The 115343-nt window shown below is 36.0% G+C and carries 120 protein-coding genes and 2 tRNA genes (2 of these 122 only partly in view); 33 read left to right on the forward strand and 89 right to left on the reverse strand.

Annotated elements, in window-relative coordinates; all coding sequences use genetic code 11:
* The 5 genes from asnB to secDF form a co-directional block, all read left to right on the forward strand.
* Window positions 1-946: the 3' portion of an asparagine synthase B gene (gene asnB, locus AC2S94_RS07780; protein ID WP_484630874.1), read on the forward strand. 665 nt of this gene lie to the left of the window's left edge; the window shows 946 of its 1611 coding nt (coding positions 666-1611); its start codon lies off the left edge, out of view; the stop codon is at window positions 944-946.
* Between the two features lie 178 nt (window positions 947-1124).
* Window positions 1125-3065, forward strand: a complete 1941-nt coding sequence (gene gyrB, locus AC2S94_RS07785) for a DNA topoisomerase (ATP-hydrolyzing) subunit B (protein ID WP_484630875.1) — start codon at window positions 1125-1127, stop codon at window positions 3063-3065.
* Window positions 3066-3184: 119 nt separating this feature from the next.
* A complete protein-coding gene (locus AC2S94_RS07790; protein ID WP_484630876.1) occupies window positions 3185-4174 on the forward strand; it encodes a DUF6588 family protein in 990 nt (329 codons plus the stop codon).
* 94 nt (window positions 4175-4268) lie between these two features.
* A complete protein-coding gene (gene mdh, locus AC2S94_RS07795; RefSeq protein WP_484628045.1) occupies window positions 4269-5195 on the forward strand; it encodes a malate dehydrogenase in 927 nt (308 codons plus the stop codon).
* A gap of 169 nt (window positions 5196-5364) precedes the next feature.
* Window positions 5365-8367, forward strand: coding sequence for a protein translocase subunit SecDF (gene secDF / locus AC2S94_RS07800; RefSeq protein ID WP_484628046.1), 3003 nt, complete (start codon window positions 5365-5367; stop codon window positions 8365-8367).
* A gap of 72 nt (window positions 8368-8439) precedes the next feature.
* On the opposite strand, the gene AC2S94_RS07805 is transcribed toward secDF, so the two are convergent.
* From AC2S94_RS07805 to folE, 5 genes are read right to left on the reverse strand one after another with little or no spacing between them, the layout of a single operon-like run.
* The gene (locus AC2S94_RS07805; protein WP_484628047.1) at window positions 8440-8940 is read right to left on the reverse strand and encodes a DUF192 domain-containing protein; all 501 of its coding nucleotides are present in this window, start codon (window positions 8938-8940) and stop codon (window positions 8440-8442) included.
* Window positions 8937-9761 carry a prolipoprotein diacylglyceryl transferase gene (lgt, locus tag AC2S94_RS07810; RefSeq protein ID WP_484628048.1) on the reverse strand — a complete coding sequence of 275 codons (825 nt, stop codon included), beginning with the start codon at window positions 9759-9761 and terminating at the stop codon, window positions 8937-8939. The genes AC2S94_RS07805 and lgt overlap by 4 nt, the downstream gene beginning before the upstream one ends.
* A gap of 45 nt (window positions 9762-9806) precedes the next feature.
* Entirely contained in the window at window positions 9807-10055 is a 249-nt protein-coding gene (gene yidD / locus AC2S94_RS07815) for a membrane protein insertion efficiency factor YidD (RefSeq protein WP_484628049.1), read from the reverse strand.
* Between the two features lie 7 nt (window positions 10056-10062).
* Window positions 10063-11547, reverse strand: a complete 1485-nt coding sequence (gene cysS, locus AC2S94_RS07820; RefSeq protein ID WP_484628050.1) for a cysteine--tRNA ligase — start codon at window positions 11545-11547, stop codon at window positions 10063-10065.
* Window positions 11548-11569: 22 nt separating this feature from the next.
* Window positions 11570-12247, reverse strand: coding sequence for a GTP cyclohydrolase I FolE (gene folE, locus AC2S94_RS07825; RefSeq protein ID WP_484628051.1), 678 nt, complete (start codon window positions 12245-12247; stop codon window positions 11570-11572).
* A gap of 147 nt (window positions 12248-12394) precedes the next feature.
* Here folE and AC2S94_RS07830 point away from each other — a divergent pair, with 147 nt between their 5' ends.
* Window positions 12395-14236, forward strand: coding sequence for a T9SS type B sorting domain-containing protein (locus AC2S94_RS07830; RefSeq protein WP_484628052.1), 1842 nt, complete (start codon window positions 12395-12397; stop codon window positions 14234-14236).
* A gap of 50 nt (window positions 14237-14286) precedes the next feature.
* Here AC2S94_RS07830 and AC2S94_RS07835 read toward each other — a convergent pair whose 3' ends face one another.
* Window positions 14287-15786: an OmpP1/FadL family transporter gene (locus AC2S94_RS07835; RefSeq protein WP_484628053.1), complete on the reverse strand. Its 1500-nt coding sequence runs from the start codon at window positions 15784-15786 to the stop codon at window positions 14287-14289.
* Between the two features lie 69 nt (window positions 15787-15855).
* Entirely contained in the window at window positions 15856-16944 is a 1089-nt protein-coding gene (locus tag AC2S94_RS07840) for a hypothetical protein (RefSeq protein ID WP_484628054.1), read from the reverse strand.
* A gap of 106 nt (window positions 16945-17050) precedes the next feature.
* On the opposite strand from AC2S94_RS07840, the gene proS reads away from it, so the two are divergent.
* From proS to rpsT, 4 genes are all read left to right on the forward strand, one after another.
* On the forward strand, window positions 17051-18529 hold the full coding sequence (gene proS / locus AC2S94_RS07845; protein ID WP_484628055.1) for a proline--tRNA ligase: 1479 nt from the start codon (window positions 17051-17053) through the stop codon (window positions 18527-18529).
* Between the two features lie 77 nt (window positions 18530-18606).
* Window positions 18607-18678, forward strand: a tRNA-Glu gene (locus AC2S94_RS07850).
* A gap of 68 nt (window positions 18679-18746) precedes the next feature.
* Window positions 18747-18818 (forward strand) — tRNA-Glu (locus tag AC2S94_RS07855).
* Between the two features lie 30 nt (window positions 18819-18848).
* Window positions 18849-19097, forward strand: coding sequence for a 30S ribosomal protein S20 (rpsT, locus tag AC2S94_RS07860; protein WP_484628056.1), 249 nt, complete (start codon window positions 18849-18851; stop codon window positions 19095-19097).
* A 69-nt stretch (window positions 19098-19166) separates the two neighbouring features.
* On the opposite strand, the gene AC2S94_RS07865 is transcribed toward rpsT, so the two are convergent.
* Together AC2S94_RS07865 and pepE are read right to left on the reverse strand one after the other, a co-directional pair.
* Window positions 19167-20081 carry a glutaminase gene (locus tag AC2S94_RS07865; RefSeq protein WP_484628057.1) on the reverse strand — a complete coding sequence of 305 codons (915 nt, stop codon included), beginning with the start codon at window positions 20079-20081 and terminating at the stop codon, window positions 19167-19169.
* A gap of 1 nt (window position 20082) precedes the next feature.
* Complete coding sequence (gene pepE / locus AC2S94_RS07870; protein ID WP_484628058.1) at window positions 20083-20787, reverse strand: dipeptidase PepE; 705 nt, start codon at window positions 20785-20787, stop codon at window positions 20083-20085.
* A gap of 116 nt (window positions 20788-20903) precedes the next feature.
* Between pepE and AC2S94_RS07875 the strand changes: the two genes are divergently transcribed.
* The 7 genes from AC2S94_RS07875 to AC2S94_RS07905 all read left to right on the forward strand — a co-directional run bounded on the left by AC2S94_RS07875 (window position 20904) and on the right by AC2S94_RS07905 (window position 27245).
* Window positions 20904-21731, forward strand: coding sequence for a hypothetical protein (locus AC2S94_RS07875; RefSeq protein WP_484628059.1), 828 nt, complete (start codon window positions 20904-20906; stop codon window positions 21729-21731).
* The gene (locus AC2S94_RS07880) at window positions 21712-22482 is read left to right on the forward strand and encodes a carboxypeptidase-like regulatory domain-containing protein (RefSeq protein ID WP_484628060.1); all 771 of its coding nucleotides are present in this window, start codon (window positions 21712-21714) and stop codon (window positions 22480-22482) included. Before AC2S94_RS07875 ends, AC2S94_RS07880 begins: the two co-directional genes overlap by 20 nt.
* Window positions 22483-22524: 42 nt before the next feature.
* Entirely contained in the window at window positions 22525-23340 is an 816-nt protein-coding gene (locus tag AC2S94_RS07885) for a carboxypeptidase-like regulatory domain-containing protein (RefSeq protein ID WP_484628061.1), read from the forward strand.
* A gap of 103 nt (window positions 23341-23443) precedes the next feature.
* A complete protein-coding gene (locus AC2S94_RS07890; protein WP_484628062.1) occupies window positions 23444-23944 on the forward strand; it encodes a DUF6702 family protein in 501 nt (166 codons plus the stop codon).
* 63 nt (window positions 23945-24007) lie between these two features.
* Window positions 24008-26311, forward strand: coding sequence for a M1 family metallopeptidase (locus tag AC2S94_RS07895; protein ID WP_484628063.1), 2304 nt, complete (start codon window positions 24008-24010; stop codon window positions 26309-26311).
* Between the two features lie 82 nt (window positions 26312-26393).
* The gene (locus AC2S94_RS07900) at window positions 26394-26675 is read left to right on the forward strand and encodes a Sec-independent protein translocase subunit TatA/TatB (protein WP_484628064.1); all 282 of its coding nucleotides are present in this window, start codon (window positions 26394-26396) and stop codon (window positions 26673-26675) included.
* A gap of 12 nt (window positions 26676-26687) precedes the next feature.
* Window positions 26688-27245 (forward strand): phosphatase PAP2 family protein, encoded by a 558-nt coding sequence (locus AC2S94_RS07905; protein ID WP_484628065.1) that lies wholly within the window; start codon window positions 26688-26690, stop codon window positions 27243-27245.
* Here AC2S94_RS07905 and AC2S94_RS07910 read toward each other — a convergent pair whose 3' ends face one another.
* Entirely contained in the window at window positions 27246-27887 is a 642-nt protein-coding gene (locus AC2S94_RS07910) for an O-methyltransferase (RefSeq protein ID WP_484628066.1), read from the reverse strand. It abuts the gene before it with no gap.
* Between the two features lie 93 nt (window positions 27888-27980).
* On the opposite strand from AC2S94_RS07910, the gene kynU reads away from it, so the two are divergent.
* A complete protein-coding gene (kynU, locus tag AC2S94_RS07915) occupies window positions 27981-29267 on the forward strand; it encodes a kynureninase (protein WP_484628067.1) in 1287 nt (428 codons plus the stop codon).
* Between the two features lie 44 nt (window positions 29268-29311).
* Here the strand turns inward: kynU and AC2S94_RS07920 are convergent, their stop codons facing one another.
* The 9 genes from AC2S94_RS07920 to AC2S94_RS07960 all read right to left on the reverse strand — a co-directional run bounded on the left by AC2S94_RS07920 (window position 29312) and on the right by AC2S94_RS07960 (window position 36291).
* Window positions 29312-29983: a hypothetical protein gene (locus tag AC2S94_RS07920; protein ID WP_484628068.1), complete on the reverse strand. Its 672-nt coding sequence runs from the start codon at window positions 29981-29983 to the stop codon at window positions 29312-29314.
* 37 nt (window positions 29984-30020) lie between these two features.
* Complete coding sequence (locus tag AC2S94_RS07925; RefSeq protein WP_484628069.1) at window positions 30021-30779, reverse strand: SDR family oxidoreductase; 759 nt, start codon at window positions 30777-30779, stop codon at window positions 30021-30023.
* 80 nt (window positions 30780-30859) lie between these two features.
* Complete coding sequence (locus AC2S94_RS07930; protein WP_011710576.1) at window positions 30860-31015, reverse strand: lmo0937 family membrane protein; 156 nt, start codon at window positions 31013-31015, stop codon at window positions 30860-30862.
* Window positions 31016-31160: 145 nt separating this feature from the next.
* A complete protein-coding gene (locus tag AC2S94_RS07935; RefSeq protein ID WP_484628070.1) occupies window positions 31161-32708 on the reverse strand; it encodes a cryptochrome/photolyase family protein in 1548 nt (515 codons plus the stop codon).
* Window positions 32693-33982, reverse strand: a complete 1290-nt coding sequence (locus tag AC2S94_RS07940; RefSeq protein WP_484628071.1) for a DASH family cryptochrome — start codon at window positions 33980-33982, stop codon at window positions 32693-32695. Before AC2S94_RS07940 ends, AC2S94_RS07935 begins: the two co-directional genes overlap by 16 nt.
* Window positions 33979-34119: a DUF2256 domain-containing protein gene (locus AC2S94_RS07945; protein WP_484628072.1), complete on the reverse strand. Its 141-nt coding sequence runs from the start codon at window positions 34117-34119 to the stop codon at window positions 33979-33981. The genes AC2S94_RS07940 and AC2S94_RS07945 overlap by 4 nt, the downstream gene beginning before the upstream one ends.
* Window positions 34116-34769, reverse strand: a complete 654-nt coding sequence (locus tag AC2S94_RS07950; RefSeq protein ID WP_484628073.1) for a flavin reductase family protein — start codon at window positions 34767-34769, stop codon at window positions 34116-34118. The genes AC2S94_RS07945 and AC2S94_RS07950 overlap by 4 nt, the downstream gene beginning before the upstream one ends.
* Window positions 34770-34843: 74 nt before the next feature.
* Entirely contained in the window at window positions 34844-35089 is a 246-nt protein-coding gene (locus AC2S94_RS07955; RefSeq protein WP_484628074.1) for a hypothetical protein, read from the reverse strand.
* Between the two features lie 89 nt (window positions 35090-35178).
* Window positions 35179-36291 (reverse strand): alkene reductase, encoded by a 1113-nt coding sequence (locus AC2S94_RS07960; protein ID WP_484628075.1) that lies wholly within the window; start codon window positions 36289-36291, stop codon window positions 35179-35181.
* Between the two features lie 200 nt (window positions 36292-36491).
* Between AC2S94_RS07960 and AC2S94_RS07965 the strand changes: the two genes are divergently transcribed.
* Window positions 36492-37835, forward strand: a complete 1344-nt coding sequence (locus AC2S94_RS07965) for an FAD-dependent oxidoreductase (RefSeq protein ID WP_484628076.1) — start codon at window positions 36492-36494, stop codon at window positions 37833-37835.
* A 30-nt stretch (window positions 37836-37865) separates the two neighbouring features.
* Here the strand turns inward: AC2S94_RS07965 and msrA are convergent, their stop codons facing one another.
* The 4 genes from msrA to AC2S94_RS07985 form a co-directional block, all read right to left on the reverse strand.
* Window positions 37866-38528, reverse strand: a complete 663-nt coding sequence (msrA, locus tag AC2S94_RS07970) for a peptide-methionine (S)-S-oxide reductase MsrA (protein WP_484628077.1) — start codon at window positions 38526-38528, stop codon at window positions 37866-37868.
* 2 nt (window positions 38529-38530) lie between these two features.
* On the reverse strand, window positions 38531-39115 hold the full coding sequence (locus AC2S94_RS07975; RefSeq protein ID WP_484628078.1) for a hypothetical protein: 585 nt from the start codon (window positions 39113-39115) through the stop codon (window positions 38531-38533).
* 189 nt (window positions 39116-39304) lie between these two features.
* Entirely contained in the window at window positions 39305-40084 is a 780-nt protein-coding gene (locus AC2S94_RS07980) for a zinc ribbon domain-containing protein (RefSeq protein ID WP_484628079.1), read from the reverse strand.
* Between the two features lies 1 nt (window position 40085).
* Window positions 40086-41180: a Nif3-like dinuclear metal center hexameric protein gene (locus AC2S94_RS07985; protein WP_484628080.1), complete on the reverse strand. Its 1095-nt coding sequence runs from the start codon at window positions 41178-41180 to the stop codon at window positions 40086-40088.
* Between the two features lie 118 nt (window positions 41181-41298).
* On the opposite strand from AC2S94_RS07985, the gene lpxK reads away from it, so the two are divergent.
* Window positions 41299-42303 carry a tetraacyldisaccharide 4'-kinase gene (gene lpxK / locus AC2S94_RS07990; RefSeq protein WP_484628081.1) on the forward strand — a complete coding sequence of 335 codons (1005 nt, stop codon included), beginning with the start codon at window positions 41299-41301 and terminating at the stop codon, window positions 42301-42303.
* Between the two features lie 106 nt (window positions 42304-42409).
* On the opposite strand, the gene AC2S94_RS07995 is transcribed toward lpxK, so the two are convergent.
* The 6 genes from AC2S94_RS07995 to AC2S94_RS08020 form a co-directional block, all read right to left on the reverse strand.
* Window positions 42410-44647, reverse strand: a complete 2238-nt coding sequence (locus tag AC2S94_RS07995; protein ID WP_484628082.1) for a hybrid sensor histidine kinase/response regulator — start codon at window positions 44645-44647, stop codon at window positions 42410-42412.
* A 41-nt stretch (window positions 44648-44688) separates the two neighbouring features.
* Window positions 44689-45696, reverse strand: coding sequence for a type I glyceraldehyde-3-phosphate dehydrogenase (gene gap, locus AC2S94_RS08000; RefSeq protein ID WP_484628083.1), 1008 nt, complete (start codon window positions 45694-45696; stop codon window positions 44689-44691).
* A 7-nt stretch (window positions 45697-45703) separates the two neighbouring features.
* Window positions 45704-46585 carry a lipoyl synthase gene (gene lipA / locus AC2S94_RS08005; RefSeq protein WP_300436765.1) on the reverse strand — a complete coding sequence of 294 codons (882 nt, stop codon included), beginning with the start codon at window positions 46583-46585 and terminating at the stop codon, window positions 45704-45706.
* A gap of 77 nt (window positions 46586-46662) precedes the next feature.
* The gene (locus tag AC2S94_RS08010; protein ID WP_484628084.1) at window positions 46663-47232 is read right to left on the reverse strand and encodes an RNA polymerase sigma factor; all 570 of its coding nucleotides are present in this window, start codon (window positions 47230-47232) and stop codon (window positions 46663-46665) included.
* Window positions 47223-48326, reverse strand: coding sequence for a glycosyltransferase (locus AC2S94_RS08015; protein ID WP_484628085.1), 1104 nt, complete (start codon window positions 48324-48326; stop codon window positions 47223-47225). The genes AC2S94_RS08010 and AC2S94_RS08015 overlap by 10 nt, the downstream gene beginning before the upstream one ends.
* A 5-nt stretch (window positions 48327-48331) precedes the next feature.
* A complete protein-coding gene (locus AC2S94_RS08020) occupies window positions 48332-48538 on the reverse strand; it encodes a membrane or secreted protein (protein WP_484628086.1) in 207 nt (68 codons plus the stop codon).
* A 168-nt stretch (window positions 48539-48706) separates the two neighbouring features.
* Here AC2S94_RS08020 and AC2S94_RS08025 point away from each other — a divergent pair, with 168 nt between their 5' ends.
* Window positions 48707-49327 (forward strand): fasciclin domain-containing protein, encoded by a 621-nt coding sequence (locus AC2S94_RS08025; protein WP_484628087.1) that lies wholly within the window; start codon window positions 48707-48709, stop codon window positions 49325-49327.
* Between the two features lie 47 nt (window positions 49328-49374).
* Here the strand turns inward: AC2S94_RS08025 and murB are convergent, their stop codons facing one another.
* The 3 genes from murB to AC2S94_RS08040 all read right to left on the reverse strand — a co-directional run bounded on the left by murB (window position 49375) and on the right by AC2S94_RS08040 (window position 52107).
* A complete protein-coding gene (gene murB / locus AC2S94_RS08030; RefSeq protein WP_484628088.1) occupies window positions 49375-50388 on the reverse strand; it encodes a UDP-N-acetylmuramate dehydrogenase in 1014 nt (337 codons plus the stop codon).
* Window positions 50388-51584 carry a pyridoxal phosphate-dependent aminotransferase gene (locus AC2S94_RS08035; protein WP_484628089.1) on the reverse strand — a complete coding sequence of 399 codons (1197 nt, stop codon included), beginning with the start codon at window positions 51582-51584 and terminating at the stop codon, window positions 50388-50390. The genes murB and AC2S94_RS08035 overlap by 1 nt, the downstream gene beginning before the upstream one ends.
* A 130-nt stretch (window positions 51585-51714) precedes the next feature.
* Window positions 51715-52107, reverse strand: coding sequence for a DUF1573 domain-containing protein (locus AC2S94_RS08040; RefSeq protein WP_484628090.1), 393 nt, complete (start codon window positions 52105-52107; stop codon window positions 51715-51717).
* A gap of 133 nt (window positions 52108-52240) precedes the next feature.
* Here AC2S94_RS08040 and AC2S94_RS08045 point away from each other — a divergent pair, with 133 nt between their 5' ends.
* Entirely contained in the window at window positions 52241-54871 is a 2631-nt protein-coding gene (locus AC2S94_RS08045; protein WP_484628091.1) for a valine--tRNA ligase, read from the forward strand.
* Between the two features lie 70 nt (window positions 54872-54941).
* On the opposite strand, the gene AC2S94_RS08050 is transcribed toward AC2S94_RS08045, so the two are convergent.
* The 6 genes from AC2S94_RS08050 to rsfS form a co-directional block, all read right to left on the reverse strand.
* Window positions 54942-55217 carry an acyl-CoA-binding protein gene (locus AC2S94_RS08050; RefSeq protein ID WP_484628092.1) on the reverse strand — a complete coding sequence of 92 codons (276 nt, stop codon included), beginning with the start codon at window positions 55215-55217 and terminating at the stop codon, window positions 54942-54944.
* A 5-nt stretch (window positions 55218-55222) separates the two neighbouring features.
* A complete protein-coding gene (locus AC2S94_RS08055; RefSeq protein WP_484628093.1) occupies window positions 55223-55879 on the reverse strand; it encodes a phosphatidylserine decarboxylase family protein in 657 nt (218 codons plus the stop codon).
* On the reverse strand, window positions 55869-56672 hold the full coding sequence (locus AC2S94_RS08060) for a phosphatidate cytidylyltransferase (protein WP_484628094.1): 804 nt from the start codon (window positions 56670-56672) through the stop codon (window positions 55869-55871). The genes AC2S94_RS08055 and AC2S94_RS08060 overlap by 11 nt, the downstream gene beginning before the upstream one ends.
* A gap of 3 nt (window positions 56673-56675) precedes the next feature.
* Complete coding sequence (locus tag AC2S94_RS08065) at window positions 56676-57287, reverse strand: LUD domain-containing protein (RefSeq protein WP_484628095.1); 612 nt, start codon at window positions 57285-57287, stop codon at window positions 56676-56678.
* Between the two features lie 96 nt (window positions 57288-57383).
* Window positions 57384-59444, reverse strand: a complete 2061-nt coding sequence (gene ftsH / locus AC2S94_RS08070) for an ATP-dependent zinc metalloprotease FtsH (protein WP_484628096.1) — start codon at window positions 59442-59444, stop codon at window positions 57384-57386.
* 26 nt (window positions 59445-59470) lie between these two features.
* The gene (rsfS, locus tag AC2S94_RS08075) at window positions 59471-59842 is read right to left on the reverse strand and encodes a ribosome silencing factor (protein ID WP_089666629.1); all 372 of its coding nucleotides are present in this window, start codon (window positions 59840-59842) and stop codon (window positions 59471-59473) included.
* A gap of 92 nt (window positions 59843-59934) precedes the next feature.
* Here rsfS and AC2S94_RS08080 point away from each other — a divergent pair, with 92 nt between their 5' ends.
* Entirely contained in the window at window positions 59935-60666 is a 732-nt protein-coding gene (locus AC2S94_RS08080; protein WP_484628097.1) for a biotin--[acetyl-CoA-carboxylase] ligase, read from the forward strand.
* A gap of 51 nt (window positions 60667-60717) precedes the next feature.
* Here the strand turns inward: AC2S94_RS08080 and AC2S94_RS08085 are convergent, their stop codons facing one another.
* Window positions 60718-61110 (reverse strand): SRPBCC family protein, encoded by a 393-nt coding sequence (locus AC2S94_RS08085; RefSeq protein WP_484628098.1) that lies wholly within the window; start codon window positions 61108-61110, stop codon window positions 60718-60720.
* Between the two features lies 1 nt (window position 61111).
* Entirely contained in the window at window positions 61112-61753 is a 642-nt protein-coding gene (gene pyrE, locus AC2S94_RS08090) for an orotate phosphoribosyltransferase (RefSeq protein WP_484628099.1), read from the reverse strand.
* A gap of 8 nt (window positions 61754-61761) precedes the next feature.
* Here pyrE and AC2S94_RS08095 point away from each other — a divergent pair, with 8 nt between their 5' ends.
* Window positions 61762-62385: an NUDIX hydrolase gene (locus AC2S94_RS08095; RefSeq protein ID WP_484628100.1), complete on the forward strand. Its 624-nt coding sequence runs from the start codon at window positions 61762-61764 to the stop codon at window positions 62383-62385.
* Here AC2S94_RS08095 and AC2S94_RS08100 read toward each other — a convergent pair.
* Window positions 62353-64104, reverse strand: a complete 1752-nt coding sequence (locus AC2S94_RS08100; RefSeq protein WP_484628101.1) for a M14 family metallopeptidase — start codon at window positions 64102-64104, stop codon at window positions 62353-62355. The genes AC2S94_RS08095 and AC2S94_RS08100 overlap by 33 nt on opposite strands.
* A 176-nt stretch (window positions 64105-64280) precedes the next feature.
* On the opposite strand from AC2S94_RS08100, the gene AC2S94_RS08105 reads away from it, so the two are divergent.
* Window positions 64281-66572, forward strand: a complete 2292-nt coding sequence (locus AC2S94_RS08105; protein WP_484628102.1) for a TonB-dependent receptor family protein — start codon at window positions 64281-64283, stop codon at window positions 66570-66572.
* Window positions 66573-66614: 42 nt separating this feature from the next.
* Here the strand turns inward: AC2S94_RS08105 and coaD are convergent, their stop codons facing one another.
* Both coaD and AC2S94_RS08115 read right to left on the reverse strand, forming a co-directional pair.
* The gene (gene coaD / locus AC2S94_RS08110; RefSeq protein ID WP_484628103.1) at window positions 66615-67070 is read right to left on the reverse strand and encodes a pantetheine-phosphate adenylyltransferase; all 456 of its coding nucleotides are present in this window, start codon (window positions 67068-67070) and stop codon (window positions 66615-66617) included.
* A gap of 48 nt (window positions 67071-67118) precedes the next feature.
* Complete coding sequence (locus AC2S94_RS08115) at window positions 67119-68096, reverse strand: D-alanine--D-alanine ligase (RefSeq protein WP_484628104.1); 978 nt, start codon at window positions 68094-68096, stop codon at window positions 67119-67121.
* A gap of 101 nt (window positions 68097-68197) precedes the next feature.
* On the opposite strand from AC2S94_RS08115, the gene AC2S94_RS08120 reads away from it, so the two are divergent.
* From AC2S94_RS08120 to AC2S94_RS08135, 4 genes are all read left to right on the forward strand, one after another.
* The gene (locus AC2S94_RS08120; RefSeq protein ID WP_484628105.1) at window positions 68198-68827 is read left to right on the forward strand and encodes a PASTA domain-containing protein; all 630 of its coding nucleotides are present in this window, start codon (window positions 68198-68200) and stop codon (window positions 68825-68827) included.
* Window positions 68817-69875 carry an RluA family pseudouridine synthase gene (locus tag AC2S94_RS08125; RefSeq protein WP_484628106.1) on the forward strand — a complete coding sequence of 353 codons (1059 nt, stop codon included), beginning with the start codon at window positions 68817-68819 and terminating at the stop codon, window positions 69873-69875. The genes AC2S94_RS08120 and AC2S94_RS08125 overlap by 11 nt, the downstream gene beginning before the upstream one ends.
* Window positions 69876-69973: 98 nt before the next feature.
* The gene (gene yaaA / locus AC2S94_RS08130) at window positions 69974-70735 is read left to right on the forward strand and encodes a peroxide stress protein YaaA (RefSeq protein WP_484628107.1); all 762 of its coding nucleotides are present in this window, start codon (window positions 69974-69976) and stop codon (window positions 70733-70735) included.
* Window positions 70736-70815: 80 nt separating this feature from the next.
* On the forward strand, window positions 70816-71481 hold the full coding sequence (locus AC2S94_RS08135) for a uracil-DNA glycosylase family protein (RefSeq protein WP_484628108.1): 666 nt from the start codon (window positions 70816-70818) through the stop codon (window positions 71479-71481).
* A 7-nt stretch (window positions 71482-71488) separates the two neighbouring features.
* Here the strand turns inward: AC2S94_RS08135 and AC2S94_RS08140 are convergent, their stop codons facing one another.
* From AC2S94_RS08140 to AC2S94_RS08195, 12 genes are all read right to left on the reverse strand, one after another.
* On the reverse strand, window positions 71489-71623 hold the full coding sequence (locus AC2S94_RS08140) for a 30S ribosomal protein THX (protein WP_484628109.1): 135 nt from the start codon (window positions 71621-71623) through the stop codon (window positions 71489-71491).
* 3 nt (window positions 71624-71626) lie between these two features.
* Window positions 71627-71770, reverse strand: coding sequence for a hypothetical protein (locus AC2S94_RS08145; protein WP_484628110.1), 144 nt, complete (start codon window positions 71768-71770; stop codon window positions 71627-71629).
* A gap of 77 nt (window positions 71771-71847) precedes the next feature.
* Window positions 71848-72612 (reverse strand): tryptophan synthase subunit alpha, encoded by a 765-nt coding sequence (gene trpA / locus AC2S94_RS08150; protein WP_484628111.1) that lies wholly within the window; start codon window positions 72610-72612, stop codon window positions 71848-71850.
* A gap of 81 nt (window positions 72613-72693) precedes the next feature.
* Window positions 72694-73875: a tryptophan synthase subunit beta gene (trpB, locus tag AC2S94_RS08155; protein ID WP_484628112.1), complete on the reverse strand. Its 1182-nt coding sequence runs from the start codon at window positions 73873-73875 to the stop codon at window positions 72694-72696.
* A gap of 1 nt (window position 73876) precedes the next feature.
* Window positions 73877-74590 carry a phosphoribosylanthranilate isomerase gene (locus tag AC2S94_RS08160; protein WP_484628113.1) on the reverse strand — a complete coding sequence of 238 codons (714 nt, stop codon included), beginning with the start codon at window positions 74588-74590 and terminating at the stop codon, window positions 73877-73879.
* Window positions 74591-75379, reverse strand: coding sequence for an indole-3-glycerol phosphate synthase TrpC (gene trpC, locus AC2S94_RS08165; RefSeq protein WP_484628114.1), 789 nt, complete (start codon window positions 75377-75379; stop codon window positions 74591-74593).
* Window positions 75379-76380: an anthranilate phosphoribosyltransferase gene (gene trpD / locus AC2S94_RS08170; protein WP_484628115.1), complete on the reverse strand. Its 1002-nt coding sequence runs from the start codon at window positions 76378-76380 to the stop codon at window positions 75379-75381. Before trpD ends, trpC begins: the two co-directional genes overlap by 1 nt.
* Window positions 76381-76383: 3 nt before the next feature.
* Window positions 76384-77001, reverse strand: coding sequence for an anthranilate synthase component II (locus AC2S94_RS08175; protein WP_484628116.1), 618 nt, complete (start codon window positions 76999-77001; stop codon window positions 76384-76386).
* Between the two features lie 8 nt (window positions 77002-77009).
* Complete coding sequence (locus tag AC2S94_RS08180; RefSeq protein WP_484628117.1) at window positions 77010-78404, reverse strand: anthranilate synthase component I family protein; 1395 nt, start codon at window positions 78402-78404, stop codon at window positions 77010-77012.
* A 222-nt stretch (window positions 78405-78626) separates the two neighbouring features.
* The gene (locus AC2S94_RS08185; protein WP_484628118.1) at window positions 78627-79196 is read right to left on the reverse strand and encodes a YceI family protein; all 570 of its coding nucleotides are present in this window, start codon (window positions 79194-79196) and stop codon (window positions 78627-78629) included.
* A 19-nt stretch (window positions 79197-79215) separates the two neighbouring features.
* Window positions 79216-79869, reverse strand: a complete 654-nt coding sequence (locus AC2S94_RS08190; protein WP_484628119.1) for an NAD(P)H-dependent oxidoreductase — start codon at window positions 79867-79869, stop codon at window positions 79216-79218.
* Window positions 79853-80302 (reverse strand): MarR family winged helix-turn-helix transcriptional regulator, encoded by a 450-nt coding sequence (locus AC2S94_RS08195; protein WP_484628120.1) that lies wholly within the window; start codon window positions 80300-80302, stop codon window positions 79853-79855. Before AC2S94_RS08195 ends, AC2S94_RS08190 begins: the two co-directional genes overlap by 17 nt.
* 149 nt (window positions 80303-80451) lie before the next feature.
* On the opposite strand from AC2S94_RS08195, the gene AC2S94_RS08200 reads away from it, so the two are divergent.
* Complete coding sequence (locus AC2S94_RS08200) at window positions 80452-80766, forward strand: rhodanese-like domain-containing protein (protein WP_484628121.1); 315 nt, start codon at window positions 80452-80454, stop codon at window positions 80764-80766.
* Window positions 80767-80925: 159 nt separating this feature from the next.
* Window positions 80926-81615 carry a porin family protein gene (locus tag AC2S94_RS08205; protein ID WP_484628122.1) on the forward strand — a complete coding sequence of 230 codons (690 nt, stop codon included), beginning with the start codon at window positions 80926-80928 and terminating at the stop codon, window positions 81613-81615.
* A 56-nt stretch (window positions 81616-81671) separates the two neighbouring features.
* Here the strand turns inward: AC2S94_RS08205 and AC2S94_RS08210 are convergent, their stop codons facing one another.
* The 9 genes from AC2S94_RS08210 to AC2S94_RS08250 form a co-directional block, all read right to left on the reverse strand.
* The gene (locus AC2S94_RS08210) at window positions 81672-83495 is read right to left on the reverse strand and encodes a sodium:solute symporter family protein (protein WP_484628123.1); all 1824 of its coding nucleotides are present in this window, start codon (window positions 83493-83495) and stop codon (window positions 81672-81674) included.
* Between the two features lie 272 nt (window positions 83496-83767).
* Window positions 83768-84361 carry an HD domain-containing protein gene (locus tag AC2S94_RS08215; RefSeq protein WP_484628124.1) on the reverse strand — a complete coding sequence of 198 codons (594 nt, stop codon included), beginning with the start codon at window positions 84359-84361 and terminating at the stop codon, window positions 83768-83770.
* A 402-nt stretch (window positions 84362-84763) separates the two neighbouring features.
* Window positions 84764-85615, reverse strand: a complete 852-nt coding sequence (gene rlmF / locus AC2S94_RS08220) for a 23S rRNA (adenine(1618)-N(6))-methyltransferase RlmF (RefSeq protein WP_484628125.1) — start codon at window positions 85613-85615, stop codon at window positions 84764-84766.
* 49 nt (window positions 85616-85664) lie between these two features.
* Entirely contained in the window at window positions 85665-87089 is a 1425-nt protein-coding gene (locus AC2S94_RS08225) for an exonuclease domain-containing protein (RefSeq protein ID WP_484628126.1), read from the reverse strand.
* A 171-nt stretch (window positions 87090-87260) separates the two neighbouring features.
* A complete protein-coding gene (locus AC2S94_RS08230) occupies window positions 87261-87716 on the reverse strand; it encodes a nuclear transport factor 2 family protein (RefSeq protein ID WP_484628127.1) in 456 nt (151 codons plus the stop codon).
* Window positions 87713-88333 carry an SGNH/GDSL hydrolase family protein gene (locus tag AC2S94_RS08235; protein WP_484628128.1) on the reverse strand — a complete coding sequence of 207 codons (621 nt, stop codon included), beginning with the start codon at window positions 88331-88333 and terminating at the stop codon, window positions 87713-87715. The genes AC2S94_RS08230 and AC2S94_RS08235 overlap by 4 nt, the downstream gene beginning before the upstream one ends.
* Before the next feature lie 28 nt (window positions 88334-88361).
* Window positions 88362-89420 (reverse strand): NAD-dependent epimerase/dehydratase family protein, encoded by a 1059-nt coding sequence (locus tag AC2S94_RS08240; protein WP_484628129.1) that lies wholly within the window; start codon window positions 89418-89420, stop codon window positions 88362-88364.
* Between the two features lie 6 nt (window positions 89421-89426).
* The gene (locus AC2S94_RS08245; RefSeq protein WP_484628130.1) at window positions 89427-90497 is read right to left on the reverse strand and encodes an MBL fold metallo-hydrolase; all 1071 of its coding nucleotides are present in this window, start codon (window positions 90495-90497) and stop codon (window positions 89427-89429) included.
* A 258-nt stretch (window positions 90498-90755) separates the two neighbouring features.
* On the reverse strand, window positions 90756-91346 hold the full coding sequence (locus AC2S94_RS08250; protein ID WP_484628131.1) for a hypothetical protein: 591 nt from the start codon (window positions 91344-91346) through the stop codon (window positions 90756-90758).
* 301 nt (window positions 91347-91647) lie between these two features.
* Here AC2S94_RS08250 and AC2S94_RS08255 point away from each other — a divergent pair, with 301 nt between their 5' ends.
* A complete protein-coding gene (locus AC2S94_RS08255) occupies window positions 91648-92526 on the forward strand; it encodes a DUF808 domain-containing protein (RefSeq protein ID WP_484628132.1) in 879 nt (292 codons plus the stop codon).
* A gap of 32 nt (window positions 92527-92558) precedes the next feature.
* On the opposite strand, the gene AC2S94_RS08260 is transcribed toward AC2S94_RS08255, so the two are convergent.
* The 6 genes from AC2S94_RS08260 to AC2S94_RS08285 form a co-directional block, all read right to left on the reverse strand.
* Entirely contained in the window at window positions 92559-93002 is a 444-nt protein-coding gene (locus AC2S94_RS08260; protein WP_484628133.1) for a hypothetical protein, read from the reverse strand.
* A 15-nt stretch (window positions 93003-93017) separates the two neighbouring features.
* Window positions 93018-93632 (reverse strand): hypothetical protein, encoded by a 615-nt coding sequence (locus AC2S94_RS08265; RefSeq protein ID WP_484628134.1) that lies wholly within the window; start codon window positions 93630-93632, stop codon window positions 93018-93020.
* A 272-nt stretch (window positions 93633-93904) separates the two neighbouring features.
* On the reverse strand, window positions 93905-94576 hold the full coding sequence (locus AC2S94_RS08270) for an ATP-binding cassette domain-containing protein (protein WP_484628135.1): 672 nt from the start codon (window positions 94574-94576) through the stop codon (window positions 93905-93907).
* A 357-nt stretch (window positions 94577-94933) separates the two neighbouring features.
* Window positions 94934-95560 carry an FEKKY domain-containing protein gene (locus AC2S94_RS08275; protein ID WP_484628136.1) on the reverse strand — a complete coding sequence of 209 codons (627 nt, stop codon included), beginning with the start codon at window positions 95558-95560 and terminating at the stop codon, window positions 94934-94936.
* Between the two features lie 80 nt (window positions 95561-95640).
* Window positions 95641-96117 carry a hypothetical protein gene (locus AC2S94_RS08280; protein WP_484628137.1) on the reverse strand — a complete coding sequence of 159 codons (477 nt, stop codon included), beginning with the start codon at window positions 96115-96117 and terminating at the stop codon, window positions 95641-95643.
* A 153-nt stretch (window positions 96118-96270) separates the two neighbouring features.
* Entirely contained in the window at window positions 96271-96948 is a 678-nt protein-coding gene (locus AC2S94_RS08285) for a hypothetical protein (RefSeq protein ID WP_484628138.1), read from the reverse strand.
* 493 nt (window positions 96949-97441) lie between these two features.
* Between AC2S94_RS08285 and AC2S94_RS08290 the strand changes: the two genes are divergently transcribed.
* Window positions 97442-98650 carry a sensor histidine kinase gene (locus AC2S94_RS08290; protein ID WP_484628139.1) on the forward strand — a complete coding sequence of 403 codons (1209 nt, stop codon included), beginning with the start codon at window positions 97442-97444 and terminating at the stop codon, window positions 98648-98650.
* A 214-nt stretch (window positions 98651-98864) separates the two neighbouring features.
* On the opposite strand, the gene AC2S94_RS08295 is transcribed toward AC2S94_RS08290, so the two are convergent.
* The 19 genes from AC2S94_RS08295 to AC2S94_RS08385 all read right to left on the reverse strand — a co-directional run.
* The gene (locus AC2S94_RS08295; RefSeq protein WP_484628140.1) at window positions 98865-99452 is read right to left on the reverse strand and encodes a hypothetical protein; all 588 of its coding nucleotides are present in this window, start codon (window positions 99450-99452) and stop codon (window positions 98865-98867) included.
* A gap of 396 nt (window positions 99453-99848) precedes the next feature.
* The gene (locus tag AC2S94_RS08300) at window positions 99849-100091 is read right to left on the reverse strand and encodes a hypothetical protein (RefSeq protein WP_484628141.1); all 243 of its coding nucleotides are present in this window, start codon (window positions 100089-100091) and stop codon (window positions 99849-99851) included.
* 834 nt (window positions 100092-100925) lie between these two features.
* Window positions 100926-101327: a hypothetical protein gene (locus AC2S94_RS08305; RefSeq protein ID WP_484628142.1), complete on the reverse strand. Its 402-nt coding sequence runs from the start codon at window positions 101325-101327 to the stop codon at window positions 100926-100928.
* Between the two features lie 280 nt (window positions 101328-101607).
* Window positions 101608-102012, reverse strand: coding sequence for an ExbD/TolR family protein (locus AC2S94_RS08310; protein ID WP_484628143.1), 405 nt, complete (start codon window positions 102010-102012; stop codon window positions 101608-101610).
* Between the two features lie 196 nt (window positions 102013-102208).
* Window positions 102209-103159, reverse strand: coding sequence for a hypothetical protein (locus tag AC2S94_RS08315; RefSeq protein ID WP_484628144.1), 951 nt, complete (start codon window positions 103157-103159; stop codon window positions 102209-102211).
* Window positions 103160-103319: 160 nt separating this feature from the next.
* The gene (locus AC2S94_RS08320) at window positions 103320-104261 is read right to left on the reverse strand and encodes a hypothetical protein (protein WP_484628145.1); all 942 of its coding nucleotides are present in this window, start codon (window positions 104259-104261) and stop codon (window positions 103320-103322) included.
* Between the two features lie 927 nt (window positions 104262-105188).
* Window positions 105189-105794 (reverse strand): Yip1 family protein, encoded by a 606-nt coding sequence (locus tag AC2S94_RS08325; RefSeq protein WP_484628146.1) that lies wholly within the window; start codon window positions 105792-105794, stop codon window positions 105189-105191.
* A complete protein-coding gene (locus AC2S94_RS08330) occupies window positions 105791-106042 on the reverse strand; it encodes a hypothetical protein (RefSeq protein WP_484628147.1) in 252 nt (83 codons plus the stop codon). Before AC2S94_RS08330 ends, AC2S94_RS08325 begins: the two co-directional genes overlap by 4 nt.
* 169 nt (window positions 106043-106211) lie before the next feature.
* Complete coding sequence (locus AC2S94_RS08335) at window positions 106212-107150, reverse strand: SRPBCC family protein (RefSeq protein ID WP_484628148.1); 939 nt, start codon at window positions 107148-107150, stop codon at window positions 106212-106214.
* 176 nt (window positions 107151-107326) lie between these two features.
* Complete coding sequence (locus AC2S94_RS08340; RefSeq protein ID WP_484628149.1) at window positions 107327-107935, reverse strand: hypothetical protein; 609 nt, start codon at window positions 107933-107935, stop codon at window positions 107327-107329.
* Between the two features lie 186 nt (window positions 107936-108121).
* Window positions 108122-108643: a hypothetical protein gene (locus AC2S94_RS08345; protein ID WP_484628150.1), complete on the reverse strand. Its 522-nt coding sequence runs from the start codon at window positions 108641-108643 to the stop codon at window positions 108122-108124.
* Between the two features lie 170 nt (window positions 108644-108813).
* Window positions 108814-109254 carry a hypothetical protein gene (locus AC2S94_RS08350; RefSeq protein WP_484628151.1) on the reverse strand — a complete coding sequence of 147 codons (441 nt, stop codon included), beginning with the start codon at window positions 109252-109254 and terminating at the stop codon, window positions 108814-108816.
* A 149-nt stretch (window positions 109255-109403) separates the two neighbouring features.
* The gene (locus tag AC2S94_RS08355; protein WP_484628152.1) at window positions 109404-110168 is read right to left on the reverse strand and encodes a hypothetical protein; all 765 of its coding nucleotides are present in this window, start codon (window positions 110166-110168) and stop codon (window positions 109404-109406) included.
* A 191-nt stretch (window positions 110169-110359) separates the two neighbouring features.
* Window positions 110360-110857, reverse strand: coding sequence for a hypothetical protein (locus AC2S94_RS08360; RefSeq protein WP_484628153.1), 498 nt, complete (start codon window positions 110855-110857; stop codon window positions 110360-110362).
* 387 nt (window positions 110858-111244) lie between these two features.
* Entirely contained in the window at window positions 111245-111649 is a 405-nt protein-coding gene (locus AC2S94_RS08365; protein ID WP_484628154.1) for a hypothetical protein, read from the reverse strand.
* A gap of 152 nt (window positions 111650-111801) precedes the next feature.
* On the reverse strand, window positions 111802-112467 hold the full coding sequence (locus AC2S94_RS08370; protein WP_484628155.1) for a hypothetical protein: 666 nt from the start codon (window positions 112465-112467) through the stop codon (window positions 111802-111804).
* A 100-nt stretch (window positions 112468-112567) separates the two neighbouring features.
* The gene (locus AC2S94_RS08375) at window positions 112568-113434 is read right to left on the reverse strand and encodes a CPBP family intramembrane glutamic endopeptidase (RefSeq protein ID WP_484628156.1); all 867 of its coding nucleotides are present in this window, start codon (window positions 113432-113434) and stop codon (window positions 112568-112570) included.
* Between the two features lie 154 nt (window positions 113435-113588).
* The gene (locus AC2S94_RS08380) at window positions 113589-114122 is read right to left on the reverse strand and encodes a hypothetical protein (RefSeq protein WP_484628157.1); all 534 of its coding nucleotides are present in this window, start codon (window positions 114120-114122) and stop codon (window positions 113589-113591) included.
* Window positions 114123-114291: 169 nt separating this feature from the next.
* On the reverse strand, window positions 114292-115343 hold the 3' portion of the coding sequence (locus tag AC2S94_RS08385; RefSeq protein WP_484628158.1) for a DUF5018 domain-containing protein. It continues 169 nt past the right edge of the window; the window shows 1052 of its 1221 coding nt (coding positions 170-1221); its start codon lies off the right edge, out of view; the stop codon is at window positions 114292-114294.

Consider the following 115343-nt stretch of genomic DNA (forward strand, 5'->3'; position numbering starts at 1 on the left):
TGGAGTTCTTTTAAGTGGTGGTCTTGATTCATCTTTAACTTCTTCAATTGCAGCAAGACTAATTGAAGGATCAGAGCAGACGCTACATTCTTTTTCAATAGGTTTGGATGCTGACGCACCAGATCTTATCGCCGCGAGAAAAGTTGCAGATTTTCTTGGGACTGAACATCACGAGATCCATTTCACCGTAGAAGAAGGGATCGAGATTTTGAGTCAGTTAGTCTGGCATTTGGAAACTTATGATGTGACTTCAATTAGAGCGAGCACTCCAATGTATTTCCTTTCTAAAGCAATTGCTGAAAAAGGTATTAAAGTAGTGCTTTCAGGTGAAGGTTCAGATGAAATTTTCGGAGGTTATCTTTATTTCAAAAATGCACCTTCAGCAGAAGAATTTCAGAAAGAAACGATTAGAAGAGTTCAGAGATTAGCAACTGCTGACTGTTTAAGAGCTGATAAATCTACCATGGCCCATGGTCTGGAAGCTAGGGTTCCATTCCTTGATAAAGCCTTTTTAAAGACGGCTATGGAAATTGTTCCTGAAGAAAAAATGCCAGTTACTTACGATGGGGTTGAGAAATACATTCTGCGTAAAGCATTTGATACTCCTGAAAAACCTTTTCTTCCTGATGAAGTTCTTTGGAGACAAAAAGAGCAGTTTAGCGACGGAGTTGGTTACAACTGGATAGATCAACTTATCGATTATGCTTCAAAGCAGGTAAGTGATGTGCAAATGGAAACCGCTGCATTGAAATATCCGGTGAACACTCCGGCAACGAAAGAAGCTTATTTCTATCGTGAATTGTTCAGTAAACATTTCCCTCAGGATTCAGCTGCAAAAACAGTAAAAAGATGGATCCCGAAATGGCAGAAAGATCTTGATCCTAGTGGTCGTGCAAACGAAACTCACGTTGCGCCGGGAATGAAAAAAGAATTGTCTAAAGTTTAATTTTCATCACTATCTGAAAATGGAACCCGAATTCTGAAAGTTTTACTAAAGGATTCGGGTTTTTCCACATAATTTGTTGATAACTTAAGGGCTTATGCTCCTGCTTCAACCTGTTAAAAATATGCGAATTGTTATATTTGTTCGTTATCCAAAAAGACGAAATTAATTAGCATATTATATGAGCGAAGAAGCTAAGAAACATAATTATTCCGCCGACAGTATTCAGGCGTTGGAGGGAATGGAGCATGTTCGTATGCGGCCTTCAATGTATATTGGGGATACCGGCGTTAGAGGTTTGCACCATTTGGTGTATGAAGTTGTTGATAACTCTATCGATGAGGCCCTTGCCGGACACTGTGACAATATAAAAGTTACTATCAATGAGGATAATTCCATTACCGTAGAAGATAACGGTAGAGGTATCCCGATTGACATGCATAAAAAAGAAGGCGTTTCTGCACTTCAGGTTGTAATGACCAAGATTGGTGCAGGAGGGAAATTCGATAAGGATTCTTATAAGGTTTCCGGTGGTCTTCACGGAGTTGGGGTTAGTTGTGTTAACGCACTTTCAACTCATCTTAAAGCTACAGTTTACAGAGATAACCAGATCTGGGAACAGGAATATGAAATTGGAAAACCAATGTATCCTGTTAAGCCGGTTGGTGAAACAGAATTAAGCGGTACTCTGGTAACGTTTAAGCCAGATCCAAGCATCTTCACGCAGACTCTGGAGTATAATTATGATACTCTGGCTAGCCGTATGCGAGAGCTGGCATATTTGAACAAAGGAATTAGGATCAGCCTTACCGATAAAAGAAATAAGGAAGATAATGGTGAATTTGTTCATGATGACTTCCATTCTGAAGAAGGTCTGAAAGAATTTATCAGGTTCCTTGATGGAAATCGTGAGCCTATCATTGGAGATGTGATCTCTATGGAAGGTGAAAAGAATGATATTCCAGTAGAAGTTGCGATGGTATACAACACATCATTCAATGAAAACCTGCATTCTTATGTAAATAACATTAATACTCACGAAGGAGGTACACATTTATCCGGATTTAGAAGAGGTCTTACCACTACACTGAAAAAGTATGCTGATGCTTCCGGTCTTCTGGATAAAGTGAAATTTGAAATTACCGGGGATGATTTCCGTGAAGGATTGACCGCGATTATTTCAGTGAAAGTTGCTGAACCTCAATTTGAAGGTCAGACGAAGACAAAGTTGGGTAACCGAGAGGTGACTTCAGCAGTATCTCAGGCTGTTTCTGAAATGCTGGAAAATTACCTTGAAGAAAACCCGAACGATGCCAAGACCATCGTTCAGAAAGTAATACTTGCTGCGCAGGCTAGAAATGCTGCGAAAAAAGCCCGTGAAATGGTTCAGCGTAAAACCGCCATGAGTGTTGGTGGTTTGCCTGGGAAATTATCAGACTGCTCTGAGCAGGATCCGGAACAGTGTGAAGTATTTCTTGTTGAGGGAGACTCGGCAGGTGGTACAGCAAAACAGGGAAGAGATCGTAGATTTCAGGCCATTTTGCCTCTAAGAGGTAAAATTCTTAATGTTGAAAAAGCGATGTCTCACCGTGTTTTCGATAATGAAGAGATCAAGAATATTTACACAGCTCTTGGAGTTACTATTGGAACCGAAGAGGATAGCAAGGCATTGAACCTTTCAAAACTGAGATATCATAAGATCGTGATCATGTGTGATGCCGACGTGGATGGTAGCCACATTGAAACATTGATCTTAACTTTCTTCTTCAGATACATGAAAGAATTGATCGAAAATGGTCATATCTATATTGCAACACCGCCACTTTACCTTGTGAAAAAAGGTCAGAAGAAGCGTTATGCATGGAATGAAAAAGAGCGTGATGAGATCGCTGCTGAATACAGTGGGGGAGTTCAAATCCAGAGATATAAGGGTCTTGGGGAGATGAACGCGGAACAGCTTTGGGATACAACTATGGATCCTGAATTCAGAATCTTAAGACAGGTGAATATCGATAATGGTGGAGAAGCCGATAGGATCTTCTCAATGTTAATGGGAGATGAGGTTCCACCACGTAGAGAATTCATTGAAAAGAACGCGAAGTATGCAAATATTGACGCATAATTCTAATTAAAATATATTTTGAAAGACCCACTACTTGCTAATAAGTGTGGGTTTTTTTCGTTCTGGTACGGAGCGAACTTAATATTTATTATTTTTAAATAACCTAAACCCAAATTTCCGTGAAAAATATCACCAAAATTTTATTCCTGGGAATATTTACTTTTTCCCTGAATTCTTCAGCTCAAGAGGCCCAGACAGATCTGGACCTATTTGTAAATGACATGCTTTTTCTGGCAAATGGATTCGCCAGTCCGGCATCAGAAAGTGCTGCTTACCAGGCGACTGCCGGATGGTTTACCTCTGCACGTGCCCTAGATAAATGGAAGGTAGATGTGTCTGTTCATGCTAACGCAATATTTGTTCCTAGCAGTAGAAAAGAGTTTACTATTAATAACAATGATTTTAATATTCTAAGAATTACTGGCGATGATCGCGCTGTTCTGCCAACAGCTTTTGGGGCAGAAACCGATGTGCAGTTCGAAGGAGAGGTTGATTATGCCGGTCAGACGATTCCTATTTCTGGATTTGATGCGATTGATGGGATAGATAAAGGTGCTTTAGCTTATCCATTTGCCCAGGTTTCCGTTGGCTTGCCTTACGGAACCGAAATTGCTGTTCGTGCATTACCTTCTCTGGAAATTGACGGATCTGAATTCAGCACCTACGGAGTTGGTTTGAAGCACAATTTTGGACAATATTTCAGATTTAATGATGAGGATGACTTTCAGGTAGCTGCGGTACTATCTTATAATATTTTCGATGTAAAATATGATTTTGACCCAATTTCAGTAGAACAGGTTGTTCAATTAAATCAAATTGACGTATCTGCAGATGTTTGGATGGCTGAAGCTTTAGCGTCTAAAAAGTATGAGAATTTTGAGATATTTGGAGCTCTTGGAGTTGCTATGTCAGATTTCGAATATGAATTTGGAGGAAGCGGAATTGCTTTGCCATTGATCAACAGTGAAATCACAAGACTGAATGATAAATCTGCTCAGTTCAAAGGAGACATTGGTTTTAATTTGTACTTCAATAAGTTTAAAATTAGTACTATGGCAACTGCCGGAAAATTTGTAAACCTGAATCTTGGCTTGCATTTCATCCTGTAGATCTTCAACGATTTAACCATTCCTTATTATTAATACTGCCTCATTATTCGTAATTTCGCAGTCATTATTAATAGAAATTAAATAATATTTTAACATGAAAGTTACCATAGTAGGAGCAGGTGCCGTAGGTGCCAGCTGTGCCGAATACGTTGCCATTAAAAATTTTGCTTCAGAAGTTGTATTGCTTGATATTAAAGAAGGTTATGCTGAAGGTAAAGCAATGGACCTTATGCAAACAGCTACTCTTAATGGCTTCGATACAAAAATAACAGGAAGTACAAACGATTATTCTAAAACTGCAGATAGTGATATCGCGGTTATAACGAGTGGTATACCACGTAAACCGGGAATGACCAGAGAAGAATTGATCGGGATCAATGCAGGGATTGTAAAAGAGGTTTCTTCAAATCTTATCAAGCATTCACCAAATGTAACATTGATCGTAGTTAGTAATCCAATGGATACTATGACTTACCTGGTACACAAAACTACGGGACTTCCAAAAAATAAAATTATTGGGATGGGTGGTGCGTTAGACAGCGCTCGTTTCAAGTATAGATTGAGTGAAGCCCTTGAATGTCCTCCATCTGATGTGGACGGAATGGTAATAGGTGGACACAGTGATACCGGAATGGTGCCTTTGACAAGACTGGCTACCAGAAATTCAGTTCCTGTAACCGCATTTTTATCTGAAGACAGATTGAATCAGGTATCTGAAGATACTAAGGTTGGTGGGGCTACTTTAACCAAATTATTGGGAACAAGCGCATGGTATGCTCCCGGAGCTGCGGTGTCTGGATTGGTACAGGCGATCGCTTGTGACCAGAAAAAGATGTTCCCTTGTTCTGCCTTACTTGACGGGGAATACGGATTGAGCGATCTTTGTATCGGAGTTCCTGCTATTCTAGGTAAGGATGGACTGGAAAAAATCGTTGAATTAAAACTGGATGATGCTGAAAAAGCTAAAATGAAGGAAAGTGCTGAAGGTGTGAAAAAAACCAACGGATTACTTGACGTGTAATTTTTTAGAATAATTCATTTAAAATACTCTTGAAAGCCGCAGTTTCTGCGGCTTTTTTAATGCGTTAAAAAGTTAAAATTATCCAAAAAAAAATATTGGGATTTGATAATTGAAGTCCTATATTTGTCCGTTTTTAAAATAGACCTAATAATCAATAATTTGAGGAATAATGCAGAATAAAGGACTGATTAAAGTTTTTGCAATTTTGTTTGGGCTGGTATGTCTTTATCAGCTGTCTTTTACATTTATAACAAATAATGTGGAGACTGATGCTGAGGAGTTTGCCATTCAGGGAATTGGAGAAGATGTAGAGAATTACTCAGAACTACGTGACCAGGCAGAAGCCAGGTATTTAGATTCTATCGGTAATAACGAGGTGATTGCCGGGATTACCTACAACGATGCCAAAGACAAAGAGCTTAATAAAGGGCTTGACCTTAAAGGAGGGATCAACGTGATCCTTCAAATTTCGGTTAAAGATATCTTAAGCGGATTGGCTAATGATACCAGAGATCCTGCTTTTAGAAAAGCAATTGCTGAAGCAGATGAAGCACAGACAGATAGCCAGGAAAATTACGTAGATCTTTTCTTCGAAGCCTTCAATAACATTCCTGATGCGAAACTTGCATCTCCAGATGTTTTTGCGAATAAGACTTTAAGCGATGATGTAAACTTCAACATGAGTAATGAAGAAGTTGAGCCTATCATCAGAAAGAAAATTGACGAGTCTATTACTTCTGCTTTTGAAGTTCTTAGAAAACGTATCGATAAGTTTGGGGTTACTCAGCCAAACATTCAGCGTTTAGGGAATTCAGGAAGAATTCTTGTTGAATTACCTGGAGCTAAAGATATCAGCAGGGTTCAAAATCTGCTTCAAAGTACTGCCCAGTTAGAATTCTGGCATGTTTATAAAAATAATGAAATAGGAAACTTCCTTCTTCAGGCTAATAATATGCTGGCTGGAATGAAGCAATCTGAAGAAGCTGCTGCAGAAAAGCCTGCAGATTCAACTGAAACTTCTGGCGATAGTGAGATCGATGATCTTTTGGCTGATGCTGAAGATAGCACAGAAGTTGAAACTGGAAACAATCCGTTGATTGACCTTGTGGTTTCTCCAGGATTCCAGGGAGGACCGGTACTTGCAACTTTTAAGGTTATGGATACTGCCAAGGTGATGGATATGATCCAGAAGCCTCAGGTAAGATCATTGCTTCCTTCAGAAATGAGATATGCGAAGTTCGTATGGGGAGTGCCAGATGAGGATACTGAAACTACCGCATTATACGCTCTTAAAGGAAACCGTAATATGGAACCTCCATTGAGCGGTAGTGTTATTACAGATGCTCAGCAAACTTACGATCAATTAGGTCGTATTGCTGTAAGCATGCAAATGGATGGGACCGGAGCTAAGATCTGGGAAGATATGACCGGGAAGGCTTCTAATGAACAAAGCCAGATCGCGATCGTTCTTGATAATATTGTTTACTCTGCACCTGGTGTTTCTACGGGAGCAATTTCAGGAGGTAGAAGTGAGATCACAGGAGATTTTACAATTACAGAAGGTCAGGATTTAGCCAACGTTCTACGTGCCGGTAAACTTCCTGCTTCTGCAGATATTATTCAAAGTGAGGTAGTTGGTCCATCTCTTGGACAGGAAGCTATTGATAGTGGTATTATGTCTTTTGTGATTGCTTTGATCCTGGTATTGGTTTGGATGATCCTGTATTATGGTAAAGCGGGAATCTTTGCAGATATCGCACTTGTAGTGAATATTCTTTTCATCTTCGGAATCCTTGCAGGTCTTGGAGCCGTTCTTACATTACCTGGGATCGCCGGTATTGTATTGACAATTGGTATGTCCGTGGATGCGAACGTACTTATATTTGAAAGGATCAAGGAGGAGCTTGCTAAAGGTAAAGCTCAGAAGGATGCCATTAAAGATGGTTTCAACAATGCTTTATCCTCAATTCTTGATGCGAATATTACAACTGGTCTTACAGGTCTAATTTTATTCTTACTTGGGACAGGACCTATTAAAGGTTTCGCAACTACCTTATTAATTGGTATTGCAACTTCTCTTTTTACTGCAATTTTCATCACCAGGTTGTTTATTGATGGATATGGTAAAAAAGGTAAATCTTTAGATTTTGCTACTTCTTTAACCAAGAACCTGTTTACAAATATGAATATCGACTTCCTTAAGAAAAGGAAAGTTGCTTATATCGTTTCAGGATTATTTATCGTGATTAGTCTTGGATCTTTGCTAACTCAGGGTCTTAATGAAGGTGTTGATTTTGTAGGGGGAAGAACTTATACAGTAAGATTTGCTGATGATGTGAATCCTACAACAGTTCAAAATGATCTTGTTGCTACTTTTGGAAGTGCTGAGGCTAAAACTTTCGGACCTGACAATCAGTTGAAAATTACAACTAAATATAAAGTAGACCAGGAAGGAGCTGAAGTTGATGAAGAGATCCAGAGATCACTTTATGAATCTTTAGGTTCTTATCTACCTTCTGATCTTTCTTATGAAGAGTTCATAGACGGTGCAGATGATAAGCAGGTTGGTGTAATGCAGTCTATGAAAGTTGGAGCGACTATCGCTGATGATATTAAAAATGCCTCATTCTGGGCAGTACTCGGATCTTTGATCGTAGTATTTCTATATATTCTATTGCGATTCCGTAAATGGCAATTTAGTCTAGGTGCAGTTGCTGCAGTATTTCATGATGTGCTGGTAGTTTTAGGTATTTTCTCCTTATTATATAAGGTGATGCCTTTCAATATGGAGATAGATCAGGCATTTATCGCTGCGATATTAACGGTAATTGGATACTCACTTAATGATACCGTGGTTGTATTTGACCGTATTAGGGAATACGTGAATGAGCACACATCATGGCCATTGGGTAAAACAGTGAATGCAGCTTTGAATAGCACATTAAGTAGAACATTGAACACCTCGCTTACCACGTTGGTAGTACTTCTTGCGATTTTCATTTTCGGAGGAGAAAGCATCAGAGGTTTTATGTTCGCCTTGATCGTCGGTGTGATTGTAGGTACTTATTCATCGCTATTCATTGCAACACCTGTAATGTTTGATAGTGTGAAGAAGAAATCTTCAATCCAGAAGAAAGAAAAACCGAAAACTGAAGAAGCTACTACGGCTTAATTTCAGAATAGTTATAACAAAAAAGGCTTTCCAATCGGAAAGCCTTTTTTTATGTTTTATTTAAATTAAAAATTATTCTGTTTTGATTAAACTGAATCTATCCTCTTTCTCCAGACTCCATTCATCAGATAATCCGCCGTTGATCTCAAGTATAAATTGAGCAGGTCCTTCAGATGGCAATGAAGTTTCATCTCTTGGTGTCGCATTTTTCTGGATACTTACCAGGGTGCTGTCGGCTTCGTAGTAAATGATGTCAAGAGGAAAATAGGTATTCTTCATGTAAAAGCTTCTGTTTCTTTCAGAATCATATATAAAAAGCATTCCCTGATCGTCCTTCATATTCTCGCGATACATAAGTCCTGTCTGGTGTTCATAATCAGATTCAGCGAGCTCTATATCCAGCTTTTTAATTGTATCTCCGGAATTTCCCTTAATGAGGTAAAGTTCCGCTTCTTTTTTAAATTCAATAGGTGCAGTTTCTATGCTTTCAGCTTCCTTTTTGTCGTCTGCACAAGAAAGAGTAGAAAACATGATTAAAGAAAGCGCAGCCAGTTTTATCAGGCGTTTTTTCATGCTACCGTTTTTTGTTTTGTAGGCCTGTACATAAAATATAAACCTGCAATTACAAATGGAATACTTAACCACTGTCCGGTGTTCAATAACCAGTTAGCGCGTTCGCCTACCTGTGGTTCCTTAATAAATTCCACGAAGAATCTAACGGTCCAGAGTAATACCAGAAATAAACCGAAAATATATCCCAATTTAAAGCGCTTTTCGGTTTTCCAGTAGATATACCAAAGAATGAGAAAGATAGCTAGATAGCAGCCCGATTCGTATAATTGAGCTGGATGCCTTGCGAAATCTTCTCCTAATTTCTCAAATACGACTCCATAGTCGGAATTGGTAGGTTTTCCGATAATTTCAGAATTGATAAAATTTCCAATTCTCACGAAAATAGCACCGCTGGCAACAGGGATTACAATTCTATCCAGGATCCATAATACGGGTTTCTGAAGCACTCTTTTTGCATATAGATACATCGCAATGATAATACCGATAGCAGCTCCATGACTTGCCAAACCTCTAAAACCGGTAAATTCAAAATTTGGCTCAAATCTTACCGGTAGGAAAATCTCAAGTATGTGATTCTGAAAATATTCCCAGTCATAAAATATTACGTGGCCTAATCTTGCTCCGATTAACGTAGCGAGAACAGTATATATGAATAATGAGTCTAATTTTTCTATCTCGATGCCTTCGCGAGTATAAATACTTTTCATAATATACCATCCAAGAGTGAAGGCGATTATGAACATTACGCTATAGTAGTGAAGTGTTAAAATTCCCAGATCCAGTCCTTCAGACGGATTCCAGTGAATGGCATTGATCAGCATATAAATTTATTTGATAAGTCGTAAATATACGTATTTGCGAATTCTTTAGCTGCTTTTGGACTTTGATTTTGCTGGTACTGGATCATAGCCGCAACCTCCCCAGGGATGACACCTGGAAATTCTTTTAAGTCCCAGCCAGAAACCCTTAATCCCTCCGTGTATTTCAAGCGCCTTAAGCATATAGGTCGAGCAAGAGGGCTCGTATCTGCAGGTTGCCGGCGTTAGTGGCGATATAAACTTTTTATAGAACTGAACCAAAGCGGTCAATAAATATTTTAACCCTTGATTCAGCATAATGGTTCTATTTTAGGGAGAAAGTAGTGCCTTCCTTACCGTCTTTAAGCTGAATTCCAAGTTCCAGCAACTGATCCCTTATCTGGTCACTTAAAGCGAAATTTTTGTTATTTCTAGCTTCAGCTCGTAGTTTGATCAATAGTTCAACAGTGCCGGCTAGTTTGTCTTCATCATTTTCATTTTCTGAGGCTGCGTCTACAAGACCAAGAATATCGAACATGAACGCTTTCATGGTGTTCTTGAATTCTGTTTTATCAGATTCAGAAATTTTTACCGAGCCATCCTTAATTCCATTGATCATCTTTACGGCATCAAATAATCTGGCAATTACTATCGGACTATTAAAATCGTCGTTCATTGCATCATAGCAAGATTGCTTCCATGCCTCCAGATCAAAATCTGATTTATCTGAAACCGGAAGTTCATCCATAGAATGATAGGCTTCCATAAGTCGGTTAAAGCCTTTTTCACTACCAAGTAAAGCTTCGCTTGAAAAATCCAAAATGCTTCTATAGTGGGCCTGAAGAATAAAGAATCTTACCACATTTGGCGAAAATGCCTTGGTAAGAATATCGTTCTCGCCAGTAAAGATCTGCTCCGGCAGAATAAAATTCCCGGTACTTTTAGCCATTTTCTTTCCGTTCAAGGTTAGCATATTAGCATGTAGCCAATAGTTTACTGGTGATTTTCCGGTAGCGGCTTCACCCTGGGCGATCTCACATTCATGATGTGGAAATTTTAGATCCATTCCACCTCCATGAATATCAAATTCTTCACCAAGATATTTTGTGCTCATCACTGTGCATTCCAGATGCCAGCCTGGAAATCCGTCGCTCCATGGAGATGGCCACCTCATTATGTGCTGTGGTTCGGCTTTCTTCCAAAGAGCAAAATCCTGAGGATTTCTTTTATCGCTCTGGGCGGCTAATTCACGGGTATTCGCGATCATATCTTCGATCGCTCTTCCGCTTAGCCTTCCGTAAGCATGTTCTTTATTGAATTTGATAACATCAAAATATACTGAACCATTAGCTTCATAAGCGAATCCGTTTTCTAGAATGGTTTTGATGATCTCAATTTGTTCAACAATGTGTCCGGTTGCAGTGGGTTCAATGCTCGGAGGGTAATTATTGAATTTATTCAGGATATTATGAAAATCTACGGTGTATTTCTGTACAACTTCCATCGGTTCGATTTGCTCCAAACGAGCTTTTTTCGAGATCCTGTCTTCACCGCTATCGGCATCATTTTCTAAATGGCCAGCATCGGTAATATTTCTAACATAACGTACTTTATATCCAAGATGCTTCAAATACCTGAACACAAGGTCAAAAGAAATGAATGTACGGCAGTTTCCAAGGTGTACATTGCTGTAAACCGTAGGTCCACAAACATACATACCCACATTTCCTTCGTTTATCGGGGTGAAAACTTCCTTCTCACCGCTCATTGAATTGTAAAGTTTCAGGCTTTGTTCCTGGTAAAGCGCCATGTAATAAATGTATTTTGAATTATTAGAACGATGTGTCTAATTTAATATAATCCAGAAATTCTCTTCTAACTTCTTTCTTTTTAAATGCTCCTCCAAATTCACTGGTGACTGTGCTGCTTTCAATATCGCGAATACCTCTGCTGTTCACACAAAGGTGCTTTGCATCTACTACACAAGCCACATCTGGAGTGCCCAGCACATTCTGAAGTTCATGTACTATCTGCATCGTCATGCGTTCCTGAACCTGAGGTCTCTTTGCGAAATAATCTACGATTCTGTTCATTTTGGAAAGGCCAACTACGGTGCCATTTGATATATATGCAACGTGAGCTTTTCCTACAATTGGAAGCAAATGGTGCTCGCAAGTAGAGTAAACAGTGATGTTCTTCTCAACAAGCATTTCACCGTATTTATATTTATTTTCAAAGGTAGAAGCCTTTGGTTTTCTTTTTGGGTGTAATCCTGAAAATATCTCGTTAACGAACATTTTAGCTACTCTTTGAGGAGTGCCTTTAAGACTGTCATCGGTAAGATCAAGTCCCAGCGTATCAAGAATATTTTTGACATCTTTCTTGATTAGCTCAATTTTTTCTTCGTCACTTAGATTGAACGCGTCTTCTCTCAAGGGAGTATTGGCGCTACTAGCCGCATGGGCATCGCCCATCTCTTCAATTTCATTCAATATTTTATCTATTTTCATGCTTTTTGCAATAATAGTCGGTAAAAACCGTATTGGCTTGCAAAGATACATATTTATAAGGTTTTAGCCGTATTCAAAATTAGATAAGCCTTAACTGACAATCTATGCAATATTTCATATTTTGCGTGGATAAAGAGCCCACTGGGAATGAGATTGTTATTAAAAACATTTTTGTTTTGCGCCATTGTGATGTTTTCGATCAATTCGATAAACGCACAAGGAACCAGATGTGCAGATATCGAACCCTTCTGTGCTGGGGATGAGCGATTAACCTTTCCTAATGCGAATTTTCAAAATAGTAATCAGATTACCGGTGAATTTGGTCCAGATTATGGGTGTCTGGATGATCAGCCATATCCCGCCTGGTTCTTTCTTCAAATTGAGGACTCCGGAAATTTAAGATTTCGAATATCTCAATATGAAAATGAAAATGGCACGGGAGCTCCCTTAGATGTAGATTTTGTGGTTTGGGGACCTTTTGACAGGGGAGCAGACTATTGTTCCGGTACCTCGCTGAGTGCTGAAAAGATTGTGGATTGTAGTTATTTGCCAGATGCTGTTGAATTTATGTCAATACCGAATGCGCAGGCTAGTGAGATATATGTGGTAGTAATTACAAATTTTGAGCAGGTTCCCGGCTTTATAAGTCTTGAGCAAACCAATGCCGGTGAAGGTTCAACAGACTGCTCTATTCTTGATCTTAATTTAGGTGATAACATCTCGGTATGCGACGAAGATGAATATTTACTTGATGGTAGTACAGACGAAGATGCTGAATACGAATGGTTCGTTTTTAATGAAAATACTTCGCGATATGAGGCAATTCCAGGTGCTACTGGACCAACTTATACAGTTACCGAATCTGGTGATTACAGGCTTATCGCTACAGATCCTATTGAAAATAAATCTGAAAGAGATGATGTGACCGTAACATTTTACAATTCTCCAATTATTGGTAATGTGGATGAATTGCCTGTTTGCGTTGAAGATGTTGAAACGATAGACCTGGAAGAAGCAAATCCCGAGCTCATTGCACCTAATGGTACCAATGCAGATTATGACGTTTTATATTATGAATCCCAGGAAGATCTGGAAAACTCAAATCCAATTGCTGCTCCTCAAACCTATATTTTCGAAAATGGAAAAACTATTTATGCTCAGGTGAGAGATAAAATAAGCGGATGCCTATCTGAAGCAGATATGTTTCAATTATCCACTTTTGATTTTCCAGCATACGAACTTTCAGAAAATGTTATTTTTTGTGTAGACCTTAATGAAAATGTTATCAATCAAGTCAGCATTGGTCAAGATCTTGGTGAAGGTTATAATTTTGAATGGTATGATGGCAATCAACTCCTAGGTACTCAGGCAATACAAACTTTTTCTAGTTTTCCCAATAGCAACGAAATACGTGTAACCATCACTCACCCGGAATCTGGATGTAGTCTCGATTTTTCAACAGTACCAGTAAAAGTTTCGAGACCAGAATCTGTTACAGTAGAAATCACTGGTTCTGATTTTGGAGAGGGATATACAGTCACAGGCATTCCTGAAAATGTCATTGGTGCTGAATATGCTACCTTCGAATACAGAATTGACAATGGACCATGGCAGTCAAATCCTAATTTTACAGAAGTCCCTCCGGGGAGTCATGTTCTTACTGCCAGGGAAATTAATGGCTGCGGAGAAACCACGAGTGAAAGTTTCTTTTTAGTAGGCTATCCACGCTTTTTCACTCCTAATGGTGATAGTTATAATGATACCTGGAATCTAGTTACAGACAGTAATATCAGTATAAAAAAGCTATATGTTTTTGACAGGTATGGTAAGCTTATCATTCAGATGAATCCAAACCAGGCGAGAGGTTGGGATGGAACCTTTAATGGAAAGGATCTTCCTGCGGATGATTACTGGTTCAAAGTAGAATTCGTGGATGAAAAAAGCGGTGAACAACGCACGTATATGTCTAATTTCACTTTGATTAGATAACAAAAAAAAGCGCCAAAATCGGCGCTTTTAAAATTGTATTTTTACTCAGTTTACAATCCGAATGTAAGTGATAGCACAACTTTAGATAGATCGCGATCTATGTAAACAGGTTCGGTAAGACCAACATTGTAAACAGGTTTACCTTCAGAATAACTGGCGTTGCTATATGCAAGGTCCAGGTTAATGCTTCCAAAAGAATATCCAACACCCGCACTATAACCATTTAGATCTCCAACGAGGCTGTTTTGCTTGAAAGGACTTTGCTCATATCTATATCCGCCACGAAGACTGAAATTAGAAATTCGATATTCGCCTCCAAGTCTCAGGCTGTAGGCAACATCCATTTCCTGGGCAATCTGATTGTTCAAAAACTCAAATCCGGCATTTTCTTCAAACTGAATATTAGAATGGTCTGTAGCGCCAAGATCTGCACTTATTAAACCTTTCTTTCCGAAAAGGTAAGCCGCACTCAAATTTAATTCAGAAGGGATTCGGAATCTATATTCGGGATATACATTTACCTTTCTAGGATTTACACTTACAAATTCATCTGCAGGAGTATTCGTTTCAAGGTATTGAGTGGTTTCTTCTCTGATATACATCCAGGTAGGAGAGGTGTAATTTAGACCCACTCGAACATTTTCACCCAATTTAGCAATTCCTCCTAGCTGAAATGAAAATCCGTCTCCATTTGTTCTAAGTGTATTTCCAAAATAAATCTCTGTGGTTTCACTTCCCGGGTTGTTATTAAATTCAGCCAACTCAGAAGAATTCTCATAATTAATGAAATGAGAATTTAGGTTCACTCCCAAATAAAGGAAATCCTTGAATTGTGTTCCGGCATTAAAAGTGAATTTACCATTGAGTCCAGTAGAAACATTTGAATATTGCTGATCAAAGTTTCCAGGACCAATCAAAGAATAGTATCCAGTATTTTCGGGAATATCATCGTTGGCTTCTATCACAAAACCCTGATAACCTAAAAATGCCTGCTGGGCGCCAAAACCGTAATTTTCGCCAAGAAAAGCATATAGATCTGAAATTCTTTCTGATCCCTGTAGCTGAAGTAGATCTAATTCAATTCCGTCTGCATAACCAAGAAAGTAGTTATCTATACTATTTCTGGAATTTCCACGTACGGTATACGAGTCATCAAAATTTTTCTCGGTGGTGTAATTGATGGCCAGAGAAATCTTTCTCCAGTCGTTTTCATCATTAGTAGTAAATACGAAAACACCACCTAAATTATCCAGTTCCAGATCACTGGCTTCGCCGGAACTTCTTCCGTTGTTAAACATTATATTATTTTCGTGGCTGCGGTAAGACAAACTTGCTGTAGCCGTGCTGGATAAAAATACAGCTGAAGAAGCTGGATTAAGAGATATTGCTGAAATGTCTCCTCCGAGTGCTCCGAATGCACCACTCATTCCCATAAATCTGGCCGTACCTGAAAGTTCCGTTGAAGAATAATTGTAAGCGTCCTGTAAGGTTTGAGCTTTGACTGATGAAATAATAGCAAAAAATGCTATCAGGGATAATAATCTTTTCATTAATTGAAATTTTATAAAAAAACCTTACAGATTTGAAACCTGTAAGGCTGATTGAATAAATATTATTTTTTATCTACCTCCACGGCCACCTCTAGATGATGAGGATCTTCCGCCGGAGCTTCTCGTAGTTCCTGAACTTCTTGAGCTACTACTAGAACTTCTCGTAGTTGTACTTCTTTGAGAACTCGTACTTCTTCTTGAGCTGGAAGACCTATAAGTCCCATTACTACTACTTCTTGAAGATCTGTTATAAACAGGTGAACTGCTTCTGGATCTACTGTTATCATAAGATCTTACTGGTTCAGATCTTCTGCTAGTTCTCGTATAAACCCTAGAATCTGTATTTCTTACACTATTTCTAACTCGGCTTGTTCCATAATCTGAATTTCTAATACTTCTGATTCTTTCAGAATAAGAATTTCTTCTGTTTGGACCATCATTGTAAGTTGCTCTGGAATTTCTTCTACCAGTGTTATATGCATATCTATCGTTATAAAATCGATTATAGTAACCATAGTTATTATAGAAAGGATAGTATGGATTATGGTATCCAAAACGAGAGGCGTAACCAAAACCAAATCCGCCACCCCAGAATCCAACGTTCCAGCCTCCGTAATAAGCATAAGGTCCAAAACCTCCGCCCCAGTATCCAGGCCAGTAAGGATCATACCATCCTCCACCCCAGAAAGGACTTCTAAATCCATAACCGTAGCCGTAACCAAATCCAGCTCTCCACGGCGAAAAGAATCCTCCGTAAAATCCATTATTATAAATGTTTACGGTATAGGTATCTGGATTCTGTCCCCAAGGAGCATTTCCGCCAACATAGGCTACATCACCACCAACTTCAGAATAATTATCATATCCATCATTAGAGCTATAACTGTCAATATCGGTAAATACGTCACTTTCCAGAACTTCACCAACCATTTGAGATTGTTGAGCGAATAAGTTCTTATAATATGAGTTATCGCCATTTGGTTTTACTTCAGTTACTTCCTGTTTTTGCTCTTCCCAGATTCCCGGCCTGGATTCTCCATAGATTCCATCGGCTTCATAACCGGAATATTGATAAGAACCACAGGAAACTAAAGCTAGAACAGCCGTTAAGGAAAACAGATGGCTGAGTTTATTTCTAAGAGTGTAGTAAAGTTCCATTGGTAATTCTTTTTATTGTTGGGCATCCTAAAAATGGTTAGTTTTGCCCGAACGGTTAGTATTATACACCTAGAAAAGATACAAGTTTTATGCCAAATAACAAGAGATGGGAAAGAATCTAACGAAGAGAAGTGAAGACTATTCAAAATGGTATAACGAATTGGTTGTAAAAGCCGATTTAGCCGAAAATTCTGCCGTGCGCGGTTGTATGGTGATCAAGCCTTACGGCTATGCAATTTGGGAGAAGATGCAGGCTGAGCTGGACAGAATGTTTAAAGAAACCGGGCACCAAAATGCTTATTTTCCGCTTTTCGTTCCTAAAAGTTTATTTGAAGCTGAGGAAAAGAACGCTGAAGGATTTGCGAAAGAATGTGCGGTGGTAACTCATTATAGATTAAAGAACGATCCGGATCAACCTGGAAAATTGATGGTAGACCCGGAAGCTAAATTAGAAGAAGAACTGGTGGTAAGACCAACTTCTGAAGCAATTATCTGGAATACTTATAAGAACTGGATTCAGTCTTATAGAGATCTTCCTATAAAGGTAAATCAGTGGGCAAATGTGGTTCGTTGGGAAATGAGAACGAGACTTTTTCTAAGGACTGCTGAATTTTTATGGCAGGAAGGGCATACTGCTCATGCCACGAAAGAAGAGGCTCTTCAGGAAACTGAATTGATGAATAACATTTACGCGGAATTTGCTGAGAATTTCATGGCTATTCCGGTAGTAAAAGGAAGTAAAACTGAAAATGAACGTTTCGCTGGAGCTCTTGAAACTTATTGTATCGAAGCTCTTATGCAGGATGGAAAAGCATTGCAGGCCGGTACATCTCACTTTTTAGGCCAGAATTTTGCCAAAGCATTTGATGTAAAATTTGCTACTAAAGAAGGTGGTCTAGAACATGTTTGGGCTACTTCCTGGGGTGTTTCAACAAGATTGATGGGTGCGCTTATCATGACGCATAGTGATGATAACGGTCTCGTGTTGCCTCCAAATCTCGCGCCAATTCAGGTAGTGATAGTACCTATATATAGAAGTGAAGAGCAATTAGAGCAAATTTCTGAAGCAGCAAATGAACTGGTTAAGGATTTACGTGCTAAAGGGATTTCTGTGAAGTTTGATGATAACGATAATCAGAAACCGGGATGGAAATTTGCGCAGTATGAATTGCAGGGTGTTCCATTAAGAATTGCAATTGGTCCAAAAGATCTGGAAAAAGGAACGGTTGAGCTTGCCAGAAGAGATACTTTGACTAAAGAATTTGTAGATAGAAATGAAGTTGTTGATAAAGTGGAAGGCTTAATGACTGAAATTCAGAACACTTTATTTGACAAAGCAAAAAAATATAGAGACGAACACATTACGGAAGTAGATTCGTTCGATGATTTCAAGAAAGTACTGAAAGAAAAAGGTGGTTTTATTTCAGCTCACTGGGATGGAACGCCAGAGACTGAAAATAAGATCAAAGAGCTTACTAAAGCGACGATTAGATGTATACCTTTTGATAGAAAAGAAGAGGCTGGAACCTGTGTATTAACGGGAAATTCTTCTAAGGGAAGAGTCTTGTTTGCCAAGGCCTACTAATTTTTTTAAAAATTTTTGTCGAACATTTGCGGCATTCCAAAAAAGTTGTATTTTTGCATCCGCATTTGAAACAAAATGGTCCGTTCGTCTAGGGGTTAGGACGCCAGGTTTTCATCCTGGTAACAGGGGTTCGATTCCCCTACGGACTACGAAGAGAAACACTGAAAAAAAGTGTTTTTAATAAGCAACGATTTAAGTTGCATTTGAAATAGATTATGGTCCGTTCGTCTAGGGGTTAGGACGCCAGGTTTTCATCCTGGTAACAGGGGTTCGATTCCCCTACGGACTACTTTTAAAAAACATTTAAATAACAATTGAAATGGCAAATCATAAGTCAGCGTTGAAGAGGATTCGTAGCAATGAGACTAAGCGTCTAAGAAATCGCTACCAGCATAAAACTACAAGGAACGCGATCAAAAAATTGCGTGACGCCGATAAGAAAGAAGCTGAGGCAATGTTGCCTTCTGTTATTTCTATGGTAGATAAATTGGCTAAGAAAAACATTATTCACAGTAATAAAGCTGCTAACCTAAAGTCAAACTTGACTAAGCACGTCGCAGCACTTTAATTTTAGCAGTGTTCAATTTATAAAAGGATGCTTTCCGAAATTCGGAAGGCATTTTTTTGTTGGTGTAAATTAGAATACAGATACTCCAGTTAGGGTGGTAAACCTTTCCAGAGCCTTCATACCTAATTCTGAATTACCTTTTTTATTCAAAATAGGACTCCATACGGCTACCGAATAATTATCCGGGTGAATAGCCACAATACCACCACCAACACCACTTTTCCCTGGCAACCCAACCTGGAAGCTGAATTCTCCCGCTTCATCATAAAAACCGCAGGTTTGCATTAAGGCATTTATCCTTTTAACCGTTTTTGGTTTCAGGATTTTCTCGTCTGTTTCAAGAATACGACCTTTATTCGCAAAGAGCATAAATGCTTTTGAAAGTTGCTCGCAAGTCATGGCTAATGAACATTGATGAAAATAAAAGTCAACAATAGGTTCCACATCACATTTTATATTTCCTAAAGCTTTGATATAATTTACCAATGCGATATTCCTGTAACCTGTAGATTTTTCTGAAGCAGCTACAGTTTTATCGTATTCGATGCTTGAATCTCCGGTGATTTTTCTAACGAACTCAAGTAATTCTTGTTTTGGATCTTTTAACTGGTCTACCAGGATATCTGAAATAACCAGTGCTCCTGCATTAATAAACGGGTTTCTGGGAATTCCACTTTCATATTCCAGCTGGGTAAGACTATTAAATGGATCGCCTGAGGGTTCTACTGCAACGCGATCCCAAAGATCTTCTCCTAACAATTTCATGGCCATCGCCAAGGTAAAAACCTTGGAAATACTCTGAATTGAAAACAATTCTTTGCTATCTCCAAAACAAAAATGTTGCTTGTCCCCACAATAGACATGCATTCCAAACTTCCTCCGATCAACTTTCGCGAGTTCAGGAATATAGGATGCTACTTTTCCGGTAACGTCGCGATAACTCATTTCGTCGTGAATAGTGTCTAGAATATGCTGGTAATTCATGTTAATTCAAATCAGTTAAATCTGTTCCTGTCTCTATTTCGAAAGGTAATTTATCCTTCTTGAAAACCCTTGCCTGTAGCTCGCCTTTTAACGTAACTTTATTATCACGAAGCTCCAGCCAGCTGCCCTCTCTCAATCCAACTACAGGTTGTGAATTTAATCCATGAAATTCCTTGATCCTGGTTTCCCTGGTTTCTCCCTTGTGCTCGGAATTTGGATCTGGATCAAGGTAATGAGGATTTATATTGAAAGGAACCAGGCTAAGCGTCTGAAAGGAGGGTGGATAAACAATTGGCATATCATTCGTGGTCTGCATGCTCAAACCTCCAATATTGGTTCCGGCGCTGGTACCCATATAAGGAGTTCCGTTTTTCACCACCTGCTTAATGATGTTCATTACTTTATTTCGATATAATTCGGAAACAAGTAAAAAAGTATTTCCTCCTCCGGTAAAAATTCCTTCAGCATTTTCAATAGCGATAACCGGATTTTCAAATTCATGGATTCCCTTGATGCTGATCCCGAATTTTGAAAATACTTCTGCAGCTTTCTTGGTGTAATCATCGTGTGAAATTCCTCCGGGTCTGGCGTAAGGAACAAAAACAACTTCCTTTACATTTTTGAAAAATTCGGGCAAATGTGGAATTAAATATTCAAGATAATCCTGGTTGTGTAATGTTGAGGTGCTGGCAAGTATCGCTTTCATTATGTTTTTAGGGTAAATTTATAGAAATGCCTGCATTAACAAAAGTTTACAGGCTTTAATAGGCGAAAAGGAAAAATCTTGCGTTAAAGTAAAATACGAATACTAACCAATTCGTTTTGATCCGAAAATTAACTTCAGGCTTTCTGCCTTTTTTATTTCTGCTTTTTTCAGCAGTAGATCTTTCATTCTCCCAGGAAATTAAAGTTCTGGAGGGTCAGATACTTTCAGATAGTATAGAACCTTCAAATATTCATATCGTAAATCTTGACCTGGAAAAAGGGACCACAAGCAGCGAATCGGGGAAATTTAATATTCCTGCCAGAACCGGAGATCGTGTTTTATTTTCCTCATTACAATTTGAAAATCGTGAGATAGTAGTTAGTCGGGAGAATTGGGAAAAAGGCGAAATGGGAGTAACCTTGTTTCCAGCCCGGAATGAGCTGGATGAAGTGCAGATCACCGATCTAAAATTAAGTGGGCATCTCGATCTTGATGTTCCTAAGATCAAATATTTTGAAAGGGAGAACTATGGAATTCCCTACGCTGAGAAAAAACTTACCCAAACAGAAAGGAGGCTTTACACTGCCAATGCCGGCGTGACCAGTAGGTGGAGTTATCTGGGAATTCTACTTGGAGGACTACCACTTGATGTGCTGATGAATGATATTAATGGTAAGACCAAATACCTTCAGGCTCTTCAAAGGCAGGAGCAATTACAGGCTAGAGTTCAAACGGGAATCGATATATTGGGAAAAAGCTTTTTTACAAGTGAACTTCAACTTCCGAAAAGTGAAGTAGAGAACTTTGTTTATTATTGTGCAGACGATCCTAATTTCCAAAATATTCTTACTTATCAAAATGATCTTGACCTTATAGAATTCTATAAAAGCAAGTTAGAAGACTTCATCAATCTTAGACAATTAAATGACTCAGAGGAAGACTAATTCATCAATCATCTTACTGTTCTTCTTATATATGATTGTTCCGAATATGGACGCTCAGGAAAGAAAGCTGATAAATGGACAGATCCTGGTAGACAGTATGAAAATTGCCTCTGGAGTTCATGTGATTAATATGAATGCCGAGACAGGAACCACTACCGATGATCAAGGCAAGTTCAAGATCTTGGCCAAAAAAGGGGATAGTATTTATTTCTCTTCTGTGCAATTTGAAAATATAAATAAGATAGTTCAGCAGAATGACCTTCAGGATGTTATGCAGGTTAGACTTATTCAGAAATATAATGAATTAGACGAGGTTCAAATTGATGATATTAGGCTGTCCGGAGTTTTATCTGAAGATGTAACCCGGATGCCGAAGTCCATTTATGAAAAACTCGGTTTGCCCTTTCCGAAGCCGCGAAGATCAAGCCTTGAAATTGCTATTCAATCTGCACGGGGTAATGGTCCTTTGATTTCTGTATTAAATAAACTGAACGGAAAAGATAAGATGCTGGAAAAAGCAGAAGAAAATTTTGAAACACAAACTCTGGTGAACAAGGCTTTAAACCTAACGGGGCAAAGTTTTTTTACAGAACAACTAAAACTTGATGAAAAAGAAGTGCTGAATTTTATTTACTTCTGTGCAGATAATGAAGATTTTAGGAAAATGGTAAATTCAGAAAAAGTGCTGCAGCTAATAGAATATTACAAAAACGTATTAGAATCCTTTAAAGAATTGCGGGAGCTGGATTAAATTGCTTTTTTTGCTATCCTCATCAATCAATAAATTTCGAGAATGAATAAATTATTAAAATTAAAACCGATTTTTTGCCTGCTTATCCTGGCTTTTTCAGGAATAAACTTATCTGCCCAGGAACAGGTGACGCTTAAAGGTGAAATTGAAGCATCTCAGTCTGACGTTGAAAAAATCCATATAATTAATCTGAACCTCGAGAAAGGAGCAGTTACAGATGCTGAGGGTAATTTTAGTATTCCGGCAAGGATCAATGACAGTCTTTATGTGTCTTCGGTGCAGTATCAGAATAAAACGCTTCTGGTCACAGAAGAAATGTATAGATCTGGGATTCTGACCATCAAACTTCAGAACAAAATGAATGAATTGGCAGAAGTGGTCATAGATGATATTAAGCTTTCGGGCCATCTGGCCAGCGATATCAATAAGATCTCGATAAAAGAGGTGGAGACTAAGAATAGGCTACAAACAAATCTGAACGATTTTATAGAAAAGGATAGAAAGTTGAACCCGTATGAAAAGCCCAGTCCTGCAGGAGGAATCAGGATCGATAAGATTGCCGGAGCAGTAATAGATAAACTATCCAAGGAAAAAGAAATTCCAAAAACCTATACTTCAAAAGAACTGGCAAATAAGAGTATCAAACTGGTAGGGCTTGAATTCTTTAAGGAAGATCTCCAGTTGAACGAAAATGAGATCTGTAATTTTCTTTATTACTGTTCAGAAGATATTAGATTTAAAAATCTCGTCAATGATGAAAACGCCTTTGTGCTAATCGAATATTTCGAGAATAAGATCGATGATTTTAGAAAATTAAGAGGAGAAGCATTAAATTCTGGCAAGCAAATTCCGGGATAAAATTTCAATCACTTAAACCTTTTGAACCTATAAAAGTCTAAGGATTGGAAACTGGGCCTTCCTGTTTGGTTTGGTATTTGCTCTTTCAAGCTTAAAATTCAAAATGAAGAAAACTTTTGCTTTATTCTTTGCGCTGATTTTTCTCACATCTTTCTCAGCAAAAGATCATGAAACTTACCTAAGTGTCACTGAAATAGAATATGATCTTGAACAAAAAAGTGTTCAGATAATTTCCAGGGTTTTTATCAATGATTTTGAAGATGTTCTAAGCAAAAGATATCAGCAGAATATTAGCCTTTCTTATAAAGCAGACCTGAAATCAAATAAAATGCTCATGCAAAAATACCTGGCAAAAAAGCTGGTGCTTCAGGTTGATGGGAAAGAGATAAATCTGAAATTACTAGGCAGCAAATTTGATGCAGACCAAATAGTGCTTTTTCTGGAGGCAGAAAACATTCAAACATTTAAAAAGGTAAAAGTTGAAAATCTTATTCTTACCGATCTATTTGACGCTCAGAAAAATATTACCCACGTAAAAAAAGGTGATGATATTGAAAGTATGTTATTGACGAAGGCCAATAGCAGGAACACAGTTATTTTTTAGAAAGCATTCCTCAATGGAATTAAAAATACTTATTTTTAGCAACCTTAAATTAAAACAAAGTAAATGAAGAGATTAAACATGTTATGCTCCGTGTTTTTAATGTTCGTTTTTGCCGGTGTATCTGCACAGGACACTGAACAGAAAGAACCACGACAAGAGGGCCACACAAACCAGAACAAGTTCAGGCAAATGTACCAGGAACTTGCTACTCCTAATCAATATAGAACGGCTTCCGGAGCACCGGGACCGGCTTATTATCAGAATGAGGCCGATTATAAGATGGATATTGTTCTGGATGATAAGAATTCAGTACTTACAGGTGAGGAAACTATTACTTACCACAATAATTCTCCAGAGGACCTGGAATATCTTTGGGTTCAATTAGACCAGAATATTCGTAAAAAGGATGCTCCGGCACTTCAGAAAGATGGAGATGGTATGGCTCCTGCTACAACTGCAGGAAGATTTGCCAATACTTACCTTGAAGAGCCATTTGATGGTGGATTCAATATCAAGGAAGTTTCAAAAGATGGTTCTGAATTGAAATATAAAATTCACCAGACGATGATGCGTGTTGATATGGCACAACCTTTAAAGTCTGGAGAAAGCTACACCTTCAAGATCAAATGGTCTTACAATGTAAATAACCACGTGACCAACCGTGCACGTTCTGGTTATGAATTCTTCGATGAAGATGGTAATAAAGCCTATGTTATTGCTCAATTCTTTCCAAGAATGGCTGTATACAATGACGTAGAAGGTTGGCAGAACTACCAATTCTGGGGTAATGGGGAATTCGCTCTTCCTTTTGGAAATTACGAAGTGAATATTACTGTTCCTGCAGATCACGTGATGGAAGCAACTGGAGAACTTCAGAATAGAAAAGAGGTTTACTCTAAAGATATGATGAAGCGTTACGAGCAGGCTAAGAAAAGTTATGACAAGCCGGTAATGATCGTTACTCAGGAAGAAGCAGAAGAAGCTGAAAGAGGTTTCTCTAATAAGACAAAAACATGGACCTATAAAGCAGATATGGTTCGTGATTTCGCATTTTCTACTTCCAGAAAATTCATCCTGGATATGATGGCTGTAGATGTGATGGGGAAAGATGTGATGGCTGTTTCTTTATATCCTAAAGAAGGTAATCCACTTTGGGAAGAATGGTCTACAAAGGTTGTGGCAAGTACTTTAAAAAGTTACTCAGAACATACATTCCAGTATCCTTATCATAAAGCTGTTTCAGTACATGCTAAGAATCAGGGAATGGAGTATCCAATGATCTGCTGGAACTATGGACGTCCAGATGAGGATGGAAACTATAGCGACCGTACAAAATTCGGAATGATGAGCGTAATTATTCATGAGGTTGGTCACAACTTCTTCCCGATGATCGTAAACTCTGATGAGCGTCAGTGGGGATGGATGGATGAAGGTATCAATACTTTTGTGCAATATATGGCAGAGCAGGAATTTGCGGAAGCTTATCCAGATGCTGTTGCTCCAAATAGCAAATATCCTTCTAGAAGAGGAGAGCCAAGTAAGATCGTTCCTTATATGAAAGGAAACCAGGATTATATTTCTCCGATCATGTCTAATCCTGAGCAGGTACACCAGTTAGGAAACAATGCCTATGGAAAACCTGCAACTGCTTTAAATATTCTTCGTGAAACTGTGATGGGTCGTGAGTTATTCGATTATGCTTTCGCTACCTATTCGAACAGATGGATGTTTAAACACCCAACACCGGAAGACTTTTTCCGAACTATGGAAGATGCCTCAAGTATCGATCTTGATTGGTTCTGGAGAGGATGGTTCTACACTACAGACAATGTTGATATCGGAATCAAAGAAGTGAATAAATATTACGTAACTGATACTCCAACTAAAGCGGGTAGAGAAATGTTACAGAGATATGGTACTACTCCTGAAGAAACAAAGGCACTTTACGTAGTTACCGAAGATGATGAAGAATTCAGCGAAGACATGAAGAATAAGTCATTGTTGGAAAGTTCTGAATCACTTCAGGCTTACGTTATGGACAACTTCAGTGAAGAAGAAAGAAAAAATCTTAAGACTCCAAAGTATTTCTACCAGGTGGTTTTTGAAAAGCCAGGAGGATTAGTAATGCCATTAATTATTGAGGTGTCTTATGCTGACGGAACTTCAGAAAAGATGACTTATCCAGTACAGATCTGGAGAAAGAACGATAAGACAGTTAGTAAAGTAATTCCTTCAAACAAGGAAATTACCAGTATTACGATTGATCCTGATTTGGAAACTGCAGATGTTGATGTAAATAATAACAGCTGGCCAAAGAATGAGAACAAAAATGAATTTGATGAATTCAAAGATTCTTCTGAAGACTAGTATTTATTAGCAATAATATTTAAGCCGACTTTAACGAGTCGGCTTTTTTTATGCTTAGATTTGTATATATATTTGTCACACTATGCATACGTTACCTTTATTTATTAGTGGAGCTGAAATAGCTTTTATCATGTTCATCCTGGTGATGGTTTTTGGAGCAGATAAGATCCCTGATATCGCCAGAGGATTAGGAAAAGGCATGAAAGCGGTTAGAAATGCCTCTAACGACATCAAAAGTGAAATTCAGAAAAGTGCCGATAAGCAAGGCATTGATACAGATTTTACAAAAGATGTAAGAGGAGAAATAGATAAGGTAAAAGAGGATATTGACGAGATTACTGGATCTATTAGACGTAAGCCCTAATTCTTGTTTTTAATGTGGGAGAAAATTGAGCAATGGGACAGGGAGCTGTTTATCTATCTCAATAGCCTCGGCATTGAAAGGTATGATAGTTTCTGGATCTTTGTAACCAATCCGAGACATTGGATCCCTCTTTATTTCGCATTCTTTTTATTCTTTTTCCTTGCATTTCATTGGAAAAAGGCTTCATTTTCAGTTCTATTCTTATTAGCGACGGTATTCTCAACCTGGGGGTTTACTAACCTTGTAAAAAGTATTGCCTTAAGATTGCGGCCAAATAATACGCCTGAACTTGCAGACGTAATAAGGATACTTCAGGAGCCTACCAATTATAGTTTCTTTTCAGGCCACTCTTCAACTTCTTTTGCTGCCACCACTTTTGTAGTATTAGTGCTAAATCAAAAGACAAAATGGATCTATCTGGCCTATATCTGGCCAATCATTTTTGTGATGAGTAGAATATACGTTGGTGTGCACTATCCGGGGGATATCATCGTAGGAATGATCGTTGGGATTATCTTCGCGATCGTATTTTACAAGCTTTATGTAAAATCCGGAAGAAGATTGTATTGATTATTTTACCCTGGTAAGAGTCAATCCATCTCTTATAGGAAGGATTACTGTCTCCACCCTTTCATCCTCCGCAAGCATTTTGTTATATTCTAATAAGGCCTGAGTAGATTCATCATCTTTTTTAATTTTTTCAACCACTTTTCCAGACCAGAGAACATTATCTGATAGTATGATCCCGCCTGGATTCATTTTTTCAATGATCAATTCGAAATATTTCGGATAATTTGGTTTATCGGCATCTATAAAAACCAGATCGAAATTTGAATCTATTTTTGGGATGATTTCTGTGGCATCGCCCAAATATTGCTTGATCTGAGATGCATATTGGGACTGTTCAAAATATTTATTCTGAAAATCATAAAGCTCTTCATTTACATCTATTGTATGTAAAAGTCCACCTGGTTGCATACCTTCTGCCAGGCATAATGCAGAATACCCGGTATAAGTACCAATTTCAAGAATATTCTCAGGATTTTTCATCTTCGACAAAAGGCTTAAAACCCGACCTTGGTAATGTCCACTAAGCATTCGCGGTTGTAAGATCTTTTGATTTGTTTCTCTATTAAGTTTATATAGAATTTCAGGCTCTTTTTGTGAATGAGCCACGATGTATTCATCAATATCTTCCGGTAAAAAATGCATCTATTACGTTTTAGGCAAAATTAAAGATTTTATGCGGGGTTTCGGCCCTGTGTCTTTTAAAACGAAATTGTATTTTTACGAAAAATTCAAAATATGCAATTCGAGAATTCCAGGGAATTTGCCAGAAGTTTAGATAAACAGGATAAACTTTCCAGATATAGAGATGAATTTATTTTTCCGAAAGTAAATGGAAAAGAGGTGATTTATTTCGTGGGAAATTCACTCGGACTTCAGCCAAAATCTGCTAAGAAATACGTTGACGAGATCATGAAAGACTGGGCAGAACTTGGAGTGGAAGGTCATTTTCATGCCGAAAAATCCTGGTGGGATTATCATGAACGATTTTCCGAAAAACTGGCTAAAGTAGTTGGAGCAAATCCAGAGGAAGTTACTGTGATGAATACGCTTACCGTGAATTTACACCTTCTTATGGTTTCTTTTTACAGGCCTTCAGGGAAAAGATTTAAAATTATTTGTGAAGAAAAAGCATTTCCAAGTGACCAGTATATGATTTCCAGCCAGGTAAGATTTCATGGTTATGATCCCAAAGATGCTATTGTAGAAATTAAGAAGAGAGAAGGAGAGAATAATTTTAGAACGGAAGATGTTCTGGAAAAAATCAAAGAAGTAGGTGAGGAGTGCGCACTGGTCCTTATTGGAGGTGTAAATTATTATACCGGGCAGGTTTTTGAAATGGAGACCATCACTAAAGTTGGTCATGAAGTTGGAGCTTTTGTTGGTTGGGATCTTGCGCATGCTGCGGGAAATATTGAACTGAAATTAAGCGAATGGAATGTAGATTTCGCGGCCTGGTGCAGTTACAAATACATGAATTCTGGACCTGGAAATGCTTCCGGATGTTTCATAAATAAGAAATATCACAATAAAAAAGATATTCCGCGATTTGAAGGATGGTGGGGACACAATAAAGAACGTCGTTTTTTAATGGAACCTGAATTTCAGCCGGAACCAACGGCAGATGCCTGGCAAATAAGTAATGCACCAATTCTCGCCATGGCACCATACCTAGCTTCACTGGAAATGTTTGCTGAGGTTGGCATGCCAGCACTTATCGAAAAGCGTAATAAAATAGTTGCTTACCTGGAATTTATATTGCACGAAATCGATAAGGATGTTGCCAGCACTTTTGAGATAATTACGCCTGCAGATCAGGAAAGTAGAGGAACCCAATTATCAGTATTTTTACATGGAGAAGGGAAGGAGTTGTTTAATTACCTCATGGAACAAGGGGTGATTACAGACTGGAGAGAGCCAAATGTTATCAGGCTGGCACCGGCACCTTTCTACTGCTCCTTTGAAGATATGTATGATTTTGGTCAAATTTTGAAACAAGGTATTTTAAGTAAGCAAAAAGCATAAAAAAAAGGAGGCATTGGCCTCCTTTTCTGTTTTCATCTCAGTATTTATTCTACTGAAATATCTGTAAAAAATAATTCAAAATTTCCATCTTCAGATTTATGCATTTTTGAGATTTTGACACCATCGAAATCTTCATAATCCTCCCAGGTAGTAGCCATTTCTCTTCCACCTCCGGCGGCTTTGTACACCCATTCCTGGATCATGAATTCATCATCAAAATAGATATCGTAACTATCTCCTGGAGTATACCCACCTTCAGCAGGAAAACTTACGGTTAGCATTTGCATTTCATCGCCACTTATTGGGGCCTTCGCTATCTTTGCTTCACTAAACTCAGCATCAGACCATTTAAGTTGGTATGGAAATAACAACCAGTAAGAATCGTTCACAAACCGCTGATCTATATATTTTTTTTCGTCCGCCAGGCTATCCTTCTTCGTATAGCTCATGGTAGAATCTTTTTCTGTAAGACTAATTTTATTCCCTTTTGTGTTCCAGGTCCATCGTCTTTCAGATCTCAAACTATCATTGACTTTTACATTAAATGTGAACTTGATCTTGCTAATGCTATCAAATTTTTCAAAACCATTGGCCATGGCGATCTTTTCGTGTACTTCAAGATTTGGATCTTTTTCGATCTTTTCCTGTTCTTTTTTCTTTTCGTTGCATGAGATCATGAAAACACTCATGATCGCTAGAAATAGTAATTTTTTCATCGAGTTAGTTTTTATTAAAGATAGTAATAATTGTGATCTACAAAGCGCTAATACTCATTCCACCATCTGCTACAATATTTTGTCCGGTTACAAAGGAAGATTTATCCATGGCCAGAAAACTTATGATTGAAGAAATTTCTTCTGCTTCAGCTACGCGATTTAACGGTGTTCTACTTTTGATAGACTTCATTTTTTCATCATTATGCAGATAACCTTTAGTAAGTGGGGTTTTGGTAAACCATGGAGATACAGAATTCACCCTGATTTTGTCATCTGCCCATTCCACTGCCAGGCTTCTAGATTGCTGAAGTAGACCGGCTTTAGACATAGCATACGGAGTTCCAGTCCCTACATCCTGAATTGCCGCGGAAGAGGCGACATTTATTATTGCCGCATTTCCTGATTTTTTCAAGAATGGATATAACGAACGGCTAATTTCAAATGGAGCAACCAGGTTTATTTCAAGGACTTTTCGAAATTCCTCTTCAGAATAATCTTTTGCTTTTTTCCTGATATTTATACCAGCATTATTTACCAGGATATCTAATCTATTCCAGTTCGAATCAACCCAATTTACCAATGCTTTAATATCTTCAGATTTTGAAGAATCGGCTACCATTCCTGATACTTGATATCCTTTAGATTTCAGTTCTGTTTCTAAAGATTTTACTTCCTCTTTATTTCTGGCGGTAAATAATACTTCCGCTCCTAGTTCAAGAAATTCAATTACCGTGGCTTTTCCAATTCCTTTGGTTCCGCCGGTAACAATTGCTTTCTTTTTTTTTAAATTCCACATAAAACCAATTTTAAGCAGTGATATTTTTAAACAAAAAAACCCTTTGATCTCTCAAAGGGTTGTATAAATTTTTCAATTATTTATAGTCGTCTTCCGGTTAACAATTTATAAAGAATAAGGATAACGGCTAAAACTATTAAAATGTGAATAATGCTTCCAAGATCTGGAAATGCAAAATATCCTACAAGCCATCCAATTACCAGTAAAACGATAATAAGCCAAATTAAATCTCTCATGTTAGGTTGATTTTAAGACACGCACAAGGCTTGCCGTTGGTTAATAATAAATATTAGTTAGTTAAAATGTTGATTAATTACACCACTAATTTAGATAATAGATGAAGCTGCTATCACGCATTTAACCTTGATTTAACTTTAGTTGCTAAAACTCAGTTGGATGGCTAATTATTTTCTTAGCCCGCTTTCTAATTTCTTCCATTTCTTCGGGATCCTTCTTATCTAGTAGGCTCAGCATCATGTTCATTCGCTGATTGCCTTCAAAATTCTCACGATTGGAATCTAGAAAATTCCAGTAAAGATTGTTAAAAGGACATGAATCTTCCCCTGTTTTTTTGCTCACTTTATAGTGGCAATTTGAGCAATAATTGCTCATTTTGTTTATGTAACTACCACTGGAAACATAAGGTTTTGTAGCAACGATACCGCCATCTGCAAACTGGCTCATTCCTCTAGTATTGGTGATCTCCACCCATTCAATAGCATCAATATAGATTCCCAGGTACCATTGGTCTACGTGATCTGGATGAGTTTCTGTGAGTAGAGCATAATTTCCAGTGATCATCAAACGCTGAATATGATGCGCGTATGCATTCTCCAGGCTGTTTTTAATGGAATGATGCAGGCAATTCATTTTAGTTTTAGCATCCCAATAGAAATCTGGAAGATCATTCTGATTTCTAAGCTTATTAGATCTCTTGTAACCAGGCATTTCTTTCCAGTAAATTCCGCGCATGTATTCTCTCCAGCCAAGTATCTGCCTTACAAAACCTTCAACCTGGGAGATGTCTATCTCATCTTTATGGTCATAATAATATCCAACTACGGAATCAATGACTTCTTTCGGGCTTATCAATTTGCTATTAAGGGCGAAAGACAATCTTGAGTGGAAAAGGTAAGCTTCATCGGTATGTAGAGCATCCTGGTAATCGCCAAAATGAACCAATAAGTTTTTGCAAAAGTAGTTGAGTACGGATAGTGCGTCCTCCCGGGAAGTAGGCCAGTTAAAATTTTCAGCCTCAACTTCGCCCATAGTTTTAATACCTGCTTCTTCTATCTCTTTTAGAATACCTGAAAGATCTTTTCTAAAACCTCGCTCATGGGGGATTTCAGGTTCACCTTTCCATTTTTTTCTATTCGATTTATCAAAATTCCATTTTCCACCTTCTGGATCTTTAGCATTCATCATTAAAATTTCGTGTTTTCTACGCATGTCGCGATAGAAATACTCCATCACCATTTGTTTCTTGCCTTCATAGAATTTTTCAAGATCATCTCTTTTTGTAAAGAAGTGTTCAGTATCAAAAGCTTCTGATTCTATATCAAGATCTTCACAGATTTTTTTCAATTGTTCGTCAAGACGGTATTCGTCTGGTAACTGATATTCAAATTTTTCAAATGATTTTTCTGAAATGAGCATTTCCAGGTTTTTCCTTAAATCCTGTTCGTTTTGCTTATCGTTTATTTTGAAATAGATTACTTCATGATCCCTTTCTTTCAAATGTTCCGCAAAATTTCTCATCGAACTAAAAAACGCCAGAACTTTTTGAACATGATGCACCACGTAGTCGGTTTCCTGTCGCATCTCCATACAAACATAAGTTATATGGTCCTGCTCTTCTTTAAACCAGCTATGATGGTGATTTAACTGATCACCAAGGATCAATCTGAGTGTTTTTAATTTTTCAGCCATAAATCCTGGTATTGATTATCCGGATCATATCGATCTGCCTGACTTTTTATATTGAACTTTCTATCTCTCGGATCATTTCCGACTCCACTGTTGTACATCCAGTTTCCCCAATTGCTATGTACATCGTAGTCTATAAGCATACTTTCAAAATAAGAAGCTCCTTTTCTCCAGTCCTGTTTGAGTTCTTTTGCCCAGAAACTATTTACATTCTGTCTACCTCTGTTACTCATAAAACCTGTTGCGGCGATCTCCTTCATGTTGGCATTTACAAAATCTTCCTTAGTATCGCCTTCTATCCATTTTTTTAAGCTTTCTTCATCTGTCTTCCACTCCAGGTCTTTTTCCAGAATGCCGCCAATTTTAAAAATCTTATTTCCATGTTTTAGTGAGATATATTTAAAGAAATCTCTCCAGATCAATTCGAAAATTAGCCAGTAAGTGCTTTGATTACTTTTAACCTCTTTTTCATATTTCCTGACTTCATGATAGATCTGTTTGGCAGATATTGATCCATTGGCCAACCATGCTGAAAGTTTTGAGCTGTATGATTTGCCAACCAGTCCGTTTCTGGTTTCTTTGTATTCAGAAAGATTTTTTGTTTCCCAGAAGTATTCCTGAATTCTCTTTTTAGCCTGATCTTCTCCACCTTTAAATGGAAAAGCAGTTCTTGAATCTTTTTCAAAAGATTGCAAGCCTAGATCTTCAAGGCTGGGAATCGAAGTTTTGTTTTCTATAAAATTCGATTTGTCCTTCGATTTTATTGATGGAATCAAATCCCTTACTTCTGATTTCTTTTCGCATGATTTTCTGAAATCTGTAAAAACTTTGGGTATATCCTGAAAAGATTTAAATGGAATATCGTCTGGATGAAAAAGAAACTGCTGGTAGAAAGATTCAAATTTGATTTGAGGAATGGCTTCTTGCATTTTTTCTTCGACCTCCTTTTCTTCCTGAGTCCATTCCTTTTGGAAGTAAATGGTTGAAATTTCATGTTCTTCAACCAGTGTTTCAATGTATTCTTCTGGTTTTTTCTGAAATATTAGAAGCGGGATATTCAGATTTTCCAGGTTATTCCGTAATTCTTCAATGCTTTCAATTAAGAACTGTGCCCGGAATTTCCCTGTTTTTGGAAATCCTATTTCAGTTTTTTCGAATTGCCGAGGGTCGAAAAAATAGACCGCGATCACTTGCTCGTTTTCTTCAGATGCAATTTTTAATGCTTCATTATCTGAAATTCGCAGATCATTTCTAAACCATACTAATCCTTTACTCATTTTTTATTTTTTCGACATTTTTCACTGCAATATTTTACCTCTTCCCAATCCTTTTCCCATTTTTTTCGCCATTTGAAGGGCCTTTTACAAACAGGACATATCTTTTCAGGTAGATTGGCCTTTTTTACATTTTTCATTGATTACCATCATCACTAAAAAATGACTTTACTTCCTGACCTGGCCTGGCATAATGAAAGCGGTCCAAAAGAGTAGGAAGAGAATAGCCGTCTAGACCGTTTACTGCAACGGTACCGGCATCGTCAAGTCTTAACCATCCGTCTGGCATTTGAATTCCTTCATCAAAGTAGATGTGCTCTATGGAAGCAACCACTAGAAGAGTGTCATTTTCCTTAATTTTGTATTCGTTGAGGTATTTACAGCCTAATTTAATTTCAGACTGCTTTACATAGGGAGCATGAAAATTATCAAGGTATTCTTCATCAAGTCCGGTCTTATGGAATTCTGAAATATCTTCATCATATTTTGCGGCAGTTTGATGAGCCTGCTCTATCATTTTTTCATGAATATGGTTTACCGTGAAATATGAAGTTTCTCTAATATTATCGTAAGTATTTCTTGCCACGCTTAAGGGTCTGGTCACAAAACCTAACATGGCGGGATCGCTGCCCATATGAGTAACCGAACTAAAAACCGCCACATTTGGATTCCCATTTTTGGATTTGGTGGCAATTAGATTGGCAGATTTATATCCGGTGCAGCTATTTATTAGATTCAGACGGAAAATTTTTTCCATCTCCTTGATCTGTTCAGAGGTAATATGCTTCATAAAAAAAGGTCAGTTTTTAGACTGACCTCAATTTATTGATTGCTTAATTAAAAGCCTGTTAATGTATTTTTAAATTAATCCTGATTCTCCATTTTATTGATAGCCATTTCATATTCTTCCATAGCCTCTCTAACCTGGTCGATATTATCTGAAGCTTTTTGGTGAGCATCTTCCATCACTTTTTCCAGATTCTTATCTGGATGTTCAAATAAATCGGTGATCACATGATTGATTTTATCAATTAGACTCCCCTGAGTATTCTTGATATCTTCAAGTTTGTTTAATGTAGACCTCATGTGGTCCAATTTCGCCTGATCCATAATTTTGTGTTTTTAGTTGATCTAATTTACCGCAACATTCAAATGGTCCAAAAACTCTTAACAGCTTTTAGAACAGGTTTATTATAAATTTATGAAACCTTTTCTTCCTCGTATCTCGGATAGTCGGTGTATCCCTTTTTTCCAGGAGTATAGAAAGTGTCTTCGTCATATTCAGCAAGAGGCCATTTATTCTCGAATCTCTCCGGAAGATCTGGATTTGAAATGAACCACTTTGCGTAGGCTACCAGATCTGCATTTCCAGAATTGATAACTTCATTACCAGATTCGCGATCAAATCCATTATTGATCATCAGCGTGCCTTTATATATTTTCCTGTAGTGTTTGGCAATTTCAGTTTCCAGATATGGCACATCAGATACATCGGTGAAAGGTTCAGATAAATGAACATAAGCAAGATCGTAAGCGTTTAATTTTTCAATAATGTAATCAAACGTAGGTATACTCTCTTCACTGGCGACAATACCGAATGACTTATGCAGAGAAGGGTTAAACCTGCATCCAATTTGGTTCTCAGGCCAAACTTCGCTTACGGCTTCCAATACGTCGAAGAAAAATCTTGCGCGGTTTGGAATATTCCCGCCGTAATCGTCTGTTCTCTGATTGGCATTTTTATTAAAAAACTGGTGGAATAAATATCCATTGGAAGAGTGTATTTCAATACCATCAAAATTTGCCTCCTTGGCCATTTGAGCAGCTTGCTTAAATTCCTGGATAGTTTCCTGAATTTCCTGAATGCTCATTTCCTTTGGCTCCACGGTTTTTTCAAATCCTTCCGGGGTATAGACCTGTTCATTAGGATTGATCGCACTTGGAGCTAAAGGTTTTTCTCCTTCATGAAATTTAGGGTGAGAAATCCTGCCACAATGCCAAAGCTGAATAAATATCTTACCATCCTTCTCATGAACTGCTTCCGTCACTTTTTTCCATCCTTCAAACTGAGCGGCAGTGTAAATTCCTGGAGTATTTACATAACCCACACCTCTTTCAGAAACCTGGGCACCTTCCGTAATTATTAATCCTGCACTTGCTCGTTGGGTATAGTACTCAACATGCATATCTGTTGGGGTATTTTCAGGATTATCGGCGCGACTTCTGGTCATAGGAGCCATAATCACCCTGTTTTTCAGAGTTAAATTACCTAGTTTGTAGGATTGCAGTAGGGCTTGTTTTTCTTCACTCATCTTTTATTTTTCTTTAAAATTACCAGTTATCATCCTTCTTCGCTGTTAATTAAATTATAAATCAGGACACAGGCCCATCTTCAGCAAAAACTGGAAGTCTCAGGCCTAATTCATAATTATTAAGTAATTTCGCGTATAAGAATAATCAAGATCTCGGGACATTGAACCTACTGTTCCGGGATTTTCTTTCAAACCAATTCATGCAAAAACAAAAAGATGTAGCAATAGTGGGATCCGGACTTGTGGGATCTTTGCTAGCTATCTTCCTGAGGAAACAAGGACATAAGGTTACTGTATTTGATCGCCGACCCGATGTCCGAAAAGTTCAGTTTTCTGGAAGGTCTATCAATCTTGCCATGTCTAATAGAGGTTGGAAAGCTTTACGTGAAGCAGGTATTGAAGATGATATTAGAAAACTTGCCTTGCCTTTGGATAAAAGAGCGATGCATGTGGAAGGAAAGGAAGTTTATTTTCAAAAATATGGCGAAGAAGGGGAAGCAATTTATTCTATCTCCAGGGGAGTTCTGAATAGAAAAATGATTGACCTGGCCGAATCTGCCGGTGCTGAATTTCGATTTGAAGAAAAGATCTGGGATGTAGATATGCAGGAAGCCAGACTTTATACAGGAGAATCTGAAAAAAGCGTCTGGAAAGAATACCAATTTGATCTTATTTTTGGTGCTGATGGGGCTTTTTCACGTGTTCGTCATAAAATGCAAAGACAAAGCAGGTTTAATTATTCACAGCATTTTATCGATGTCGGCTATAAGGAACTTACAATTCTCGCCAATGAAGATGGTACTCATAAGCTCGATAATTCCTCTTTTCATATCTGGCCCAGAGGGAATTTTATGCTTATAGCGATGCCAAATCTTGACGGAACTTTTACCTGTACACTTTTTATGCCTTTTGAAGGAGAAACATCTTTTGAAACAATAACGACTGAGCAGGAAGCGGATGCGTTTTTTGAAAACTATTTCCCTGATATCAAGGACGAAATCTCGAATCTAAAAAAGGATTTTTTCAAGAATCCAACCAGCGCCATGGTTACCATTAAATGTTTTCCGTGGTCTTACTTCGATAAGATCACTCTCGTTGGAGATTCAGCTCACGCCATAGTTCCCTTCTACGGGCAAGGTATGAATGCCGGGTTTGAAGATATTTCGGTGCTTAATGCTAAAATGGATAAGTACGGAGACGACTGGGAGCAGATATTTCAGGAATATCAAACAGAAAGAAAACCTAATGCAGATGCCATTGCAGAATTGAGTTATAGGAATTTTATCGAGATGAGTAGTAAAACGGCAGATCCTATGTTCTTACTACGTAAAAAGATCGAGAAGAAATTTGCCCAGAATCATCCTGATCTCTGGATACCTTTATATTCAAGAGTTACTTTTTCTGATAAAGCATATGCTGAAGCTTTAAAGATCGGAGATTACCAGAGAGGGATCATGGACCAAATCATGCAAACTCCTAAAATTGAAGAAAAATGGGATACGCCCGAAATTCAGGATAAAATATTAAGCCTCATAAAGAGATAAAAAAAAGCTGCCATTTCGCAGCTTTTTTTATTAGTGAGCATCCTCTTTTAAGATGTCCGGAAACTTTTCTTTAAATCTATTCAGCCTCGGAATTGAAACTTTTTGAATATATGGATTTTGAGGATTGTTCTTTTCGTAATTCTGATGGTAATCTTCAGCAACCCAGAATTTCTGAAAAGGCAAAATTTCAGCAGCGATTGGTTCACTATAATTTTTAGCAACTTCAGCTTTAACTTCTTCTATAATTTTTTTTTGCTCAGCATTCTGATAAAATATGATAGAGCGGTATTGTGAACCCATATCCGGTCCCTGTCCGTTCACCTGAGTTGGATCTTGTGAACCAAAATAAACCTCCACCAAAGTTCTAAAACTTACTACATTTGGATCATAAATCACCTCTACAGCTTCTGCATGACCGGTTTTACCAGTGTTGCTTTGCTCGTACGTTGGATTTTTGGTATGACCTCCAGAATATCCTGAAATAGATTCTTCAACCCCTTCTATACTTTCATAAATAGCTTCTACGCACCAGAAACATCCGCTGGCAAAATATGCCTTTTCCATTCCGTTTTCAGCAGGAACACTTACCGGTTCAGCATTTGCTATTTCAGGATTTGTGGCATTCGAATTGTTTGCTTGATTTCCGCAGGCTAAAAAAGCCAGGCTTAAAAGATTCAGTATTAAAAATTTCATGTTTATTTTCTTTTATAAGTTCCTTCTAAAGTTTTCTTTCCGTAGAGAGCGTAGTCAACGGCAATTTTTCCATCGATACTAAAACCTTTCCAGTCCAGTTTATAACCATTATTTACCGAGGTTAAAATAGCAATTGGTGTACCAGTTTCAAATTTATCCCAGGGAATATCTGCATTATTTGTTTTTGAAGACTTTCCGGTATAATAAACTTTTATTTCATTACCGACTTTCTCAAAACGTGCTATTACATAAAGATCATTCTCCTTAAGACATAGTTCTGATGAGTCTCCTATAATTTCCAAACAATAACAGTTGCAGCTATTGTCATCAGTATGTTCAGTGTTTATATATGTCCCTTTAAGATTTGAAATTTTGTTGGAGTTAGCTTCGTTTTCAGTCAGAGAATCACCTTTAGATCCTTCTTCAGTAAATTCTGAAGTATTATCCGAGGAAATGCTATTGGAATTTTGATCAATATTCTGATTTACATTCTGGTTAGGATCTGCGTCAGGATCATTGTTTTCTTTCGAATTTTTACAGGAAATTATGCTAAAAAACAAGCATATTAGAATAACGGTAGCTCTCATATTAACTGAAATTGGGTTAGCTAAAGATAAGTGTTATAATAACGAAAATTGTAAAATACTTGTTAATCCGCATCAGGACAACACTTTTGAAAAATTGGTCATAAAAAAACTGCCTGAAAAACTTTTGCTTCAGATCTTGCGATCTTACTGTTATTTTCCAGGCAGTCTAAATTTTAAAAAAGAAAGAGTCTAGAACTTCTTGAACATTCCTTCCATTTTTTCCTGTTCTTCTTTAGCAAGCTCCTCGTCTACAAGAATTCTTCCACTGTGTTCATCGGTGATGATCTTTTTACGACCAGCAATTTCCATGATTACTTGTGGTGGAATCGTGAAAAATGATCCTCCTGAAGCTCCACGCTCAACTGGTACCACGGCAAGACCATTCTTTACATTACTTCTAATTCTCTTATAGGCAGTAACAAGTCTATCTTCGATGTTCTTCTCGTATTCCTGAGATTTCTCGATCAAAGCTTGCTCTTCTTTTTCTGTTTCTTTCAGAATTTCATCAAGCTCACTTTTCTTATGCTTTAAGTGCTCCTCACGTTCAGAAAGCTTTTCTTTCGTTTGGGCGATCACTTCTTTCTTCTGCTCGATCTTTGCCTTATACTCTTTAATGTGCTTTTCAGCAAGTTCAATCTCTAATTCCTGGAATTCAACTTCTTTACTTAAAGCATTAAATTCTCTGTTGTTACGAACGTTCTTTTGCTGCTCAGAGTATTTTTTGATCGTGGTCTTAGACTCCTCAATCTGGTTCTTCTTGTTCTTGATGTCATTATCAATGACTTCTATATCTGCATCCAGTTTCTCCAGGCGTCTGTTTAAACCTGCTACTTCATCTTCCAGATCTTCTACTTCCAGAGGTAATTCGCCACGTACGTTTCTAATTTCATCAATTCGCGAATCCACCAACTGAAGATCGTACAGTGATCTTAACTTCTCTTCTACAGTAACATCGTTTTTTTTCGCCATATTATAAATAATGTATTGGATTGGTATTTGTATCTGCTAAAATAAGTGCAAAACTACTAATTTTTTTGCTAAGAAAAGAATATAGTAAATTTTTTGTAAACTGTTCACTTTCATAGTGTCCAATATCTGCTAACACTAGCTTTTCCTCGGCTTTATAGAAATCGTGATATTTAAAATCTGCTGAAATATATACATCGGCTCCTGCAGATTTTGCATTCTCAATGGCAAATGCACCGCTTCCTCCCAATACGGCGACTTTTTTTATTGGTTTGTTCAAAAGTCTGGAATGTCTGACGCATCCGGTTTTAAAAGTGTTTTTCACTTTTTCTAAAAATTCTTTTTCATCTTCTTCAATTTCCAGTTCCCCGATCATCCCCATGCCTAAATGCTGATTTTTATTTTCAAGCGAAATGATCTCATATGCAACCTCTTCATATGGATGGGTCCCAAAAAGAGTTTTCAGGACTTTAGATTGCAGGTGAGCCGGAAACGTGATTCCAATCTGTGATTCTTCTTCGTAATGAATCTTTCCTTTTTCTCCCTTCACCGGATTGGAGTCATCATTGCCTTTAAAAGTTCCTTTTCCGGTCACATTAAAGCTGCAATGGTCATAATTGCCAATACTTCCTGCACCTACGCTGAAAAGCGCTTCCCTTAGCTTTTCGGCACTTTCCGTTGGTACAAAAGTGGTTAACTTTTTTATAGAATCTTTTCTCGGTATCAGAATTTTGCGGTTTTTTAAGCCTAATTTTTCTGAGATCATATCATTCACTCCTTTGAATTGGTTGTCCAGAGCTGTATGAATTGCATAAATCGCAATATCATTTTTAATGGCTTTCAGAACCGTTTTTTCCACATAATTTCGGCCGGTAAGTTTTTTCAGTCCTGAAAAAATGATAGGGTGGAAGCTGACGATAAGATTACAATTTTTTGAAATTGCTTCCTCCACCGTTTCCTCCAGGGTATCAAGCGTTATTAAAGCTCCTGAAACTTTGGTGTTGGCATCACCAACCAGCAAACCTACATTATCAAAATCTTCAGCATAATTGGTGGGAGCGAAATCCTCAATAATACTAATTACCTCCTTTATGATCATAATTTAATATTTTAGCTTTCCGTTTGATAGTTAACTGACTCCCGGTTGTGGTATTTTTCGCCAGTAAACCGTGATTGTTCACTTATCTTTCAAAGATAAATATTCTAGAAAGCCTTACATGCCGAAATTTAGAAAATTGCTTTATCCCTTTTCCGTGCTTTACGACGCGGTTACCGGCACGAGAAATATTCTATATGATAAAAATATACTGAAGTCTGAAAGCTATAAATTTCCGGTAATATGTGTGGGGAATTTAAATACGGGCGGTACGGGAAAATCTCCAATGGTGGAATATTTAATAGATCTTTTAGATCGCAATTATAAAGTTGCCACTTTAAGTAGGGGTTATAAAAGAGAATCTAAGGGATTTAGATTAGTTAAATCTGAGGATAAAGCTGCCCTTACCGGTGATGAACCTCTGCAATTCAAAAATAAATTTCCGGAGAGTATTGTTGCTGTAGACGCAAATAGGAGAGAGGGTATAGAAGAGTTGATGAAAATTTCTCCTGATGTCATACTTCTTGATGATGCGTTTCAACACAGGAAAGTTGAGGCTGGTTTCAATATTCTACTTACTGCTTACGGTGATCTTTACGTGAATGATCTTTTGCTTCCTGGAGGAAACCTTCGTGAATCATCCAAAGGAGCCGAAAGAGCTGATGTTATTGTGGTTACCAAATGTCCGCAGAAACTTTCTGAGGCCGAAATGGATAAGATCAAGACAAGCCTAAATATTTTGCCAGGTCAGAAAGTGTATTTTTCCACGATTGGTTATGCTGATGAATTATTATCCGGTTCAAATAAAATGGGTGCTCAGGAGCTGCCTTCTGAAAGATTTACACTAGTAACAGGTATTGCAAAACCAGAGCCTCTAGTAGATTACCTAAAGAGTAGAGACTTGAAATTCGAGCATAAAAAATATCCAGATCATCATAATTTCAGCGATAATGAAATAAATGAATTACAGAAGCTGGAAATGATTATCACTACGGAAAAGGATTATATGCGATTGAAGGATCACATCAATGCTGAGCGGATTTTTTACCTACCGATCAAAACTGTATTCCTTGATGGAAAGTCTGAGTTTGATAGATTAATCATCGATTTTGTGAATAAAAAATGAGGTGTGGAAACACCTCATTTTGCTTTGGCTAATTCAAACTATATAAGTGTTGTAATCTCTATATAATTCTACTAGCTATTCTTTTGCAAAGCCTGTGCCAAACATCCTAAACGGTTGTTTCTCTGGCGGCTAGATATTTATTGATCTTATGGAAAAATTCTTCCGTTTTGTAAGGCTTCGGAATAATATCATTGAATCCATTCAGGTAGAACTCATCAAGGTTATCATCCAAAGTTACCGCGGTTAAAGCAATGATTGGAATTTCAGGATTGAATTTTCTAATTTCAATGGTCGCTTCTATTCCTGTAATTCCCGGCATGTGAATATCCATTAAAATAAGGTCGAATTCATTGTTCTTAACTTTTTCGATCGCAATGCTACCATTATCAGCTACGTCACAGATCACCTTATTCTTTTCAAGAATCTTTCGGGTGATCATTTGATTGATCTTATTATCCTCTACCACGAGAATACGCTTGTCGATCATGATATCATTGGTAAGTTCCGTTTCTTTGATCTGAACCGGAGTTTCTTCCATTACAGTGTTCTTGATCTCAGCTTCCGGTGCCTCGAAATCTAGTTCAAATGTGAATTTCGAGCCTTCACCTAATTCACTTTCAAGTTCTATCTCACTATTCAATAAACTAAGCAGATTCTTTACAATGGAAAGTCCGAGACCTGTTCCCCCAAATTTCCTGTTGATCTGTGTAGATCCCTGAGTGAAATTTTCAAAAATAGCTTTCTGCTTTTCTTTGCCAATTCCTTCGCCGTTATCCTTTATTTCAAATAAAAGAGAAACTGTTTTTTCTTTCTGCTTGGTCTGTTTTACAGAGATCCAGATATCTCCGTCTTCAGTAAACTTGATCGAGTTTCCAAGAAGGTTGATTAGGATCTGGGAAATTTTCAGCGGATCACCAACCAATTTTTTAGGGATATTCTTATCAAAATCGAAATGAATCTTGGTGTTCTTTTCATCTGCTGAATTCTTAAGCGCAATTAAAACGTCAGACATTCTTTTCTCGAGATCAAAATTGGATTTTACGATCTCTACTTTATTTGCCTCAAGTTTGTTAAGATCAAGAATGTTATTGATAAGAGATAATAGATACTCTCCTGAAAATTTTAAGGAATTCAAATGTTCTTTCTGACTTTCTGTAGGACTTTCTTCCAATAAAAGATGGGTAAGTCCCGTAACTGCATAAAGCGGAGTTCGAAGTTCGTGAGTAATAGTAGTTAAGAATTGGGCTTTAGCAAGAGATGCTTTTTCAGCATTTTCTTTTGCTAAAATCAATTCAGAATTCTTTTTCTGTAATAACTCGTTTGCCCGAGCCCTTAAATTGTTGTTCTTATATAATGATAAGGTGAGCAGCGATAGAATGGTGATAAGGGCAACACTTAAAATGGTGGTTAATTTATTAACTTTCAACGTTCTTTCCTGCTCTGCATTTTGCATTGTTAACTCGTCAAGTGTGCTTTTCAATGCATCTACACCTTCTTTTGCATTTGCCTCTTTGAGCAAAGCTTCTTTGTTGATATTAAAAACATACTCCCGTACCTCATTCATCTTTTGAAGATATTTGAGAGCAGCGGCGGGATTATTTCTTGCTTCTGAAATTTCGCTTAGAATACCATAGCTGTACATGGTCATTCCTGTATAATTGTCTTCTTGGGCAAGATCTAAGGAGGTTAAAGCTGCTGTTTCAGCTTTTTCATAAGCACCTTTGAAAAAGTAAGCTCTCGCCAGAAAATATTGAAGCCTGGCTAGCTCATAATTATTAGTGCTATTCTGAAGGTAAATTTCAGCATTCTTCAATTCAGATAAAGCTCTCTCGCGAGTATCTTCATTACTTAGCCATATAACCGCCTTATTCAGGGAGATTAATCCTAATTGCTCTTCATTGTCTTCTGCCTCGTAATACGTTTTCGCCAGATCCAGGTATTTTAAAGCACGGTCTAATTCTCCTTTCGAATTAAGGATTTTGGAATAAAGAACATAAGAATAGGCGAGTCCAGACTGATCATCAATTTCCCGTTGAATAGAGATCGCTCTTTCAAGCTGGGTAATACCTTTGTCGTATTCATGGCGCACCTGAAACATCCTGGCAAGTATACCACTAGTTAAGGCTATATAACGTTTGTGATTAATTTGCTTGGCGTATTCTAAGGACTGGTTTAATTGTTCCTGTGCCTTATCAAATTCCATCATATCGATAGAATTTTCAGCTTTGGCCAGTAATTCTTTGATTTGTTCCGGCTTAGGATCGCCTTTTATTTTCTTTGAGTCCTGAAAACCAAAGGCAATAAAACAACAAAAAAGTAAAATGATAAGCTTTAAGTTCTTCATTCGGGAAAATAGCTAGAAGCTGTTAATGTGGTTAAATATAGCTATTTATCGTTAATGAGTGAAATTAAATCGATAAGACGATTGGAGTATCCAATTTCGTTATCATACCACCCAATAAGTTTAACTAGCTTTTTTCCAATTACCGATGTCATCTGCGCATCGAAAATGCAGCTGGAACTGCGGTCTAATATATCTACGGAAACAATGGGATCTTCAGTATATTCAATGATTCCCTTAAATGATCCATGAGAAGCTTTTTTGAATAATGCGTTTACTTCTTCAATAGACGTATCATTTTTCACATTAAGAGTCATATCCGTCAAAGATCCATTTGGAACCGGAACTCTAATTCCACAACCACCAATTACTTCGCTTAAATCTGGGAAAATACTGGTTAAAGCTTTTGCAGCTCCTGTAGTCGTAGGAATGATTGATTGCGCTGCTGCTCTGCTTCTTCGTAAATCCCTGTGCGGCTGGTCATGTAAACTTTGATCTGAAGTATAGGAATGCACTGTAGTAATATACGCCTGCGTCACCTCGAGATGATCATGAATAACCTTCAACATTGGCGCGGCGTTATTAGTGGTGCAAGAAGCGTTTGAAATGATCTTTTCAGTACCATCAAGAATATCTTCGTTCACGCCCAGTACAACCATCTTAATATTATCATCCTGAGGAGGAACTGATAGAATAACTTTTTTTACACCATCTTTTAAATGACCTTTTAAGCTGTTTTCAGTTTTGAATTTGCCTGAAGATTCTACCACAATGTCTACCTGATAGTCATTCCATGGAATTTCTTCCGGATTGAAATGATTAAGTAGTGGAAATAATTCACCGTCAATTATGATCCCTTTATCGCTGGAAGTTATTTCATTTGAAAGTCTCCCGTGAATTGAGTCATATTTCAGCAGGTGAGCCAAACTGTTCGAGTCGTGAATATCATTGATAGCCACCACTTGAATGTTTGAATGCTTTAAAAGTATTCTGAAAAGATTTCGCCCGATTCTTCCAAAACCGTTAATGGCAATATTGATTGGTTTAGCCATTCACTGACTAGTTAATGTGTTTTTGAGCTTTATACGAAGATCTTACCAAAGCACTACTTTCAACATGTCTGAAACCTAATTCCAAACCTATTTGTTCATACTTCTTGAATTGATCTGGTGTAATGAATTGCTTTACAGGTAAGTGTTTTTTACTCGGCTGAAGGTATTGACCAATTGTAACTACATCAACTCCTGCTTCCCGAAGATCTTTCAAAGTCTGGATCACTTCTTCCTCTTGTTCCCCAAGGCCAAGCATGATTCCTGATTTAGTTCTTCTAATGCCATTATCCTTAAGATATTTCAGCACAGCAAGACTGCGATCATATTTCGCCTGAATTCTAACTTCTCTGGTAAGTCTTCTAACGGTCTCCATATTATGAGAAACCACCTCAGGAGCTACTTCGATAATTCTGTCAATATTTCTTTCATTTCCCTGAAAATCTGGAATCAGGGTTTCCAGTGTAGTTTCAGGATTCATTCTCCTGATCGCCTTTACTGTTTCTGCCCAAATAATAGAACCCATGTCTTTAAGATCATCACGGTCTACGCTGGTAACAACAGCATGCTTAATTTGCATCAATTTGATCGATCTGGCTACTTTTTCAGGTTCATCCCAATCAACCGTTTCCGGTCTTCCGGTTTTAACACCACAAAAACCACAAGACCTGGTACATACATTTCCCAGGATCATAAAGGTAGCGGTTCCTTCACTCCAGCATTCTCCCATATTTGGGCAACTACCGGAAGTACAGATAGTATGAAGGTCATACTTATCTACGAGACTCCTTAATTCGGTGTATTTTTTTCCAGTAGGAAGTTTAACACGAAGCCATTTTGGTTTTGGCTTTCTTTCGGTTTTCGATTTTACGGGCGCAACGTCTGTATTCATAGCAAAAATCTGTGGTTCAAAGATACAATAATAAGCTGAACTGCATAAATTAGACTCCCCAGGATTTGATTCCTTACTTAAGTCTTTCGGGATTCTATGATTTCAGAAAGTAATTTCTTGGCTCTTAGTAATTTGACCTTTACATTATTCATAGGTTCATCCAGGCTGCTGGCAATTTCCTTATAAGATTTCTCCTGAAAGAATCTAAGATTGATCACTTCCTGGTAATGTGGCTTCAATTGCTTGATGTCAGCTAAAAGTTGCTCCAGATTTTGCTCTTTGATCAGTTTATCTTCTATGCCAGGAGTTTCGTCAACGATTTCATATACTCTTTCTTCTTCAACTACAGAAGTCCTTGAAGTAATGGATGCTTTTCTTTTTCTAACCTGGTCTATATGAATGTTCTTGGAAATTGCAATAAGCCATGTAGTGAAAGAATAATTTTCGTCGAAAGTATCAATTTTATTGAAAGCCTTGGAAAATGTCTGGATGGTGATGTCTTCAGATTCGTATTCATTCCGGGTTTTCTTTAACTGAAAACCATATACATCGTTCCAGTATCTATCCAGAAGATAATTAAATGCCGACTGACTTCCGTTTTTGGCCTCCCTGATCTTCTTCAGGAGTTGGTCTGGATTTATTTCCAATGTTTCGGTTTTGAAATGAGGTTGGAGATAAATATAACCATTTGAAGGAAAATTAAAAACAGGTCGAAAAATGGGAATAACCACACAACATCTGTTTCATTTAATTTCTTTGCTGCTTTGAAATATACAAAAGCTTCCGTGATCAATTTCAATCCAAAAATTCCTAAAACAATCTTTGGATAAATCTGAAGGATAAGTAAAGCCGCCAAGGTTATCCAGAATAAGAGTCTGAAAGTGTAAAAACCCGCAAGCAAAACTTTATGTTTTGGTTTGTAGAATCCTGCTACGGATACGTGTCTCTTTTTTTGGTGAAACCAATCTGAAAAGCTGGTTTTCGGAACGCTTCTGGTTATCGAGTCTGGGTGAAAACAAATCGCCGTGTTTGAATCTGTTGCTGCTTCATTGACGAAAAGATCATCATCACCAGATCTTAAATGCAAATGATTGGCGAATCCTTTTAATTCATAAAATTGGTTGGAAGTGTAGGCAAGATTGCGACCAACACCCATATAAGGTGAACCTAATCGCGCATATGAGAAATATTGAATCGCGGTAAGCAAAGTTTCAAACCTGATCAGTTTATTCAGTATAGACCCGGTGTGTTGAAAATATCCGCCATATCCAAGGACGATTGTATTTCCCGGCTGAAAATTTCGTGACATCTCTGTGATCCAATTATTGGATTGCGGGGCGCAATCGGCGTCTGTAAAAAGTAAATATTGGTTTTTCGCTTTTTTGATTCCTAGCGTTAGAGCATATTTTTTATTTGCCCAGAAAGCTTCATTATTCTGAACATCTACAATTTTAATTCTCGGGTCAATTTTCTGAAATTCTTCAATAACTTCCAGGGTATTATCTGAAGAAGCATCATTGATAATAATTATTTCAAAATCGTGATAATCCTGTTCAAGAATAGAAGGTAAAAAATTTCGAAGATTTTCTTCTTCATTTTTGGCGCAGATAATTACTGAAACCGGAACTTCGGGATGTATTTTGTTTTTTAATCCTGAAGTGGAAAAGGAAAAGAATGAAAAGAAATAAACGAGGTTAACTAAGCTTATTAGAATGAATAAAACAAGTAATAGTGTTGCCATTCAGTCTACTTGGTCTTAGGAGTATCCGAACAATTTTCCATTTCATCTGGCATTTTTCCGCAGAAACTGCACGGCTCACCAGACTTGTTCAAATATGGGTTTTGGCTTGCACAGGTACCGGCAAATTTACCATCTTTCTTACCCCAAATTTTTATGGCGATCCCGGCTAAAGCCAGTCCTAATAATATAGCGCTAATTATAAATAGTTTCATGCTTATCAAATTCTGATGCAAAAATAACAATAATATGGGGCATCTGAAAATCAGGGCTATCATTAATATAACCTTTACACTATTTAACTAAACTTTAATCGAAAGCTTAGTGATAACTGCCTTTTGCACAATATCTTGCATCGTTAATCACGAAAAAAAACTACGATTATGAAAATTAAAATTTTATTTACGGTTTTAGCTCTTTCAGCTATTGTTTTTACTTCTTGTGAAGATAATAATAAGAAGGAACAGGAAGAGAAGGCTAAAATGGAACAAATGGAGGCCGAGAGAGAGGCTGAAATGAAAGCTGAGAAGGAAAAGATGGAGATGGAGTCTAATAGTATTGCTGCAAAAGCAATGGCTACAGATACTTTAAGTACTTTGGTAAGCGCACTTAAATCTGCTGAATTAGCAGAAATGTTTAAAACTGAAGAAGGTCCGTTTACAGTATTTGCACCAAACAATGCTGCATTCGGTAAAGTTGATAAAGCAACATTAGATAACTTAATGAAGAAAGAAAACCAGAGTCAATTAGGTGATGTATTGAAATACCATGTTGTTGAAGGTGAGGTAACTTCTCAACAACTTGTAAAAATGATCCAGGATAATGATGGTGAATATACAATTTCCCCAATTGGTGGTGGTGAAATTAAAGCAACCTTAGAAGGGGAGAATGTAATTCTTACAGATGAAGCTGGTAATAAGGCTACTGTTGTACAGGCAGATGTTGATGCTTCTAATGGAGTTGTTCACATTATTGATGCTGTAGTTATGAAAAAAGCATCCTAAGAATTAAACCAATATTGAAAAAGGGATCCAAAACTGGATCCCTTTTTTTATATGATATTTACTTCAGCTTCGAGGTCAATTTTAAATTTATCCTTTATAGCTTTTTGAATCGTTTTAGACAGGTCCAAAATTTCAGAACCTGTGGCTTCTCCATAATTAACCAGCACAAGCGCCTGATTTTTATGAACGCCTGCGTCACCACTTCTATAACCTTTGTATCCTGCCTTGTCTATTAACCAACCTGCCGGGACTTTAATTTCATCGGCTGAAACTTCATAAGAAGGAATTTCAGGAAATTTTTGCTGCAGTATTTCAAATTCTTCTTTGGAGATCACTGGATTTTTGAAAAAACTTCCGCTATTTCCAATTTTCTTTGGATCTGGTAATTTTGATTGTCTTATGGCAATCACCGCGTTTGATACATCCTGTATATTAGGTTGGCTAATTCCTTTTTCAGTTAATTCAGATCTTATAGAACCATAATCCACATTCAGCTTATGGTCTTTTTTGGTCAGTCTGAATTTTACTGAAGTAATGATATATTGACCTTTAAGCTGATTCTTAAAAACTGAATTTCTATAAGAAAATTCACATTCCTCCAATGAAAACTCCTTTTCTTCAAGAGTTTGAATATTCATCGCCTTGCAGCTAACAAAAGTGTCTTTCAGTTCCACGCCATAAGCTCCAATATTCTGTATTGGCGCGGTACCAACATTTCCCGGAATAAGAGAAAGATTTTCTAATCCTCCAAAATCCTGTGATAAAGTCCATAGAACGAATTCATGCCAATTCTCTCCAGCCGACGCCTCTATAATGACTTCATTATCGGTTTCAGAAATAATCTTTTTTCCCTTTAAGGCAATGTGAAGTACCATTTTATTCACATCGGCAGTGAGCAGCATATTGCTTCCACCACCTAGAATAAAAAGTTCAGATGCATAACTTTTGCGAAGTAAATTCCTAAGGTCATCCAGATTCTGGATAGAAATGAATTTCTCAGCTCTAACGTCTATGCCAAAGCTATTATGATCCTTGAGGGAAAAGTTTCGCAATACGCGCATTAATCCTTCTGGTTATATTCTTTTATCGCCTTTTCAAGGATATTGATAGCTCTCTCCAGATCTTCTTTTTTCAGAACATAGGCAATTCTAACCTGGTTCTTCCCAGTATTAGGGGTTGAATAGAATCCGGCAGCTGGGGCAACCATCACGGTTTCGTTATCATCTTCGAAATCTTCCAGTAACCATCTGGCAAAATCATCAGCATCTTCTACTGGTAATTCAGCGATACAGTAAAAAGCTCCTTTTGGCTGGGCAACCTTTACTCCTTCAATTTTTTCAAGTCCGTCAACAAGAAGGTTTCTTCTGTAGGTATATTGCTCAATTACGTCATCAAAATAAGATTGAGGCGTGTCCAGTGCCGCTTCACTCGCAATTTGCGCAAAGGTTGGCGGACTAAGTCTTGCCTGGGCAAATTTCATGGCGGTATCAATAACTTCTTTGTTCTTTGAAACAAGGCAGCCAATTCTTGCGCCACACATACTATATCTTTTAGATACTGAGTCTACCATAATCGCATTGTCTGCAAGTTCAGGGATACTCATTATAGAGTGATGAACCGCACCTTCATAAGCGAATTCGCGATAAACTTCATCTGAAACAATGAAAAGATCGTGTTTCAATGCAAGATCGGCCAATTGCTTCACCTCTTCTTTAGTGTACAAATATCCAGTTGGATTACCTGGATTACACAAAAGAATTGCTTTAGTTCGGTCAGTAATTAATTTTTCAAATTCTGAAATGGGAGGTAACGCGAAATTATTCTCAATACTTGCCTGGATTGGCTTAATTGTTACTCCTGAAGCCGTTGCAAAACCATTATAATTTGCATAAAAAGGTTCTGGAATAATTACTTCATCACCAGGATCTGTAATACTTCCCATGGCAAAAAGTAAAGCTTCAGAACCACCAGTGGTGATAATGATGTCCTCTTTATTTACTGGAAGCGCACTCTTTTTATAATAGCCTGCCAGTTTCTCTCTGTAGCTTTCAAATCCTGCTGAATGACTATAAGAAAGTACATCTATATCATGATTTCTAACCGCATCGAGAGCAACTTCAGGGGTTTTGATGTCTGGTTGACCAATATTAAGTTGATAGATCTTACGTCCCTTTTTCGTTGCTGCTTCAGCAAATGGAACTAATTTTCTTATCGGAGATTCAGGCATTTCCAGCCCTTTATTAGAGATCTTAGGCATAGCTTATTATTTGTGCAGTGCAAAATTGCAAAATTTAAATATTAATCAATAATATTCTCAGGGTAATTATCTACTGATTTTAATAAAAAAAGCCCTCCAAATTGGAAGGCTTTAAATGATTTGAGCGATTTTATTTGCTGTCTCCAGCTTCTTCTTTTACCAGACCTTTAATTTTTAAAGCTTTTACTGGTTCTTCCGCATTGGAATATACCGTAACAGTTTTTCTAATTGGTCCAACTCTTTTGGTGTCATATTTAACCTCTATCTCACCGGTTTCTCCAGGCATGATTGGATCTTTCGGTTTTTTTGGCACCGTACAACCACAGCTGGATTTCACATCTTCAATAATCAAAGGAGCATCACCAACATTTGTAAATTCAAATACTCTAAGGCCGTCGCTTCCTCTCATGATTTCGCCATAGTCAATTGTTTCTGACTTGAATTCGATCTTTGCCGTCTTTTGTGCCTGAGTGGTTGCCAGACCAGCAAAAACGAAAATGGCTATTACAATAAATTTTTTCATAATTCAAATTTTAATCGGATTAGTAAAGATAGCTCGAAATACTTCAAAACTCAAAAATTTTAATCATTTCAACAGCTTTCATAATCCTACATTAATAATTACTTTTGCCAATATTCAAAAATCAGACCAAGAAATGGCAATTGCTTCACAATATAATGCGAAAAAAGTAGAGGATAAGTGGTACGACTACTGGATGAAAAATAATTACTTTCATTCAGAAGTAGATGAAAGAGAGCCGTATACAATTGTTATTCCTCCACCTAACGTTACAGGTGTTCTTCATATGGGGCATATGCTGAATAATACAATTCAGGATGTTTTAGTGAGAAGGGCGCGTTTAAAAGGTTATAACGCATGTTGGGTTCCTGGAACAGACCATGCTTCTATTGCAACTGAGGCAAAAGTCGTGGCAAAATTGAAAGCTGAAGGAATTGAAAAAAATGATCTTTCACGTGAGGAATTTCTACAACACGCCTGGGACTGGACAAATAAACACGGAGGAATTATTCTTCAGCAATTGAAAAAGTTAGGTGCTTCCTGTGACTGGGAGCGTACTAAATTCACCATGGATGATGACATGTCTGCATCCGTGATCAAGGTTTTTGTTGATCTTTATGAAAAAGGTCTTGTTTACCGTGGATATCGAATGGTAAACTGGGATCCTCAGGCGAAAACCACGCTTTCTGATGAAGAGGTTAATTATGAAGAAAGAAATGGTAAGCTTTACCATCTTAAATATAAAGTGGATGGTTCTGATGACTATCTGACTATCGCGACTACCCGACCTGAAACAATTTTAGGAGATACTGCTATATGTATTAATCCTAATGATGAAAGATTTACGCATTTAAAAGGAAAGAAGGCGATCGTTCCAATTTGTAATCGAACTATACCGATCATCGAGGATGAATATGTAGATATGGAATTTGGTACAGGTTGCCTTAAGGTCACTCCTGCGCATGATGAAAATGACAAAAACCTTGGGGATAAGCATGACCTGGATGTGATCGATATTTTTAATGATGATGCTACTTTGAATCATTATGGACTTCACTATGAAGGGAAAGATAGATTCGTGGTAAGAGCAGAAATTGTTGAAGAGCTTGAATTATCTGGATTTGTAGACAAGGTTGAAGACTATGTAAATAAAGTTGGAACTAGCGAAAGGACTGGTGCCGTGATCGAACCGAAATTAAGTGATCAATGGTTTCTGAAAATGAAAGAAATGGCTCAACCGGCCATCGAAGCGGTTCTGGGTGATGATATCAATCTTGTACCGGAAAAATTTCTGAACACTTACCGCCACTGGATGGAAAATGTTCGAGACTGGAATATTTCTCGTCAGTTATGGTGGGGACATCAAATTCCTGCATATTACTATGGAACTGGTAAAAATGATTTCGTAGTGGCAGAAACTGCAGAACAGGCGCTGGATAAAGCAAAAGAGGCGACTGGAAATAATAACTTGACTTCGTCTGATCTAACTCAGGATAAAGATGCCCTGGATACCTGGTTCTCTTCATGGTTATGGCCAATGAGCGTGTTCAATGGAATATTGGAGCCTGAAAATAAAGAGATTGAATATTATTACCCAACTAATGACTTGGTAACAGCTCCAGAAATTCTGTTTTTCTGGGTTGCCAGAATGATCATGGCAGGTTATGAATACAGAGGAGAGAGACCTTTCAAAAATGTTTATTTAACCGGGATTGTTAGAGACAAGCAAAGAAGAAAAATGTCGAAATCTCTGGGGAATTCTCCAGATCCATTGGCATTGATAGATCAATACGGGGCAGATGGCGTTCGGGTTGGTATGTTATTGAGCTCGCCTGCAGGTAATGACCTTATGTTCGATGAAGATCTTTGTAAGCAGGGTAGTGGATTTACCAATAAAATTTGGAATGCTTTCCGTCTTGTTCAGGGTTGGGAAGTTTCAGAAGAAATAGAGCAGCCTGAGACTGCTAAAATGGCTATCGATTGGTATACTGCAAAATTCCAGAAAACGATTAGGGAAATTGAAGATCATTATTCAAAATACAGAATTAGTGATGCTTTGATGTCTACATATAAATTGATATGGGATGATTACTGTAGCTGGTTTCTGGAAATGGTCAAGCCTGGTTATGGCGAGCCGATCGATGCAAAAACTTACAAAGCTGTAATTGCAATTCTTGAAGATAATTTAAAAATTCTTCATCCTTTCATGCCGTTTGTTACAGAAGAGATTTGGCAGGAAATTACAGATAGAAGTCCGGAGGAAGCTTTAATTGTTGCGAAATGGCCTGAACAGGTTCAATTTAATGAGGATATCATAAAAGAATTCTCTCATGCTGCTGAAGTTATTGCTGGAGTGAGAAAGATCAGAAAAGACAAGAATATTTCATTTAAGAACGAAATTGAACTGAGTGTTCTAAATAATGAAAATACCTCGAAGACATTTGATAGTGTCATCTCAAAAATGGGGAATATTTCTAGGCTTGAGTATGTAAATGGTTCTGTAGATGGAGCTTTGTCATTTAGAGTTAGATCCAATGAATATTTTATCCCTATCGTGGGAGCGATTGATGTTGAAGCTGAAAAGAAAAAGATCCAGGAAGAATTGAGTTATACTGAAGGCTTTCTGAAATCTGTGGATAAAAAACTATCGAATGAGCGTTTTGTAAATAATGCTCCAGAGAAAGTTGTTGAAATTGAAAAGACCAAAAAGGCTGATGCAGAGGCTAAAATAGAAGCTTTGAAAGCTAGTTTAAAAAGCCTGGGATAATTTTGCAATTGGCAATAAAATAAAAAAGAGGACAAACTGTCCTCTTTTTTTTATGATTAAATGGAAGAGATTATCGCGGTATTTCTCCGATATGTTCTTCTACAAGTTCTATGTATTTTTCTTCAGCCTCTTGTTTGCTTAATTCCTTTACTTGTACGAGTGCATTGATCTTAAATGCACTTCTAAGGTCACCCTGGTTGGTAGGAGGAATATAGAACCCGTTTTTTTCCGTAGCTCTTTTATAAAGCGCGTAAAAATGTAGGAGCACATCAGGTGGGAACTGCTGATTGGTGCTGCTTGCCATTTCATAGGCTTTTAGAAACTTTGCGTTTTCTTCTGCCATCATTTGTATTAAGAAGCAACATCAGCGATTACGCTAACGCCTCCTTTAACTTTTTGATTGATTTCTACATTAATCTTTGTTCCAATAGGTACAAAAACATCAACTCTACTTCCGAATTTGATAAATCCGCTATCGCTTCCCTGAACAACTTCAGTATCTACTTCAGCATAATTCACAATTCGTTTAGCCAGAGCTCCGGCAATCTGTCTATAAAGGATCTCACCGGCAGTTTCGTTTTTCACCACTACCGTAGTTCTTTCATTTTCTTCGCTGGATTTAGGATGCCAGGCAACCAGGAATTTTCCAGGATGATATTTACTGTAAGTTACTTTACCCCCAACAGGATGGCGAGTAACATGAACATTGATAGGAGACATGAAAATTGAAATTTGCAACCTCTTATCTTTAAAATATTCTTTTTCATAAACCTCTTCAATAGCAACCACTTTTCCATCTACAGGAGCAATGATATGTTTATTATTGAGGCTCGTATTTCTTTTTGGATTTCTGAAAAACTGAACGATCAGAAGGAAAAAGAAAATTGAAGCTACAAGGATTAGAAATTTAATCCAGTAGACATTTATAAAACTGTAAGTAATGATATTTATTGCGATAAGAATGATCGCAGTAATAGTCATTATTTTATATCCTTCTTTATGAAACATAGTTCAATATATATAAATAAGCATAAATGAATGGACTGGCAAAGATAATACTATCCAGCCTGTCAAACAATCCTCCGTGGCCAGGCATTAATTTTCCGCTGTCTTTTACACCTGCCTGTCTTTTAAATTTTGACTGGATCAAATCTCCGAGGGTGCCAAAAATACTTAAAATGATCGCCATTCCCAGCCATGTCCACATCGTTAAGAAATCGGTATAATACCAAATAGCATAACTCATCAAAACACTAAAGACAAGTCCGCCCAGGAAACCTTCGATGGTTTTATTGGGAGAGATCTTTTCATATAATTTCCTTTTTCCGAAATTTTTTCCAATCAAATATGCAAAGGTATCATTCGTCCAGATAAGGAAGAAAATTCCTATTACCAGCTTTGGTATGAATACACCTTCTATCGTTGGAATAAGGGTTAGGAATATGGTGGAAGAAATCAAATAGAAAATAATTATGATATATTTCTTCTTCTCGAAAACAGGAATTTTCTTAACGACAATCAAATCCTTTACAAGGAATAGATTTACGAAAACAGTTATTAATAACAATAATATAGTAGCATCCTGATTAAATTTTAAAAAGCTGAACAGGTAAAATAAAATGGCCTGTAAAAAGTAAAGCGCATAACTTTTCAAGCGCAATAATTTTTGCATTTCTATAAGACATACAAGGCTTAATAAATAAAAGAGGATGATGAAGATCACTTCTGAAGATAGGATGGAAGCAACCAATATGGATGTATACAACAATCCCGAAACAGCACGAATAATGGTTTCCCTCATAAATTACAGATCTTCCAGCAGCAGCAAATATAGGTTTTTTGTACTACTTCCATAACTCATGAAATCACCTTCTTTTTGAGTTTCAAAATTCTTGATCGTGGTGATATTGGAAGGGATTTGCTGTTTGTTTTTAAATTTGATTCCTCTTAAGCCTTCTCCAATAGTATCAATTAGCTGACTTGTAGAGGATAGTATGATAAAATTAGCAGGAAGATCATGCAGTTTTCTTTCCTTGATTTGATTGGATGAAATTAAAATAGATCCATCATTTGCAACCAGGAACTCACATGTTGATAAGTAGAATTCTGCGTTAGCAGATTTATTAAATTCGAGGTTGAAATCCTTGAATTTGTTCATAAGCTGCTCGTCAAAGCAACAGCACTGTTTTTCATACCAATCATTCTCCATTAGAATGTTGTCGAATGCTTCCTGAACTTCTGCATCATCTATGCAGTATAAGAATTTACCTCCGTTATTTTTAAAATTGAGCATAAAACGCTCATCGGTTGGTAATTTTACCTCCGGCATATATTTCCCTCTGTCTGCATTCTCAGGGATATCCTGCTCCTGGTCTGCTTTCGACTTGGGATTAAGAAACCTCTTGAATAGATTCATAGAGTTTGGGTGTGATTCTTACAGTCAATTTATCAAAGTTAAAAAATCTGAAATTAACCATTGTTTAATTTCAGATTTTTTACTTTAACTTCTACACTACTTATTAACCGAATCTTTTTCAGTTAATTCTCCTTCTTCGTCTGTATTTTTACCTTTTACATCCTTGGTTTCAGCCTCGTTTTCTGCACTTTCCTGTATAGTGTTCTTTTCTTTTAACGGCTTTCCTTCTTCCTTTTCTTTTTCAAAAGGACGCTTTCCAAAGATCTTTTCAAGGTCATCTTTAAAGATAACTTCTTTATCCAGAAGTATTTCTGCAAGCTCAGTAAGCTTATCTTTATTCTTCTCCAATAGATCAAGAGCTCTTCTATATTGATCTTCGATGAGGTTAGAAATTTCCTTATCTATCAATTCAGAAGTCTTTTCACTATAAGGTTTGGTGAAATTATATTCGCTTTGTCCTGATGAATCGTAATAAGTAAGATTACCAACAGCCTCGTTAAGACCATAAATTGTAACCATTGCTCTTGCCTGTTTAGTAACCTTCTCCAGATCACTAAGCGCTCCGGTAGAGATCTTGTTGAAAATCACTTTTTCTGCTGCACGTCCACCTAAAGCGGCACACATCTCGTCCAGCATCTGTTCTGGTCTAACAATAAGTCTTTCCTCAGGTAAATACCAAGCTGCACCAAGGGATTGGCCTCGAGGCACAATAGTTACTTTTACTAGCGGAGCCGCATGTTCAAGCATCCAGCTCACTGTGGCGTGACCTGCTTCGTGAAATGCAATCGCTTTTTTCTCACTAGGAGTAATGATTTTATTTTTCTTTTCAAGTCCACCAACGATACGATCTACCGCATCCAGAAAATCCTGTTTTCCAACAGCTTTATTTCCTTTTCTTGCTGCAATTAGAGCAGCTTCGTTACATACGTTGGCAATATCTGCTCCTGAAAATCCAGGAGTTTGTTTAGCTAAGAATTCAGTATCCAACTCATCAGCAACTCTTTTTAGAGGAGCTAAGTGAACTTCAAATATTTCTTTTCTTTCGTTCAGGTCTGGAAGGTCAACATAGATCTGTCTATCAAAACGTCCTGCACGCATTAAAGCTTTATCCAGTACATCTGCACGGTTGGTTGCTGCGATCACGATCACATTTGTGTTCGTTCCAAAACCATCCATCTCAGTTAATAACTGGTTTAGGGTATTCTCACGCTCATCATTAGATCCTGAGAAATTACTTTTTCCTCTGGCCCTACCAATCGCATCAATCTCATCAATAAAAATGATAGATGGTGATTTTTCTTTTGCTTGTTTGAACAGATCTCTTACTCGAGATGCTCCAACTCCAACAAACATTTCAACGAAATCTGAACCTGAAAGTGAAAAGAATGGAACTTTCGCCTCTCCGGCAACAGCTTTTGCAAGTAAAGTTTTACCAGTTCCCGGAGGTCCTACTAATAGTGCTCCCTTCGGAATTTTCCCACCAAGCGCGGTGTATTTTTCAGGTTGTTTAAGGAAATCCACAATCTCCTGAACTTCTTCCTTAGCACCTTCAAGACCTGCAACATCTTTAAATGATGTTTTTACATCTGTATTTTGGTCAAAAAGTTTAGCCTTTGATTTCCCAATATTGAAGATTTGACCTCCTGCACCTCCTCCGGCACCAGAGCTCATTTTTCTCATAATAAATATCCAGACTCCGATGATCAGGATAAACGGTAATAATGCCCAGAAAAGGTCACCTAATACGTCGCTGGAAGTATCATAAGTAACTACCGTATCAAGATTATTTTCTTTCTTGATCTCATTGATATCATTTTCAAAATTCTGAAGGTCTCCAAACTGAAAAGTATAAGTCGGAGATTCACCGGTCGGGAAAAGATCAGGGTCTATATTCTTTTTATGTATATCCTTTTCTTTAGCTTCTGGGGTAAGATAAACTCTCGCCTGGTTGCGGTTTATGATCTCAACCTTTTTGACATCACCGCTTCTTAGATACTCTTTAAATTCTGCCGGATTCGTTTTTGCTGGTTCAGAGAAACCTCCGTCACCAAACAGATTAAGTCCTAAAAATATAATAATGATCGCCGCATAAATCCAGTAGGCACTAAATTTAGGTTTTTTGGGATCTAATTTTTTCTTCGATTTTTGATTCGCCATTCTGTGCTTCTTCTAATAATTTAGATTTAATAACTGCTTTCTATGGAAGTGATCTTCGCGTCACCCCATAGGCTCTCAATATCGTAAAATTCCCTGATATGTTTCTGAAATACGTGAACAACTACATTTACGTAGTCCATGAGTACCCATTCTGCGTTTTCGCTCCCTTCAATATGCCAGGGTTTGTCTTTCAGGTTTTTACTTACTGTTTTTTGTATGGAATTTACTATGGCGTTAACCTGCGTATTTGAAGTACCATTGCAGATTATAAAGTAATCACAAACTGTATTTTCAATTTCTCTAAGGTCCAGGATATCAATATCATTACCCTTCACTTCTTCTATCCCTTTTATGATATGTGCAATAAGTTGATCGCTGTTTTTTTCCTTTTTCGACATTAAATTAATTTATTTACGCAAATTTATCATTTTTTGCTCTTTTAAAGAGATTGTTAAAGAAGATTTTAACGCCTTATCTCTTATACTTATATATGCGTATAATCAAAGTTAATGCCATTGACTCTACCAATTCTTTCGTTAGAAAATTTTACGAAGGAAATACTGATTTTGAACCGGTTTGCGTAAGAGCGATCGCTCAAACCGAAGGACGTGGTCAGCGAGGTTCAAATTGGGAGTCTGAAGCAGGTCAGAATCTCACTTTCAGTATTCTGTATCCTCAAAATAAACTGAATATTTCCAGGCATTTTCTATTGAGTGCAACCATTTCTTTGGCTGTTCTGAAGGTATTGGAACGACTTGAAATTCCTGACCTTAAGGTGAAATGGCCTAACGACATTCTGTCAGCAAAAAAGAAGATTGGTGGCATTCTTATAGAGAACATTGTAAAGACCGAAGGAATTGTCGCCAGCATCATCGGTATAGGACTAAATGTAAATCAGGATAATTTTGATCAGCTTCCGCAGGCTGGCTCCCTAAAATCTGTTTCAGAAAAATCCTATGATCTGGATGAATTGCTTTTAAAATTTGTCGCTGAAATTGAAAATGCGCTGAAATTACTGAATTCCAGAAAAGCTACTGAGATCCTGGAAGAATATGCTAAAAAAATGTTCAGGCTTAATGTGGTTTCTTCGTTCGCTTCAAAAAATGGCGAAAAATTCAATGGGATTATCAGGGGTGTGACCACCGAAGGTAAATTGAACCTGGAAATAGAAGACAGCGTTTTTCAGACTTATGATTTGAAGGAGATCCAGCTGCTTTATTAAATAAAAAAGCCGGAACAATCGCTCCGGCTTTAAACTTTGATGATTTTCAATTTACAGCTTTCCAATATTCTCAGTTAAGGCTGTTATGAATTTCTTTAATGGACTTTTGATCATCATGCTCATCATCGCATTAAATTCTCCTTCAAATTCCATGTTCACTTCACTTTTCCCGTTATCGGCATCTTCAATATGTGTTTTTAGTCTGAAAGGAAATTTATCTGAAGTAGAGCCAAGAACCACAAGATTGGGTTCATTAGTTTCAATGATCTTCAGTCTTATCTCTGGCATTCCTTTTAATTGAAAAAGAAAGCTGTCTTCAGTTAATACTTGGAATTTTTCTTTGCTCGAAGGCATTATTTGTTCATAATTCTCAACATTGGTTAGGAATTGGAACATTTCCTGCTGACTTTTATCTGCAGTTACTTTTTGGCTTTCTAATTTCATATTATGGTTTCCAGTTTGCAGGATCTTCTCTCCACTTGCGTAGCACACCTGCTTCTTCAATATTTATATAATTCGTTTTTTGAGCGGTTTCTATCAGATTTTCGTAATCGCTGAGGGTATGCAGTTCGATTTCCAGGTTTTCAAAATTTTTCACCGAAGTATCAAATCCATAAGTAAAGATCGCGAACATGCCCTTTACATTGGCTCCGGCTTCTTTTAAAGCTTTAACAGCATTCAAACTGCTATTCCCTGTACTTATAAGATCTTCAATAACTACCACCGTTTGACCTTCTTCCAGATTACCCTCGATCTGATTTTGTCTTCCATGACCTTTCGGTTCAGGTCTTACGTAGGCAAATGGCAGACTTAGATATTCTGCTACCAACATTCCTATTCCAATGGCACCCGTAGCTACGGCTGCAATCACATCTGGCTTGCCATACTTTTCTTCAATCTGTTTGGCGAAGTTCTCCCTAACGTAATTTCTGATCATTGGGTAAGACAAAATGATCCTGTTATCACAATAAATTGGCGACTTCCAGCCGCTGGCCCAAGTAAAAGGCTCTTGTGGTTCTAATTTTATTGCTTTAATTTGCAATAAAAGCTCAGCAGTCTTTTTTGCTGTTTCTTTATTCAAAATCATAGCTGCAAATGTATAAAGTTTTTGTGAATGATATTCCCATAATTGTTTCTACAAAGAAAGAAATTGGGGAAAACTACACTTCTTTTCCTTTGAAGACTGTTAGACTGAAAAAAGTGATCAGAAAAATTTTAAAGGGGAAATTACATTATGTAAATCTTTATCATAAAGATGAGAACAAGCTATTAAAGCTTCTTTTTAAAAAGATGAAGGTGGTTACCGCGGCAGGAGGTATGGTGGTAAATTCCAAAAAAGAGATCCTATTTATTTACAGAAATAATCGCTGGGACCTTCCTAAAGGTAAAACAGAAAAGAATGAAAGCATTGAAGAATCTGCCATTAGAGAAGTAGAAGAGGAGACTGGAGTTCAGAATCTTGAGATTACAAGGTTTATCACCAAAACCTATCATGTTTTCAAAAGAAAGGGAAAATTAAAGCTGAAAGAGACTTATTGGTATGAAATGCATACCGATTTTGACGGCGAACTCGTTCCTGAGGTAAAAGAAGGCATTAAAAAGGCGAAATGGAAGGATTTTGAAAAAACTCAGAAAGCTTTAAAAAAATCTTATGCCAATATCAAAATGCTGTTTCCTGAAAAGTTTCTAGCGGGGAAGTCGGAAGACTGGGTAGCGTAAATGAGCTTGCTCATAATTACCTGATTTTTTGTGCAGCCAATCTAATTGAGCATACCAGTTATTTCGAAAATCTGAATCTTCCTGCTTTTTAGTTTCAAACTCATCTTTAAGTTCAGGATCTGCTGCTAGCATCCCTTTTGCAATATCTTCAAAAACATATGGAGAGAATCCTTCTTTTTGCTGAAGCACCGTATCGAAAAAGTTCCAGTTGAAAAATGAGTCTACTGCAGATGGTTCCAGTGTTTCAAGCAAATAACGCGCTCCGTCCTGAAAAGTGGTGATAAGATAATCTCCCTTACGGAATCTAACATCTTCAGAAGTCCTTGAAACCTGAGTATTACTGTGTGGATAGTGACCTTCGTAGGCCGTTTTAGTAGTCTGATAATCTTCGATCTTGTAAACTTCAACATTGATAACGGTATCTCTTTCCAGAGTTTCCATTTTAATATTGTTCATTTCTAAGCGATCTATTACAGGCCACCAACCTTGCGGAATGATGTACGCACGTGGAATTTCGATCTCCTCGGTTACCTTGAAATTATCAAAATACTCTATCTCTTTGTTGAAAGGTTGATCACGATCATATTTCAATCGTTCTTGGCCAGTCACATCACTAGCTATATTTTCACCTTCAAAACCTTTGAAATTTCGTTTGGAAGGATTCTCTTCATCTACTTCAAATTTCAAGTTATATTTTCGATCTGTAAGATATTTTCTTCTGGCTTGATTCCTCAAATCCTTAATAACTGAACTCTCAGCATCTGTGATCTTGATCATCGATCTCATGAGTTCGTAGGTTCCCCAGACTCTTTTATCGTAGGGTTTTAGCATATGGGTTTCCACCATCATACCTAAAGTATTCCAGAGGGCAGCATAACCGGTTGAATATCTTGGAGAATCCATGAATTGTGAAAATCCGGTTTCAGGAACCTCATTAAAAACATTTACATAAGGAGTGATATCCCAGTCCTTTGCCTGTAATGAGTCTTCCAGGGCCGGCATCATTTTCTTCTGGACATAATCTCCTAGGTTTCCACCAAGCTTATCATGCTGGGTGAATAAATGGGTTAGCGTATATTGATAATCTGCACCATTGCTTACATGATTGTCAATAAATACATCGGGATTCAGATAGTGAAATATCTCGTAAAATGTCTGAGCGTTTTTAGTGTCAGATTTTATGAAATCTCTGTTGAGATCGTAATTACGAGCATTTCCTCTAAAGCCGTATTCTTTAGGACCGTTTTGATTTGTCCTTGTGCTTGAATTTCTATTCAGCGCTCCGCCAACATTGTAAATAGGGATGGTAGCGACAATGGTGTTTTTTGGAGAGCCAATAGAATCGGCCGCCATATCTCTAAAAAGCATCATGGTAGCATCTATTCCATCACTTTCACCAGGATGAATACCATTATTGATAAGCATGACACTATTAGACTTTCTAAGTTTTTCAAGATCAAATTCGCCGGCAGGATTGTAAATGGCCAGGTGTAGTGGTAAACCACTATCAGTTTCACCAAATTCCTCCAGGCTAATGCTTGGGTAAGCATCTGCCAGTTTCTTATAAAATTCTATAACCTCTGCATAGGTGCCGGTTTCGGTACCTACAGATTTCTCAAATCGGGTTTCGAAATCGTAATCTTTAACTAGCTTGTACTTAGAAAAATCACAAGACGAAAGGCTGATTACAATCCCCAATATCAACCACAGTTTTTTCATAAAATTTTCTAAAAATCTAGCCGTAAACTTAACTAAAAAGTCTGAAAGCAACCAAAAACATCAGGCTTATCTCATTTTCAGACTTTCCTTAAAATATTTAAAAGCAATTTTTAAAGTTGAGAAAACCAGTTTTTTCTACTCAATTATGTTTAAAATTGTGACTAAAACCAATTGTCTTGAAGAAGTACCTGATTTTCTCTTTTATCTTTTTATTTTTTATACAATCTGTCAGTTCCCAGAAGATAAAGGGAAGAGTGATGGATAGTAGATATCAATTTCCTTTGGAGAATGTGAAAGTCACTGATAGGAATTCTGGTGAAAGTCAAAGAACAGACAGGTATGGGAATTTCAAATTTCAGAATTTCGAATATCCGCTAGAATTGGAATTTTGCATGTCGGGTTATTTGGGGGCAATTATGGCCTTTCAAAAGAAGACTAGTGAGATAAAGGTTTATCTCGAAAAGGATATTGATCAATTATCTGAAGTGATCATTCGTAGTTCTAATATTCCGGAGAAAATCAGGGAAATACCTGCTTCTGTTGGTCTTATTTCTGAAAACGATCTTCAAAAAACGGATAACTTTAATCTTGTTCAAAATTTCAATTTCGTACCCGGAGTTTTTGTAAGTCAGGGTGCTCTGAATACCAATAAGATCAATATTCGAGGAATAGGCGCAAGATCGCAATACAGTACTAACCGAATTAAGGCTTATATAAACGGTATTCCTTTAACCACTGCCGAAGGAGAATTAACGTTGGATGATTTTGATTCTGAATACCTGGATAGAATTGAAATATATAAAGGACCGGTTTCTTCAGCTTATGGAGCCGGGCTGGGTGGTTCTATTAATTTATTTACAAAACGCAATAGGAGAGATCAGAAATCTATTACGACAGATTTTAGTTATGGCAGCTTTAATACCCGGAAAACCAGAGCAAATTTAAGTTACGTGAAAGATAGTCTCGATCTTTCTTTTAATTATAATCAGGTGCAAAGTGACGGCTTTAGACAGAATGGAGATTACGATAGGATATCGATGCTTGGATCTGCCGGCCTGATCAATAAATCTGGGAATTACTGGTCATTCTTTTTTTCTTATACCAATCTAAAAGCATTTATACCTAGTTCTTTGAACGAAACAGATTTTAGAAATAACCCTGAAAAAGCGGCTTTCACCTGGAATCAGGCTGCAGGTTACGAATCTTATGATAAAAATATTATCGGGATTGCTTACGAACATCATTTTTCGGAAAGATTCATTAATTCTACTTCAGTTTTTTATAATTCTAGAGATGGTTATGAACCGAGGCCATTTAATATACTGGATGAAGAAAGGCATTCTTTTGGAGCCAGAACCAAATTTAATTACAAGACTTCTATTTTCTCAAAACAGTCGGAGTTAAGTTTCGGGGCAGAAACCATGCTTGAACTTTACGAAACAGGCACTTTTGAAAATCTTTATGAGCAAACGGAAGAAAGAAGAAGTTTACAGGGAGATCGCTTAAATTTTAATGAACAGGTTCGTAATTATCTGAATGTGTTTGCTCAATGGAATTCGGAAATAACTTCAAAACTTTCCGCGGAAATAGGTCTGAATTTTAACGTGACTAGCTATGATCTTGAAGATGATTTTACAGAAGACAATATAGATCAGTCTGGTGATTATTCTTTTGATCCTATTCTTTCGCCCCGGTTAGGCTTTACGTACGAAGCTTTTGAAGGTAAAAACTTTTATATCTCTGCCAGTCATGGTTTCTCAACACCAACGGTTGCAGAAACCTTAACGCCTGAAGGCTTAATAAATACAGACCTTAAAACTGAAACAGGATGGAATTACGAGATCGGGTTCAAGGGCAATTGGCTAGGAAATAGACTGTATACCGAATTGAATTTATATACTATCCAGATCAGGAATTTGTTAGTGGCTAGAAGAGTAGGACAGGATCAATATGTTGGAGTGAATGCCGGAAAAGCAGACCATAACGGGGTTGAGTTCAGTTCAGTTTACCAAACAAATTTATCAGAGGATATTCGATTAAAATGGTTTCTGAATTCAAATTTCAACTTTTTCAGTTTTGATAAATTTGTTGATCTTGGCGAAAACTATTCTGGAAATACTATTCCCGGTGTTCCTGAATATATGATCTCACCTGGAATGGAGCTTGCGTTTAAGGATTTTACGGGTAGAATTAATTACCAGGCATTTGGAGAAATGGCACTAAATGATGCAAATTCCGGATATACTGAACCTTATCAATTATTGAATCTAAAATTGAATTATGATTGGGATTTGAACGAAAAACTTGCACTCCAATTTAATTTTGGAATTAATAATCTTCTGGATCAAAGCTATGCAGCAAGTATTGTCACAAATGCAGTTGGCTTCGGAGGATCTGCTCCGCGTTATTATTATCCAGAAAATCCGAGAAATTATTTCGGTGGAGCCAGGCTGATTTTTAACTTATAAAATCAGATTGGGAGAATTGGGCAATTTAAGCAGATACAGATACTACTTTTTTCTAACTATATCAGGTACCATGAATTCATAATTTCCGCCGTGATGCATTACATCTCTTACCACGGTAGAGGAAATATGAGCAAGTCCTGAGCTGGAAATGAAAAATATACTATCGATGCCAGACATTTTATAATTGGTTTGCCCTATTGCTTTCTCAAATTCTAAATCCTGCCCGTTTCTTAAACCGCGAAGAATAAATTTAGCCTCCTGTGACTTACAAAAATCTACCGTTAAACCTTTGTAGGTTTCTACGGTGATCTTCGGCTCATCCTTATAAGTTTCCTTTAAAAAATGCAACCGTTCTTCAAGACTGAACATATATTTCTTGCTGGAATTCGTGCCGATGGCCAGAATAATTTCGTCAAATAGTGGTAGCGCGCGGTCAATTATATCTGTATGTCCTAAGGTAAGGGGATCAAATGATCCCGGAAAAACGGCTTTTTTCATCGAAAGGATTTTGTGCAATTATCAATGGAAAAGATAATCAGAATTTATTTATTGATTTAGTGCCGCTTCGATGGTGCTCCCAAAAAGATCTTTCAGACTGATACCGGCCTTTTCTGCCTGTTGCGGTAAAATACTAGCCTGGCTAATGCCTGGATTGGTATTCATCTCTATAAAATGAGGTTCGTCATCATGAAAAATGAATTCAGATCGGGAAAGACCTTTCATTTTGAGTTTTTTATAGATCATCACTGCAATATCCTGCACTTTTTTAGTGTCTTCTTCAGAAATTCTGGCTGGTGTGATCTCTTGAGATTTCCCTAGATACTTTGCCTCATAATCAAAGAATTCGCCATCAGGAACAATTTCAGTTACAGGTAAAGCCATAACTTCTCCTTTATAAGTGATTACTCCAACAGAAACTTCAGTTCCGTCAAGGAAAGATTCTATGATCGCTTCATCGTCTTCGGTAAAGGCAGTTTTAGCCGCTGCTACAATTTCATCTTCAGTTTTCACTTTGGTAACTCCAAAACTACTGCCAGCTCGATTGGCCTTTACAAAACATGGGAGTCCGACTGCATCAACAATTTCTTTAGTATTTATCTCCTGATCTTTATTCAGAAAATAATTCTTCGCCGCTTTGATTCCGTAAGGTTTCAAAACACTTATTAGATCCCTTTTATTAAAAGTTAGTGCCGACTGGTAGTAATCGCAGCTTGTTTGAGGGATACCTATCAATTCAAGATAGGCTTGAAGAAGTCCGTTCTCACCAGGAGTACCGTGAATAGTATTAAATACACAGTCAAATTCTATCACCTTGTCGTCGATCTTCACTGTAAAATTGCTTTTGTTAATGGGGTAAGGGGTATTATCTTCAGCCACGACAAACCATTCGCTTTGTAATATGTGTACGCGGTATGGTTCATAAAGGTCACGATCTAGATGTTTATATACAATATTTCCGCTATTGATGGAAATGCGATATTCACTGGAATATCCGCCCATTGCGATGGCAATTTTTTTCTTCATATTCAATATATCCGGTTAGAAGTCGTTAAACAAAAATATCACTTAAAAGGGCAGTCACCAAAACCAAAGGGTTTTATATCTTTGCCCATTATCTAAAAACTATGGGATTATTTCGATTTATTTTCAGCAAGACATTTTTGATACAGCTTGTACTTGCGGTTATAGTATTAGTGGTGCTTTCATTTTTAACGATGCAATGGCTTGATTATTCTACGAACCAGGATCAGAGAATTGAAGTTCCAGATCTGGCGAAAATGAATCTGGATAATGTTGAAGACAGGCTGGACGAGCTCGATCTTGATTTTGAGATCCTGGATTCAGCAAATTTCAATCCCGATTTTCCAAGATATTCGGTGATCGATCAGGTGCCAGCTCCGGGTAAATTTGTAAAGGAAGACCGAAAAATTTATTTAACGCTGAATCCTTCAGGATATAGAAAAATTGAAGTTCCGAATAATTTGATCAGAAAAACAAGAAGGCAGGTTGAACCAACCTTACGATCTCTGGGATTTGAGATAGGGGAGGTTTCTTATAAGCCGGATATTGCTGAAGATGCAGTTTTAGAACTTAGACATAAAGGAAAATTGATAGAGCCGGGAGATGAATTGATGAAAACTTCTGTGATAGACCTGGTTCTTGGAGATGGTAGCGGAAGATATAGAAATACGGAGGAAGACACGCTGGATGTAGAAAGCGAAACCGAAACAGATAGCGAAGTTGATGAATTCTAATAAAGATCAAAGAGAAGATATTGAAGATGAAGAAGAGGACGAAAGTCTTTATGAACATCACAAATTCGTAGCAGAAGTAGGGCAGAAGCCACTTCGGGTAGATAAATACCTGATGAACTTTATTGAAAATGCTACTAGAAATAAAATTCAGAAAGCTGCCAAAAGCGGAAATATCTATGTAAATGGAGAAACCGTAAAGCAAAATTACAAGGTGAAGGGTGGCGACACCGTGCAGGTGATGTTCGAGCATCCGCCATACGAATATCTATTAGTGCCTGAAGATATTCCATTGGATATTGTCTATGAAGATGAGGTTCTTTTGGTGGTGAATAAACCTGCCGGAATGGTTGTTCATCCCGGTCATGGAAATTATAGCGGAACTTTGATCAATGCGTTGGTACATCATTTTGACAATCTCCCAAATAATAGTAGTGATCGCCCGGGACTTGTACACAGAATTGATAAAGATACGAGCGGACTCTTAGTGATCGCTAAAACCGAAGAGGCGATGGCCCATCTTTCCAAGCAATTCTTTGATAAAACCAGTGAACGTGAATACGTTGCGATCGTTTGGGGTAATGTTGAAGAGGAGGAAGGAACGATCGAAGGGAATATTGGCAGAAACCCCAAGAATAGGCTTCAGAATATAGTTTATGAAGGAGATGAAGCTGAAAATGGCAAGCCAGCTGTCACGCATTATAAAGTTATAGAGCGGTTGGGATATGTGACTTTGGTTTCCTGTAAACTGGAAACTGGAAGAACTCACCAAATTCGTGTTCATATGAAGCATATTGGCCATACTCTTTTTAACGATGAGCGTTATGGCGGAAACAGGATCTTGAAAGGAACTACATTTACCAAGTATAAGCAATTTGTAGACAATTGTTTTAAAATTCTTCCAAGACAGGCTTTGCATGCAAAAACCTTAGGTTTCGAGCATCCGGAAACAGGGAAATGGATGAGCTTCAATTCAGACATTCCTGAGGATATGGTAAACTGTATTGATAAGTGGCGTGGCTATGCTAAGAACCAGTTAGAAGATCTATAGCATAAAAGCCTTCTATAGATTCATAAGAAACAAATTTCAGGGATTTTTCGGTTTTTGAACTGATAGGTTATCTTTGGTAGAAAATTAACCGAAAAGAAATGAAAATTGTTGTTTCGCCGGCGAAAACGCTGGATTATGAATCAAAATTACCTACTACTAGAGGAACTCAGCCAGAATTTCTGGAAACTGCAGGAAAGTTAAACCGTAAACTTTCCAGGCAAAGCAAAAAGGAGCTTTCGAAATTGATGAGTATTAGCGATAAGCTGGCTGATTTAAACTATACCCGATACCAGGAATTTGAAGAAGATCATGATAAGAAGAATTCTCGTCCTGCCATGTATGCTTTCAATGGTGATGTTTATACGGGCCTGGATGCCTACACAATTCCAAAGGATAAGATAGACAGAGTTCAGGATACTTTAAGAATTCTTTCCGGAATGTATGGGATTTTGAGACCGCTTGATCTAATCCAGCCATATAGGTTGGAAATGGGAACTTCCATCGGGATCGAAAGAAAGGATAATCTTTATGAAGTCTGGCAGAAAAAAGTGACCGATTTTTTAAATAATGAACTACAAGATGATGAGCTTTTTCTGAATCTTGCCAGCAACGAATATTTCAAGGCAATAGATACCAAGAAACTAAAAGTTCCTGTAATTTCTCCCGTATTTAAGGATTTCAAGAACGGAAAATTAAAGATCATCAGCTTCTTTGCCAAGAAAGCGCGAGGATCTATGGTTCGTTATATTATTGATCATGATTGCAAAACTTTGGAGGATATCAAAGGTTTTGATTATGATGATTATCGATTTAGCGAGGAACACACTAAGAACGAGAACGAACCAACTTTTATACGGTAATAGTTGACTTTAAACTGATTACGTTTCATGATTTTTAGCTGCTAAAACAAAATTAGCCTGTAATTATTAATTAAATTTATTTGGAACTTTTTCACCACAAACACCCTTATCCACCATTTATTCCTGAGTCAGCAACAAAATTGATTGTTGGCACCTTACCACCACCAAGGTTTACCCAGGGGAAGTTTAAGGAGGACGATGTTGATTTTTGTTATGGAAGTCGTGACGGGCAGTTGTGGATCATATTGAATAGAATTTTTGATCTTGATCTTAAATTTGAAAACACCGCAGAAGCTATACAGGAAAGAAAAGACTTTTTGATAGAAAGGGGAATAGGAATTTGCGATGTGGTTGAAAGTAGCCGAAGGGAAAAAATCGATGCCTCAGATCTGGGTATGCAGAAAGTCGAACTTCGTGATATGATTGGAATCCTACGCGAACACACGAAGATTAATACACTACTTTTTACTGGAGGGAATTCTAAAAACGGACCTGAATTTTTTTTCCGTAAGTATTTAAGACAAAATCATCCGGACATAAAATTAAAGGTCATTTCAAATAAATCGCCTCGAATTCATCAATTCCTACTTAATGGCAGACTGATAAAAACGGTTTCGCTTATCGCTCCTTCAGGAGCAGCTAATATCGCTGTGGGAAGTAATCCCTTATATAAAGAATTAAAAAAGAAGAACCCTGAATTCAATACTCTTGATTTCAGGGTTCTTCAGTATAGAGAATTTTTCTAATTCAGGATTATTGCAATTCTTTTTTATCCTGATCGGCTAACGTGGTGGGTTTAATCTTAAACTTTCTACGTTTAGGTCTTAATTTTCCACTAGTGCCAATTGCAATTTTTCCTCTTTTAGTTTTCTTGTCTCCTTTTCCCATAAACTATTGTTTATTCTGTTGGTCTTTAATGGTTTTGTCGTCAAAATCTACCTCGTTCGTTTTTTCATTACGATTACCAGTAGGATTTGTTGGATTCTTCTGATCCTTAGTTCTTCCTTTATGCTTATCTTCAATTGGTCCTCCCATAACTTTTATTTTTTAAGATTTAATCCAAGATAACAAGAAGTAGTCTTAAAAGCTGCTAATACCCTGTTACAATTAGGTTAAAGCTTGACATTCTCAACGAATGATTTGATATTCGAAGTTCCATTTTCGTTCAGGTGTTTGATAAAAGCACTTCCAATAATCGCTCCTTTGGCATATTCGGTTGCCTGGTCAAAAGTTTCTTTATCTTTAATTCCAAAACCTACAATTTGTGGTTTTTTCAGATTTAAATTATTGATTCTTTTAAAATAATCTCTGGTATCATTCCCAAAACCACTTGTAGAACCAGTTACGCTTGCGCTGCTCACCATATAAATAAATCCGTCTGAAACCGAGTCAATAAATTTGATACGTTCATCTGAAGTTTGCGGAGTGATCAGGAAAATATTTCTAAGACCATATTTGTCAAATAACTCCTTATATTTTTCATGATAAACATCTACGGGAAGATCAGGGATAATGAGTCCGTCAATTCCTGTGTCCTCGCATTTCTTACAGAATTGCTCAACCCCAAATTGTAAAATTGGATTAAAATAGCCCATGATAATTAATGGAATTTCAACCTTTCCCCTGATACCAGCTAACTGCTGAAAAAGTTTAGTGGTGGTCATTCCATTTTTCAAAGCCTTCGTAGAGCTGTCCTGAATTGTTGGTCCGTCAGCTAAAGGATCACTAAACGGTAATCCAATTTCTATAAAGTCAACACCATTTTTTTCAAGATCTACAATGATCTTTTCTGTATCCTCGAAATCCGGATATCCGGCAGTGAAGTATATGGAAAGCAGTTTATGGTCTTCCTGCAATTTTTTATTTATTCTGTTCATTTTTCCAAAATTCTTAGAATTCGTCACGCTGAAATTATTTCAGCGTCTCAATAGATTCTGAAATAAGTTCAGAATGACATTCTATAGATTAAAATATTCGATATAAGTATTCAGATCCTTGTCTCCACGCCCCGAAAGGTTTACCACTACGATATCGTCCTTATCAAATTTCCTATTTTCAAAAATTGCGAGAGCATGAGAGGTTTCTATGGCTGGAATAATTCCTTCCAATTTCGCGAGTTCCAGACCAGCTTTCATGGCATCTTCATCGGTAACACTTATAAATTCACCTCTTTTACTAGTGAAAAGATTTGCATGCATAGGTCCAACCCCTGGATAATCGAGTCCGGCCGAAATGGAATATGGCTCAGTGATCTGGCCATCGCCCGTTTGCATTAATAAAGTTTTGCTTCCGTGAATAATTCCGGTTTTTCCTAAAGCTGATGTTGCCGCACTTTCGCCTGAATCGATGCCTTTTCCGGCAGCTTCCACGGCTATTATTCCCACATCAGGATTGTCAAGATAATGATAATAGGCCCCTGCAGCATTGCTTCCTCCACCAACACAAGCTACAACATAGTCAGGGTTTTCTTTTCCTTCTTTTTCCTGCAGTTGTTTTTTGATCTCTTCAGAAATAACCGCCTGGAACCTGGCAACCATATCAGGGTATGGATGTGGTCCAACCACAGAACCGATGATATAATGTGTGTCCACAGGATTGTTGATCCAATCACGAATAGCTTCATTCGTCGCATCTTTCAAAGTTCTGCTTCCAGACTTAGCAGGAACCACTTTAGCTCCAAGCATTTTCATTCTCGCGACATTTGGCGCTTGCCGTTCAATATCGATCTCGCCCATGTAAACAATGCACTCCATGCCCATAAGCGCGCAAACAGTAGCGGTAGCAACTCCATGCTGACCTGCACCGGTTTCTGCAATGATGCGTTTTTTACCTAGTTTTTGTGCCATCAGGATCTGCCCAACAGTATTATTCACTTTATGTGCGCCCGTATGACATAGATCTTCACGTTTCAAATAAACCTTGGTGCCATATTTTTCACTGAATCTTTTGGCGTAATAAAGCGGAGTAGGGCGCCCTACGTATTCTTTTAGCAGGTCTTTAAATTCTTTCTGAAAAGATTCTTCCTGCATGATATCAAGGTAGCGCGAACGCAATTCCTCAACATTTGGATATAACATTTCTGGAATGTAGGCGCCGCCAAATTCTCCGTAGTATCCTTTTTCATCAACCTGATAGCTCATCCTATGAATTTATCTGTGTTTTGAAATCTTTCAATTCCTTTAATTTTTTTAATCCCGGCTTTAATTCAAATTTGCTATTTACATCAACTGCATGAAGCAATGCCGGTTTTCCTATTTTTAAAAAGTGATTTTTCAATTCTGAAATTGCACTTGCATGTTCCAATCCTATTCCCCCACTTAAAAAGAATGGAGTATTAGAAGGGTAATCTTTCAAAATTTCCCAATTAAAATCTTTGCCAGATCCACCACGCAGTTCCGTTTTTGTGTCGAAAAGAAAATATTCCACGATCCCTTCGTATGGCTTAATTTCCTGGAAATCGAAATTTTCACCAACTGAAAAAACTTTGATCATTTCCGGGGTGTTCCCAGATTGCTGAAGTTCAGCCTTAAGTTCTTTGCAAAATCCCGCCGACTCATCGCCGTGAAGCTGAATCGCATTCAAATCAAATTTTGCAACCTTTTCCTTAATTTCTTCAATTTCAGCATTTACAAAAACACCTGTTTTTTTTATTTCAGAAGGAATTTCGGGAAGTTTATCATCAAAATAACGTGGAGATTTATCGTAAAAGATAAAGCCCATATAGTCGGGCTGAAGTTCTGCCACCTGGATCATATTCCCCGGTTGCTTCATTCCACAAACCTTAAGACTCAAGCCTGAACTTTGTCCAGAGGCAGAAATAAATAAACTTTTCTCTTTCGTATTATTCTGGTTCATTTATACGATCATCTTTAATTTGGTAATAAATTCTTTTGCTGCAGATCCAGGGTCGTTTGTTTTCATAAAATTCTCACCTATTAGAAAACCTTGAAATCCATAATTTTTAAGATCAGCAATTGCAGCCGTATCGCTTATACCGCTTTCCGAAACCTTTACGAAATCATCCGGAATTAGTTTCGCCAATTTTTTGGAATTTTCTATGCTCACTTCAAATGTTTTCAGATTTCGATTATTTACGCCGATCATATCAGCTCGAACTTTCAGTGATTTCTGTAATTCCTCTTCATTATGAATTTCCAGTAAGACATCCAATCCATGATCTTTAGCTGAATCTGCAAGATAAATTAATTGTTTTTCAGTCAAAACCGCGGCGATCAAAAGAATAGCATCAGCACCATAAGCTTTGGCTTCTAAAACCTGATATTTGTCGATCATAAATTCCTTTCTCAGGATAGGAGTCTTTACTGAAGCTCTCGCATATAACAGATCTTCTAAAGACCCGCCAAAATACTTTCCATCGGTTAGAACTGAAATGCCCGAAACTTCTGCATCTTCATAACCTTTGGCAACATCCTGAACATTCAAACTTTGATTAATCACAGATTTTGAAGGCGACCTTCTTTTATGTTCCGCAATTATTCCGGATCCTGTTTTTAAATTTTTAGCCAGGGAAATACATTTTCTATCGAATAGCACTGAGTTTTGCAGTTGAGATATCGGGATCAGTGATTTCTTTAATTCGACTTCTTTATATTTATCGGCTATGATCTTTTGGAGAATATTCATCAGTTTAGTTTTTGACTTAATTCCTGTAATTTTTTAAAACTTTCGAATGCTTTACCTGATTCCAATGATTCTTTAGCCGCGGCAAAACCATCCTGAGGGCTCAAATTCCTGGAGGTTGCGATGGCCATTCCAGCATTTGCGCAAACTACGTTTTTCTGCGCTACGGTTCCCTTTCCCTTCAATATGTTTGTTAGAATTTCTGCGGAACTATCAATGGAGCCACCACCGGCAATTTCAGATTCTCTCAGTTCTGAAATACCAAAATCTGAAGGCCTCAGTATTCTTTCAGAATTATTACTGATACTTTTTGTTTCACCAGTCAGTGAAATTTCATCATATCCATCCAGTGCATGCAAAATGGTATAATTCTTATCGGTATTCTGATAAAGGTACGCATACATCCTCGCCAGTTCCAGGCTGAAAACGCCGACTAATTGATTCTTTGGAAATGCTGGATTTACCATAGGTCCAAGCATATTGAAAAATGTTTTCACCGCCAGACTTTTTCTAACCGGGCCTACATTTTTCATTGCCGGATGAAATAGCGGGGCGTGCAGGATGCAAATATTTGCCTTGTCAATACAATTTTCCAGAAATCCGGCATCATTGCTGAATTTGATTCCTAGATGTTCCATCACGTTAGAACTTCCGCTTACAGAGGAAACACCATAATTTCCGTGCTTGGCAACCTTTACGCCAGAACCTGCAGTTACGAAAGAAGAAGTCGTGGATATATTAAAAGTATTCTTGCCGTCGCCACCGGTTCCGCAGAGATCCACCGCTTCATAACCTGATAGATCTACTTTAATACATAATTCCAGCAGGGCATCCCGGAAACCTTCCAATTCTTCAATAGTAATGCTTCGCATCATATATACTGTAAGAAAGGCGGCAATTTGAGTATCGTTGTATTTACCTTCAGAAATATTGAAGATCACCTGCTTGGCTTCTTCGGTGCTTATAGTTTCATGGCTGATAAGCCTGTTTAATAGTTCTTTCATTCTTTATAATTCGTGCTCAGGTTTTACTTCTGATTTTTCTGTTTCCTTTTGAAATTCATATTCCACCCAATTCTGGATCATTTTTTTTCCTTCCGGAGTTAATACTGACTCAGGATGAAATTGAACTCCCCGAACATCAAATTCAGTATGCCTTAAAGACATGATCTCGCCTTTTTCATCGTAACTGGTTGCCTCTAGAACCGGAGGCAGATTTTTCTCAACTACCCAGGAATGATATCTTCCCACCTGCAATTCTTTTTCAAGCTTGCTGAAAATGTATTCATCATCTACAAATAATTCAATTTTCGTGGCTACACCATGATAAACATCATCAAGATTCAATAATCTTCCTCCAAAAACTTCTCCGATCGCTTGCATTCCCAGGCATACTCCCAAGATACTTTTGGTAGCAGCATATTTTTCGATAATGGGCTTTAAAAGTCCAGCTTCATCTGGAACACCAGGACCAGGCGATAATAAAATTTTATCAAAATCTTCCACATCATCAATATGCAGCTGATCATTTCTTCTAACCACCACTTCACAATCTAATTCTTCCAGGTAATGCACCAGATTGTAAACAAACGAATCATAATTATCGATAACCAGTATTTTTTTCATCTCTTTCATTATATATCTTCAGCAATTTCAAGCGCCTTTGTAAGTGCACCTAATTTATTATAGACTTCCTGCAACTCATTTTCAGGTTTAGATTCTGAAACTATTCCTGCCCCGGCCTGGTAATGCAATTCATGATTTTTGCTCACAAAAGACCTGATGATAATCGCATGGTTAAAGTTCCCTTCAAAATCCATAAATCCTATCGCTCCGCCGTAAGCGCTTCTATTTACATTCTCAAATTTTTCGATAAGCTTTAGCGCCATAGGTTTAGGTGCGCCGCTCAAAGTTCCGGCTGGGAAAGTGTCTGCAACTATCTGTGGAGTTGGAACATCAGGATCTTTCTTTCCTGTGACTTTGCTTACCAGGTGTATAACATGGGAAAAGAATTGAATTTCCCGGTAATTTTCCACTTTTACATCACTTCCATTACGGCTAAGATCATTCCGGGCGAGATCTACCAGCATCACATGTTCGGAATTTTCCTTTTCATCTGCCGCAAGTTCTTTAGCGATTTCGGCATCTTTTTCATCATTACCGGTTCTTTTAAAAGTTCCGGCGATTGGATGAATTTCGGCTCTACCTTTATCAACTACCAGTTGAGCTTCCGGAGAACTACCGAAAATTTTAAAATTTCCATAATCAAAATAAAACAGGTAAGGGGACGGATTTACATTTCTCAGCGCTCGATAAACGTTAAATTCATCACCCTTGAATTTTTGAGAAAATCTACGGGAAAGCACAAGTTGAAAAACGTCTCCGCGATGGCAATGCTCTTTTGCGGCTTTTACCACATCTTTATATTCTTCATCTGTAAGATTAGATTGAGGTTCTTCATTTCTGCTGAAATTATAGGAAGCAAAATTTTTTACTTTCAATAATTGCTCGATTTCTTCAATTTTACTTTCTGAATTATAAGAATGATCAAAAATATAAGCTTCGTTTTTGAAGTGATTTATGGCGATGATATTCTGGTAGACTGCATAATAAATATCAGGGATCTGTAGATCTTTATCCTTTCGTTTTATTTCAACATTCTCGAAATAACGCACCGAATCATAAGCGATGTATCCAAAAAGGCCATTATTGATAAACTTAAATTCCGAAGAGTCTGCTTTGAATTTTTTTGAGAATTTCTGTATTTCCTGCGGAATAGAAACCTGAGTATCGATATCAAGATTTTCTATATTTCCATCTGGATATGTTGAGGTTATTTTTTCATTTTCAACCTTGAATGAAGCGATTGGATTACAACAGATATAAGAAAAACTGTTGTCACTGGCGTGGTAATCGCTACTTTCCAATAACAGGCTGTTTGGGTATTTATCTCGCAATTTCAGATAGATACTCACCGGAGTGATCGTATCTGCAAGAATCTTCTTGTATTTTGTATTTAATTCGAACATTAATGTTGAGTTTAGGCAATAAAAAAAGGCTTGTCGTGAGACAAGCCTTTGAGTTTTCTATAATGGAAATGGCAGTTTAGCTCACGAAGTTTGACGTAAGTTATTCCACCACCAGTTATTTCTTTTCATTTTAAACATGACTTCAAAGATAGAGATGAAATTTTTCTAAACAAACATTTTTCCAATAAAAATCCCGGAAGTAGGGTTCCGGGATTCTCAGTATTAGAACTTAAGGTTTACATCAAGTTCAAAATTGTCATAAATCGTTTTGTCTCCAAGATTATCAAAGAAACTTCCAGAACCATATCTTACGTTGTATTTTGATCTGTCTATCGTAAGACTTGTAGTAGCAGAATCATCTTTCATCATTAGATCGAAAGTGATCGGGTGAGTTTCGTTCTTAATCGTTAAATCACCAACAATTCCGTATTTTCCATCGCCTTTAGAGGCAGCACTTGTAATTACAAGTTTAGCATTTGGATGTTTTTCAACTCCAAAAAAGTCTTCAGATTTCAGGTGACCTTCCAGTTTTGCTTTGTTTTCACCTGAAAGATCTGTCACAGTGATTGTACTCATATCCATCACAAATTCACCTCCAACGATCTTTTCATCTTCCATCATGAAATGACCACTCTCTAGTTGAATTGTTCCGTTATGAGAACCAGTAACCTTTTCGCCAGTCCATTCAATGGTACTTGTTTCAACATTTACCTCTTTTTTCGTATTTGTAAATGCTACAGTTGCTAATACGATTGCTGTGGCAATTCCGCCTTTTAAAATTGTATTTTTCATTGTTCTTAATTTTTAGGTTTTAAATTATTTCTACTAGGTCTGATTTTGATTTTCTTACTTTGGCTAGATGCTGATATTGATCTTCCTCGCTTCTATAACCAATTGGAGCGATAACTGCGCTGGTTAAATTTCTTTCTGAAAGTCCAAGAATTTCATCAAATTTTTCAGTATCAAAACCTTCCATTGGGCAGGTGTCAATTTTCATGCTGGCAGCTGCAGATAGTAAATTTCCTAATGCTATATAAGCTTGTTTAGCTGCCCAGGCTTCTTGTTCTACATTGGAAAGTTGAAGGGTAGTATTCTTGATCATGTCTTCCATTCCTTTTAGATCTTCCCTGCTCATGTTTCTAGTCTCAGCTATATTATCTAAATAGGTATCTACATAAGATTCTGAAATCGATTTCATATTAGCAAATACTAATAAAAAAGAAGCATCTGTTACCTGAGTTTGATTCCATGCCGCAGCTTTCAGCTTTTCTCTCGTTTCCTGATCTTTCACAACGATAACTTCATATGGCTGTAAACCGTACGATGAAGCTGTTAGTTGAATACTTTCTAATAAGGTATCAAGATCATTTTTACTCAATTCTTTTTCGGAATCGAATTTCTTAGTGGCATATCTCCAGTTAAGATCTTCATTATACGTGTTTTGGGTTTTAACTTCTAAGCTCATTTAATTTTTTATTTAGTGATAAAATTTCCTTTTCACTGATTTTTTCAGCAATGTTATTCTCGTGATCCTGAATTAAAGGATCCAATTTTTCTAGCAATTTCAATCCTTGCTCGGTAATCCTTATTTCTACTTTCCTACGATTCGATGGGCAGACAATCCTTTCGCAAAGATTTTTATCAACTAGTTTATCCACCAGTCTCGTGGTATTACTCATTTTTGAAACCATTCTTTCCTGAATTGTTGAAAGATTTGCTGGTTTACCCTTTTGTCCACGAAGAATTCTAAGAACATTGAATTGCTGAGAGCTGATATCTAAAGGTTTTAATATTTCCGCCAGCTTTTCATTTAAATAATTGGCTGTAACGATAATATTCAAAACCAGCTTTTTAGATTCTGGCATCTCCTTAGTTTTCAATCTTTCCTCAATATTCATTTGTATAGACAATTGTTGTAGGTACAAATGTAAAGAATTTCATAGATCAAAATTTTAATGTTCTGTTAAAATTAATGGATTCTGTTTTCCAGATTTCTTCACCCAAAAAGATAGATTATCTTTACAAGACCAATAAAACTTAACTACATATGAAAGAATTAAGTCAGGAAGAGTGGCAGAAACAATTAAAGAATGATAAAGATTCTGTTATTCTGGATGTTCGTACAGAAGAAGAAGTAGAAGAAGGATATATCCCTAATTCCAAAAACATAGATATTTATAAAGGACAGGGATTTATTAATGAGGTTGAAAAACTTGATAAGTCTAAGCATTATTATATCTACTGCCGCTCTGGTAAGAGAAGTTCCCAGGCATGTACTTTATTAGATCAAATGGGTTTTAGTGAAACTTATAACCTTTTAGGTGGATTCTCTGAATGGGAAGGAGAAAAAGCCGTTGACTAGTAAGTAATAAAACAATTTTCAAGCACCATTTTTTGGTGCTTTTTTTATTGAATAATACTGAAACTCGATTTTTTACGTTAAAAACATAAGGTCAACTATTTGAATAGTCTATTAAATTGATATATTTAACCCCGATTGTCCGCGAATTATACTTTAGTTATGAATAAATCATTTTATTTACTTATTGTCGGCTTGCTATGCTTTTCAGTATCTAGCGCTCAGGAATTTAGCTTTGGAATAAAAGGAGGTCCTAGTTATATCATGGGCGGACAAATTACGGGAAGAGTTGGGGGAGGAACCGATTTTGGAGGAACCGTTGAAGGAGACTCTCAATTCAAATATCACGGAGGTGGTTTTTTTGAAGTTCGATTCAATAAATTTTTGATTCGACCTGAAGTAATTTATAGTGCGATGGAGGTTGAGTTTCAATTTCCAACACGACCTTCTACGTATGCGTTAGATAAAATTAGTGTACCATTATTATTGGGGTATAATGTATGGGGACCTATTGATGTTTACGCAGGACCAGCTTACCAAAAGATTTTAGAAGTATCTTTAGAAGGAAATGAAGCAGATCAACCAGTTGTTGCTCAAAATAGCCCTTTGGCGGCTCAGGCAGGAATTAAAGCTGCCTTTGGAAGGTTCGAACTGGATTTGAGATATGATAGAACTTTAGCAACTAAGGAGCCTTACATTATAAATATAGTAAATGGAGGTCCTGATGGATTTGGAATTAATACTGCCAATTTCGATGACTCGAGACTAAATCAAATATTACTTAGTATTAGCTTTAAAATATTCGATAGTGCTGCAAATCCTGGCAGACGAAAAGGAGGATGTTATTTTTAATAATTAGTTAGCATTGATAAAATAAAAAAAGCTCCGGTTACCGGAGCTTTTTTTATTTAAAAGACTTCAGACTTAATTCTGAACCATAGTTTTCGAAGAAAGTATGATAATATAAATACCATCACAGTAATTATCGTGGCTTTCAAATACTTTCCATAGATCCAATAACCGGTTCCGAATAGGGCTCCGTAAATTGTAAAGCATCCCAGAATCGTCGCGAGGATTCCCGAGGGTACATTCCATTCTTTTTTTGCAAATTTCTCTTCTGAGTTATCTAATATTTTTTGCCAACCTGGACCTCCAGGCTGAGTTTTCCTATAAAAATTAATTAGTGTGCTGGTTTTTTCAGGTTTGGTTAAATAGGTAACAATTAGCCAGGATAATGTAGTTATAAGAACTACCATGGGATAGGTAGCCCATCCGGGGAAAAGACCAATTATTTCCTGATTGGTTTCCGGATTTGTTCCTCCAAAGGCAAAAGATCCAAGAAAAGTGAAATTGAATAAAATTGATATAACCCCGGAAACCAACATTGCTGTAATTTCACTCCAGGCATTAATTCTCCACCAGAACCATCTCAATAAAAAGATAAGTCCGGTTCCAGCTCCAAACATTAAAATAATATTGAATAACTGTAAAGCATTTTGAAGCACCAGGGCAAGCGTAGCACTTATTACCATTAACAATACTGTACTTATTCTTCCGACATTCACCAATTCCTTTTCCGAAGCTGTTTTCTTGATATATCTTGAATAAAAATCATTTACAATATAAGAGGAACCCCAGTTAAGATGGGTAGAAATAGTTGACATATATGCGGCAACCAGGGAAGCGATTACCAAACCTAAAAGTCCGGCTGGTAATCTGGTTAACATTGCAGAATAAGCAAGATCATGTCCCAGCTTGTCCTGACTAACATTTGGAAATGCTTCCTGGATACTCGCGATATCTGGATATATTACCAATGATGTTAGCGCCACCAGAATCCAAGGCCAAGGTCTCAAGGCATAATGTAGGACATTGAAAAAGAATGTTGCCCCAATAGCATGATTCTCATTCTTAGCTGCCAACATTCTCTGTGCGACGTAGCCGCCTCCACCGGGTTCAGCGCCAGGATACCAGGCACTCCACCATTGAACGGCCAATGGGATAATCATTAGGGTAATCAATGCTTCAGTATTAGTAAAGTCTGGAAGAATATTAAGTTTTTCAGAAACATTTTCATGGGCCAGAAGATTTTCCAGACCGCCTACTTCTGGTAAATTCACACAATAATATGCCGCACCAATTCCGCCGATTATGGCTGTGAAAAATAAGATGAAATCAGTATAGACCACGCCTTTGAAGCCACCCATGGTGCTGAAAATTACGGTGACTATTCCTGCCAGACCTACTGTTTCCAAAGCACTTAGACCAAGCATGACCTGTCCTATTTTAATTGCGGCCAAGGTTACTGCCGCCATGGCAAGTACATTAAAGATCACTCCAAGATAGATCGCTCTGAATGCCCTAAGAAATTTCGCTGGTTTCCCACCATACCTCAATTCATAAAACTCAATATCTGTATCAACGTTGGATTTTCTCCAGAGTTTAGCGTAAATAAAAACAGTAAGTAATCCAGTAAGTAAAAAGGCCCACCAGACCCAATTTCCAGAAACACCATTGTTGCGCACGATATCGGTTACTAAATTAGGAGTATCAGTAGAAAAAGTTGTAGCAACCATAGAGACTCCGAGTAGCCACCAGGGCATAGTTTTTCCTGACAGGAAATATTCTGAAGAGCTTTTACCAGATTTCTTTGAAACATAAAAACCAACTCCTAAGGTAATCGCGAAAAAAGAAAATATCAGGACATAGTCAATTACAGCTAAATCTATCATAATAATTTGGGTAGTCGTCTGTTTGAAATGTCAATAACGAAAATATATCTGATATTCTGATAAATCTTTTTTAAAAAACTATCAACCAGTTTATAGCAATGAAAAAGGGACAACCGAAGTTATCCCTTTTCTTGAGTTGGTTAGTTAAAGAATAAGGTTGAAATATCACCTATGCTATATACTTACTCGATAACCAAAACTTTGAAATTTAAATTTATAGCTATTTTTTTAATTATCCTATAGAGGGTAAACCCGCAAAAAATGCATCTAAATTATAGCTTTTGCAATTTTGCCCACATTTTTATTAGCTGTTTCAGATGTTTTTCTTTGACAGGAGCTAGAAATTCCAAGGCATATTGAGTGTGAAACTTATGGGCCTGCAGAAAGTCCAGCTGGATTTTAAGCCAGTCCTTTTCAGTTAGATCCGGATTCTGATGTTTTAATTCCAGGTATAATTTATTCGAATAATGGCTGTAAGTGTCAGTTCCTAAATAGAAAAGATCTGCGTCTGCAACGATATCTTCATAAATATTGTGTGTTTTTTGCGGAATTCGGGTAGCATTGATCATACCGCATATGATCTTGATCTGGTCTTTTGAATATTCATACTCGGGTAGTTCCCTGGTAGCGAGACGGCAGCTTTTTTTCTCATGATCTTTTCTTCCAATCATAAAACCTGCATCATGGTATAAGGCTGCTACTTTAATAAGATGAATTTCTGAGTCTTCCAACTTTTCTTTTTCAGCAAGAAAAATTGAATTTTCTATGACAGATCTGGTATGGTCAGCATCATGATAATGTAAATAATCGGGAAGATCATTCTCAAGTCTATTCTGAACAATATCAAAAATATCATCTCTCTTCATTTATTCAGAATTTGACAATAATACCCAATAAGTTCCAACCATTACGGGATTAGGATAGGGATTAATCAATTTCAATTCAGATTCAAAAATCCAGCTGGAAATGGGTGATTTATCCATACGTATGACTTTAGAACTATAGTTTTTTAGATTATGAGACCACACCAATATAGCTTAAAAAATTGATTTTCAGTAAAAAGGAGGTAAAACAAAGAAGGAGATAGACTCCCCATTGCCTATCTCCTTTAAAAAATTGAACCATTATAAATGTAGGCTTACTTCAACAAATTTTATGACGCTTACCTATAAAATATTAACATTATTGAATTATCTGGATTTTTAAAAAGCGATAGCATGTTATTTTTAAGCATTTAGCCCATGGCTACGATTTGCCTATTTTTCAAATCAGAATTTCCAGGCGATAAACCGACTTTTCTTATTTCCCTGATCCATATCTATAGTTTTAAACCGGGCTCCAGATTTTTTTAATTGCTTATAGATCTTCGGTAAATTATCTTTCTTAGAAACCAGGCTTGTAAACCAACTCACCTGATTTTTAAATAATATGCTTTCCTTAATCATTCGTTTTATAAACAAGGCCTCTCCACCGTTACACCATAATTCGTTTGCCTGTCCACCAAAATTAAGTTCAGAGTTTGAAATTCCAAGGTTCTTTATTTTTCTGAATGCCGCCTTCGCTGCACCTTTTTCGGAAGCATGGAATGGTGGATTGCACATACTAAAGGTATATTTTTCATTTTCAGAAATAATGCCTTTAAAAATGCTACCGCGATCTTTTTGATGATTAATTCTGATCTTATCTGAGATCGCTGGATTCACAGCTATATTCTTTTGGGCGATTTCTACCGAATTTTTTTCAATATCGGTTCCCAGCATCTTCCAGCCGTAAATACTGCTGGCAAGAATAGGATAAATTGCATTTGCGCCAACCCCGATATCAATTCCCTTAATATCTTCTTCAATTTTTTCTTCAGCTAAAAGGTCATGGATATGATGAATGTAATCTGCGCGACCGGGGATTGGCGGGCATAAATAATTCTTCGGAATATTCCAGTGATCTATATGATAATGATGTTTTAATAATGCCTTATTCAGATGAAGAACAGCGTCCTGATCTGAAAAATCGATGGTAATATTCCCGAATTTATTGGTGAATACAAATTGATTTAGCTCGTTGTGAACTTCTATTAATTTCTTAAAGTCGTAAAAGCCTTTATGTAAATTCTTCGGGTGCATCCTCAGCTGGAAGTTTCGTCAAATATAGAAGATTATGCAGAGCTTCCAATTACCCAAACCAGACTTCACTTTCTACCAGATTATCTTCCTGCACTTTCAGTGGAATTCTAGAGAGATTCTTTTTCGAATTCAAATACCGGCTAACTATTCTGTCAGCATAGCTGGAAGTTTTGGAATGCGTAAGAAAATTTCTGAAATCTTCAGGCTGGTTGAATTCTTCATTTTCGGATACAAATCCGTAACCGGCAAATTTTCCACGGTTGAGGTAAATAAATGATTTTTCAGATTTAGTACGTCCTTTTTCCATTAAGAGGCAGGATTCATCATATTGCGAAATAAAATCTACCGCCTTTTCCACTCGCTGATTATATTCATCAATACTGATCTCGCCTTTGCAAGCACCACTGCAATTCGTAATCTTATAGTGATCGCAATTTTTCACACCGGCCTGAAGTCCGCAATATTTTGGGCACAGCTCAAATTTTTCACATAATTGCTCCAGAAATTTGATGGCTTCCTCACGAGTATAAAATTTCATCCAGCTAACCGGCGCGATCTTATTCTTATGTAAGGCAAATTGCTCAATTCCCTTCTGATTATGATAAGAAGTAAGCGTATAAGGCCGGGAAACTTTTTTCTGTGCTTTGTTATACTTCGGAAAAAATTTTAGGATCAACTCAGATTCTCTCAAGAGGGCAAGCAATTCATTTCCGGTTAACTCATAATCGATGCTGTATGTTTCCTGCATCATTTTATATTTCCGGTTAGATCTTTCCTGAAAATGCGACTTTATTCTGCTCTTTATATTTTTTGCTTTCCCGATATAAATAGGAATTCCGTCTTTATCCTTAAAAAAATAAACTCCGGTAGTCTCAGGAAGTTTTTCAAAATCTGAACTTTTAAAATTGGGTGGTAAATAGGATGCGGCAGTTTTTTGATTTAGTAACTGGTTAATTACTTCAAAATCCGGATCCAATGAAAGACAACGTTGAAATAAGGTCACCGTGGCGTCGCAATCACCCTTGGCGCGATGCCTGTCTACATGCGGTATATTAATAGAAGTACAGATGTTTCCAAGACTGTAAGAAAATAGACCCGGAATCAGCTTTTTGGTGAGTCTAACCGTGCATAATCTTTTTCTTTTAAAATCACGGTCTATGCTGGCAAATTCAGCGCGGACTATATTATAGTCAAAATTCACATTGTGTGCTACAAAAACACAATCCTTAGTGATCTTTTCAACATCATCAGCGATTTCTGAAAAATGTGGCGCGTTTAAAACCATTTCGTCATTGATCCCGGTAAGACTTTCGATATATAGAGGAATTGACTGACTCGGATTTACCAGGGAAGAATATTCATCTATCACTTTTCCATTCTGAACTACAATTACACAGATCTCAGTAATACGATTGCCCTTGATTCCATTCCCTGTAGTTTCAATATCGGTTATTGCGAACTTCACGTCTTTCATGCTGGAAAATTACTTCATTATTGGAAAATATCCAAATGATAGGAAAAAATCCATTTATAGCTTTATACTCGTTTAAAATGTCGAATTTACTCGTACGAACTTTCAATTGAAAACTGAAGATGTCTGGAGAGATTTTAAAAAATCTTCAGAGAAGATACTAAACTGTTTTTTTTAAATGTATTCATCCAGCAAATGATTGGTTTTTTGTTGAATTTTCTTTTTCATAAATCCTGTCCAGCCTAATAAAAATCCGCTTAATCCCAGCGCCTGCCTGGACCATATCCATAAACTGAATTTATCTGTGTGTTTTATAATTTTTTCATCTTTAAACTTCAAATAAGCGGTAACATTGTTGATCACCTTTCGCTGTTGAGGGCCATAATTGTATCGGGCTGTCCAATTTACTTTTGCAAAAGTTTCATTCACTTCTAAAATTTCATAATCGATTTGTATATCGTTGTTTCGACTTAGCAGCATACGCCACATATTTTTTGCGCGATCTCCTTTTAAGTTACCAAATGCAGGATCTTTAAATTCAATGTTTTCATGATAGTTGGCTATCATTTCTTCAGCATTTCCAGCGGAAAATGACTGGTAGAAATTATGTATGATTTCTGAATTTTTCATTTATCTGCGATCATCTTCTGAATTCCTTCCACTATAACCTCTGCTGCGATTTGGCTGCCTTTTTCTGAAGGATGAAATTGATCTGGACCGTAATAATCGAAAATTCCGGTATCATCGAAATGCTTTTTCCAAACTGTACCCACAGGAAACAAAAGAGCCTGATTGAGTCTTGCGGCTTCCTCATGATTTTTAATTACACCGCCAAAAGTGTGATAATACTGCCTGGAAGGCCAGACCATAAAATAGGCCAGTTCAGCATTATTTTTAGTACAGAGTTCTTTAAGCTTTTTGCCGTATTCTATTAATATTTTCTTTCCGAAGTTTTGAGAAGAAGGACCTTGCTGTATAACAACCAGATCAAAATTATTTCTCCTTATCATTTGCTGGACTTTCCCATCTCTCCAGTGATCTATAAGGGCATAATTAGGCTGCGCGATCATTTCAGACATTACAGAATATCCACGATTTTTAGCTGTTTTCTCTACAAGTTCCGGAAGATCATTAGTATAAGTAAGACTATTTCCAATAAATAGAACTTTAAATTCAGACTCTTGTGCCAGGGAAGAACCGTAAACAAACACGATCAAAAGGATCTGGATGAAATTTAAGTTTTTCATTTCTGAACCGATATTTTGTAAAAACAATTTAAATGATTTCGTTGTCAATTAATACCTGGAACGAATCTTCCATAGTTTCCTGCATTGGCCTAAAATTTATATCCAGATCATTCTTTATTTTGGAATTATCTGCTCGCCATTCCACATTTACATTATTTCGAATGAATTTTCTGGAGAGGCTTTTATTTACATACGGTCCTATCAATAACAATAGCCATTTTGGCAATGCTTTGGTTGGCACAGGATACGAATCACCATATTTTGGTTCCAAAGATTCTCCCAGTTCCACAAAATTGGTGTTATGCGCCGAGGTTATGCAGCGACCTTTAGCAGACGGCGTAAACCCGGCTTGATAATGTGCTTCCGCAACATCACGCACATCTACAAGGCCGATTCCAATTTTGGGAGCGCCCATTTTGAAAGTTCCGTCGCCTAATTGTTTCAATAAACTAAAACTTTCTGAAGTTGTAGCTCTAGGATTTAAAGGGGGTCCCATCACGAGCGAAGGATTTATAACCACCAGGTCCCATTCATCCTGTTCTTTAGAAATCTCCCAGGCTTGCTGTTCTGCAAGTGTTTTAGAATAGGAGTAGGGCTGATAATCTAAAGACGCGGTGGTATTCCAGATATCTTCGGTCAAAATATTACCAGGAGCGTCCTGAACATCTTTAGCATCCGTATAGATCGCCGCACAACTGCTGGTTAGAACAACTCTTTTTACCCCTGCGGTTTTCTTCGCCTGGTTCAGAACATTTGCCGTTCCTTTTACTGCAGGCTCTATTAATTCTTTTTGTGGATCCTCAAAATCTGAAGTAAAAGGAGAAGCGGTATGAAAAACAAGTTCACAACCTTCCATAACTTCAGCATAGGAGCCATCATCCAGAAGATCAGATTTGAAATATTTGATGGTTCCAGGATAATTTTTGGCGATCCCGTTGAGGTGATGAACTTTTTGCTCATTTTCCGGATCACGAACGGCAGCATGTACCGTCAATCCATCTTCAAGCAATCTTTTAACCAGCCAGCCGGCGACGTATCCTGTTGCTCTCGATACCATTACCGGCTTTGTCTTGTCTATTGTGCTCATCGCTTCTTATTTTATAATTAACTGTTCTCCCAATTCGGGGATCATATAATCTACGCCTTTTTCCAGAGATGTTCTAATAAATCTCTCGGTAGGATCTTCCCAGTCATGTAGAGCCAGGGTGAAAGCGCCCCAGTGAATGGGCATTGCTTTCGCAGCTTTTACATCTATGGCTGCCTGAACAGATTCTTCCGGAAACATATGAATCTGATGCCAGTTTTCATTATACTGCCCGCATTCCACAAATGCCATATCGAAAGGACCCAGTTTTTCTCCGATTTCTTTAAAATGATTTCCGTAGCCACTATCTCCGCTCCAGTAAATATTTTCGGTTGCGGTGGTAAAAGTAAAACCGCCCCAAAGACTTTTATCGCGATCAAAAAAACCTCTTCCAGAAAAGTGCCTGGAAGGAACAAAGTTGATCTTGATATTATATAATTTAAATGAATCCCACCAGTCCAGTTCCGTAATTTTCGATTCTTCAAATTTCCACCGCTGCAAATGTCTTTTTACACCAAGCGGAACATAGAAATGCTTCACTTTTCTTTTTAGTTTCTGAAAACTCTTATAATCCAAATGATCGTAATGATCGTGCGAGATTAGTACCGCATCAATTACCGGAAGTCTATCAAGGATATTTAAGGTAGCATCTGAATATCTTTTTGTTCTCATTGGTCCAACCGGAGAAGCATCAGGCCCGAACATTGGATCTATTAGAATGTTGGTATTGTTCATTTTGAAAAATCCTACGGAATGTCCATACCAGATGAATTTTGTTTTGCCTTCATCCTGATCCCATAATTCCTGATCAAATTGCTTGATCGGAAGTTCTCTTTCAGGTCCGCGTTCAGCTTTCCCCTTAAAATTATCGCGGATCAATCCAGGCATTTTCTTCAGATCCATATTCATCGTAGTCTTCTGAAGATTTTTAAATTTTTCACCGTTCCATTGAGAGGATTTAGCGAAGGCAAGTTTTTCCTCTTTGGAAAGTTTTCCGCCGAATTGAGGATTCAGATATAAGTATCCAATTCCGTATAAAACACCAATAATTAATAGGGCAATTATGATCTGTACTGTCATTTTAATTTTAGGCTTATTGTTCAAATTTCCGGTACGAATATCAGCGACAATAACTTTGAATCTGAACACAGGATAATGAATGAAAAGTACAAATTACTGAATGTTAGAGAATAAAATTAGAGGTTTATAACCTTCTTAATATTAGAATTATATTTTTTAAATCTGAAAATGATATTGCTTACATTAATCAATAGCATTCAGCGATAAAATAAAAAAGCACCCGGTTAAGGTGCTTTCTGAATTTATAAGCTGCAAAGATTATTTAGATCCCTGATCTGCTTTTATTTGTCCGCAAGCTACGGGAAGAGTAGGCATACCATCCATTCCATGCAATACGATCACTTTATTCTGAAGAGGAGTAAGGTCTTTAGTAACGTTTTCAAAAGTCATTTCAAACTCAAGATTACCATCTTCATCTGCTTCAGGGAACGGTTGTAAAAATAGTAATGGAGCCCCATAAAAGGGAATTCCTTCTTCCAGGGTAATCAATCCATTGTCATCAGTATCTGCAGAAGCAGGTGGGCACTTAGCCTTTTTCTCATTTTCAACGAACCCATGAATATGTTGAGCATGTGCTCCTGGTTCTAACCCGGTTGCAGAGATTTTCACGGTTAAATTGACACCATCCAAAGATAATTCGGCAGTTCCTGAAACCCCTGAATTATTTAATTCTCCGAAATTTACGGAGTACATTTTAGCTTTAGCAGCATTGTTAGGAATGTCTTTAGTTTCATAATGCGCATCTACTGAATTGATTTCTTCTGTTCCCATATCTTCTTTGGAACAACCAACAGCTAAAACCATTATGGATGATAGCATTAGAGCATAGATAATTTTGAAAGTTTTCATAATAAAAAGTTTTTAGTTATATGAATACTTACGGTTGATTTGGCTTAGCTGGATTGTCGTAAGGTGTTAATATTCAGTTAAATACAATTTTTGTAAGATATGTATTTCAGTTTATTAATTTGATTTCAGATGAACAGTAATTTTTTGCTGATTATAAGATCGATACTGCATTTTTCAAATTATATAAATTTGAAATTATTTTGGTGATGCCCCTCTAAATTATCTCAATTTGGTGAAAATTATATTTTTCTAATTCTGATAAAAGACTGAACTTACCCCTTTTTCCAACTTAAATAAAAATATGGCTTCAGGATTTTTCGCTCTTTTAGATGATATCGCTACCATGATGGATGATGTGGCAGTAATGAGTAAAGTTGCAGGTAAAAAAACTGCAGGAATTCTTGGTGATGATCTTGCCGTAAATGCTGAAAAAGCCTCTGGTTTTCTTTCAGAACGGGAAATTCCGGTTTTATGGTCTATCACCAAAGGTTCGTTCATTAATAAACTCATCATACTGCCTATTGCATTTTTATTGAGCGCATTTGTCCCCGTGGTTATTAAAGTCATTTTGGTGATAGGTGGTATTTATCTGGCTTACGAGGGTGCGGAAAAGATCTATGAGTGGATTGTACCGCACAAGCATGAAGAGGATGTGCATAATCTCCAGGATCTTTCCAAGGAGGAAATGCTGGAGCATGAGCAGAAAAAGATCAAATCTGCCATCCTTACCGATTTTATTCTCTCTGTTGAGATCGTGATCATAGCATTGGGAACGGTAGAACAGGAAGCACTTAGCACTAAGATCATCGTTGTTTCCATAATCGCATTAGTTGCTACTGTTGGTGTTTATGGAATCGTGGCCTTGATCGTACGAATGGATGAATTCGGGTTAAAACTTATCAATCTTAATGCGCAGGAAAATAGTTTTTCAGATAAGGTTGGACGCGGACTCGTGAATGCCCTGCCTTGGGTGATCAAGTCGCTGGGAATAATAGGGACTATAGCTCTACTATTGGTTTCGGGAGGTATTTTTGTTCACAACATCCATTTTATACATGATCTAGTTCACTCACTACCAAGCCTGGTTGGAGAATTTTTGGTGGGATTAGCTGCCGGAATTATCATTCTGCCAATCATCATGCTACTAAAGAAACTATGGAAGGCAGTTTTCAAAAAGTAATTTTTTGATGAGATTCAGCTCTATTGTTTTAATTAAAATAGCCTTAATCTTGGTTTTTTCATAGGATAAGCAGTATACTTTTCTATCATAAAATCCAGAAGCTGTTTATTCAGCGCATAAATGGCAAATACCAGAATACCCGCCAGGACATAGGTAAAATCGCTTACATTCAATTCACTTAGGTAATGAATGAAAACTTTGGCGACACCATAAGTGATCAAAGTGTTTGCAGCACATGATACGATGGAGATCTTCCAATCAAAAATGCTTCTAAAATAGTAGAATACCAGAGAGGTAAATATCCAGGCCAGGGGAATAATATAAATTCCTATTTTATTTAAAATTCCCGGGATGATCAAAACTATGACCGATATCACCAGACCAAGCAAAAGGGATACAACGAGATCTGTATAAAATTGAAGTCTGAATTTCAGGCTTTTCAAGGCATTCTTTTTATTGAAAACCGGTTCCTGCATAATATTGCTAATCTATTATCCACATTCATTTTTATAGTATTCAATAAGCTCGATCATATCCATTCTTTTCAGCTCATTGTTTTCTACCTGTTCAATCAAATCCGGACAATCCTCGAAGAATTCGGCTACATTTTTTTTGAAGCGTCCTTTCCCAAAAACCGGATGATTTTTACCTAATTTCACTACTTCATGACCATTGTTTTTGCTCGCATAGTATTCTGAAACGTCCAGGCTAACGCTCGTTGTAACTCCAACGCCTGAAGGGCTGGAATGCATATTTCCAGGGAGAGATGAGTGATGATATTCTATCGCATACAAATTGATAACGCCATCATATTCCTTGATAATTCTCATCAATCTTGGCTCTTTTCCAGCAATGATCTTATAAACATAAGACAGCCTTTCTCTATCATCTCCAATGGTAAAGCTCTCCAGGTTTCTATAATTGTAGGTTTCTTTCTTTTTTCCTTTTCTAAATTTCACCAGTTCATCATAAGTTATCTTTGCCTCTCCCTCCAGAACCTCTCCATTTCTCAATATTAAGATAGCATCCTGATAAGGTTTTATGTTGAATTGTGCAGTGGAACTCAGTCCGGTAAGAAGCAGTAAAACGCTAATAAAAATTCTCATTATTTAATTTTGATTGATAGAAATGTTTTGTTCCTAAGTTTGGATTTATCCAACTGATGGCTGGTTTTAGGTTTAGCTTTGAATATATAAATTTAGTTTTTAAAGTTTCCGTTTTGTTGATAATGGCAGTTTGTGATCAATATGATAAAATTGATCAATTTCATTTAAATAAATTTAGAGTTAATAAGAAAATGAATAGCCTAATTAAATTTCTCCATGGTTTCAAATTGAAAGTCCCTATTAATTTTCCACTGGTGGCAAATGCCTTTGAATTATTCAAAAAGTGAGTTTTTGACTAGATATCCGTTACTAAGCAAGTCATTCTCATCCTTAATTTCCTTCAGGCTACCATTTTTAAGTAGTAAGGTACGATCAGCGACTTTCAAAACATTCCTGTAATCATGATCAGTGATAATAAAACCTTTGTGCTTTTTTTGCTTTTCGATGTGAGCAATGATCTCGTCCCTAACTAAAGGACTAACTCCTTCGAACGGTTCATCTAGCAATATGAACCTGGCATCTGAATACAATAATAACAGTATTTCGAAAATTCGTTTTTCTCCTGTAGATAAATTTTTGAATCTTCTCTTTAGGATCGGTTGCAGGTTGTCATTTTTCAACAGCAGGTTTGCTTTATCTCTTGGCAGGAAAAGTTTTATAAGGGTTTTTACTTTCAAGCCCTCAGGTAAAAAATTTTGTTGCGGAAGATAATTGATCAATTTCCGGGAATCTCTAATGCCAGTCATAACCCGGTCATCTACCCGGATGAACTTATTTACTGCATTTTCAATTCCGAAGATGATCTTTAAAAGCGTGGATTTTCCGGAACCGTTCCTGCCAATCAAGCCAACTATCTCACCTTCTTTGCACGAGAGATAAATATCGCTTAAGATCAATTTATTTTTATAGGATTTTCTGATACTATCAGCATGAAGACCCTTCATATTACTATCGATATTAATAGTGCGAAAAGGCCGAAAAATAAGGTGCTACACCATAATTTAAACTTACCGAAACCGAGATTGTAATAATAGTAATATCCATTTTCGCCTCTTATTTCATAAATAAAGAAATGTAGAAGTGGACTTATCAATAGGTAATAAATTCCGGCTTTGGAAGCATCCCCGGTAGAAATACCCAGGCATAGAGAGATCAAAAACCCGATAAGAAAAATCTTTTTCTGAAAAAGCAGTATGTTTTTAAGTAACCTGATATTTAATTCTATTTCTATAACCTTGAATGTCCAAAGCAAAGTTTTCCCTTCACTATTCCTTTTCCTCTAACAAGTACTTTATCTGATCTTATTTAATTCCGAATGGTTTAGCCGGTAGATCCTTTAACCATTCTTCCCCAAATTTATCTGTAAGATATTCAACCATATACCTGTTATGTTCCACCGCCTTTTTATAGGAAAGCGGGTCTACAACACAATTCTTATAGCTTATTCCAATTCCGTATTTTTCCGTGAAATCGTCAAAGCTGTTAGTTTTAGGTGAAATACTGTGAAAAATAAAATTCATTCCATAATCTTCAGATTTCGTTGGTTCGAAATTCTTTGGAAATAATTCTGATCTTTCTTCTAAATTTTTTACACGCTTCCCGGAATAGTTGAAATCTCTGCCTTTTTCCTGTAATCTTATAGTAATTACATTCTTTTTCGAGGTGATCCTTGCTGGATAATAGGTGTAAGCATCAAAATCATCAGCAAAAAAACCAAATTGATATTTCCCTTCGCCAGGTAAGGAAATCTGAAAATCATTTTCTGAATTTACTTCTACTGTTTTATTTAATTCCGTTATAAAAAATTTCCCTGAAACCAGTTGCTGGTCAGTTTTGTTCTCAAAAACGATCGTTGCCGTGATTTCTTTTTCTGTGTTTGGAAATAATAAGCTTAAGATTAGTATTAAGGGAAGAAACAGAGTTTTCATAATGTGTTATTTATTGGTTTATATAAATACTGCTTCCCAGGCTAAAAGTTGCAGTTTTTTAGAAATTTTCGAGCGCTAGCTTAATCAACATAGGTTTTTTCAGCCCTTGCTGAATCTGATCCGTTTTTTATAAATTCAATTTCTTTTTTATACTTCGGAATTTGAACCACAACAAACGGAGCTAATTTTTCATTATCGTTAGTAGCGTCTTCGTTCATCGTTTGGTAATAAATCCGGATGCTGTCATCTCCTTGCATGATCTTTTCAATTTCAACTTTATCCATACCCGTATTTTCTTTATCTGACAAAAATATCTCCACGAGCATTTTCTTTTTAAATAGGTCTTTATCGGTTAAACCGTATTTCTCGCTGAATTCCTTTGGCAGATAATCTTTGTTGAAAAATTTATTGAAACACACAATTTGTAAATCTGGAATGGGTGAATCAATTCCTTCTGCAATTTTCTTAAATTCTATTTGCTGAAATTCTTCGTTTTGAGCTATGGCGAATTGATAAGAAATGGAAAACAATAAGAATAGGATAATCTTAATCTTCATAGAGAAAATTTTCAATTGTAAGTTTTGATACTGAATTAATAGGTGAAATTGATCTTTTAAGTCGGTAAACGATAGAAAAGAAATAATTTCAATGATGCTCAATTTAAGTATTATTTTTCTAACGGTGTCGCATAATCTATAAACGAGGTATGGCTATATTTTTCGAATTAAGGTATCTGTTATAACTTTTATACGACCTGTATCTGCAACTCTTTTCCTAACGATCATGCGTTCGTTTTCGATCTTTTTGATTTCCCATTGCATTTCTTCCCTAATATTTTTAGGATTGTATAATTCCATGAGCAGAAATTCACCGGTATTATTTCTTGAGTAGGTTGAGCTATATTCAGAATATCCATAGATCAATTTTATAGAATCGGCATTGATCATATATACGGGAGGCCAGGTAAATTTTCGATTTTCGGCAGAGGTAGTTTTTGAAGCCACCATACTATCAGCGATGTTCGCATTAAAATTTTCCTTGATCCATTTGCCTTCGATAAGATTTCTATTCCAGTCAGGCTTTCTTTCTTTGAATAACATTTCAGAATCAGCCAGGCCAATATAAATCCCTTTGATCAATTCGTTATTTTTTTGACTTATACCAATAACCCGGTTATTTAGAATTAAAAAGTCTATATCCTCATAGTGTTTTATTTTCCAGGGAACTTCACCCTCCCCATGCTGACCAAATATTTGAAATGTTGAATCTTTAAATTCGATAGCGAGGGTATCCTTTCCTTTATTAAAATTTAGATCAAATGTTTTATTCTGAAAATGCTTCCTGGTAATTGAATTAGCTTGCTCATTTTGACAAGCTGAAAAAATCATTATCAATATTGAAAATCTAATTAAACGAATCATTTTAAACTAGGAGTTACCGGTTTTCTAACCATATTCGACTTATAAATAGGTTTTGGAGATTTTACCGGTTAAGATAATTATTTCTTTAAAAGGCAGAGGATTATTGATGTTAATGTGAGCATTCAGAATCTTTCAATGGTAAAATTAGCTTCAGAAAACGGCATTTTGTTTAATTCTAGGAATTGACTATTAGATATTTTGATTAACAAGCTTTAGAAAATGGATTTTAAGTTTCAAGTACCGAATCGCGCTGGATTTCCGGCTTTACTCAAGAACTCTCTTATTTGATAAACATAGAATGGTATAGGCTGAAATTCTATCAGTAATGGTTAATTGTTTTGAGTTGGCGTTAATGCTGCGTGAACTAAACTTAAATTCTAGTTAAAAGCAGCACGAGATATTCCAATCCCGCTATTTTTTAGCTTAATTACGACCTCATTTGATTAACAAATAGATTTTCATGATCATTCCGGAAAAACCTAAGAATGAACGCTTAAGATTAAGAGCTGTAAGACAAATGGGCCTGCTGGATTCTCTTCCTCAGGAAACTTATGATAATATCACGACGCTTGCTCAGGAAATTTGTGACTATCCTGTAGCACTTCTCACCATTTTGGAGGAAGAAAAACAATGGTTTAAGTCTAAAAAGGGTTTTGACCTTAACGAAACCGATAGAGATATTTCGTTTTGTGGACATGCCATTTTAGAACCTAAAGAATTATTTGAGGTGGAAGATGCATCCAAAGATCCTCGATTTAAACAAAATCCACTTGTCACCTTCGAAGACTTGAGAGTGAGATCTTATGCGGGAATTCCTATTCTTAATAAAGATGGGTATCCATTGGGAACGCTGTGTGTATTGAGTAAAAAACCAAAGAAACTAAACATGCACCAGCGTAAATCATTGATTGCTCTTGGGAAGCAGGTTGAGATCCTTTATGAATACCACATGCGAAATACGGAGCTGGAAAGTATTCGAGCTGAACTTGCCGAAAATAATAAGATCCTGGAGGAATTCGCTAATAATATCAGCCATGATCTTAAGATGCCATTGGCAAATATTATTTTAACTTCTGATATCGTAAAAGCAAAATATTCCAGTGCGCTGGATGAAAAAGGTCTTGATTACCTTGATTATATTAAGAATTCCGGGCTTAAGCTAAGCGAATATATTACCAGCCTGCTGGAGTATTATTCTGAAAATGAAGAGAAAATCAAGAAAGTAGAGGATTTCTTTCTCAATGATTTAATTGAAGATATCATTGATCTCCTCAAAATCCAGGCAAAAGTAAATATTGAGGTTCCGGAAGATAATATAGAAATAACCGGAAACAGGGCTGCTATCGGCCAGGTTCTAATGAATTTGATCAGCAATAGTATCAGGCATAATTTAAAGGATGAAATAAATATAGAGATCACCTGCGAAGAGAAGGACGGATACTATTATTTTGGAGTACAGGATAATGGAGAAGGAATTCCGGAAAAAGACCTGAAAAATATCTTTGAATTGTTCACGGTGATCAAGATCAAGAACGCAAAATCAAGTGAAGGACATGGAATTGGTCTATCTACCGTAAAAAAACTGATCAGGAAAATGGAGGGCGATATCCAGGTAAAGAGCAAAGAAGGAGAAGGAACCTTATTTGAATTTTCGGTAAAAAAAGGTTAGAAATTGTAACTAATAATATCCTTTTTGAGTTCTGGATGCAGCCTTAACATCGTGCTATTTAGGTTAAATACAAAATAGAGACTTGCTGAAGTTAAAATAGGTGTCATAGCAGAAATGAAAAGAGCTGAAGCTTATTTTACATTCTTCGATTCGTTGGTCAAGACAATTAATTTCTAGTAGCTCATTCCAACCATTGGCCAAGCTATTATTTGATTTAGTATTTTTCTTCAATCATAAATTGTAATTGTTTACAATCTAAACAAAGATTATCATCCAATAAGATTCCTTTTGAAAACGCGTCGTGCAGAGACAATTTATACTGGCCAACTATTAACTTGCCTTTAATATAAGGGGATGAAGAGTTTATGAATTTCAGCTTATCAGCTATTAATAATTTATCCTTAAAAATATAAATACTATCAGGTTTGATTTCGATACTAAAGACAGATGAATATTCTTTATTATAAATAGGTTTTAACCGGTACTTACCCTTGAATTCATTGACAACTTTAGTTTTTGTATTCAAATTATTGATAGTTCTAATTCTGTCCCAGATATACATGTCTATCAAACTATCTTGTCCTAGTAAATCCTTATACCGAGGAATTAAACTAGAATCTTTGGAAGTCCTAGTTTCTTCTTTGATTAAGGAATAGAATTTTGCACCAATATTTTCCTCATATTCTTTTTCAGTTTTTTGAAGCGTATCTGAGTTGGATTTAGTTGTTTTCTTTAAATCGCTTTCTTTGTAGTCTTCACAGGAAAAGAACATGATAGTTATAAAAAAAAGTAATTTTTTCATGCTTTAAGTACTGACCACAACGGCTTCTGTTATCGCCATTTGACGGTTTGTGAAACTTGGATTTGTCGGCTTAGTATTTACTTATTGGTCAAGTTAATTATTTTCTAATAACGCTGCCGCTTATTGGAGACTATCTATTGATGTTGACAGCCGCTAAATATCCTGATCATTTTTTTAATGCTTGTTATTATTAAATAGCTTGTATAAAATAAAAAGTCCAACAAAAAATCCTATTATGAAGATTATAAATGTATTGTTCATCAAAAATTGAGAATTAGAAATGTTCTTAAATTTAAAAATTTCTTTCTAAAGCTGCCGGTGTTTATTTCAGTTTGTCATATCAATAGCTATCAACAATCTGAATTAGATGGAGTAAATTCATTTATACGTTTTGAATCATTTTTCCAATCCAACTTTAACATATCCTGTTTCTAATTTCATTTCCAGATATAGAGTTTGATCACTTATAGAAAATGGTAATGTGTCTGGCACCTTATTTTTCTGAGATAATATGATCTGATTATTCTCCTGATCGATTTTATAAGTACCTTTTATCTCTGGCATCATCGGATGAATCATTTCAAATTCGTAATCGTCTTTAAATTTATATGTTACAGGAAGGATTAACATCTCATACATGGCAGCAAAATTTTCTACCTCATTTTTTCTCGATTCATCTTTATAATGAATGCTGTCGATGGTTTGGTTATAATATACAATTTCATCTTCGTATGATTTTACATTCCAGGTACCTTTTAAATCTTGAGCTGAAACCTTGATTGAAACGAAAAGAATAATAAATTTTTCATATAAATTTTTTGTTGCTTGTTGCTAACGGTCCCGGATATTGGCGATAAACCGTCGTGGGCTATAGTTGTGTAAGATATTAGATATATCGTCTAATTAACCAAATCGATATTGAAAAAATAACGAACGATAAAAATAATGTTACACGTTTCCATGGAAAAAAATGCATCTTTCTATAATCAATAATGGTTGTCACAATCATCAGAATTAAAATCACGGGAATTGAAAACAACCAAACGTAACCAATAATAGAGGGGGTATATACAGCAATAAGGTATTTTGCTGGTAAAAAAGATATTATTGTAGTTGTTATTATCAATATAACTAAATAAAAATCTAATGTTTTCAATTTCAATCTCATTCTATTTTTTTTAGAATTCTCTTACGTTTTCAATAAACATCAGTAGTAGCAACTCTTTTGCTTTAGATTTTACTGCTTACAAAGTATATAAATGAGAAATATAAAAACATAGATAATTATATTATTAGCAATTATAGAAAACGGTCTCGGTTATCGCCAGTTGGCGGAGTAAGGGACACGGATTTGTCGGCTAAGTAATGGTTTGTTGGTCAAGTTAGTTATTTTCTTTCCTGGTCTCTTAAATTACACTTTTTCGATTAAACCCATTATTGGCGATGAACCATTGTTGGCTGCTGGCTTTTCATTTAACCAAATATGAAATATGAGGATAATATTATAAAAACTAGATAATACGATAAGACCAGGACACCTCGTAATTTCCATTCTTTTTTATTATTTTTTCCTTCATCAAACTTAATTTTTAAGGTTTCTAAATCTGAGTTTATAAAAAAATATATATACAAAGCAAGAACGATCATCCCAGCCATAATACTCGCTATGACTGAATCAGTAAACTCGGGAAAGTTAAGATATGAACTTATTAATTTATTAAACCCTGCAAGCATTAGAAAGTTAGTCATAGGTAATGAGTATCCTACAGAAAATTCAGCCGCATTAGAACTTGTTCCTTCGATTTTTAAATAATTTAAATAACTACGATAATATATGTATTGATATGTTATTAAAATTTTATTGAAAAAGTCCATTTAATCATATTTCGGCTTGCACACAACGGTCTCGATTATTGCCAGTTGGCGGAGTAAGGGACGCGGATTTGTCGGCTTAGTATCGGTCTGTTGGTCAATTTGATTGTTTTCTTTCTAACGCTGCCAGCTATTGGCTACTAATCGCTGTTGAAAACAGTAGTATTAATCTAAACTTTGATCTTACCGGGATTAATAATAGTAATTGGAAATACAACCTATTTCTCTTTTTAATAGTTCAAGTTGCACTCTCTATTTAACTGATATTGCAAATAATTTAAAATTAATTCACCTTTTGTAATTTTTTTAGGTCAATTGAATTAAACCAATTTGCGCCATCAATATTGAGTTTCGTTGTGTTTAATAAATATCTTTCAAATCTTACATTTTCTTTATGAGCGGAAAGTAATTCTTGATTAATATCTATTAAAAATCCCATTTTTAGTTTTTCATCTGCAAATATTCTGTAAATAACCGGTTGATCAACTTTGAATGGTTTGCTTCTAAGCATTTTTGATACTTTTTCTTCTACATTTTCAAAATCGGTTTTTTCCGTTTCAACATAAATTGTTTTATCTGCATTTATGAATAGATTTACATAAATTGAGTTTGTCAGATCTGAATCCTGTGCTACAACACTATTTCCAATAAAGATTATTAGAAAAAAGAAGGTCAATTTTTTAAGCATAATACACTGGTCTTTAGTTTAGTTGTTTGTAATTATTTTTGTGGCTATTATTTACCACGTTCTCGGTTGTCCCCAGTTGGCGGATTAAGGGACGTGGAGTTGTCGGCTTAGTTTTATTTTGTTGATCAAGATAATTATTTTCTAACTAACGGTGCCGCTTATTAGCGATGACCACTTGTTGGCAAACGTTTGATAATCATAAGCAGCTACATCCAAATAAATCTATCTCCTCATGCCACAAGTAAATTATCTCACTATTTTCATTGATATAAATTAAGGCTCTTGAGGGAGTATCTAATTTATTGTTTATCGGAAATGTATCTGCATAAGCAAAATACAAATTTTTGGCTCCCTCAATTTTTGCAAAGGTTTTTAGTGAATCTAAGCTATTAGTACAATCGTAACATTCAGGTTTCAATTGAGATTTTATAAGAGAGTCAACTTTTGGATCATGTTCGTATACCAAATCAATTTTTAAAGGACTGCTGAAAAGCAAACTATCATTCAAAGTGATATTATTTGTGTCAAAAGAATATTCATAATATTCTAGACATTCATCATCATAAATTCCTAAATCTTTTAATTGAGTTGAATCAATTTTACTTGAAGTATAAAAATAGAGGTGTGGTTTTAGTTCCTCTTGAAAAACTGAATTTAAGAGCTTTGGATAAAATTTAAGTTTCCCAAAATGCTTTCTTCTGTTTTCTTTGATGGAATCAAATTTATCGATAAGTTCTTCTTCTTTTGAAATAGATTTTAACCTGTTGTTAGTATGTTCATATTTAGGAAATGAAAATATTCCAATTTGATTTTCTGAAAGCCTAAATATTGGAGCGATAGCCTTATAGAAAACTAATTTTTCTTGATTAATATCTTTTAAAGAATTGAGAAACTTCTTATTATTTTCAGTCAAATTTTGGCTTGAAATTATTTTATCGATATAGTTTTCTCTAACGCTATCAATCGGAGATCTAACTTCCCAAAACCTGTCACAATCAGTTGTCTTTTGTTTTAAACTGGTCTCATTATTAGAAATTTTATTTTCTGTTATTGAATCTTTTCCTGGTTGATTTTCTACTTTTTCTTGAAGTGTTTTTTTACAAGATGATAAGAAAATCAGAATTATGATTAATAGTTTGTATCTCATTTCAAATGTTTGCCAACGGTTTCGGTTATCGAAAGTTGCGGGAATAGGGATGCGGACTTGTCGGCTTAACTAATTTCTTCCTGGTTCCTAAAATTACACTTTTTCGACAAAACTCATTATTTGCGATGAACCGATACCGTACACAGTAGCGTTACTAAATTTAAAATTCATCTCTAACATTAATATTTCTATTTTTAAATAGAACCATTATATTATTCCACATACTATTTGTTAGAAGGTCAGCTGTGAATAAATGCTGATGATAATTATTTAAAATAATTCTCAAGCGCTTACTTCTTAAAAATCCAAATGGCATTCTATCTTTCTCAAAAACTACTTCCTTGATATCCTTAATATCAATTTCTTTTTTCACCCAAAAGAAATTTTCGTTTAGAACAGTCAATTTTCCTTTCTTGAAGATGAAATAATACATGTAATTGGATTGCCAGACTAATAGTAAAATTATTATGAGAGCAATAAAGCCTAATCCATAAATATTGTAATTAGAATAGACAAGTTTAATTAATAAGTAAAATATTATTGACCAGGTTAATATTCCCCGTGCTTTAAAGAATTGATTATTTCTGAATTTTAAATTTTTTAAATCAAAAGTATCGAAATCCTTATGGTTTACAATATTCTTTTCTTTTTCCAGAATTGATTTAAGTCTTGCAATATCTTTATAAAATTCATCGAATAAATGTATCGTTCGACCATTATTCATTACAATTTCTAATCCTTCTCTAAAAATTAATTCTTTTGACCTAAATCTATAGTCATTACGATAAAAAAATTTACCTGTTAGTTTCAGATCTTTAATGTTTTCGATCAAAAATTTTTCACTATTAATGTTCAGTTGAGTTTTTGAAATAGATACGTTTGGAACAATTTTTAATTGCTTATAAAATTCAAATATGATTAGTAATGGTATAAATGCAAAACCGATCAGGGTTACATAAAAACTAAGACTTAAATCTTCATTTTTATCCTGAAAAGTTTCAATCAAAATTTGACTACCGAAATATAATATCGGAGCAAATATTATCAACAATAGAATTGGACGTTTTAAAGTTGTTAGAATATTTTTTTTGATTCTAATCATATAAAATTTTTGTTCCTTCTCAAGCTATTGAGTACAACGGTCTCGGTTATCGCCAGTTGGCGGAGTATGGGACGCGGGTTTGTCGGCTTAGTGTTGGTTTGTTGGTCAAGTTAATTATTTTCTTACTAACGGTGCCGGCTATTGGCGATTAACCGTTGTTATATATAGTTGCGTTAGTAATATATATATCTTCGAATTATCCAAATCGATATTGATAGAATTATAAAAGAAGTAAAAATTAATATACGCTTCCGGGGAAAAACACTGAACTTTTTATAATCTATTATAGATGATATAATCATTAAAATTATTATCACTGGAACTGAAAATAACCATAAATAACCTATTATAGATGGAGAATAAAAACCACTATGGAAATATTTAGCTGGTAAGAGTGAAATGACTATAAAAGATAACATCACGATTATTAAACAGACATCTAATTTTCTTATTTTAGGTTTTAGATTCATTCTTTAATAATTATCAATTTTCGTCTCGAATCTCGTTTATCTGATTACAAATTAGAATTTAATTTTCTATTCCTATTTTCTAGATTAGTGTTTATCAAAATCATTCTATAAGTAGTTAAAAGTCCTAGTTACATCAAACTACTTGTAATATTAATAATTAAATTATAATTTCATTTTTTTCCTCTAAAAGAGTCTGGATAATAACTCTTTCTACATGAGATAATCTCCGATGTTTTTTAAGTTCCATTCAACAAATCTAAAAGTAATGATTTGTTGCGTTAAGTTATTGAACTCAGCTTTCTATTAAACAATTATAGCTAACGGTCTCGGTTATCGCCAGTTGGCGGAGTAAGAGACGCGGATTTGTCGGCTTAGTATTGGTTTGTTGGTCAAGTTAATTACTTTCTTACTAACGGTGCCGCTTATTGGCGATGAACCGTTGTTAGCCACAGTTAAACTACGATAAATATGGTTTTGCAAGTAAAAAATGAAAAACTCCAAATATTATAGCTCCACTTAAATAATTTAATATCGTATTAGTTCTATCAAGGTTTTGAGCAACTTTTAAACCTTTGTACAACAAGATTAATTGCCAAAAACTTATTGCTGTCTGAATTAATGTGAAAATTATTATTAAACCAGCGAGTATTACAACGCCTGGTTTATCTTCATTAGAAAGTAAAAATCCAGAAATCCCAAGATTAATAAAAAGTAAAATAGAAGAGATGTATAAAGGAATATAAGCTATGCTTATGGCATTATATATTCTAATCAAGTCATTTTTAGCATTGAATAATTTTCCTGTGAGCTTTATCAGAAAACCTAAAATTATATTAGAAGTAATCCCATAGCAAACACCAAGTGTAATTAATGCCATTATTGAGGCGAAAATTGTCTTCTTACTGTTGAAGTCATAGTATCCACCCGATTTCATAATTAGATGCATAAACATTATCCCATTTAAACTGAAAAAGAATAATGTTTTAAACCAATTGATCTTGTTTGAAAGAGCATCTTCAAAAGTGGATGTTGGATTTTTTAGAAGTGATTTGATTTTATTCATTTTCTATCTGAATTCTCAACTTTAATTTCTGTTCCAAATTTATCCATTTCTGTACCGCAATTTTGACAAGTATTCTCACCATATAGGGCTTGTCTTTCATTTTTTGGTTTTCTCACTATAGGTTGTTTTGTACCACAATTAGGACAGTAAATACGATTTAAATTAATTCCTAGGTTTGCATATCTGCTATCTTTTTTTATGAAAGTCATTAATACTAAAAGTATTATTCCAATTGCAATTCCTATCAAAAATACATTCACGGATTTTAATTTAATTGTGGCTAACGGTCTCGGTTATCGCCAGTTGGCGGAGTAAGGGACGCGGGTTTTTCGGCTTAGGTTTGGTTTGTTGGTCAAGTTAATTATTTTTCTTTCTAAGGGTGCCGGCTATTGGCGATTAACCGTTGTTGTAAAAAGTTTAGTTCTCTGATTCTTTCTTGATATGTTCCAAAACTCTATTGTGGATGTTATGAATTATATAGTCAGACCACAATTTCCAATAGAACTCTGGGTAAATATCATTTTTATACCAGGTGGTTCCTTCAAGAATTGTCACGTTATCCTTTTCTTTAGTTAATTTAAATTGTCCTTTATAGGACTTAAAATATCCATCTAAATGTGGTGGGTGAATATCCCAAAATGGATTTATTTCGTTCATTGGAATTGGTTGTTCTTTTACATCGAACTGTAATAAATTTGGTTCATTCCAAGTAGTAATAGGTTCTACAAAGCTACCTGTTGTAAAATTGCAATATCTGATTGCACCTACACCTGTTCCTTCTATTGTTGCATTTGTCGGATAGGATATGCCTGTTTTAAAAATCCAGTTTTCAGGTTCCTTTATTGTATCAAATGTTATAACATTTTTCCAGACATCTTCAATTGGCGCATTTACTTTAACTTTTGTAGTTACAGGAATTAATTTTTTAGGTTTATTAATTGTGTCAAATCCTAAAAATCCGAATGATAGAATTAATATTATTATAGTCAAATTTGTTGGATTTAGTTTTTTTGTTCCCGACAATCTGTATCCGAAATAGGATCCTATCCAACCTCCTAAAAGTAATAATGGACTGGCCATTACTAGACAAATTAATCCTTCAATCGCGAAAATTAATAATAGTAATGAAGCAAAAATAAAAGCCAAAAAACTTAAATTGTAAGCATCCGTTTTTGAAAGTTTTATTTTTCTACCTGAAATAAATGGAGGTAAAAATCCTAAGATTATTGGTATTAAGAAGAAAACTGTCCATCCGTAATCTCCAAAGTAGTTAATAGATATATATCCAAGAACTTGAACAATAACTAATGTTATAATCCAGGATTTATAGTTTGTTTTATTCCAAATTTGATTCACGAAATTTTTCTTCTAAATTTTTTACAACGGTCTCGGCTATCGCGAGTTGCGGGAGTTGGGAAGCGGAGTTGTCGGTTTAATTGTTTTTTTTCCTGGTTTCTAAAATTACACTTTTTCGGCAATACGCGTTATTTGCGATGAGCCGTTGTTGTATGCTGTGCTTTAATACTTTTCTCTCAAATTTTATTTAGAAAATTATCAATTAGAAAAGATGGATATTTTTCATCAAATTGATCAAATCCTAAAACTTCCATTTCTGGATTCCATATATTCTTTATAATAGGAGCAATATCATTTAATTCTTGGCTTTCTGAAAGCTTATTTAATTTTGGATCCTGATTTCCATAAATTAAAAATGGTATTATAAAAGGTGTTTTCTCTTTAAATAAATCACTTTGATTTAATCTTTTATCAGGCCAGTCGATTTTTATAGTAAATTCTGAACTTGTATCAATTATAAAGACTGCATTTTCTTTTATTATTTCATTAAAGATATTCTCTTTTTGGTCACTAAAATGAACTTTTATATAAGCTGCATTCCAAACTGTCAAACCTTTCTTATTAACTATCTTATATGGATGAAATGCGTTTGGTATAAATAGACCTCCAATATTCCCAATTACTATTTTATATAGTTTATTGAAATTTAATTTTTCTTTGTCCTTTTTTTCGAAACTACTCGTTAAACCATATAAATAATATGGTTTAAAATCCGATAATTTTACCACTTGGGTATCAGTTGTATTTTTATTTGGAATACTTTTCTTTTTAAAAATATCGAACATCTATTCAGTTTCTAATTGTTTACTCGAATTTTGATAAAGCATTGCATACAACGGTCTCGGTTATCGCCAGTTGGCGGAGTAGGGGACTCGGATTTGTCGGCTTAGTATTGGTTTGTTGGTCAAGTTAATTATTTTCCTTCTAACGCCGCCGCTTATTGGCGATTAACCGTTGTTGCCACCAGTTCTTTATAGTTTAATTATTCTTAAAGCAGGTTCGGTTATTTTTGTGTTTGTAACCATATTTTTTAAATGAAAGTTGCTTTCATATTTAATCGAGATCCTTTTATTTATATAGGACTCAAATTTGAAATTTTCTTTAGTCTGTTTTTCACCGTATAAATACCATTCAAATTTTATTTGGTTTGCACTCCGAATTTTGAATTCTTTTTCTGTGATTATAATCTTTGAAGGTTTTAAAATTGTCAGAATTTCCTTTTCATCAAATATTATTTCTAATTGATTATTGTTTTCGTCAAATTTGATTTTTTCTATTTCATGAAAATTATCATACGGTTTCCCAAACCACTTTCCCCATATCCTTAGAGTTCCTCCGTCAAAATTTAAATTATCAAATTTCTCTACAATTTCTATAGGAGTTAATTTAATAGGTTTATCACCTTCTTGAGAATTTTCATCATTTCTATTTGCCCAAAATGCAATGAGAGCTAATAATATGATTCCGATAATTATTATTGTCAGTAGACTCATCTGAATTGGTGGCAACGGTCTCGGTTATCGCCAGTTGGCGGAGTAGGGGACTCGGATTTGTCGGCTTAGTATTGGTTTGTTGGTCAAGTTAATTATTTTCTTACGAACAGTGCGCTTATTGGCGATGAACCGTTGTTGTGGTGCGTTTTTAACTATTTTGAAATACCGTTTTATTTTAATTCGTATCGATCAAATTCTAATGTTTTTAAATCGCCTACAGTTGTAAAAATATTATATTCATTTGGTATATAGAGTTTTCCCTTAAATACAATATACGGACTAGGAACTCCTTGATCAATTTTGTAATATATATTCCTCTCTAAGTTTATTAATTTCGTATAATCAACCCAAGGTCCAATCCAAGTATTAATCGTTTCTAATTTGTATTTAGGTTCTTTGCCTTTTGGTAATTCTAATAGCATAGACTGAATGTCAGATTGAGCGTCTGTTGGGTTTTTTAAATATTCAGATATTTCAACAGGCAAGTCTTGAAATTTTACTTTTTCATTTTTTAGTTTATTGATATTGTGCTCGTCACAACTAATAAAACATATAGTAGATAATATGAAAACTATTTTCAAAATTGTCGATATGTGTTTCTTAATCGTCATTTCTTAAATGCACCACAACGGTTACGGTTATCGCAAGTTGCGGGAGTAAAGACGCGGACTTGTCGGCTTAACCATTTTCTTTCCTGGTTATTAAAATTACACTTTTTCCGCAATACCCGGAATTTGAGATTAACCGCTGTTACACACAGTTAATTGTACTGAATCTCTCTTATTTCCATAAATTTAAAACTATCATTTTGGATTACTTTTCTCTCAATCCAATTCCCGTAATCATCAAACTTGTATTTGTAAGACGAGGTATATTTTAACGAATTATCGTAACTATATTCTTTTACTGAAGCTAATATGGTATCTCTATAATTGTAAAATACAGAAAAATCTTTTTCGGGTTTTATGGAATCATAATAATAAGTTTTGGAAAGAAGGCCTTTTTTATTGAAATCATTTATTTCCAGGGTATTTAGAATGGTATCATTCGAATCTAAATCAATATATAATTGATGAATAGTGGATTTTAATTTTCTTTTCCTAGAATCATACTTGAAATTCTGAATTTGTTTGAAATAGTAATTTTCAGTTGTTGATTCGTGATATGTATTATTTAACAAAGAATCTTTGTAATTATATTGAATAATTAATTGAGTACTGTCTGGAAAAGTTGAAACAATCTCTTTCTGTAATTTGTTATTAGAATCATAGATATAGTTAATATCAACTGTTTCATTTGTGATAAAACTAAATTCTTTAAGCTTCGTTATCTGATTTTTTTCATTGTATTTCTTGTCCGTAATTGCCAGGGTATCTTTTTTTGAAGATTCTAGATCTGAATTAATTTTTATCAGATATTCCTTTGAACTTTTTACATCACCATTTAAGTCTCTTGTATTTTTTGTAGAATGATTACAACTACTTAAGAATAATAGACTAAGAAATAGAATTGTGAGTTTTAGCATTCTAAATTAATTGTGTACAACGGTCTCGGTTATCGCCAGTTGGCGGAGTAAGGAACGTGGGGTTGTCGGCTTAGTATTAGTTTGTTGATTAAGTTAATTATTTTCTTACTAACGGTGCCGCTTATTGGCGATGAACCGTTGTTGTTATAAGTTTTGCGTTTCTATATTTTGTTAGAACTAACTGTATCTTTCTAATTTATTCTAACAAAATTTCTTTCCGTTGCTGGATCATCTCTATCGAAATCAACTCTATATTTAAAAGTCATTTTTGAGTTATTATCTTCTAATTGGAAATAATGGGTGTATTCAACCTTCTCTTGATACAACAGTAGATCATTTTCTGGAACAACTTCAAATTCTTGAGATCCATTTGAATAATACAAATCGAAATCTCTATGAATTGAATCATTTTCAATTCTATAAGTTCCTATTTCTTTTGAGTGATATCCTTCGATCTCTTGAGATTTCTCGTTAAAGAAATATAATTTACTTTCATAAGTTTTGTCCGCGTAAAATTGATATTCTCTGACGTTGTAATATGCATCATCATTGTAACCTTCAACTTCTCCTGGTAATATACTTGCTTTCCATTCCCACGTTCCAATTATTTCCGAGTTTACATCATTTATATCTTCTTTTTCACATCCAATAATAATGATAGCTGCCAGTAGTAGTAAAGTTTTTTTCATTTTGTCTTTAGATTAAGGGTTTGAGAAATTTTCGGATTTGATTTCCTATTAATAAAATAATTAAACAGAAATAGCAATCTTGCGAGTTATATTGTTTAAAAATTTTAGAACTTTTAATTCTTTTAATCTCTTATTTTATTTTATCAAATTGTTAATGTCAATTGACTTTTTAATGGAATCACTTTTAGCAAAATTTGTTACAACGGTCTCGTTTATCGCCAGTTGGCGGAGTAAGGGACGCGGAGTTGTCGGCTTAGTATTGGTTTGTTGGTCAAGTTAATTATTTTCTTTCTAACGCTGCCGGCTATTGGCGATTAACCGTTGTTAACTGCTGTGGCGACTCATTAATTGACATAAATTATCGAACTCAAATTTTTGCTACCAAAATTAGGGCCTAGCTAAAAGTTTGTTCTTATTAGAATTAAAAGTTATAAGATGCAGAATTAATATAATTATCAGAAGTCCGAAACTACTTATATTATCGAACTCTTCATCCCAAAATATTAGTTCTTTCAAAGAGTCAAGAATGAAAACAATAATCCCTGCGCTAATGGAGCCTTTTAGTTCTCGTAGCCTTAAATCTGATATTTGCTTGTTTTCATATTTCTCTTTAGAAAAAGCTATTATTACAAGGGAAATCAAAATGACTAATTTCAAGATCAAATCAAATCTTGATTGATCAATATTTAGCCATTTAATATAAAAGTCGTTTAACAAAAAAGCTATTAGAGTGGTAATTCCGATGATAAGACCAATTGTTTTATAAAAAGTAGGTAAAAGTTTTCCGTTCATTTTTACGTATCATTTTATTATTTAATAAAGTATAAGATTTTATAGATTTTACTTCTGGAGACATTGCAAGTAACGGTCTCGGTTATCGCCAGTTGGCGGAGTAAGGGACGCGAACTTGTCAGATTAACTATTTTCTATCCTAGTTTCTAAAATTACACTTTTTCAGCAATACCCGTTATTTGCGATGAACCGATGTTGGCAATAGTTTTCTTTAGATCTTGAATTTCATTATAATCTTCTATTTTTAAAATTTCTATAAGATTAAGAAATGATATTTTTCCTCGTTTAAAATAATTAATCAAAATGCTTTTATTGGATCGAATAAATTCGTTTTCATAGGTCTGTTGAAAATTATACTTTATCGATTTACCAGATTTTAAATTTATTTCAATAAAATTATCAATTCCATTTGATAATCCTGGGGTAGTGGTATTTATAGCCAAATGATTTCTTTTTCCTTCGAAATCAAATATTGAGATCTTTATTAATTTGATTTTCTCTAAACCAATGTTTTGATTACTTATATAAATTTGTTCATCTGACAATTTTAAATTCCCATTACTTATCGCTTTTATTTTTTCAATTTTATTAAAACTTGATATTACTCTAAAAGCAAAAAATAATACTGATCCGAAACCTATTACTCTAAAAAAGGAATCAACCAGTGTTACTTTAAAAAAGTAAGAATTGAGTAATAATATTAATAAGCTTAAAAGTCCTAATAAGATTATAGCTTCATCAATTGACCAATACCTTTTATTAGGTTTATTATATATTTTAAATGACTTGTTTTCCAGAATTTCTAAAATTATTGCCAACGGTCTCGGTTATAGCCAGTTGGCGGAGTAAGGGACGCGGGTTTGTCGGCTTAGTATTGGTTTGTTGGTGAAGTTAATTATTTTCTACTAACGATGCCGCTTATTGGCGATTAACCTTTGTTGCCCACAGTATTTGTTTATTTTTTGTTTTAAATTCTCTATGCATTGAAATAAGAGCAATAATTCCAATTGTAAAATAAATATAACCTGAAATTGTCCAACCATTCAATATTAATTGGCTATCTATATTATTCGTTTGATTATCCCAAAAAAACTGTGGATAGTTAATTGATCCGTGAACTACTGCGAAGAGTAAAATATTATCTCCAAAATTTTTCCAGACCCAGGTTAGTATCATTGTTGCACCTGTGATTATCAGTAACCAGGGAATTAGAATTTCACTTTTTTGAAATAGAATTGGGAAATGCCATAAAATCCAAATGATTAACACGAAAAATATAGCTTTTATTAAAGTATATTTTTTATTCAAATTTGGTAAAAGCCATCCTCTCCACCCTAATTCTTCTCCAATCCCAATTATTAATATTTGTAAAATTAGATGAAAGAAAAGCTGTTCCCAATTGTTTAAAATAATTGTAGTTATTAAATCAGCAGAAGTGCCTCCTAAAAATAATGATAGGATAGATATTATTAGTGTTAGAAAAGGGATTAGGAAGTATAAATGAAGGCTTCCACTTTTAAGAAAAAACCTTTTTAGTTCAATCTTTTCTTTATTCCTCCACATCAAAATTATAGCACTAATTCCTGGTGATATAACCGTTATTAATCTTGATAAGTAAATATCAAAAGGATTCGGTATTTTCAAATTTTGAGAGACCCACATATTTAAAGGAATGCCCAATCCATAGGAAATTATAAAAGCAATAATTATAAAACTAAGAATTGGATATTTCTGGAGTATTTCGACTCTCTTTTGACTTTTTGAATGATCTTCAGTTAGTTCCAATTTTTCTGTAATTTTGTGGGCAACCGTCTCGGTTATCGCCAATTGGCGGATTAAGAGACGTGGATTGGTCGGCTTAGTATTGGTTCGTTGGTCAAGTTAATTATTTTCTTTCTAACGGTGCCGCTTATTGGCGATGAACCGTTGTTGGCTGTAGTCATGTTAGCTTAGATTTAAATTTCACTAGTAATATTAATGAAATCGAACTAAAGAATAATATTACAGAAGTAGTTAAAAATAATGGCGCTTTATTTTCTCTAATCACTTCTCTTGAACTTAAGTATTCTTGACCATTAACAATGATACCTAAAACTGGAACAAAGTCTTGAGAGTTACTATTCGAATTATTTTCTTTAGGAACTTCTAACTTTATTAAGTCTCCTTTTTTTACATTTTCTTCAAAACTGGACTCTTTAAAAAGCCAAATATTGTCAGCGATTATTTTAAAATCTATATCCAAATTCTCTAATTGAATTTGATAATTTTTTAGGTTGGAACGTCCGTTAGCAGAATATGTTAGAAAAGAATAATTCTCAATTTTCCCTTTTATGGATTCGAGATTATTTTGATCGGTAATTTTTTCGTTTGTGAAATGGAGATAAAGAAATAAGAGTGATCCTAGAAATGTTATTCCTATACCTTTTTTTAAAGCATTTATATTTACTTCAGAAGTATTTTCTTTTTTACTCAAAGTATTCTGATTACAGCCAACGGTCTCGGTTATCGCCAGTTGGCGGAATAAGGGACGCGGATTTGTCGGCTTAGTAATGATTTGTTGGTCCGGTTAATTATTTTCTTTCTAACGGTGCCGCTTATTGGCGATGAACCGTTGTTGTATATTGGAGCGATATATAAAAAAATTATTTAAAAATAACTTCAATATATTCCCCTATTCTGCGATCCTCATCCATTACAAAGATTTTCTTGTAAACATTCTTTGGCCAGAAAAATTGGTTCCAACGATAATCCATAACAAACCTGAGTTCTGTTTTCGATTCATTTACTTTGATGTCTATAGTTCCAGAACCAGTATCAAAGATTAAATAATGACTCCCGTCATGAGGTATCATTATGTATGGTTTAAGATTTTCACCATTTAAAACTAGTGTGTCATTTTGTTCATACTCTGCTTTATCTGTTGAAGTCACTCTTGGAACATTTTCTGCCAGAATATCTATTCCTTCGAACTCTACTGAATAGGATCTAGTTTTAATAACTAATTTATATATAGAAGTTGGAGTTGAATATGGAATTTTAAGAAGTGAGAAATCATATATAACTAATTCTTCTTCATATTCATACCTTTCCTCAAAAGTTATTTCGGGATAGATTTTTGATCCGTCTTCACTGAGTAAATAAAATTCATCAGAATCACTTATTTTCAAAAATTTTCCAGAAACCATTATTTCTGCCCCAGGGTAAAATAACAACCTTTCAACCCAACTTCTTAATGTTTCTATTTCAGGTTTATTGGCGTGAAATTCATACGCTACCGTAGTACCATCTTCAGCGGTTACGAGATATTCTACAGGCTTAGAATAATCAGGATTTCCTTCGGCCAACTCCCATGAAGCGTATTCTGAAACAGTTAGTTCCGGATCAATACTATTGATATGATCACCAACATCCAGGTAAATTTCTCGCTTCTCATGATCAATCTCTGCTTCTTTTATATTACCGGCAATATTCACTTGAAAAGAAAGAATCTCCTTTTCAGACGATAGAGGTCTGTTATTAACCTGTACTCTGTAAACCTCTGTAATTCCGCTTTCAGCATATACTGTATAAGCAACCGCTGAAGAAAAATCTTGTGGTATATTTTCTGCAGGGCTTAACCTGGCATTTTCAGAATAACTTATTCTTGGAGTTAAGTTACTAAGATCCTGTCCCTCAGTATTAAAAGAAATGATTT

The organism is Christiangramia pacifica (assembly GCF_057221535.1).

What these genes read in the sequence shown, in the direction of transcription:
- AC2S94_RS07905 (WP_484628065.1), top strand. Translation starts at nt 26,688, where the DNA reads ATGTGGGAGAAAATTGAGCAATGGGACAGGGAGCTGTTTATCTATCTC.
- AC2S94_RS08240 (WP_484628129.1), bottom strand. Translation starts at nt 89,420, where the DNA reads ATGAGCACAATAGACAAGACAAAGCCGGTAATGGTATCGAGAGCAACA.
- gap (WP_484628083.1), bottom strand. Translation starts at nt 45,696, where the DNA reads ATGGCTAAACCAATCAATATTGCCATTAACGGTTTTGGAAGAATCGGG.
- rsfS (WP_089666629.1), bottom strand. Translation starts at nt 59,842, where the DNA reads ATGTCGAAAAAGGAAAAAAACAGCGATCAACTTATTGCACATATCATA.
- AC2S94_RS08055 (WP_484628093.1), bottom strand. Translation starts at nt 55,879, where the DNA reads ATGTTTCATAAAGAAGGATATAAAATAATGACTATTACTGCGATCATT.
- AC2S94_RS08200 (WP_484628121.1), top strand. Translation starts at nt 80,452, where the DNA reads ATGAAAGAATTAAGTCAGGAAGAGTGGCAGAAACAATTAAAGAATGAT.
- AC2S94_RS08290 (WP_484628139.1), top strand. Translation starts at nt 97,442, where the DNA reads ATGATCATTCCGGAAAAACCTAAGAATGAACGCTTAAGATTAAGAGCT.
- AC2S94_RS08265 (WP_484628134.1), bottom strand. Translation starts at nt 93,632, where the DNA reads ATGAGAATTTTTATTAGCGTTTTACTGCTTCTTACCGGACTGAGTTCC.
- AC2S94_RS08225 (WP_484628126.1), bottom strand. Translation starts at nt 87,089, where the DNA reads ATGAAAGACGTGAAGTTCGCAATAACCGATATTGAAACTACAGGGAAT.
- AC2S94_RS08120 (WP_484628105.1), top strand. Translation starts at nt 68,198, where the DNA reads ATGGGATTATTTCGATTTATTTTCAGCAAGACATTTTTGATACAGCTT.
- AC2S94_RS08050 (WP_484628092.1), bottom strand. Translation starts at nt 55,217, where the DNA reads ATGATGGCAGAAGAAAACGCAAAGTTTCTAAAAGCCTATGAAATGGCA.
- AC2S94_RS08085 (WP_484628098.1), bottom strand. Translation starts at nt 61,110, where the DNA reads ATGAAATTAGAAAGCCAAAAAGTAACTGCAGATAAAAGTCAGCAGGAA.
- AC2S94_RS08080 (WP_484628097.1), top strand. Translation starts at nt 59,935, where the DNA reads ATGCGTATAATCAAAGTTAATGCCATTGACTCTACCAATTCTTTCGTT.
- AC2S94_RS08125 (WP_484628106.1), top strand. Translation starts at nt 68,817, where the DNA reads ATGAATTCTAATAAAGATCAAAGAGAAGATATTGAAGATGAAGAAGAG.
- AC2S94_RS07980 (WP_484628079.1), bottom strand. Translation starts at nt 40,084, where the DNA reads ATGGCGAAAAAAAACGATGTTACTGTAGAAGAGAAGTTAAGATCACTG.
- AC2S94_RS07940 (WP_484628071.1), bottom strand. Translation starts at nt 33,982, where the DNA reads ATGAGTAAAGGATTAGTATGGTTTAGAAATGATCTGCGAATTTCAGAT.
- AC2S94_RS08340 (WP_484628149.1), bottom strand. Translation starts at nt 107,935, where the DNA reads ATGTTCGATATTTTTAAAAAGAAAAGTATTCCAAATAAAAATACAACT.
- AC2S94_RS08270 (WP_484628135.1), bottom strand. Translation starts at nt 94,576, where the DNA reads ATGAAGGGTCTTCATGCTGATAGTATCAGAAAATCCTATAAAAATAAA.
- folE (WP_484628051.1), bottom strand. Translation starts at nt 12,247, where the DNA reads ATGAAAATAGATAAAATATTGAATGAAATTGAAGAGATGGGCGATGCC.
- AC2S94_RS07945 (WP_484628072.1), bottom strand. Translation starts at nt 34,119, where the DNA reads ATGAAAAATGTAAAAAAGGCCAATCTACCTGAAAAGATATGTCCTGTT.
- AC2S94_RS08205 (WP_484628122.1), top strand. Translation starts at nt 80,926, where the DNA reads ATGAATAAATCATTTTATTTACTTATTGTCGGCTTGCTATGCTTTTCA.
- AC2S94_RS08255 (WP_484628132.1), top strand. Translation starts at nt 91,648, where the DNA reads ATGGCTTCAGGATTTTTCGCTCTTTTAGATGATATCGCTACCATGATG.
- rpsT (WP_484628056.1), top strand. Translation starts at nt 18,849, where the DNA reads ATGGCAAATCATAAGTCAGCGTTGAAGAGGATTCGTAGCAATGAGACT.
- AC2S94_RS08115 (WP_484628104.1), bottom strand. Translation starts at nt 68,096, where the DNA reads ATGAAGAAAAAAATTGCCATCGCAATGGGCGGATATTCCAGTGAATAT.
- AC2S94_RS07960 (WP_484628075.1), bottom strand. Translation starts at nt 36,291, where the DNA reads ATGAGTGAAGAAAAACAAGCCCTACTGCAATCCTACAAACTAGGTAAT.
- AC2S94_RS08355 (WP_484628152.1), bottom strand. Translation starts at nt 110,168, where the DNA reads ATGCTAAAACTCACAATTCTATTTCTTAGTCTATTATTCTTAAGTAGT.
- AC2S94_RS08195 (WP_484628120.1), bottom strand. Translation starts at nt 80,302, where the DNA reads ATGAATATTGAGGAAAGATTGAAAACTAAGGAGATGCCAGAATCTAAA.
- AC2S94_RS08160 (WP_484628113.1), bottom strand. Translation starts at nt 74,590, where the DNA reads ATGAACCAGAATAATACGAAAGAGAAAAGTTTATTTATTTCTGCCTCT.
- AC2S94_RS07950 (WP_484628073.1), bottom strand. Translation starts at nt 34,769, where the DNA reads ATGAAGCATATTACCTCTGAACAGATCAAGGAGATGGAAAAAATTTTC.
- AC2S94_RS07925 (WP_484628069.1), bottom strand. Translation starts at nt 30,779, where the DNA reads ATGTGGAATTTAAAAAAAAAGAAAGCAATTGTTACCGGCGGAACCAAA.
- AC2S94_RS08025 (WP_484628087.1), top strand. Translation starts at nt 48,707, where the DNA reads ATGAAAATTAAAATTTTATTTACGGTTTTAGCTCTTTCAGCTATTGTT.
- AC2S94_RS08295 (WP_484628140.1), bottom strand. Translation starts at nt 99,452, where the DNA reads ATGAAAAAATTACTTTTTTTTATAACTATCATGTTCTTTTCCTGTGAA.
- AC2S94_RS08040 (WP_484628090.1), bottom strand. Translation starts at nt 52,107, where the DNA reads ATGAAAAAATTTATTGTAATAGCCATTTTCGTTTTTGCTGGTCTGGCA.
- AC2S94_RS08065 (WP_484628095.1), bottom strand. Translation starts at nt 57,287, where the DNA reads ATGAATCTATTCAAGAGGTTTCTTAATCCCAAGTCGAAAGCAGACCAG.
- AC2S94_RS08365 (WP_484628154.1), bottom strand. Translation starts at nt 111,649, where the DNA reads ATGAACGGAAAACTTTTACCTACTTTTTATAAAACAATTGGTCTTATC.
- AC2S94_RS07865 (WP_484628057.1), bottom strand. Translation starts at nt 20,081, where the DNA reads ATGAATTACCAGCATATTCTAGACACTATTCACGACGAAATGAGTTAT.
- AC2S94_RS08315 (WP_484628144.1), bottom strand. Translation starts at nt 103,159, where the DNA reads ATGAGATACAAACTATTAATCATAATTCTGATTTTCTTATCATCTTGT.
- AC2S94_RS08360 (WP_484628153.1), bottom strand. Translation starts at nt 110,857, where the DNA reads ATGAAAAAAACTTTACTACTACTGGCAGCTATCATTATTATTGGATGT.
- AC2S94_RS08015 (WP_484628085.1), bottom strand. Translation starts at nt 48,326, where the DNA reads ATGGCAACACTATTACTTGTTTTATTCATTCTAATAAGCTTAGTTAAC.
- kynU (WP_484628067.1), top strand. Translation starts at nt 27,981, where the DNA reads ATGCAATTCGAGAATTCCAGGGAATTTGCCAGAAGTTTAGATAAACAG.
- AC2S94_RS07835 (WP_484628053.1), bottom strand. Translation starts at nt 15,786, where the DNA reads ATGAAAAGATTATTATCCCTGATAGCATTTTTTGCTATTATTTCATCA.
- trpD (WP_484628115.1), bottom strand. Translation starts at nt 76,380, where the DNA reads ATGAAAGAACTATTAAACAGGCTTATCAGCCATGAAACTATAAGCACC.
- proS (WP_484628055.1), top strand. Translation starts at nt 17,051, where the DNA reads ATGGGAAAGAATCTAACGAAGAGAAGTGAAGACTATTCAAAATGGTAT.
- pepE (WP_484628058.1), bottom strand. Translation starts at nt 20,787, where the DNA reads ATGAAAGCGATACTTGCCAGCACCTCAACATTACACAACCAGGATTAT.
- AC2S94_RS07900 (WP_484628064.1), top strand. Translation starts at nt 26,394, where the DNA reads ATGCATACGTTACCTTTATTTATTAGTGGAGCTGAAATAGCTTTTATC.
- AC2S94_RS08035 (WP_484628089.1), bottom strand. Translation starts at nt 51,584, where the DNA reads ATGCCTAAGATCTCTAATAAAGGGCTGGAAATGCCTGAATCTCCGATA.
- ftsH (WP_484628096.1), bottom strand. Translation starts at nt 59,444, where the DNA reads ATGGCGAATCAAAAATCGAAGAAAAAATTAGATCCCAAAAAACCTAAA.
- AC2S94_RS07840 (WP_484628054.1), bottom strand. Translation starts at nt 16,944, where the DNA reads ATGGAACTTTACTACACTCTTAGAAATAAACTCAGCCATCTGTTTTCC.
- AC2S94_RS08235 (WP_484628128.1), bottom strand. Translation starts at nt 88,333, where the DNA reads ATGAAAAACTTAAATTTCATCCAGATCCTTTTGATCGTGTTTGTTTAC.
- AC2S94_RS07895 (WP_484628063.1), top strand. Translation starts at nt 24,008, where the DNA reads ATGAAGAGATTAAACATGTTATGCTCCGTGTTTTTAATGTTCGTTTTT.
- AC2S94_RS08310 (WP_484628143.1), bottom strand. Translation starts at nt 102,012, where the DNA reads ATGCTTAAAAAATTGACCTTCTTTTTTCTAATAATCTTTATTGGAAAT.
- trpC (WP_484628114.1), bottom strand. Translation starts at nt 75,379, where the DNA reads ATGAATATTCTCCAAAAGATCATAGCCGATAAATATAAAGAAGTCGAA.
- AC2S94_RS08180 (WP_484628117.1), bottom strand. Translation starts at nt 78,404, where the DNA reads ATGTTCGAATTAAATACAAAATACAAGAAGATTCTTGCAGATACGATC.
- AC2S94_RS08280 (WP_484628137.1), bottom strand. Translation starts at nt 96,117, where the DNA reads ATGAAGATTAAGATTATCCTATTCTTATTGTTTTCCATTTCTTATCAA.
- pyrE (WP_484628099.1), bottom strand. Translation starts at nt 61,753, where the DNA reads ATGATTTTGAATAAAGAAACAGCAAAAAAGACTGCTGAGCTTTTATTG.
- AC2S94_RS08345 (WP_484628150.1), bottom strand. Translation starts at nt 108,643, where the DNA reads ATGAGTCTACTGACAATAATAATTATCGGAATCATATTATTAGCTCTC.
- AC2S94_RS07920 (WP_484628068.1), bottom strand. Translation starts at nt 29,983, where the DNA reads ATGAAAAAATTACTATTTCTAGCGATCATGAGTGTTTTCATGATCTCA.
- rlmF (WP_484628125.1), bottom strand. Translation starts at nt 85,615, where the DNA reads ATGCACCCGAAGAATTTACATAAAGGCTTTTACGACTTTAAGAAATTA.
- AC2S94_RS07885 (WP_484628061.1), top strand. Translation starts at nt 22,525, where the DNA reads ATGAATAAATTATTAAAATTAAAACCGATTTTTTGCCTGCTTATCCTG.
- AC2S94_RS07935 (WP_484628070.1), bottom strand. Translation starts at nt 32,708, where the DNA reads ATGGCTGAAAAATTAAAAACACTCAGATTGATCCTTGGTGATCAGTTA.
- AC2S94_RS07910 (WP_484628066.1), bottom strand. Translation starts at nt 27,887, where the DNA reads ATGCATTTTTTACCGGAAGATATTGATGAATACATCGTGGCTCATTCA.
- AC2S94_RS08190 (WP_484628119.1), bottom strand. Translation starts at nt 79,869, where the DNA reads ATGAGCTTAGAAGTTAAAACCCAAAACACGTATAATGAAGATCTTAAC.
- AC2S94_RS08060 (WP_484628094.1), bottom strand. Translation starts at nt 56,672, where the DNA reads ATGAGGGAAACCATTATTCGTGCTGTTTCGGGATTGTTGTATACATCC.
- AC2S94_RS07965 (WP_484628076.1), top strand. Translation starts at nt 36,492, where the DNA reads ATGCAAAAACAAAAAGATGTAGCAATAGTGGGATCCGGACTTGTGGGA.
- secDF (WP_484628046.1), top strand. Translation starts at nt 5,365, where the DNA reads ATGCAGAATAAAGGACTGATTAAAGTTTTTGCAATTTTGTTTGGGCTG.
- lipA (WP_300436765.1), bottom strand. Translation starts at nt 46,585, where the DNA reads ATGAATACAGACGTTGCGCCCGTAAAATCGAAAACCGAAAGAAAGCCA.
- AC2S94_RS07955 (WP_484628074.1), bottom strand. Translation starts at nt 35,089, where the DNA reads ATGGATCAGGCGAAATTGGACCACATGAGGTCTACATTAAACAAACTT.
- AC2S94_RS08020 (WP_484628086.1), bottom strand. Translation starts at nt 48,538, where the DNA reads ATGAAACTATTTATAATTAGCGCTATATTATTAGGACTGGCTTTAGCC.
- murB (WP_484628088.1), bottom strand. Translation starts at nt 50,388, where the DNA reads ATGCGCGTATTGCGAAACTTTTCCCTCAAGGATCATAATAGCTTTGGC.
- AC2S94_RS08285 (WP_484628138.1), bottom strand. Translation starts at nt 96,948, where the DNA reads ATGATTTTTTCAGCTTGTCAAAATGAGCAAGCTAATTCAATTACCAGG.
- AC2S94_RS08045 (WP_484628091.1), top strand. Translation starts at nt 52,241, where the DNA reads ATGGCAATTGCTTCACAATATAATGCGAAAAAAGTAGAGGATAAGTGG.
- AC2S94_RS08215 (WP_484628124.1), bottom strand. Translation starts at nt 84,361, where the DNA reads ATGAAGAGAGATGATATTTTTGATATTGTTCAGAATAGACTTGAGAAT.
- mdh (WP_484628045.1), top strand. Translation starts at nt 4,269, where the DNA reads ATGAAAGTTACCATAGTAGGAGCAGGTGCCGTAGGTGCCAGCTGTGCC.
- AC2S94_RS08230 (WP_484628127.1), bottom strand. Translation starts at nt 87,716, where the DNA reads ATGAAAAATTCAGAAATCATACATAATTTCTACCAGTCATTTTCCGCT.
- AC2S94_RS08140 (WP_484628109.1), bottom strand. Translation starts at nt 71,623, where the DNA reads ATGGGAAAAGGAGACAAGAAAACTAAAAGAGGAAAAATTGCAATTGGC.
- yidD (WP_484628049.1), bottom strand. Translation starts at nt 10,055, where the DNA reads ATGCTGAATCAAGGGTTAAAATATTTATTGACCGCTTTGGTTCAGTTC.
- coaD (WP_484628103.1), bottom strand. Translation starts at nt 67,070, where the DNA reads ATGAAAAAAGCCGTTTTTCCGGGATCATTTGATCCCCTTACCTTAGGA.
- AC2S94_RS07985 (WP_484628080.1), bottom strand. Translation starts at nt 41,180, where the DNA reads ATGATCATAAAGGAGGTAATTAGTATTATTGAGGATTTCGCTCCCACC.
- AC2S94_RS08100 (WP_484628101.1), bottom strand. Translation starts at nt 64,104, where the DNA reads ATGAAAAAACTGTGGTTGATATTGGGGATTGTAATCAGCCTTTCGTCT.
- AC2S94_RS08250 (WP_484628131.1), bottom strand. Translation starts at nt 91,346, where the DNA reads ATGAAAACTTTCAAAATTATCTATGCTCTAATGCTATCATCCATAATG.
- trpA (WP_484628111.1), bottom strand. Translation starts at nt 72,612, where the DNA reads ATGAACAGAATAAATAAAAAATTGCAGGAAGACCATAAACTGCTTTCC.
- AC2S94_RS07880 (WP_484628060.1), top strand. Translation starts at nt 21,712, where the DNA reads ATGACTCAGAGGAAGACTAATTCATCAATCATCTTACTGTTCTTCTTA.
- msrA (WP_484628077.1), bottom strand. Translation starts at nt 38,528, where the DNA reads ATGAAATTTTTAATACTGAATCTTTTAAGCCTGGCTTTTTTAGCCTGC.
- AC2S94_RS08260 (WP_484628133.1), bottom strand. Translation starts at nt 93,002, where the DNA reads ATGCAGGAACCGGTTTTCAATAAAAAGAATGCCTTGAAAAGCCTGAAA.
- AC2S94_RS08145 (WP_484628110.1), bottom strand. Translation starts at nt 71,770, where the DNA reads ATGGGAGGACCAATTGAAGATAAGCATAAAGGAAGAACTAAGGATCAG.
- yaaA (WP_484628107.1), top strand. Translation starts at nt 69,974, where the DNA reads ATGAAAATTGTTGTTTCGCCGGCGAAAACGCTGGATTATGAATCAAAA.
- AC2S94_RS08275 (WP_484628136.1), bottom strand. Translation starts at nt 95,560, where the DNA reads ATGAAAACTCTGTTTCTTCCCTTAATACTAATCTTAAGCTTATTATTT.
- AC2S94_RS07805 (WP_484628047.1), bottom strand. Translation starts at nt 8,940, where the DNA reads ATGAAAAAACGCCTGATAAAACTGGCTGCGCTTTCTTTAATCATGTTT.
- lpxK (WP_484628081.1), top strand. Translation starts at nt 41,299, where the DNA reads ATGCCGAAATTTAGAAAATTGCTTTATCCCTTTTCCGTGCTTTACGAC.
- AC2S94_RS07830 (WP_484628052.1), top strand. Translation starts at nt 12,395, where the DNA reads ATGAGATTGTTATTAAAAACATTTTTGTTTTGCGCCATTGTGATGTTT.
- AC2S94_RS08245 (WP_484628130.1), bottom strand. Translation starts at nt 90,497, where the DNA reads ATGACAGTACAGATCATAATTGCCCTATTAATTATTGGTGTTTTATAC.
- AC2S94_RS07995 (WP_484628082.1), bottom strand. Translation starts at nt 44,647, where the DNA reads ATGAAGAACTTAAAGCTTATCATTTTACTTTTTTGTTGTTTTATTGCC.
- AC2S94_RS07890 (WP_484628062.1), top strand. Translation starts at nt 23,444, where the DNA reads ATGAAGAAAACTTTTGCTTTATTCTTTGCGCTGATTTTTCTCACATCT.
- AC2S94_RS08305 (WP_484628142.1), bottom strand. Translation starts at nt 101,327, where the DNA reads ATGGACTTTTTCAATAAAATTTTAATAACATATCAATACATATATTAT.
- lgt (WP_484628048.1), bottom strand. Translation starts at nt 9,761, where the DNA reads ATGCTGATCAATGCCATTCACTGGAATCCGTCTGAAGGACTGGATCTG.
- AC2S94_RS08210 (WP_484628123.1), bottom strand. Translation starts at nt 83,495, where the DNA reads ATGATAGATTTAGCTGTAATTGACTATGTCCTGATATTTTCTTTTTTC.
- AC2S94_RS08300 (WP_484628141.1), bottom strand. Translation starts at nt 100,091, where the DNA reads ATGTATGAGATGTTAATCCTTCCTGTAACATATAAATTTAAAGACGAT.
- AC2S94_RS07975 (WP_484628078.1), bottom strand. Translation starts at nt 39,115, where the DNA reads ATGAGAGCTACCGTTATTCTAATATGCTTGTTTTTTAGCATAATTTCC.
- AC2S94_RS08350 (WP_484628151.1), bottom strand. Translation starts at nt 109,254, where the DNA reads ATGACGATTAAGAAACACATATCGACAATTTTGAAAATAGTTTTCATA.
- AC2S94_RS08320 (WP_484628145.1), bottom strand. Translation starts at nt 104,261, where the DNA reads ATGATTAGAATCAAAAAAAATATTCTAACAACTTTAAAACGTCCAATT.
- AC2S94_RS07930 (WP_011710576.1), bottom strand. Translation starts at nt 31,015, where the DNA reads ATGAGAGATTTAATTTGGCTTATTATCGTTTTACTGGTAATTGGATGG.
- AC2S94_RS08185 (WP_484628118.1), bottom strand. Translation starts at nt 79,196, where the DNA reads ATGAAAAATACAATTTTAAAAGGCGGAATTGCCACAGCAATCGTATTA.
- AC2S94_RS08175 (WP_484628116.1), bottom strand. Translation starts at nt 77,001, where the DNA reads ATGAAAAAAATACTGGTTATCGATAATTATGATTCGTTTGTTTACAAT.
- cysS (WP_484628050.1), bottom strand. Translation starts at nt 11,547, where the DNA reads ATGGCGCTTTACCAGGAACAAAGCCTGAAACTTTACAATTCAATGAGC.
- gyrB (WP_484630875.1), top strand. Translation starts at nt 1,125, where the DNA reads ATGAGCGAAGAAGCTAAGAAACATAATTATTCCGCCGACAGTATTCAG.
- AC2S94_RS08095 (WP_484628100.1), top strand. Translation starts at nt 61,762, where the DNA reads ATGTATAAAGTTTTTGTGAATGATATTCCCATAATTGTTTCTACAAAG.
- trpB (WP_484628112.1), bottom strand. Translation starts at nt 73,875, where the DNA reads ATGAGCTATCAGGTTGATGAAAAAGGATACTACGGAGAATTTGGCGGC.
- AC2S94_RS08325 (WP_484628146.1), bottom strand. Translation starts at nt 105,794, where the DNA reads ATGAATAAAATCAAATCACTTCTAAAAAATCCAACATCCACTTTTGAA.